The organism is Saccharopolyspora cebuensis (assembly GCF_039542665.1).
GTDB lineage: Bacteria > Actinomycetota > Actinomycetes > Mycobacteriales > Pseudonocardiaceae > Saccharopolyspora > Saccharopolyspora cebuensis.
Window position 1 is genome coordinate 403,161 of the sequence record NZ_BAABII010000010.1, and the last position, 111,172, is coordinate 514,332.

Annotated in this window: 111 protein-coding genes (1 of these 111 running past the window's edge); 60 read left to right on the forward strand and 51 right to left on the reverse strand. The window is 74.5% G+C overall.

Going from position 1 to position 111,172, the window contains the following annotated elements; genetic code table 11:
* The 5 genes from ABD976_RS16205 to ABD976_RS16225 form a co-directional block, all read right to left on the reverse strand.
* A protein-coding gene (locus ABD976_RS16205; RefSeq protein ID WP_345363899.1) for a TOMM precursor leader peptide-binding protein crosses the window boundary here: on the reverse strand, positions 1-145 show its 5' end (the start). The gene continues 1,853 nt to the left of window position 1, outside the view; the window shows 145 of its 1,998 coding nt (coding positions 1-145); it begins with the start codon at positions 143-145; its stop codon lies beyond the left edge, outside the window.
* Between the two features lies 1 nt (position 146).
* Positions 147-2,210, reverse strand: a complete 2,064-nt coding sequence (locus ABD976_RS16210) for a TOMM precursor leader peptide-binding protein (protein WP_345363901.1) — start codon at positions 2,208-2,210, stop codon at positions 147-149.
* A 188-nt stretch (positions 2,211-2,398) separates the two neighbouring features.
* A complete protein-coding gene (locus tag ABD976_RS16215; protein ID WP_345363903.1) occupies positions 2,399-2,572 on the reverse strand; it encodes a thiomuracin/GE37468 family thiazolyl RiPP peptide in 174 nt (57 codons plus the stop codon).
* A 627-nt stretch (positions 2,573-3,199) separates the two neighbouring features.
* Positions 3,200-4,153: an acyl-CoA thioester hydrolase/BAAT C-terminal domain-containing protein gene (locus ABD976_RS16220; protein WP_345363905.1), complete on the reverse strand. Its 954-nt coding sequence runs from the start codon at positions 4,151-4,153 to the stop codon at positions 3,200-3,202.
* Between the two features lie 130 nt (positions 4,154-4,283).
* Positions 4,284-5,390: a thiopeptide maturation pyridine synthase gene (locus ABD976_RS16225; protein WP_345363907.1), complete on the reverse strand. Its 1,107-nt coding sequence runs from the start codon at positions 5,388-5,390 to the stop codon at positions 4,284-4,286.
* Between the two features lie 190 nt (positions 5,391-5,580).
* On the opposite strand from ABD976_RS16225, the gene ABD976_RS16230 reads away from it, so the two are divergent.
* Positions 5,581-6,780, forward strand: coding sequence for a macrolide family glycosyltransferase (locus tag ABD976_RS16230; protein WP_345363909.1), 1,200 nt, complete (start codon positions 5,581-5,583; stop codon positions 6,778-6,780).
* A gap of 54 nt (positions 6,781-6,834) precedes the next feature.
* Complete coding sequence (locus tag ABD976_RS16235) at positions 6,835-7,605, forward strand: FkbM family methyltransferase (RefSeq protein WP_345363911.1); 771 nt, start codon at positions 6,835-6,837, stop codon at positions 7,603-7,605.
* Positions 7,606-7,676: 71 nt separating this feature from the next.
* Here the strand turns inward: ABD976_RS16235 and ABD976_RS16240 are convergent, their stop codons facing one another.
* Positions 7,677-9,128, reverse strand: a complete 1,452-nt coding sequence (locus ABD976_RS16240) for an MFS transporter (RefSeq protein WP_345363913.1) — start codon at positions 9,126-9,128, stop codon at positions 7,677-7,679.
* A gap of 110 nt (positions 9,129-9,238) precedes the next feature.
* Between ABD976_RS16240 and ABD976_RS16245 the strand changes: the two genes are divergently transcribed.
* Entirely contained in the window at positions 9,239-9,946 is a 708-nt protein-coding gene (locus ABD976_RS16245; RefSeq protein WP_345363915.1) for a TetR/AcrR family transcriptional regulator, read from the forward strand.
* Entirely contained in the window at positions 9,943-11,163 is a 1,221-nt protein-coding gene (locus tag ABD976_RS16250) for a cytochrome P450 (RefSeq protein ID WP_345363917.1), read from the forward strand. The genes ABD976_RS16245 and ABD976_RS16250 overlap by 4 nt, the downstream gene beginning before the upstream one ends.
* Positions 11,164-11,199: 36 nt before the next feature.
* Here ABD976_RS16250 and ABD976_RS16255 read toward each other — a convergent pair whose 3' ends face one another.
* From ABD976_RS16255 to ABD976_RS16270, 4 genes are all read right to left on the reverse strand, one after another.
* Positions 11,200-11,475, reverse strand: a complete 276-nt coding sequence (locus ABD976_RS16255) for a ferredoxin (protein WP_345363919.1) — start codon at positions 11,473-11,475, stop codon at positions 11,200-11,202.
* Positions 11,475-12,626, reverse strand: a complete 1,152-nt coding sequence (locus ABD976_RS16260; protein ID WP_345363921.1) for a 3-ketosteroid-9-alpha-monooxygenase, oxygenase component — start codon at positions 12,624-12,626, stop codon at positions 11,475-11,477. Before ABD976_RS16260 ends, ABD976_RS16255 begins: the two co-directional genes overlap by 1 nt.
* A gap of 76 nt (positions 12,627-12,702) precedes the next feature.
* Positions 12,703-14,220: an FAD-dependent oxidoreductase gene (locus tag ABD976_RS16265; RefSeq protein ID WP_345363923.1), complete on the reverse strand. Its 1,518-nt coding sequence runs from the start codon at positions 14,218-14,220 to the stop codon at positions 12,703-12,705.
* Positions 14,221-14,315: 95 nt separating this feature from the next.
* Positions 14,316-15,788 (reverse strand): MFS transporter, encoded by a 1,473-nt coding sequence (locus tag ABD976_RS16270; RefSeq protein ID WP_345363925.1) that lies wholly within the window; start codon positions 15,786-15,788, stop codon positions 14,316-14,318.
* Between the two features lie 167 nt (positions 15,789-15,955).
* Here ABD976_RS16270 and ABD976_RS16275 point away from each other — a divergent pair, with 167 nt between their 5' ends.
* Positions 15,956-16,627 (forward strand): PaaI family thioesterase, encoded by a 672-nt coding sequence (locus ABD976_RS16275; protein WP_345363927.1) that lies wholly within the window; start codon positions 15,956-15,958, stop codon positions 16,625-16,627.
* A gap of 60 nt (positions 16,628-16,687) precedes the next feature.
* Here ABD976_RS16275 and ABD976_RS16280 read toward each other — a convergent pair whose 3' ends face one another.
* Entirely contained in the window at positions 16,688-17,176 is a 489-nt protein-coding gene (locus ABD976_RS16280) for a nuclear transport factor 2 family protein (protein ID WP_345363929.1), read from the reverse strand.
* Complete coding sequence (locus ABD976_RS16285) at positions 17,173-18,024, reverse strand: LLM class F420-dependent oxidoreductase (RefSeq protein WP_345363933.1); 852 nt, start codon at positions 18,022-18,024, stop codon at positions 17,173-17,175. Before ABD976_RS16285 ends, ABD976_RS16280 begins: the two co-directional genes overlap by 4 nt.
* A 200-nt stretch (positions 18,025-18,224) precedes the next feature.
* Here ABD976_RS16285 and ABD976_RS16290 point away from each other — a divergent pair, with 200 nt between their 5' ends.
* A complete protein-coding gene (locus tag ABD976_RS16290; protein WP_345363935.1) occupies positions 18,225-19,109 on the forward strand; it encodes an IclR family transcriptional regulator in 885 nt (294 codons plus the stop codon).
* 32 nt (positions 19,110-19,141) lie between these two features.
* Here ABD976_RS16290 and ABD976_RS16295 read toward each other — a convergent pair whose 3' ends face one another.
* The gene (locus tag ABD976_RS16295; RefSeq protein WP_345363937.1) at positions 19,142-19,654 is read right to left on the reverse strand and encodes a flavin reductase family protein; all 513 of its coding nucleotides are present in this window, start codon (positions 19,652-19,654) and stop codon (positions 19,142-19,144) included.
* Between the two features lie 183 nt (positions 19,655-19,837).
* Between ABD976_RS16295 and ABD976_RS16300 the strand changes: the two genes are divergently transcribed.
* The 15 genes from ABD976_RS16300 to ABD976_RS16370 all read left to right on the forward strand — a co-directional run bounded on the left by ABD976_RS16300 (position 19,838) and on the right by ABD976_RS16370 (position 36,466).
* Positions 19,838-20,707, forward strand: coding sequence for an alpha/beta fold hydrolase (locus ABD976_RS16300; protein ID WP_345363939.1), 870 nt, complete (start codon positions 19,838-19,840; stop codon positions 20,705-20,707).
* The gene (locus ABD976_RS16305) at positions 20,704-21,732 is read left to right on the forward strand and encodes a 2Fe-2S iron-sulfur cluster-binding protein (RefSeq protein ID WP_345363941.1); all 1,029 of its coding nucleotides are present in this window, start codon (positions 20,704-20,706) and stop codon (positions 21,730-21,732) included. Before ABD976_RS16300 ends, ABD976_RS16305 begins: the two co-directional genes overlap by 4 nt.
* Entirely contained in the window at positions 21,729-22,607 is an 879-nt protein-coding gene (locus ABD976_RS16310) for a 2-keto-4-pentenoate hydratase (RefSeq protein WP_345363943.1), read from the forward strand. Before ABD976_RS16305 ends, ABD976_RS16310 begins: the two co-directional genes overlap by 4 nt.
* Entirely contained in the window at positions 22,604-23,545 is a 942-nt protein-coding gene (locus tag ABD976_RS16315; protein ID WP_345363945.1) for an acetaldehyde dehydrogenase (acetylating), read from the forward strand. The genes ABD976_RS16310 and ABD976_RS16315 overlap by 4 nt, the downstream gene beginning before the upstream one ends.
* The gene (gene dmpG, locus ABD976_RS16320) at positions 23,542-24,561 is read left to right on the forward strand and encodes a 4-hydroxy-2-oxovalerate aldolase (RefSeq protein ID WP_345363947.1); all 1,020 of its coding nucleotides are present in this window, start codon (positions 23,542-23,544) and stop codon (positions 24,559-24,561) included. The genes ABD976_RS16315 and dmpG overlap by 4 nt, the downstream gene beginning before the upstream one ends.
* A 96-nt stretch (positions 24,562-24,657) precedes the next feature.
* Positions 24,658-25,800 carry a steroid 3-ketoacyl-CoA thiolase gene (locus tag ABD976_RS16325; protein WP_345363949.1) on the forward strand — a complete coding sequence of 381 codons (1,143 nt, stop codon included), beginning with the start codon at positions 24,658-24,660 and terminating at the stop codon, positions 25,798-25,800.
* Between the two features lie 100 nt (positions 25,801-25,900).
* On the forward strand, positions 25,901-28,087 hold the full coding sequence (locus tag ABD976_RS16330; RefSeq protein ID WP_345363951.1) for an acyl-CoA dehydrogenase family protein: 2,187 nt from the start codon (positions 25,901-25,903) through the stop codon (positions 28,085-28,087).
* A gap of 32 nt (positions 28,088-28,119) precedes the next feature.
* The gene (locus ABD976_RS16335; RefSeq protein ID WP_345363953.1) at positions 28,120-28,992 is read left to right on the forward strand and encodes a MaoC/PaaZ C-terminal domain-containing protein; all 873 of its coding nucleotides are present in this window, start codon (positions 28,120-28,122) and stop codon (positions 28,990-28,992) included.
* A 191-nt stretch (positions 28,993-29,183) separates the two neighbouring features.
* Positions 29,184-29,936 (forward strand): glucose 1-dehydrogenase, encoded by a 753-nt coding sequence (locus ABD976_RS16340; RefSeq protein ID WP_345363955.1) that lies wholly within the window; start codon positions 29,184-29,186, stop codon positions 29,934-29,936.
* A gap of 80 nt (positions 29,937-30,016) precedes the next feature.
* Positions 30,017-31,672 (forward strand): steroid-22-oyl-CoA synthetase, encoded by a 1,656-nt coding sequence (gene casI, locus ABD976_RS16345; protein ID WP_345363957.1) that lies wholly within the window; start codon positions 30,017-30,019, stop codon positions 31,670-31,672.
* A gap of 25 nt (positions 31,673-31,697) precedes the next feature.
* On the forward strand, positions 31,698-32,864 hold the full coding sequence (locus ABD976_RS16350; RefSeq protein WP_345363959.1) for an acyl-CoA dehydrogenase family protein: 1,167 nt from the start codon (positions 31,698-31,700) through the stop codon (positions 32,862-32,864).
* Positions 32,861-33,787 (forward strand): bifunctional MaoC family dehydratase N-terminal/OB-fold nucleic acid binding domain-containing protein, encoded by a 927-nt coding sequence (locus tag ABD976_RS16355; protein ID WP_345363961.1) that lies wholly within the window; start codon positions 32,861-32,863, stop codon positions 33,785-33,787. The genes ABD976_RS16350 and ABD976_RS16355 overlap by 4 nt, the downstream gene beginning before the upstream one ends.
* Positions 33,787-34,893 (forward strand): acyl-CoA dehydrogenase family protein, encoded by a 1,107-nt coding sequence (locus ABD976_RS16360; RefSeq protein WP_345363963.1) that lies wholly within the window; start codon positions 33,787-33,789, stop codon positions 34,891-34,893. Before ABD976_RS16355 ends, ABD976_RS16360 begins: the two co-directional genes overlap by 1 nt.
* A gap of 62 nt (positions 34,894-34,955) precedes the next feature.
* Positions 34,956-35,300, forward strand: a complete 345-nt coding sequence (locus tag ABD976_RS16365) for a MaoC/PaaZ C-terminal domain-containing protein (protein WP_369774739.1) — start codon at positions 34,956-34,958, stop codon at positions 35,298-35,300.
* Positions 35,297-36,466, forward strand: coding sequence for a lipid-transfer protein (locus ABD976_RS16370; protein WP_345363967.1), 1,170 nt, complete (start codon positions 35,297-35,299; stop codon positions 36,464-36,466). The genes ABD976_RS16365 and ABD976_RS16370 overlap by 4 nt, the downstream gene beginning before the upstream one ends.
* Before the next feature lie 4 nt (positions 36,467-36,470).
* Here the strand turns inward: ABD976_RS16370 and ABD976_RS16375 are convergent, their stop codons facing one another.
* The 5 genes from ABD976_RS16375 to ABD976_RS16395 are packed head-to-tail and all read right to left on the reverse strand — an operon-like array spanning position 36,471 to position 41,859.
* Positions 36,471-37,223 (reverse strand): SDR family oxidoreductase, encoded by a 753-nt coding sequence (locus ABD976_RS16375; protein ID WP_345363969.1) that lies wholly within the window; start codon positions 37,221-37,223, stop codon positions 36,471-36,473.
* Positions 37,220-38,224, reverse strand: a complete 1,005-nt coding sequence (locus ABD976_RS16380) for an acyl-CoA dehydrogenase family protein (RefSeq protein WP_345363971.1) — start codon at positions 38,222-38,224, stop codon at positions 37,220-37,222. Before ABD976_RS16380 ends, ABD976_RS16375 begins: the two co-directional genes overlap by 4 nt.
* Positions 38,221-39,381, reverse strand: coding sequence for an acyl-CoA dehydrogenase family protein (locus ABD976_RS16385; RefSeq protein ID WP_345363973.1), 1,161 nt, complete (start codon positions 39,379-39,381; stop codon positions 38,221-38,223). Before ABD976_RS16385 ends, ABD976_RS16380 begins: the two co-directional genes overlap by 4 nt.
* 1 nt (position 39,382) lies before the next feature.
* Positions 39,383-40,240, reverse strand: coding sequence for an enoyl-CoA hydratase (locus ABD976_RS16390; protein WP_345363975.1), 858 nt, complete (start codon positions 40,238-40,240; stop codon positions 39,383-39,385).
* Positions 40,237-41,859 (reverse strand): FadD3 family acyl-CoA ligase, encoded by a 1,623-nt coding sequence (locus tag ABD976_RS16395; protein WP_369774732.1) that lies wholly within the window; start codon positions 41,857-41,859, stop codon positions 40,237-40,239. Before ABD976_RS16395 ends, ABD976_RS16390 begins: the two co-directional genes overlap by 4 nt.
* Before the next feature lie 91 nt (positions 41,860-41,950).
* Between ABD976_RS16395 and ABD976_RS16400 the strand changes: the two genes are divergently transcribed.
* Together ABD976_RS16400 and ABD976_RS16405 are read left to right on the forward strand one after the other, a co-directional pair.
* Entirely contained in the window at positions 41,951-42,730 is a 780-nt protein-coding gene (locus tag ABD976_RS16400; RefSeq protein ID WP_345363977.1) for an SDR family oxidoreductase, read from the forward strand.
* Positions 42,731-42,771: 41 nt separating this feature from the next.
* A complete protein-coding gene (locus ABD976_RS16405) occupies positions 42,772-43,923 on the forward strand; it encodes an acetyl-CoA C-acetyltransferase (protein ID WP_345363979.1) in 1,152 nt (383 codons plus the stop codon).
* A 12-nt stretch (positions 43,924-43,935) separates the two neighbouring features.
* Here the strand turns inward: ABD976_RS16405 and ABD976_RS16410 are convergent, their stop codons facing one another.
* Entirely contained in the window at positions 43,936-45,057 is a 1,122-nt protein-coding gene (locus tag ABD976_RS16410; protein ID WP_345363981.1) for an acyl-CoA dehydrogenase family protein, read from the reverse strand.
* A 107-nt stretch (positions 45,058-45,164) separates the two neighbouring features.
* Here ABD976_RS16410 and ABD976_RS16415 point away from each other — a divergent pair, with 107 nt between their 5' ends.
* A complete protein-coding gene (locus ABD976_RS16415; protein WP_345363983.1) occupies positions 45,165-46,346 on the forward strand; it encodes an acyl-CoA dehydrogenase family protein in 1,182 nt (393 codons plus the stop codon).
* Positions 46,347-46,397: 51 nt separating this feature from the next.
* Positions 46,398-47,027: a TetR/AcrR family transcriptional regulator gene (locus tag ABD976_RS16420; protein ID WP_345363985.1), complete on the forward strand. Its 630-nt coding sequence runs from the start codon at positions 46,398-46,400 to the stop codon at positions 47,025-47,027.
* Here the strand turns inward: ABD976_RS16420 and ABD976_RS16425 are convergent.
* From ABD976_RS16425 to ABD976_RS16440, 4 genes are read right to left on the reverse strand one after another with little or no spacing between them, the layout of a single operon-like run.
* On the reverse strand, positions 47,005-48,105 hold the full coding sequence (locus tag ABD976_RS16425) for an NAD(P)H-dependent flavin oxidoreductase (protein WP_345363987.1): 1,101 nt from the start codon (positions 48,103-48,105) through the stop codon (positions 47,005-47,007). The two genes, ABD976_RS16420 and ABD976_RS16425, sit on opposite strands and share 23 nt — an antisense overlap.
* Positions 48,102-48,854 carry a CoA-transferase subunit beta gene (locus ABD976_RS16430; protein WP_345363989.1) on the reverse strand — a complete coding sequence of 251 codons (753 nt, stop codon included), beginning with the start codon at positions 48,852-48,854 and terminating at the stop codon, positions 48,102-48,104. The genes ABD976_RS16425 and ABD976_RS16430 overlap by 4 nt, the downstream gene beginning before the upstream one ends.
* On the reverse strand, positions 48,851-49,723 hold the full coding sequence (locus tag ABD976_RS16435) for a CoA transferase subunit A (protein WP_345363991.1): 873 nt from the start codon (positions 49,721-49,723) through the stop codon (positions 48,851-48,853). Before ABD976_RS16435 ends, ABD976_RS16430 begins: the two co-directional genes overlap by 4 nt.
* Positions 49,724-49,734: 11 nt before the next feature.
* Positions 49,735-50,490, reverse strand: coding sequence for an enoyl-CoA hydratase family protein (locus ABD976_RS16440; protein ID WP_345363993.1), 756 nt, complete (start codon positions 50,488-50,490; stop codon positions 49,735-49,737).
* A 111-nt stretch (positions 50,491-50,601) separates the two neighbouring features.
* Here ABD976_RS16440 and ABD976_RS16445 point away from each other — a divergent pair, with 111 nt between their 5' ends.
* From ABD976_RS16445 to ABD976_RS16460, 4 genes are read left to right on the forward strand one after another with little or no spacing between them, the layout of a single operon-like run.
* Positions 50,602-51,543: an SDR family oxidoreductase gene (locus ABD976_RS16445; protein WP_345363995.1), complete on the forward strand. Its 942-nt coding sequence runs from the start codon at positions 50,602-50,604 to the stop codon at positions 51,541-51,543.
* Between the two features lie 60 nt (positions 51,544-51,603).
* Entirely contained in the window at positions 51,604-52,788 is a 1,185-nt protein-coding gene (locus ABD976_RS16450) for an acyl-CoA dehydrogenase family protein (RefSeq protein WP_345363997.1), read from the forward strand.
* 20 nt (positions 52,789-52,808) lie between these two features.
* On the forward strand, positions 52,809-53,729 hold the full coding sequence (locus ABD976_RS16455) for a VOC family protein (protein ID WP_345363999.1): 921 nt from the start codon (positions 52,809-52,811) through the stop codon (positions 53,727-53,729).
* The gene (locus tag ABD976_RS16460; protein ID WP_345364001.1) at positions 53,726-55,201 is read left to right on the forward strand and encodes an FAD-dependent oxidoreductase; all 1,476 of its coding nucleotides are present in this window, start codon (positions 53,726-53,728) and stop codon (positions 55,199-55,201) included. The genes ABD976_RS16455 and ABD976_RS16460 overlap by 4 nt, the downstream gene beginning before the upstream one ends.
* Positions 55,202-55,204: 3 nt before the next feature.
* Here ABD976_RS16460 and ABD976_RS16465 read toward each other — a convergent pair whose 3' ends face one another.
* Positions 55,205-55,999 (reverse strand): SDR family NAD(P)-dependent oxidoreductase, encoded by a 795-nt coding sequence (locus ABD976_RS16465; protein ID WP_345364003.1) that lies wholly within the window; start codon positions 55,997-55,999, stop codon positions 55,205-55,207.
* 152 nt (positions 56,000-56,151) lie between these two features.
* Between ABD976_RS16465 and ABD976_RS16470 the strand changes: the two genes are divergently transcribed.
* Both ABD976_RS16470 and hsaA read left to right on the forward strand, forming a co-directional pair.
* A complete protein-coding gene (locus ABD976_RS16470; protein WP_345364005.1) occupies positions 56,152-56,778 on the forward strand; it encodes a TetR family transcriptional regulator in 627 nt (208 codons plus the stop codon).
* Positions 56,778-57,941 (forward strand): 3-hydroxy-9,10-secoandrosta-1,3,5(10)-triene-9,17-dione monooxygenase oxygenase subunit, encoded by a 1,164-nt coding sequence (hsaA, locus tag ABD976_RS16475; RefSeq protein WP_345364285.1) that lies wholly within the window; start codon positions 56,778-56,780, stop codon positions 57,939-57,941. Before ABD976_RS16470 ends, hsaA begins: the two co-directional genes overlap by 1 nt.
* Before the next feature lie 12 nt (positions 57,942-57,953).
* Here the strand turns inward: hsaA and ABD976_RS16480 are convergent, their stop codons facing one another.
* Together ABD976_RS16480 and ABD976_RS16485 are read right to left on the reverse strand one after the other, a co-directional pair.
* Positions 57,954-58,715, reverse strand: coding sequence for an SDR family oxidoreductase (locus ABD976_RS16480; RefSeq protein WP_345364007.1), 762 nt, complete (start codon positions 58,713-58,715; stop codon positions 57,954-57,956).
* 121 nt (positions 58,716-58,836) lie between these two features.
* A complete protein-coding gene (locus tag ABD976_RS16485) occupies positions 58,837-59,448 on the reverse strand; it encodes a TetR/AcrR family transcriptional regulator (RefSeq protein WP_345364009.1) in 612 nt (203 codons plus the stop codon).
* Positions 59,449-59,583: 135 nt separating this feature from the next.
* Here ABD976_RS16485 and ABD976_RS16490 point away from each other — a divergent pair, with 135 nt between their 5' ends.
* Together ABD976_RS16490 and ABD976_RS16495 are read left to right on the forward strand one after the other, a co-directional pair.
* Positions 59,584-60,345, forward strand: a complete 762-nt coding sequence (locus tag ABD976_RS16490; RefSeq protein ID WP_345364011.1) for an SDR family NAD(P)-dependent oxidoreductase — start codon at positions 59,584-59,586, stop codon at positions 60,343-60,345.
* Positions 60,346-60,381: 36 nt separating this feature from the next.
* Positions 60,382-61,608, forward strand: a complete 1,227-nt coding sequence (locus ABD976_RS16495; RefSeq protein WP_345364013.1) for an NADH:flavin oxidoreductase — start codon at positions 60,382-60,384, stop codon at positions 61,606-61,608.
* A gap of 301 nt (positions 61,609-61,909) precedes the next feature.
* Here ABD976_RS16495 and ABD976_RS16500 read toward each other — a convergent pair whose 3' ends face one another.
* Positions 61,910-63,133 carry a helix-turn-helix transcriptional regulator gene (locus ABD976_RS16500; RefSeq protein WP_345364015.1) on the reverse strand — a complete coding sequence of 408 codons (1,224 nt, stop codon included), beginning with the start codon at positions 63,131-63,133 and terminating at the stop codon, positions 61,910-61,912.
* Between the two features lie 531 nt (positions 63,134-63,664).
* Here ABD976_RS16500 and ABD976_RS16505 point away from each other — a divergent pair.
* A complete protein-coding gene (locus tag ABD976_RS16505; RefSeq protein WP_345364017.1) occupies positions 63,665-63,778 on the forward strand; it encodes a lasso RiPP family leader peptide-containing protein in 114 nt (37 codons plus the stop codon).
* A gap of 837 nt (positions 63,779-64,615) precedes the next feature.
* Here the strand turns inward: ABD976_RS16505 and ABD976_RS16510 are convergent.
* Positions 64,616-65,170 (reverse strand): TetR/AcrR family transcriptional regulator C-terminal domain-containing protein, encoded by a 555-nt coding sequence (locus ABD976_RS16510; RefSeq protein WP_345364019.1) that lies wholly within the window; start codon positions 65,168-65,170, stop codon positions 64,616-64,618.
* Positions 65,171-65,273: 103 nt separating this feature from the next.
* On the opposite strand from ABD976_RS16510, the gene bioB reads away from it, so the two are divergent.
* The 4 genes from bioB to bioD are packed head-to-tail and all read left to right on the forward strand — an operon-like array spanning position 65,274 to position 69,404.
* Positions 65,274-66,332, forward strand: coding sequence for a biotin synthase BioB (gene bioB, locus ABD976_RS16515; protein WP_345364021.1), 1,059 nt, complete (start codon positions 65,274-65,276; stop codon positions 66,330-66,332).
* A complete protein-coding gene (locus ABD976_RS16520; RefSeq protein WP_345364023.1) occupies positions 66,332-67,591 on the forward strand; it encodes an adenosylmethionine--8-amino-7-oxononanoate transaminase in 1,260 nt (419 codons plus the stop codon). The genes bioB and ABD976_RS16520 overlap by 1 nt, the downstream gene beginning before the upstream one ends.
* Complete coding sequence (locus ABD976_RS16525; RefSeq protein ID WP_345364025.1) at positions 67,588-68,715, forward strand: 8-amino-7-oxononanoate synthase; 1,128 nt, start codon at positions 67,588-67,590, stop codon at positions 68,713-68,715. Before ABD976_RS16520 ends, ABD976_RS16525 begins: the two co-directional genes overlap by 4 nt.
* Entirely contained in the window at positions 68,712-69,404 is a 693-nt protein-coding gene (gene bioD, locus ABD976_RS16530; protein ID WP_345364027.1) for a dethiobiotin synthase, read from the forward strand. The genes ABD976_RS16525 and bioD overlap by 4 nt, the downstream gene beginning before the upstream one ends.
* 207 nt (positions 69,405-69,611) lie before the next feature.
* Here bioD and ABD976_RS16535 read toward each other — a convergent pair whose 3' ends face one another.
* The 3 genes from ABD976_RS16535 to ABD976_RS16545 all read right to left on the reverse strand — a co-directional run bounded on the left by ABD976_RS16535 (position 69,612) and on the right by ABD976_RS16545 (position 73,104).
* Positions 69,612-70,526 (reverse strand): 3-oxoacyl-ACP reductase, encoded by a 915-nt coding sequence (locus ABD976_RS16535; RefSeq protein ID WP_345364029.1) that lies wholly within the window; start codon positions 70,524-70,526, stop codon positions 69,612-69,614.
* A gap of 115 nt (positions 70,527-70,641) precedes the next feature.
* The gene (gene casG / locus ABD976_RS16540) at positions 70,642-72,300 is read right to left on the reverse strand and encodes a steroid-24-oyl-CoA synthetase (protein WP_345364031.1); all 1,659 of its coding nucleotides are present in this window, start codon (positions 72,298-72,300) and stop codon (positions 70,642-70,644) included.
* Between the two features lie 126 nt (positions 72,301-72,426).
* A complete protein-coding gene (locus tag ABD976_RS16545) occupies positions 72,427-73,104 on the reverse strand; it encodes a YbhB/YbcL family Raf kinase inhibitor-like protein (protein ID WP_345364033.1) in 678 nt (225 codons plus the stop codon).
* A gap of 278 nt (positions 73,105-73,382) precedes the next feature.
* Here ABD976_RS16545 and ABD976_RS16550 point away from each other — a divergent pair, with 278 nt between their 5' ends.
* The 7 genes from ABD976_RS16550 to ABD976_RS16580 are packed head-to-tail and all read left to right on the forward strand — an operon-like array spanning position 73,383 to position 78,736.
* Positions 73,383-74,504 (forward strand): ATP-binding protein, encoded by a 1,122-nt coding sequence (locus ABD976_RS16550; RefSeq protein WP_345364035.1) that lies wholly within the window; start codon positions 73,383-73,385, stop codon positions 74,502-74,504.
* 7 nt (positions 74,505-74,511) lie between these two features.
* Positions 74,512-74,904, forward strand: a complete 393-nt coding sequence (locus tag ABD976_RS16555) for a roadblock/LC7 domain-containing protein (protein ID WP_345364037.1) — start codon at positions 74,512-74,514, stop codon at positions 74,902-74,904.
* Complete coding sequence (locus tag ABD976_RS16560) at positions 74,901-75,260, forward strand: DUF742 domain-containing protein (RefSeq protein WP_345364039.1); 360 nt, start codon at positions 74,901-74,903, stop codon at positions 75,258-75,260. Before ABD976_RS16555 ends, ABD976_RS16560 begins: the two co-directional genes overlap by 4 nt.
* Positions 75,229-75,822, forward strand: a complete 594-nt coding sequence (locus ABD976_RS16565; protein ID WP_345364041.1) for a GTP-binding protein — start codon at positions 75,229-75,231, stop codon at positions 75,820-75,822. Before ABD976_RS16560 ends, ABD976_RS16565 begins: the two co-directional genes overlap by 32 nt.
* On the forward strand, positions 75,819-77,060 hold the full coding sequence (locus ABD976_RS16570) for a cytochrome P450 family protein (RefSeq protein WP_345364043.1): 1,242 nt from the start codon (positions 75,819-75,821) through the stop codon (positions 77,058-77,060). The genes ABD976_RS16565 and ABD976_RS16570 overlap by 4 nt, the downstream gene beginning before the upstream one ends.
* On the forward strand, positions 77,033-78,286 hold the full coding sequence (locus ABD976_RS16575) for a cytochrome P450 family protein (RefSeq protein ID WP_345364045.1): 1,254 nt from the start codon (positions 77,033-77,035) through the stop codon (positions 78,284-78,286). Before ABD976_RS16570 ends, ABD976_RS16575 begins: the two co-directional genes overlap by 28 nt.
* A 60-nt stretch (positions 78,287-78,346) precedes the next feature.
* Positions 78,347-78,736: a DUF2267 domain-containing protein gene (locus ABD976_RS16580; protein WP_345364047.1), complete on the forward strand. Its 390-nt coding sequence runs from the start codon at positions 78,347-78,349 to the stop codon at positions 78,734-78,736.
* A gap of 72 nt (positions 78,737-78,808) precedes the next feature.
* On the opposite strand, the gene ABD976_RS16585 is transcribed toward ABD976_RS16580, so the two are convergent.
* Positions 78,809-79,810 carry a GlxA family transcriptional regulator gene (locus tag ABD976_RS16585; RefSeq protein ID WP_345364049.1) on the reverse strand — a complete coding sequence of 334 codons (1,002 nt, stop codon included), beginning with the start codon at positions 79,808-79,810 and terminating at the stop codon, positions 78,809-78,811.
* A gap of 71 nt (positions 79,811-79,881) precedes the next feature.
* On the opposite strand from ABD976_RS16585, the gene ABD976_RS16590 reads away from it, so the two are divergent.
* The 3 genes from ABD976_RS16590 (at position 79,882) to ABD976_RS16600 (ending at position 83,036) form a co-directional block, all read left to right on the forward strand.
* On the forward strand, positions 79,882-81,162 hold the full coding sequence (locus ABD976_RS16590) for an MFS transporter (RefSeq protein ID WP_345364051.1): 1,281 nt from the start codon (positions 79,882-79,884) through the stop codon (positions 81,160-81,162).
* Between the two features lie 249 nt (positions 81,163-81,411).
* Positions 81,412-82,545, forward strand: coding sequence for an MFS transporter (locus tag ABD976_RS16595; RefSeq protein ID WP_345364053.1), 1,134 nt, complete (start codon positions 81,412-81,414; stop codon positions 82,543-82,545).
* 74 nt (positions 82,546-82,619) lie between these two features.
* Entirely contained in the window at positions 82,620-83,036 is a 417-nt protein-coding gene (locus tag ABD976_RS16600) for a hypothetical protein (protein ID WP_345364055.1), read from the forward strand.
* 67 nt (positions 83,037-83,103) lie between these two features.
* On the opposite strand, the gene ABD976_RS16605 is transcribed toward ABD976_RS16600, so the two are convergent.
* Entirely contained in the window at positions 83,104-84,081 is a 978-nt protein-coding gene (locus ABD976_RS16605; protein ID WP_345364057.1) for a helix-turn-helix transcriptional regulator, read from the reverse strand.
* A 99-nt stretch (positions 84,082-84,180) separates the two neighbouring features.
* Between ABD976_RS16605 and ABD976_RS16610 the strand changes: the two genes are divergently transcribed.
* Together ABD976_RS16610 and ABD976_RS16615 are read left to right on the forward strand one after the other, a co-directional pair.
* Entirely contained in the window at positions 84,181-84,747 is a 567-nt protein-coding gene (locus ABD976_RS16610) for a DinB family protein (protein ID WP_345364287.1), read from the forward strand.
* Positions 84,748-84,820: 73 nt separating this feature from the next.
* The gene (locus tag ABD976_RS16615; RefSeq protein ID WP_345364059.1) at positions 84,821-85,915 is read left to right on the forward strand and encodes a winged helix DNA-binding domain-containing protein; all 1,095 of its coding nucleotides are present in this window, start codon (positions 84,821-84,823) and stop codon (positions 85,913-85,915) included.
* Positions 85,916-85,946: 31 nt separating this feature from the next.
* Here the strand turns inward: ABD976_RS16615 and ABD976_RS16620 are convergent, their stop codons facing one another.
* The 6 genes from ABD976_RS16620 to ABD976_RS16645 are packed head-to-tail and all read right to left on the reverse strand — an operon-like array spanning position 85,947 to position 91,437.
* Complete coding sequence (locus ABD976_RS16620) at positions 85,947-86,546, reverse strand: copper chaperone PCu(A)C domain-containing protein (RefSeq protein WP_345364061.1); 600 nt, start codon at positions 86,544-86,546, stop codon at positions 85,947-85,949.
* A gap of 9 nt (positions 86,547-86,555) precedes the next feature.
* On the reverse strand, positions 86,556-88,088 hold the full coding sequence (gene qcrB / locus ABD976_RS16625) for a cytochrome bc1 complex cytochrome b subunit (protein ID WP_345364063.1): 1,533 nt from the start codon (positions 88,086-88,088) through the stop codon (positions 86,556-86,558).
* Positions 88,089-88,134: 46 nt separating this feature from the next.
* Positions 88,135-88,602, reverse strand: a complete 468-nt coding sequence (locus tag ABD976_RS16630) for a cytochrome c oxidase assembly protein (protein ID WP_345364065.1) — start codon at positions 88,600-88,602, stop codon at positions 88,135-88,137.
* Positions 88,599-89,153, reverse strand: a complete 555-nt coding sequence (locus tag ABD976_RS16635) for a hypothetical protein (protein ID WP_345364067.1) — start codon at positions 89,151-89,153, stop codon at positions 88,599-88,601. The genes ABD976_RS16630 and ABD976_RS16635 overlap by 4 nt, the downstream gene beginning before the upstream one ends.
* Positions 89,150-90,790, reverse strand: a complete 1,641-nt coding sequence (locus tag ABD976_RS16640; protein WP_345364069.1) for a cytochrome c oxidase subunit I — start codon at positions 90,788-90,790, stop codon at positions 89,150-89,152. Before ABD976_RS16640 ends, ABD976_RS16635 begins: the two co-directional genes overlap by 4 nt.
* The gene (locus ABD976_RS16645) at positions 90,787-91,437 is read right to left on the reverse strand and encodes a cytochrome c oxidase subunit II (protein ID WP_345364071.1); all 651 of its coding nucleotides are present in this window, start codon (positions 91,435-91,437) and stop codon (positions 90,787-90,789) included. The genes ABD976_RS16640 and ABD976_RS16645 overlap by 4 nt, the downstream gene beginning before the upstream one ends.
* A 314-nt stretch (positions 91,438-91,751) precedes the next feature.
* Between ABD976_RS16645 and qcrC the strand changes: the two genes are divergently transcribed.
* From qcrC to ABD976_RS16660, 3 genes are all read left to right on the forward strand, one after another.
* Positions 91,752-92,576 (forward strand): cytochrome bc1 complex diheme cytochrome c subunit, encoded by an 825-nt coding sequence (qcrC, locus tag ABD976_RS16650; protein ID WP_439958731.1) that lies wholly within the window; start codon positions 91,752-91,754, stop codon positions 92,574-92,576.
* Positions 92,573-93,664, forward strand: coding sequence for a cytochrome bc1 complex Rieske iron-sulfur subunit (gene qcrA / locus ABD976_RS16655; protein WP_345364075.1), 1,092 nt, complete (start codon positions 92,573-92,575; stop codon positions 93,662-93,664). The genes qcrC and qcrA overlap by 4 nt, the downstream gene beginning before the upstream one ends.
* Positions 93,665-93,771: 107 nt before the next feature.
* Positions 93,772-95,982, forward strand: coding sequence for a hypothetical protein (locus tag ABD976_RS16660; RefSeq protein WP_345364077.1), 2,211 nt, complete (start codon positions 93,772-93,774; stop codon positions 95,980-95,982).
* A 105-nt stretch (positions 95,983-96,087) separates the two neighbouring features.
* On the opposite strand, the gene ABD976_RS16665 is transcribed toward ABD976_RS16660, so the two are convergent.
* Positions 96,088-96,201 (reverse strand): lasso RiPP family leader peptide-containing protein, encoded by a 114-nt coding sequence (locus tag ABD976_RS16665; RefSeq protein ID WP_345364079.1) that lies wholly within the window; start codon positions 96,199-96,201, stop codon positions 96,088-96,090.
* A 425-nt stretch (positions 96,202-96,626) separates the two neighbouring features.
* On the opposite strand from ABD976_RS16665, the gene ABD976_RS16670 reads away from it, so the two are divergent.
* The 3 genes from ABD976_RS16670 (at position 96,627) to ABD976_RS16680 (ending at position 99,338) form a co-directional block, all read left to right on the forward strand.
* On the forward strand, positions 96,627-98,000 hold the full coding sequence (locus ABD976_RS16670; RefSeq protein WP_345364081.1) for a dicarboxylate/amino acid:cation symporter: 1,374 nt from the start codon (positions 96,627-96,629) through the stop codon (positions 97,998-98,000).
* A gap of 103 nt (positions 98,001-98,103) precedes the next feature.
* On the forward strand, positions 98,104-98,562 hold the full coding sequence (locus tag ABD976_RS16675; RefSeq protein WP_345364083.1) for a VOC family protein: 459 nt from the start codon (positions 98,104-98,106) through the stop codon (positions 98,560-98,562).
* Positions 98,563-98,579: 17 nt separating this feature from the next.
* Positions 98,580-99,338 carry a MerR family transcriptional regulator gene (locus ABD976_RS16680; protein WP_345364085.1) on the forward strand — a complete coding sequence of 253 codons (759 nt, stop codon included), beginning with the start codon at positions 98,580-98,582 and terminating at the stop codon, positions 99,336-99,338.
* A gap of 93 nt (positions 99,339-99,431) precedes the next feature.
* Here ABD976_RS16680 and ABD976_RS16685 read toward each other — a convergent pair whose 3' ends face one another.
* From ABD976_RS16685 to ABD976_RS16695, 3 genes are read right to left on the reverse strand one after another with little or no spacing between them, the layout of a single operon-like run.
* Positions 99,432-99,758: a hypothetical protein gene (locus tag ABD976_RS16685; RefSeq protein WP_345364087.1), complete on the reverse strand. Its 327-nt coding sequence runs from the start codon at positions 99,756-99,758 to the stop codon at positions 99,432-99,434.
* Complete coding sequence (locus ABD976_RS16690; protein WP_345364089.1) at positions 99,755-99,970, reverse strand: hypothetical protein; 216 nt, start codon at positions 99,968-99,970, stop codon at positions 99,755-99,757. The genes ABD976_RS16685 and ABD976_RS16690 overlap by 4 nt, the downstream gene beginning before the upstream one ends.
* On the reverse strand, positions 99,967-100,155 hold the full coding sequence (locus ABD976_RS16695) for an HC3 family zinc finger protein (protein ID WP_345364091.1): 189 nt from the start codon (positions 100,153-100,155) through the stop codon (positions 99,967-99,969). The genes ABD976_RS16690 and ABD976_RS16695 overlap by 4 nt, the downstream gene beginning before the upstream one ends.
* 222 nt (positions 100,156-100,377) lie before the next feature.
* Between ABD976_RS16695 and ABD976_RS16700 the strand changes: the two genes are divergently transcribed.
* The 3 genes from ABD976_RS16700 (at position 100,378) to ABD976_RS16710 (ending at position 101,766) form a co-directional block, all read left to right on the forward strand.
* On the forward strand, positions 100,378-101,226 hold the full coding sequence (locus ABD976_RS16700) for a helix-turn-helix domain-containing protein (protein WP_345364093.1): 849 nt from the start codon (positions 100,378-100,380) through the stop codon (positions 101,224-101,226).
* A complete protein-coding gene (locus ABD976_RS16705; protein WP_345364095.1) occupies positions 101,223-101,417 on the forward strand; it encodes a DUF397 domain-containing protein in 195 nt (64 codons plus the stop codon). Before ABD976_RS16700 ends, ABD976_RS16705 begins: the two co-directional genes overlap by 4 nt.
* Before the next feature lie 148 nt (positions 101,418-101,565).
* Entirely contained in the window at positions 101,566-101,766 is a 201-nt protein-coding gene (locus ABD976_RS16710; RefSeq protein ID WP_345364097.1) for a DUF397 domain-containing protein, read from the forward strand.
* A gap of 57 nt (positions 101,767-101,823) precedes the next feature.
* Here the strand turns inward: ABD976_RS16710 and ABD976_RS16715 are convergent, their stop codons facing one another.
* The 8 genes from ABD976_RS16715 to ABD976_RS16750 form a co-directional block, all read right to left on the reverse strand.
* Positions 101,824-102,264, reverse strand: a complete 441-nt coding sequence (locus tag ABD976_RS16715; RefSeq protein ID WP_345364099.1) for a nitroreductase family deazaflavin-dependent oxidoreductase — start codon at positions 102,262-102,264, stop codon at positions 101,824-101,826.
* A gap of 148 nt (positions 102,265-102,412) precedes the next feature.
* Complete coding sequence (locus ABD976_RS16720) at positions 102,413-103,336, reverse strand: WXG100-like domain-containing protein (RefSeq protein ID WP_345364101.1); 924 nt, start codon at positions 103,334-103,336, stop codon at positions 102,413-102,415.
* A complete protein-coding gene (locus tag ABD976_RS16725; RefSeq protein ID WP_345364103.1) occupies positions 103,333-103,647 on the reverse strand; it encodes a type VII secretion target in 315 nt (104 codons plus the stop codon). The genes ABD976_RS16720 and ABD976_RS16725 overlap by 4 nt, the downstream gene beginning before the upstream one ends.
* A complete protein-coding gene (locus ABD976_RS16730) occupies positions 103,644-104,051 on the reverse strand; it encodes a YbaB/EbfC family nucleoid-associated protein (RefSeq protein WP_345364105.1) in 408 nt (135 codons plus the stop codon). Before ABD976_RS16730 ends, ABD976_RS16725 begins: the two co-directional genes overlap by 4 nt.
* A 240-nt stretch (positions 104,052-104,291) precedes the next feature.
* Positions 104,292-105,107 (reverse strand): ESX secretion-associated protein EspG, encoded by an 816-nt coding sequence (locus ABD976_RS16735; RefSeq protein WP_345364107.1) that lies wholly within the window; start codon positions 105,105-105,107, stop codon positions 104,292-104,294.
* Entirely contained in the window at positions 105,104-105,451 is a 348-nt protein-coding gene (locus tag ABD976_RS16740; RefSeq protein ID WP_345364109.1) for a hypothetical protein, read from the reverse strand. The genes ABD976_RS16735 and ABD976_RS16740 overlap by 4 nt, the downstream gene beginning before the upstream one ends.
* 15 nt (positions 105,452-105,466) lie before the next feature.
* On the reverse strand, positions 105,467-106,645 hold the full coding sequence (locus ABD976_RS16745; protein WP_345364111.1) for a hypothetical protein: 1,179 nt from the start codon (positions 106,643-106,645) through the stop codon (positions 105,467-105,469).
* Between the two features lie 199 nt (positions 106,646-106,844).
* On the reverse strand, positions 106,845-109,373 hold the full coding sequence (locus tag ABD976_RS16750) for a LuxR C-terminal-related transcriptional regulator (protein WP_345364113.1): 2,529 nt from the start codon (positions 109,371-109,373) through the stop codon (positions 106,845-106,847).
* A 405-nt stretch (positions 109,374-109,778) separates the two neighbouring features.
* Between ABD976_RS16750 and ABD976_RS16755 the strand changes: the two genes are divergently transcribed.
* Positions 109,779-111,119, forward strand: a complete 1,341-nt coding sequence (locus tag ABD976_RS16755) for a dihydrolipoyl dehydrogenase family protein (RefSeq protein WP_345364289.1) — start codon at positions 109,779-109,781, stop codon at positions 111,117-111,119.
* Positions 111,120-111,172 lie beyond the last annotated feature (53 nt).

The following is a 111,172-nucleotide window of genomic DNA, read 5'->3' on the forward strand; positions in this document are numbered from 1 at the left end:
CGATCTCGGCGTTGTCGTGCTGGTCCGGCACCACCACCCGGTGCTCCTCGGCCAGCGCTCGCCGGATCGCCTCGTGCAGGGCGCCTTCCCCGACGAGGCCGATCAGGGCAGGTCCGGCGCTCATCGCCGCCACGTCCGCGGGCAACTCAGTCCTCCTCCACGAGTACGACGTTGACCAGGTGGAGCACCTGGTCCAGGACCGGGTCGTGGTCCAGCGGGACCACGACCGGCCGGTGTCCGGCGTCCCGCAGGTTTCGCACCAGCAGCTCCTGCACGTCGGCCCAGCCCTGCGGAGCCGCAGGGGTCACCTGGGCGACCGGTGCGTCGTCGCCGAGCGCCTCGGGCAGGTCCGGTAGTTCCCCGATGTCGGCGGCGTAGTCCGGCCACCGCTCGGTCCGCGCCTGGTCGTGCCGCAGCGCCTGCTCCAGGACGGATTCCAGGAGCAGTGCGGTGTCGAACCCGGAGGCGCAGCCGACGGTGGTGCTCCCGACGCGGGCCGCGAAGGTCGGTACCCCGAGCACGCCGGTGATGTCGTGGACCACCACGTCGACGCCGAGGACGTCGAGCATGGTGGTGAACCGGCGGACCCGGTCGGTGCGCTCCAGCGAGCCGGGGTCCACGCGGGGGAAGGCGGTCCGCGCCCCGGCGGCCTCGGCGGCGGTGATCCGGGCGACCTGCGCCAGCAGGCCGCGGCCCACCGCTTCGGCCCAGGTGAGTCCGGAGGCCAGGCCGGGCGTGCTGCGGTGCGAGGGTGCGGAGCCGGTGAGCGAGGGGAAGGCGGTTGCGGCGGGCAGCTCGCGCGCTCGCGCTGCGACCAGGTCCCATCCCCAGGTCAGCGGTGCTTCCGCGGACCCGGCCAGCCTGCGCCGGTCGACCACGCTCGCGGCGTAGAGCTCGCAGGCACGGCGGGTCGTGCGTTCGCGTGCCTCGGTGAAGTCGGTGGACACCTCGACCGCGGCGGACCGCTCCTGGTCGAAGTCCGGCGCCAGCACGGCGTTGGCGTACTCCGCGCGCGACACCTTCAGCGGGAGCTGGCCGAAATCACCTTCGTCGAGTGCGCCGAGCAGACCGGTCGCCGCGTCGAAGCAGCCGGCCGCGGCGGTCGAGAAGGCTTCGGCCGACACCGCGGGAGCCTCGGCGCGCTGCCGGATCGCGGCGGTGAACTCCCGTTCCCCGGCCGGGACCGGGTCGCCGTGCGCGGTGCACAGCGGGTGGGCGGTGACCGGGTGGACGCTGCTCTGCAGCGTTTCCAGGTCGAGCCGGACCACGGCGCCCGCGGTCTCCACCGGACCGGCATCGGTGCGGTGCTTGAACACCTCGAACGCGAGGTGGTTCGCCACGATGGCCGCGGTCGGGCCGGCGAGGAACTCGCTCGGGACGACGTCGGGGCTGTCGGTGAACGGCGCACCGGGCCGGGGGTTCCGGCCCAGCACGCGCAACCACGCGCATTCCCAGCAGACGTCGCCCCGGCCCGGGGCGACCAGCGGGCCGATCCAGGCGACCGGTCCGTCGACCACCGCCTGGGCGAACACCGCGCCGCGTTCGAGGCAGGCCCGGTTGAGCCGCCGCGCGCGGTCGAGCATCGGCGCGTCGGACACGTGGAGCACCACGTCGAACGGTGCGATCGCCGCCTCCGCGGCGTCGCCCGGATCGGGCAGCACGTCCAGGGTTTGCCGCGGATCGCTCTCCCGGTTCCGCGCGGCGAACTCCCGGACCTGGTCCAGGCCCGCGTCCGCGCCACCGGTGCGAGCCCAGCGGACCTCCCGCACACCGGCGTGCAGGCACGCCCGGGCCAGCGCGGCGCCCGTGCGACCGGAGCCGATCAGCAGGACTCGGCTGTCGCGGAACACCTCGAACCGGTGCGCGGCCGAGTCCTGGTAGTAGTCGATGAACGCGATGCCGGACTCGTAGGCGGCGAGCTCCCGCTCGTCCAGCCCGTGTGGACGGTCGTCGCCGACGTCCTTGACGAAGCCCTTCGCGACCAAGCCGTCGATCAAGCCGGTCACCATCCGCTTGCGGTCTTCGGAGAGGTTCTCGGTGATCTCGTCGAGGGTGTGCGCGCCGGTGAGGAACGGGGCCAGCTTGTCGACCCACTGGTAGACGTGCTTGCCCTCCAGCGTCAGCGTCCCGCGGTTGCTCACGAAGTAGATCCCGTCCGACGACGGGAGGTAGAGCGTATCGTTCTTGAGCTTCGGCTTCACTTGCTCCATCCAGGCATCGCACGGGTTCACGGCAACGAGGTGGGCGCACGGCGAGCACGGGACTCCGGACGACGGCGCCGGCGAAACAACGGGTCCGGAGCCCCGCGCCCGCCTGTGCGGCAGGCGAGCAGAGCAGACCTCACCTATCCGGGAGGGATCGCGTGGCGATCAGCCCGGATGTCCGCGGTGGAGTCGGATCAGCCGCACGGGCAGCAGCAGCAGCTGCAGGTGCAGCAGCAGCAGCCCGCGGAGGCGCCGACCTCGGTCATGCCGTGGCCCATGCCCAGCGACTGCAGGTCGCCGTCGGCGTCGCCGCCGAAGGCGAGGCTCTCCACCTCGAGGTTGTCGAGCTCGAGTTTCAGACCTTCCATGTCATACCCCACGTTCGGTCATAGGAATAGATCATTCGTCAACGCGCTTTCCCGGGACCTGGCGTCGACGAGGACTTTGTAGCACGTTCCTCGATCGGCTGTCATCGGAATGCCTTGGTTGAAAGCGCTCCTATTTTCGGGCGGTGTGGAATTCTGGTGGGCGCGACGAAACAGCGGGACCGCCCGCCTGCGCGTTGCCGGTTCCGCTGCTGGTGGTGGTGCGCCGAACAGAGCAACAGGTGCGGCCGACCCGCTAGTAGCAATCGGGTTTCGGTTCGCCGCGGCGCTCCGGTTCGATAATCTGAGAAATTGCTGATAATTCTTTTGAAAGTCGGAGCGTCGTCCCGGTCCGCGCGGCAGGAATCGGCGGTTCGCCGGATCGAGCGCGATCGGGGTCGATCCGGCGAATCAGGTCGCCGGAACCCCGGACCTCGACGTGGCGAATCGCTACGGCATTCCTCGGTCGGCGGGCGTCAGCCCATCGCACATTCCCCGGGACGGCCAGCCGACTTCTTCGCAGTTCGAACCATGTGTTCCCCCAGCAGTTCGGTAGCGCGGCCATTCTTGCCAGTCCGGCCGCGGCACGTCAACCGGTTTCGGCGCTCGTCCGGCGCGCCCGGTCCGCCGTCAGCGTCCGGGGCCGTCCGCGCGGGGCCGCGCCGCCGGACGCGACCGCGCCGAGGCGAGCACGTCGAGCACCCGCGGCCAGGCATCCCGGCTCGCCGCCTCGTCGGCCTCCGGGGACCCGCCCATCCGCAGCCGGTCGAAACCGGGCCGGCGGCGGCGCGACGCCGTGCCCGGCACGCCGAGCAGGTGGCCGGCGTCGAGGTAGGACAGGTGCCGGTGCGGGAAGGGGTGGCCGTGGTCGGCCAGCCGTGCGGTGATCCGGTCGCCGAACAGCCCGGACGGCCACAGCTCGTCCCGGCCTCCGCTGAGCACCAGCACCGGTCCGCCGATCCGCTCCACCTCGATGGTCGCGGCCCGCACCGCGGCGTCCTGCTGCATCGCCCGCTCGAAGAACGAGCGGAACGACATCGGCTCGCCGTCGAGGAAGCCGGCGAAGGCGGCCGCGTCGGCCGCGGTGGGCGGTGCCATCGGGACGAAGGGCACCGGGGACCCGCCGCGGCTCCACGACGAGCGGGGTGCGGCCATCATCGCTCGAGGGTCCGATGGCACGGCTTGCCAGGCCACGCTGCTGGGCACGTAGGCGACGACACCGCCGACCAGCTCCGGATGGGCGGCTGCCAGCAGCAGCGCCAGTTCGCCGCCCCGCGAACGTCCCAGGACGGCGATCCGCTCCGGGTCGGTTCCCCGGTGCCGGGCCAGCCATTCCAACGCCGCGGTGCCGTACTCCAGCGGGATCTCGACCAGATCGCGCGGTAGCGGCGGTGGCCCGAAGAAGGCCAGGGCCAGCGCCGCGTACCCCTCCCCGGCGAGCCGGGCGGCGGCGTGCTCGGGGACCAGCCCTTCCGAACCGCCGAGCACGAGCACGGCCGGGTGCGGTCCCGGCGTGGCCGGACTGTGCAGCACGCCCACCAGGCCGCGCTCGGATATCGGGACCGCCACCACCTCTTCGCCCACGCGGCCAGCCTAGTCGCGCCGCGCAGCACCGGTCAGCGGTTTCGCGGGCCTCGTCGCCGGCCGCGCGGCCCCTCCGCACGGCCGGCGACCGGCCACCGCAACGCCACGGGGGCGGTGCTCACCACAGCGCTCAGGAGGCGACGAAGTCGTGGGCCGAGATCCCGTAGTGCTCCTCCACCGCGTCGGAGATGAGGTGGCACAGCAGGAACCGCTCGACCGGGCGCAGACCGATCCGGTTCAGGTGGAGGTAGAGGTAGTTCAGCGCGAAGCGGTACCCGAGGAAGGCCGGATCCCGCTGCAGCTGTTCCATCCGGCCGCCTTCGCCTTGGAGCAGTTGGTGGAAGGTGCTGTGCGCCAGCATCCCCTCGTCCCAGCCGCGCCGCTCGGCACCACCCTGCTCCGGACTGCGCTGCGCGGCGGCGAACGACAGCTCGCCGGAACCGATCAGCGGCTCGGCCGCGGCCCGGTAGCGGGCCAGCACGGCGACCCAGTCGGTGATGAACGGGACGTCCCCACCACCGCCGTCCAGGCAGGCCAGCACCGCCGTCAGCCGCTCCCGCAGGAGGAGCGACTGCGCGCGGTACCGCTCCTCGCAGAACGCCCGGCGCGCAGCGGGATCCGCCGCCCGCACGATGAAGCCCTCGGCGTGCGAGCGGTAGGAGATGAAGCCGCGGTCGATCCCGGGCCACAGCGCGTGCGCCGTGGCCAGCATGAGGTCGAGCGCCAGGACCAGCCGATCACCGCCGGCCCGGACGTGCGCCAGCATGTCGAAGGCGGTGTCGTTGGTCTCGTGGTAGAAGTCCTCCAGCAGCGCCGCGGCGGCCGCGCCGCCCAGGACCGGCACACGCCGGTCGTGCGGGGCGTGCTGGACGGAGTTGTCCGGGTGCAGCGGGGTCAGCGGCCCGGGTTCCTGCTCCTGCTCGGCCAGTCGCCGATGGGTGGCCAGCAGCGCTCGCTCATCGACCCGCGCCGTCGAGGGATGTGCGGCGAGGTACCGGGTGATCTCCCGCTCGGCGGTGGGCACCACGGTGTCGTCCGGGGCGCGGAAGGCCAGTCGCAGGTGCGGACCGCGCAGCCAGTGCCGGGTGAACAGCAGCCGCTCGGTGCGCGCCGCCACCCGGCCGAACAGCGGTCGGACGCAGTCCAGGAGGAGGTCGTCCTTGTCCTCGGCGTAGAAGTACACCTGGAGCCCGCGCCAGGTGCCGGATCCGCCCTCGCCGGGCTGGTTGCCGTCCATGCCACTCCCCGGTGCCGTGCGGTGTCGAGCGCATTCAACCAAGGATGTGCCGCCGCGGCCAAGGTTTTCGCGGGACTGGTCCCGCGGGCTAGTCCGGCCGTAGGATGTCGGCGCGCGTTGCCGGAACGCCGTCGGGGTCGGCTCCGGCCGGTGCGCGCGGCCCGCCGCGGCGGGAGGATGGGGGACGATCTTGGCCGGGCACTTCGCCTTCGCATCGCTGGCCGCGCACGGCCACGTCAATCCGACGCTGCCCTTGGTCGAGGAACTCGTCTCGCGCGGTCACCGCGTCACCTACGCCACCGGCTCCGAACAGGCGCCCGCGGTCGAGCGGGCCGGGGCGACGGCGGTGGTGATGCCGTGGGGCGTCGAGCTCAGCGATCTGGCCGGCCGCGGTTACACCCAGGACGGACTGGTCCGCATGATGGTGGCCGGTACCGCGGAGCTGACCGCGAGCTTCGACGCGCTGGTCGCGCCGTTCCTGGCGGATCCGCCGGATTGCGTGTGCTACGACGCGATGGGGCTGCCCGGTCGCGCGCTGGCCGATCGGCTCGCGGTACCCGGCGTCGCGATGGCCCCGAACATGGTGGGCAACGAGCACTTCTCGTTGCGCGCGCTGATGTGGCCGGTCGACTTCGATCCCGCCGACCCGCGGTTGGTCGAGGTGGGCCGGGAGCTCGCCGCGTTCGCCGCCCGGTACGGTCTGTCGCCCGCAGCGCTGCGCCCCACCGACGCCAGGGCGCCGCTGAACCTGGTGTTCGTGCCCCGCGAGTTCCAGGTCGCGGGTGAGACCTTCGGCGAGGCGTTCCGCTTCCTCGGTCCGGCGTTGCCCCGCCGCGCCCGGCCCGATGCCTGGTCCCCGCCCACCGGTGACCCCCTCGTGCTGGTCTCGCTGGGCACCGTGTTCAACGACCGCCCCGACCTCCTCGGGGTCTGCCTGGAGGCGTTGGGGGGCACGCCGTGGCAGGTCGTGATGGCCACCGGCCGCGCCGCGCCGCCGGGAGCCGTTCCGCCGAACGTCGAGGTGCACCGCCAGGTGCCGCAGCTCGAGGTGTTGCGGCATGCCGCCGCGTTCGTCTCGCACACCGGCATGGGTTCCACCATGGAAGCCCTGCTGCACGGCGTGCCGGTGGTGTCGGTGCCGCAGACCCCGGAGCAGGCCCTCAACGGGCGGCGCGCCGCCGAACTCGGCCTGGGGCGCGCGCTGGACACCGAGTCGCTGACGGCGGCGGAGCTGCGCGCCGCCGTCGAGCAGGTGGTCGCCGATCCGGTGCTGCGGTCGACGCTCGACCGCTGGCGGGACCGGCTCCGGTCCGTCGACGCGGGGGCGCGGGGAGCCGATGCCCTGGAGGAGTTCCTGGCCCGCGCGCCACGTCCGCCCGGTGGCGGGTGAGCCGGGCGGTGCCGTCCTGCCGTCCTCCGATCGCGAAGGTTCAGTGGTGATGTGATGACCGGTCTGCGACTCGTCGAGATCGACGACGCGTTCTCCTGCTACAGCCCGGCGAACGGCAACCCGGTGCTCTCCGAGGCGGTGCTGATCTACGACGAGATCTTCCGCCGCGACACCTACCTGGGCGGGCTGGGCCCGATCGACCCCCGGGTCGTCGTGGACGCCGGGGCCAACATCGGCCTGTTCACCCTGTTCGTCAAGCAGCGGTTCCCGGCGGCTTCGGTGCTCGCCGTCGAGCCCGTGCCGCAGAACGTGGCGGCGCTGCGGGCGAACCTCGCGTTGCACGGCGTGTCCGGTGTGACCGTCCACGCCGGTGGCCTCTCGGATCGGGAAGGCGACGCGCGGTTCTTCTACTTCCCCGCGATGCCGGGCAATTCCACGGTGCACCTCGACGGCAAGCTCGCGGACAAGCGGACCGTCGCGACCTACGCCGGCCCGGAGGTGGCCGAGCAGGTGTACCGGCACGAGGAGTGCGCGGTGGCGGTGCGCCCGCTGTCGGCGGTCCTGCGCGGTTCCGCGCACGCCGAGGGCGACATCGACCTCCTCAAGGTGGACGTCGAGGGCAGCGAAGAAGCGGTCCTCGCCGGGGTGTCCGATGCGGACTGGCGCCGCATCCGGCACGTCGTCCTGGAGGTCCACACCGCCGGGGGCGCGCTGGACCGCGTCGCGGACCTGTTGCGGGAGCGGGGCTTCGCCGTCGAGCTCCAGGACGCCGCGGCGGCGCCGAAGGGCACCGGCACCAGGATGGTCTACGCGCGGCGGGGCTGACCGCAGACCACTGCGGGACCGCCCCCGGCCCGCGCGCAGGTTCACCTGGCGTTCGCGGCGTCGACCGGCCGTCAGCGGCCGGTGGGTTGGGGTGCGGGCGTCGGTGGGGTCGGTTCGGCGGTGGGGCGGCGGTGCTTCGGGAGGAACGCGGCCAGCACGAGCGCGGCCAGCGCGGCGCCCGCTCCGATGCCCATGATGAGCTGGAAGCCGCCCTGGCTCGGGTAGCTCTGGCCGCCGGCGGTGGTGGTCAGCTGCGCGAGCAGGGCGCCGGCCACGGCGCTGGACACGGAGGTGCCGATGGCGCGCATCAGGGTGTTGAGGCTGTTGGCGGCGGCGGTCTCGGAGACCGGCACGGCGGCCATGATCAGCGCGGGCATGGCGCCGTAGGACAGCCCGATGCCCGCGCCGATGATGGTGGACAGCAGCACCAGGTGCCAGGTGCTCGACATCAGCACGGTCCCGAGGCCGTAGCCCGCGGCGACCACGACGGCGCCCACCATGAGGGTCGTCTTGGGGCCCCGGGTGGCGGAGATCCGGGCCGACACCGGGGACATGGCCATCATCACCAGGCCGGACGGCGCCATCACCAGGCCCACGGTCAGCATCGTGCCGCCGAGCCCGTACCCGGTGACCTCGGGCAGCTGCACGAGCTGCGGGACCACCAGCGACATCGCGAACATGGCGAAGCCGAACACCGCGGAGGCCAGGTTGGTGAGCAGCACCTGGTGGCGGGCGCTGGTGCGCAGGTTCACCAGCGGTCGGCGGGTGCGCAGCTCCCAGGCCCCCCACAGCAGCAGCACGACGACGGCGGCGCCGAGCAGTCCGCTCGTGGTCGGGCTCGTCCAGCCCCAGTCGGCGCCCTTGGAGATCGCCAGCAGCAGGCACACCAGCACGATCGACAACCCGATCGCGCCGAGGAGGTCGAACCGCCCGCCGGTGCGCACCGCGGATTCGGGGACCAGCACCAGGACCAGGACGGCGGCCAGGGCGCCGAAGCCCGCCGCGACCCAGAACAGCACGTGCCAGTCGGTGCGCTCGGCGAGGAAGGCGGCGGCGGGCAGGCCGAGGGCGCCGCCGACGCCGAGGGAGGCGCTCATCAGCGCGGTCGCCGAGCCGAGGCGTTCGGCCGGGAGCACGTCGCGCATGATGCTGATCCCCAGCGGGATCACCCCCGCGGACAGGCCTTGCAGGAGGCGCCCGACGATCACCGGCACCAGCGAGTGGCTGAGCGCGACGACGGCGGATCCGGTCACCAGCAGCGCCAGGCTGGTCAGCAGCATCCGCCGCTTGCCGTACATGTCGCCGAGCCGCCCCACCGTGGGGGTCGCGACGGCGCTGGCCAGCAGCGTGGCGGTGATCGCCCACGCGGTGTTCGCGGCCGAGGCGTCGAGCAGTTCGGGGAGCCGGGGGACCAGCGGGATCATCAGGGTCTGCATCAGCGAGACCACGATCCCGGCGAAGGCGAGCACGGCCACCACGCCGGTGCCTCCCGGTGGGGCGTGGTTCGCGGACGTGCTGGGCATGGGTGGCCTCCTGGGGTTGCGTACGACGCACACATTAAATCAGTCGCTTGACTTAATCCAGCGGAGGGCGTTGACTGGTCCCCGGGAAGCCGGTGCCGAGGAGGTGCTCGATGGGCCGGGACGACGCGGCGGCGCCGCAGCGGGGGCGGATCGAGCGGGTCGGCGCGACCCGCGAGCGGATCCTGGTCACCGCGGAGCGGCTGTTCGCCGAGCACGGCGTGTTCGCGGTGTCCAACCGGCAGATCGGCGAGGCCGCCGGGCAGGGCAACACCGCCGCGGTCGGCTACCACTTCGGCGCCCGGACCGGGCTGGTGCGCGCCATCGTCCGCAGGCACGCCGAGCCGATCGAGCGGGTGCGCGAGCGGATGGTCGCCGTGATCGGCGACCGCCCGGACCTGCGGGACCAGGTGTCCTGCCTGGTCCGGCCGAGCACCGAGCACCTCGCCGCGCTGGGCGTCCCGAGCTGGTACGCCCGGTTCAGCGCGCAGGTCCTGGCCGACGCGTCGCTGCGCGAGGTGGTGCTCGACGAGGCGCTCGCGTCCCCGGCGCTGCGCCGCCTGCTCGCCGGGCTGCACCGGTGCCGGCCCGACCTGCCGGCCGAGGTGGTCGACGAGCGCGACGGCATGACCGGTCAGCTCATCGTCCACCTGTGCGCCGAGCGCGAGCGCGCGCTCGCCGCGGGGACGGCCACCCCGAGGGCGACCTGGCGCGATGCCGCGACCGGGTTGATCGACGCGATCACCGGCCTGTGGTCGGCGCCCGCGTCCTCCGCGCCGGGGGACCGCACGAACACGACGTCCGATGGAGGAGTGGGATGACCACCGCCGCGAACCCCGCAGCCGAGCAGCCCGAGGCCCCGGAGTACCCGATGAGCCGGGCCTCCGGGTGCCCCTTCGACCCGCCGCCGGGCCTGAAGGCCGCGCAGCAGGAGGCCCCGCTCACCAGGGTCCGGTTGTGGGACGGCCGCACGACGTGGCTGGTGACCCGCTACGCCGAGCAGCGGGCGCTGCTCGCCGATCCGCGGATCAGCTCCGACGTCACCCGGCCGGGATACCCGAGCCCGGCGCCGGTCTCGGGATCGCGGCTGAGCTTCATCCTGATGGACGACCCGGAGCACGGCAGGCAACGCCGGATGGTCGCGCCGCCGTTCACGGTCAAGCGGGTCGCGGCGATGCGCCCCGCGGTGCAGCGGATCGTCGACGAGCGGATCGAGCGGCTGCTCGCCGGGCCGAAACCGGTGGACCTGGTGGAGGAGTTCGCCCTGCCGGTGCCGTCGCTGGTGATCTGCGAGCTGCTCGGCGTGCCCTACGCCGACCACGACTTCTTCCAGGACAACAGCAAGACCATCATCCGGCGCGACGCCGCGCCCGAGGAACGCGCCGCGGCGATGGGCGCCCTCGTCGGGTACCTCCACGACCTGCTGGGCGCCAAGCGCGCCGAACCGCGCGAGGACCTGCTGTCCGGGCTGGTCGAGCGGGTCGACGGCGGCGAGCTGACCCAGCAGGACGCCGCCGAGATGGGCGTGCTGCTGCTCATCGCCGGGCACGAGACCACCGCGAACATGATCGCCCTCGGCACCCTGGCGCTGCTGGAGAACCCGGACCAGCTCGCCCTGCTGCGCGACGCCGAGGACGAGTCGGTGATCGCCTCGGCGGTGGAGGAACTGCTGCGGTACCTCAACATCACGCACAACGGGCGGCGCCGGGTGGCGCTGGAGGACATCGAGATCGCGGGCGAGGTGATCCGGGCCGGTGAAGGCGTGATCGTGCCCAACGACATCGGCAACCGCGACCCGGAGGTCTTCGCCGACCCGGACCGGCTCGACATCACCCGTGACGCCCGCCGCCACGTCGCCTTCGGCTTCGGCGTGCACCAGTGCCTCGGGCAGCCGCTGGCCCGGCTGGAGCTCCAGGTCGTCTACGGCACCCTCTACCGGCGGCTGCCCGGCCTGCGGCTGGCCACCGACCGGGACCGCATCCCGTTCAAGCACGATGGTTCGGTCTACGGGGTCCACGAGCTCCCGGTGACCTGGTGAGCCACCGGGCGCGGCGCCCGCCCGCGCCGCGCCCGGTCAGTCCCGCTCGGTGCCGACCGGGAGCTCACCCCGGACCGCGGCCCGGCGGATGGAGTCGCGCAGCGCGGAGCAGCCCGCGAAGACCGCGGCGTTGGGACCCGACCCGCGGGCACCGGCCCGGCGTTCCGCGCAGGACCGCGCGGCGTCCTCGTGCCACTGGACGCTGGTCTGGTCCCAACTGCTCTTGCGCACCTCGACCCGCGCGCGGCACCGGCGGCAGGTCACCGGTTCCATCGGCACGTCGAGCAGCCGGGCGTCCGGGCGCACGCCCATCACGCGGGCCGTTCCCCGGCGGCCACCTGCCGCCGCGCCACGTTCGCCTCGATCTCCGCGCGCCACGCCTCGTTGGGCCGGGTGGTGTCGATCTCGAACTCGAACCGCTCGGTCATCTCCGGGCGCACCTCGGCGGCGTCGACGTAGAACTGCTCGTACCAGCGGCGCAACTGGTAGACGGGACCGTCCTCCTCGCACAGCAGCGGGTTGTCGATGCGCGCCTTGTGCCGCCAGATCTCCACGTCCTGCTCGAAGCCGATCCGGATGAAATCACCCATCTTCGCGGCCACCTGCGGCGCGGAGTCGCCCAGGTGCGCGGCCTTCTCCACGACGACCCCGTACTGCAGCACGAACGAGTCCGGGCTGACCGGGTAGTGGCAGGTGACCAGCACCGAGTTCACGTCGCCGTCGCTGTAGTGGTAGGTCAGCTCGTCGATCATGAACGACGGGCCGTGGTAGGTCGCGACCGAGGTGTTGCCCAGCACCGTCGGGGCACCGCTGTCGGCCTGGGGACGTCGCACGTCCTCCCGCGCGACGCCGTGCATGATCTGCGTCGCGGTGTGCTCCTCGAAGATATTCTTGAAGTAGGTGGGGAACGAGTAGTGCACGTAGAAGAAGTGCGCCATGTCCACGACGTTGTCGACGATCTCGCGGCAGTTCGCCCCTTCGATCGTGGTGGAGAACCAGTACCAGTCCGTCCACTCGTCGCTCGTGGCGCCCGGGATGCGCGGAACGGTGACGTCGTCCGGCGGCGGGTTGCCCTCCGGGTCGTTCCAGACGAACAGCATCCCGTCCTGCTGCGCGGTCGGCCACGCCGCGGTGCGCGCGCGCAGCGGCACGCGGCGGGCGTAGGGGATCCCGGCGCACCGCCCGTCGCCGCCCCAGCGCCAGGCGTGGAACGGGCAGGCGATCGCGTCCCCGACCACCGAACCCCGGGACAGGTCACCGCCCATGTGGCGGCAGTAGGCGTCGAGCACGTTCAGCGTTCCGTCCGAAGCCGCCCACACGACCAGCTTCTGCCCGAAGGCGTGGACCGTGTGCGGCTCGCCGTCGGCGAAGTCCCGTTCGAGCCCCAGGCAGTGCCAGCCCCGCGCGAAGCGCGTCGGGAGCGCCTCCGCCTCGATGTCGCGGATGTCGTCGAAGGTGGTCATCGTTGGTTTCCTCCCGCCGAAGTTCCCGCGCCGCCAACGTAAGGCCGCGCACCGGGCCCCCGGCCCGGAGTCCCGCTCAGCGGTACGCGCCCAGGACGTCCTGGACGGCCAGCGCGGCGAACACCATCGCGGTCGCGATCGGCGTGCCCGGGCCGGGGTAGAACGCCCCGGTGAACGACGCGCTGGTGTTCCCGGCGGCGTACAGGCCCGGGATCGCCGTCCCGTCCGCGCGCAGCACCCGCCCGGCCACGTCGATCACCAGCCCGCCCTTCGTGCCGAGGTCGGCGAGCACCAGCTTCGCGGCGTAGTAGGGCGGCCGGTCGACCGGCACCAGCACCGGTTCGCCGAACCACCGGCCGTACTCGTCGGCCTCGCGGCCGAAGTCCTCGTCGGTCCCGGACTCCGCGAAGCGGTTGTAGCGCTCGACGGTCGCGGTCAGCTCCTCGGGCGCGACGCCGATCGATTCGGCCAGCTCGGCGAGGGTGTCCGCCTTCGTCCACGTCCCGGCGGCGAGGTGCTCCTCCGGACGTCCCGCGGGCACCACGACGGCGGGCAGGTGCCCACCGGTGCGGTGGTCGAACAGCGCGTACGACGGGGTCCGCACCGGGTCGGCCGCCATCTCGCGGGCCAGCCGCTCGTAGGACAGGGATTCGTTGGTGTAGCGGTGACCTCGCCCGTCGACCACGAGCCCGCCCGCGAACCCGGCGATGAAACCCGCGGTGCCGTCCGGCATCGCCAGCCCGGTGCCCCACCACGCCTCGTGCATCAGGTCGGTGGCCGCGCCGAGGGCCATCGCGGCGCGGAGCGGTTCACCGGTGTTGGTGCCGTCCGGCGCCATCGACCACGCGGCCTCGCCGGCCACCCCGTGCTCGTCCCGCATTCCCGCGTCGTGCTCGAAACCGCCCGCGGCGAGCAGCACCGCCTGCCGCGCGCCGATCCGGACCCGGCGACCGCCGCGCTCGGCGGCGATCCCGATCACCCGGTCGCCGTCGGTCACCAGCTCGTCCACGCAGGTCCCGGTGTGGACCACCCCGCGACCGGTCCGCGCGAACGCGAGCAGCAGCCGGGCGATCAGGGCGCGTCCCCGGGTGAGCGGCTCCGGGGAGTGGTCCAGCCCGACCCGGTCGCGCGAGGCGGGCGGCCGGACCAGGTGGAGCAGTTCGCCCAGCTCCGCAGGGGCGATGTCGACCGGGATGATCGAGCGCCCGCCCGGGATCCGCCCCGGCCGGTCGAAGTAGTCCGGGAAGACCTGGTGGGCGAACTCGACGGCCGGGTCCTCCTCCAGCGCGGCGACCACGGCCGGGGCGGCTTCGACGAAGGCGTCCTGCTTGGCCGCCTCCGCCGGGCCGAGGACGGCGCGCAGGTAGGTGCGGGCGGCTTCGGTGGAATCGCCGACCCCCGCCCGCTCCTGGACCTGCGTGCCGGGCAGCCACAGCGCGGCCCCGGAGTACGACGCCATGCCGCCGACCCGATCGGTCTTCTCGACGACGACGACCGAACGGCCGGCCCGCGCCGCGAGGTGGGCGCCGGTCAGCGCCCCGGCCCCGGACCCCACGACCACGACGTCGTACTCCTCATCCCACTGCTGCCCCACTGCCGGACCTCCTCGACGTGCGCCGGAACGTGGTCGTACGAAACCGCACCACCCGGCGCGATCCGGCGCCGATCCCGCTCAGCGGTACGCCGGGTTCACCGCCGCGGGCCGACCGGACCCATCGCGATCGCGCTGACCAGCGCCAGCGCCCCGGCACCGGCGCAGGCGGCGAAGGCGAGCACGAACCCGGACTGGCCGTAAACCACCCGGTCCCCGGCGTAGGTGGCCGCGGGCACGAGCAGGAGCACGACGGCCAGCTGGGAACCCAGCGAGCTGCCGAGGCTGCCGAGCAGGTTCAGCATCCCGCCGCTGATGCCCTGCGCTCCGGCGGGCACCGACACCGTGATCAGATTCGGCAGCGACGCGGTGCAGGTGCCGATCCCGATGCCGATGATGAAGTGCCCGACCAGCACCCACAGCTCCGCGCCAGGAAGCGCCGACAGCTCGGCGCCGGGCAGCACCGCCAGCACGGCCGAGCCGGTGGCCAGCGACGCGCCGCCGACGACCAGGGTCAGCCGGGGCCCGCGCCGCCGGGCGACCGCGCCGCTGATGGGGCCCGCGATCATGCCCGCGACCCCGCTGGCCGCCATGAACACCGCCACCTCCAGCGGGGAGGCGCTGAACCCGTACCCGGTCCCGGCGGGCGTCATGACCAGCAGCGGCACCAGCATGGAGGCGCTCACGAGGGTGAACTGGACCCAGAAGCTGGCGACCAGGGTCAGCGCCACCCGGCGCTGCCGGAGCAGGGCGAAGTCGACCAGCGGCTCGGCGGTGCGCCGTTCGTGGCGGAACCAGGTGGCCAGCAGCGCGACGCCCAGGGCGATCCCGCCGAGCACGCCCGGCGAGGACCAGCCGGCCGCTTCGGCGCCGCTGAGCGCGGCGAGCAGCGCCAGCGTGCCCGCCCCGAGCAGCAACGCGCCGACCCAGTCCAGGTGCGCCCTGCTGCGCAGGCTGCTCTCGGGCACCAGGAGGAGCACGAGCGCGCCGATCACCACCACGTAGAGCACCTGGAACCAGAAGATGCCGCGGAAGCCGAAGCCCTCCACGAGCACCCCGGACAGGACCGGGCCGAAGATGGCGCTGGCGCCCATGCCGGTGCCGAGGAAGCCCAGCGCGATCGGGATCAGCGACCGGGGCAGCACGTCGCGCACCAGGCCGTAGGTCAGGGTCAGCACCGCGGGGCCGACCCCTTGCAGCGCCCGCCCGGCGATCAGCACGGCGAAGCTGTCGGCCAGCGCGCTCACCACCGAGCCCGCGGCGAACACGCCCGCGCACACCAGCGCGACCTTCTTCTTCCCGAAGAGGTCGCCGAGCTTGCCGCAGAGCGCGAAGGCCACCGCGCCGACCAGCGTGACCGCGGTGATCGTCCACGCGACGTGCGGTGTCCGGAAGGTCGCCGCGATCAGCGGCAGCGCGGGGGTGACCATCGTGTAGGTGAGTCCGGTGATCTCCACGAGCAGCACCAGCAGCGCCACCGTGGCGGCGTGGTGCGCCCGGGACCGGTCCGGGCGGAGGGCTTCGCCGTCGGCGTCCGAACCGAGCGGGGAGGACGTCGGTGTTTCGCTCATCTGAACTCCCGGTGGGTGAGCGGCGGGCGCCGGACGCTACTGCGCGGCGGCGCCGGACCCCCGCGCGTTCCCGCTCATCGGGAGCACGACCGGCGTCCGACTCAGCGGGACGGTCCGTTGTGGAGCCCGCGCCGGGCGCCTACGGTCGGCCGCGTGATGATCTCTGCATGCCGCGCGCTCGGCACGCCGGTGCGGGGCGGGAATCCGTGACGGCGCACCAGGAACCACCGGTCGAGCTGACCGCGGCGGCCCGCGAGGACGGTGTGGACGCGGCGGCGGCCGCCGCCCGCCGGCTGATCGACTCGTTGCTGCGCGCCGGGGACGGGACCGAGGTCGCGATGTCCGGCATCACCGAGCAGCTCACCGCGATCGCCGACCGGCTCGACGCGCACGCCCCGCCGTTCGACGAGCGGATGGTGGCGATGTGGGCGGGTGACGCCACGACTCGCCACGACCCGGTCACCGGCCCGGAGAACGCCCTCGCGCCGCCGGTGCGCTTCGCCGGCGCCGCCGACGGTTCGGTCTCCGCTGTCGTCGAGCTGGGCGTGGCCTACCAGGGCCAGCCCGGCTGCGCGCACGGCGGGGTGAGCGCGCTGCTGCTCGACCACGCGCTCGGCGTCGCCAACCACTGGGGCGGCCGGTCGGGCATGACCGCCGAGCTGACCCTGCGCTACCGCGCGCCGGTCCCGCTGTTCGTCCCGCTGGCGGTCACCGGCAGGCAGGTCGCGGTCGACGGTCGCAAGCTCTGGGCCGAGGGCGCGATCAGCACCCCCGACGGTGCGGTGTGCGTGGCGGCGAAGGGCTTCTTCATCGGCAAGCACCTGCCGCGCCCGAGGTGAGCGCCCGGGTGGTGGGCGAGCCGCTCGCCCGCCACCGCGGGGCATCGGCGAAAGCGGTGCTCAGGCGGGCGGTTGCGCTTCGGCGAGCAGCGCCGGTGCCCCGACCCGGCCGTCGAGGACCCGGTTGGTGCGCGTGGTGACCCGCCAGCCGTCGGGGCCCTTGCGCAGCCGCCAGCGGTTCGCGGTCGCGCGGTGCACCCGGAAGCGCCCGCCGGTGCGCACCACCATCAGGGAATGGCAGATCGCGGTGGCTTCCGCGCCGGAGACGGTGACCTGCGGCGGGCCGACGAGATGGGCGCAGCCGCCGTCGATCCACCGCTGGTGGGCGGTGGAGCGCACCATCGCCGCGATGTCCTCGTGCCCGGCCAGCACCAGCTCGTCGACGTCGTAGCTGCCGCCCGGCTCCCAGAGGGCGGCCACCGCCTCGGCGCTGCCGCTGTCGACCAGCGGCCCGTAGGACGCCACCAGCCGGGCCACCGCGCGCTCGTCCTCCAGCTCGGCGACCCGCCGTTCGAGTGCGCTCAGGCGCCGCTCGGCATCGCTGCTCATGTCGCTCCTCGGTCGGCCAGCGCGGCGAGCTGCTCGCGGTAGTGGTCGGCGGAGGTGGCCGCGAGGGCGGCGCCGACGACGGTGGCCCCGGCCTCCCGCGCCCGGCGCAGCGCCCGGTCGGTCGCCTCCGGCGCACCGAGCGGGTCCAGCGGGCGCCCCGCGGGCATGACGACGTCGAACCCCTCGGGCGGGTCGGCGCCGCGCACCATCGCGGCCAAGTCGTCCAGCGGGAGTCCGAAGGGGACCCAGCCGTCACCGAAGCGCAGCGCCCGCCGCAGCGAGCGCGGCGTCCGCCCGCCGATCCACAGCGGCACCCGCGGCTGGACGGCGTGCGGATCGACCACGACGTCGGAGAACTCGTAGTGCTCGCCGCGGTACCGCGGTTCCCGCCGGGACAGCGCGGCGCGCAGCGCGCCGAGCGCGTCGTCGGCGCGGGCGCCGCGTTCCCGGAACGGGGCGCCCAGCAGCGCGAATTCCTCCCGGAGGCTGCCGACGCCGAGCCCCAGGATGAGCCGCCCGCCGGAGACCCGGTCCAGCGTGCCGTAGCGCTTGGCGATTTCGAGGGGGTGGTGGTACCCGAGGACGAGCACCTGGGTGGTCAGCCGGATCCGCGTGGTGCGCGCGGCCAGGTAGCCGAGCGTGGCCAGCGGATCCCAGTAGGTGCCGCCGCGTTGCTCGGCGACGCCGGTGGGGACAGCGACGTGCTCGCTGCAGGTCAGGTGGTGGAACCCCAGCCGGTCCGCGGTTTCGGCGATCGCGCCGAGCTCCTCGATGCCCGCCGCGGCCTCCCACGGCGAGTGCGCGCCGGGGACCCGGGTCACGACCGGGCTCACGATCCCGATCCGCATGCGATGCCTCCCGTTCCTGGTCGTCACCCGCGTTCCTATCCGCCGCGCGGGGCGTCCGGTCCCGGCGTCCCGCTGACCGGGATCGGGGGCGCGCGGCGGCCTCCGGGGCGCACCCGCGCGGGTGCTTCCGCGCGCTCCGGGTCGCTGTTAGATTCGCAAAAACATAATTCGTTTCAGTTTCTCGGCCGTGGGAGGGTGTCATGACCGTGCTCAGCACAACGCCGGGGGCCGGACGGGACCAGGGCCAGGAGATCCCGCCGTCGATGGTCGAGCGGATGACCCTCATCCTGGACGCCTTCGAGGGGCGGTCCGCGCGGTTGGGCCTGGAGGACGTCGCCCGGCGCACCCGGCTCCCCCGATCGACGACCCACCGGATCCTCGACCAGCTCGTCCGGTTGCGGTGGCTGGAGCGGACCTCGTTCGGCTACGGCCTCGGCCAGCGCGTCCTCGGCATCGGCGGCCGCGACGGCAGCTACGCCGAGATCCGCTCCGTCGCCGCGCCGCTGCTGCACGAACTCCAGATGCGGACCGGGATGGTGGTGCACCTGGCCGTGCTCGACGGCACCGACGTGTACTACCTGGACAAGGTCGGCGGGCGGTTCGCCGCCAGCGTGCCGTCCCGGGTCGGGGGCCGCGCGCCGGCGCACAGCACCGCGCTCGGCAAGGCGATGCTCGCGTGGCTGGCGCCGGAGGCGGTCGAGGACCGGCTCGGCGGAGCGGTCGCGCGGTTGACCGAGCGCACCATCGGCGACCTGAGCACGCTGCACCAGGAGCTCAACCGCATCCGGCGGCGGCACGGGCTGGCCTTCGAGCGGGGCGAGTGCGCCGCCGGGATCAGCTGCGTCGCGGCGGCCGTGCGCGGACCGGAGGAGCCGCTGGCGAGCGTGTCGCTCGTCGGCGACCGGCGCGCGCCGCTGGAGAAGGTGGCTCCGCTCGTGGTCGACGCGACCCGGCGGGCGGCGCAGGAGCTGTTCCCGCCGGGGGGCCGCCGCACCCGCCCGGTCGCCGAGGCGCCGGAGGAGACCTGGTCGCCGGAGGCGATGGACCGGCTGCTCGCCGACACCGGGCGCGGCGCCTGGCTCTGAGCAACGGGGAGGCGCTGTGCGACGGCGGGGGATCAGCCGCGGCGGTGCCCGGCGTCGGCGAGGCCGAACCCGCCGCGGTAGAACACCAGCGGGCGGTCCTCGGCGCCCGGCGCCACCTGGAGGACCCGGCCGATCACCACGTCGTGATCGCCCGCGGCGTGGACGTCGTCGACCTCGGCGTGCACGTGCAGCAGCACGTCGCGGAGCGCGGGCGTGCCCCAGCGGGACACGTCCCACGCCAGCCCGTCGTACTTGCGGCCCCGGCGCGATCCGAACCGCGCGCAGACCTCGGTCTGCCGCTCGGCGAGCACGTTGACGCAGAACCGGCCGGCGCTGCGGATGCGCGGCCAGGCGCGGCCGGACCGGTCGGCGCAGAACAGCACCAGCGGCGGGTCCAGCGAGACCGAAGCGAACGCTTGGCAGGTGAAGCCGACCGCCTCGCCGCCGTCGATCCCGGTGACCACGGTGACGCCGCTGGCGAACGCCCCCAGCGCGCTGCGCAGCTCCGCCGGGGTCGGTGCGGCAGATGTTCCTCGGGAAGTCATGCCACGGACGGTAGGAAGCGGTTTCTCCCCGCGGCTGCGGGCATCCCGGTCAGCGGACGGCGGACCGGGGTCCCGCTGACCGGGACGTCGGCGGTGCTCCGGCGGCGGCGCCGGTTAGCGTCGCCGCGGCGGCGACCGGGCGGTCCGCCGCCGCGCGGAGCTGGCCGTCGAGGGGTGGGGCACATGCCGGAACCGACCTACGAATCCACCGCACGCGAACTCCGCACCGACCGCGGAGTGCTGCGCTACCACGAGTTCGGCGCGGGGCCGCCGCTGCTCCTGCTCCACGGCTCGGGGCCGGGCGTCAGCGGGTGGCAGAACTTCCGGGGCAACCTGCCCGCGCTCGCCGAGCACTTCCGCTGCCTGGTGCTGGAGTTCCCGGGTTTCGGCGTCAGCGACGCCACCGGGGAGCACCCGATGGCGGCCGCGGCCCCGGCGGTGCCGCGCTTCCTCGACGGCCTCGGACTGTCGCGAGTGGACGTCGTCGGCAACTCGATGGGCGGCATCGTCGCCACCCGGACCGCGATCGACTGCCCGGAGCGGATCGGCGCCCTGGTCACGGTCGGCGGCATGGGGCGCAACCTGTTCAGCCCCGGCCCGGGCGAGGGGATCAACCTGCTGACCGAGTTCGCCGAGGAACCCACCCGCGAACGGCTCGTCCGGTGGCTGAACTCGATGGTCCACGACCGGTCGCTGATCACCGAGGAGCTGGTCGAGCAGCGGTGGCGGCTGGCCACCGCGCCGGAATCGCTGGCCAGCGCCCGCGCCATGTACGGCCGGGAGGCGCTGGCGGCCCGGGCCGCCGCGGCGTCGGCCTCCGGCGAGCCGCCCACCTGGGCGGTGCTGGACCGGGTGCGGGCCAGGACGCTGATCACCTGGGGCCGCGACGACCGGGTGAGCCCGCTGGACATGGCGATCGTGCCGATGCGCACCATCCCCGACGTCGAGCTGCACGTGTTCCCGGACTGCGGGCACTGGGCGATGATCGAGCGCAAGCAGGCGTGGGAGAGCGCGGTGCTGGCGTTCCTGACCCGCCCGGACGGCGCTGCGTGACGCCCGCGGACCGGGGGGCGCGGTCCGCCGGCCTGCGCGCGCGGGTCGTGCGGGTGATCCAGGAGACCCCGGACGCGCGGTCGTTCGTGCTGGATCCCGGGGACGCGGACTTCGACTACCGGCCCGGCCAGTTCGTGACCGTGCGGATCCCGGGCGCCGGCGGCGGGGTGGCGCGCTGCTACTCGCTGTGCAGCTCACCGCACCGCGGGGAGCGGCCCACCATCACCGTGAAGCGCACCGCCGACGGGTACGGCTCGAACTGGTTGTGCGACAACGTCGTCGCGGGCACCGTGCTGGAGGTGCTGCGGCCCGCGGGCGCGTTCACCCCGGATTCGCTGGACGAGGACGTGCTGCTGCTGGCCGGGGGCAGCGGGATCACGCCGGTCATGTCGATCGCCAAAGCGCACCTGAGCGCCGGGACCGGGTCCGTGGCGCTGCTCTACGCCAACCGCGACGAGCGCTCGGTGATCTTCCGGGAGGAACTGCGCGCCCTCGCCGACGAGCACCCGGGGCGGCTCGGCGTGGTGCACTGGTTGGAGTCCGTGCAGGGCGTGCCGTCGGGGGCGGGGTTGCGCGCCTTGGTGGCCGCGCACGCGGACCGGCGCGCCTTCCTGTGCGGCCCGGAACCGTTCGTCGAACTGGCCGCGGCCGTGCTGGCCGACCTCGGCGTGCCCGCGGAGCGGATCAGGACCGAGCGGTTCACCGCGCAGCGCGGCGACCCGTTCGCCGCCGTCGACACCGGCGGCCCGTCGGGCGAGGTGGAGGTGGCGCTCGACGGTCGGGTCCGGACCGTGCCCTGGCCGCGGGGCGCCACCCTGCTCGAAGCGCTGCTGGCGGCCGGGATCGACGCGCCGTTCTCCTGCCGGGAAGGGGCGTGCAGCGCGTGCGCGTGCGTGCTGCTCGACGGCGAGGTGGCGATGGACCGCAACGAGGTGCTCGACCAGCGCGACCTCGACGACGGCCTGGTGCTGGCGTGCCAGGCCAGACCGGTCGGCGACCGGGTCCGGATCAGCTACGACGGGTGAGCCTCCCGCTCACCGGGATCGGCGCGCCGCGTCGGCCGCCTCCCGTGGCAGCGTGCGGCGAGCTCATCGACCAGCGGGAAGGCCAGGGAATGCTCAGTCTCGACCACCGCCGCGCCGCGGCCGACCTGCTGCGGGCCGCCGAGCTCGACCGGGCACCGATCGAACCGCTCACGGCGCGGTGGCCCGAGGTGGACGTCGAGGACGCCTACCGGATCCAGTTGGACAACGTCCGGCGGCGGTGCGCCGAGGGCGCCCGCGTCCGGGGGCACAAGGTGGGCCTGTCCTCGCCGGTGATGCAGCGGATGATGGGCGTCGGCGAACCCGATTACGGCCACCTGCTCGACGACATGGTGCTCGCCGCGGACCGACCGATCCCGGTGGCGCGCTACTGCGCTCCCCGCATCGAGGTCGAGGTGGGCTACGTGCTCGGCGCCCGCCTGCCCGGTCGGGGCTGCACCGAGGCCGACGTGCTCGCCGCCACGGAGTACCTGGTCCCGGCGCTGGAGCTGATCGACAGCCGGATCCGCGACTGGCGCATCGCGCTGGCCGACACCATCGCCGACAACGCCTCGTCCGCCGGTGTGGTGCTGGGCGAGGCCCGGGTCCGGCCCGGCGAGATCGACCCGGCCGACGTCGAGGCCGTGCTGCACCGCGACGGCGCGGAGGTCGCGCGCGGCAACACCAGCGCGGTGCTCGGCGATCCGACGACCGCGGTGGCGTGGCTGGCGCGCACGGTCGCGGAGTTCGGGGTGGTGCTGGAGGCGGGGCACCTGGTCCTGCCCGGCTCCTGCACCCGCGCGGTGGACGTCGGCCCCGGTTCGGTGTTCCGCGCCGAGTTCGCCGGGCTCGGCCACGTGACGGCACGGTTCGAATGAGGGAGGGCGCAGTGGCGAAGGCGACCGCCGCGATCGTCGGCTCGGGCAACATCGGCACCGACCTGATGCACAAGCTGGCGCGATCGGAGATGATCGAACCGCGCTGGATGGTCGGGGTCGATCCGGACAGCCCGGGGCTGGCCCGCGCGGCCGAGCGCGGCCTGCGCACCTCGGCCGCGGGCGTGGACTGGCTGCTGGCGCTCGACGAGCGCCCGGACCTGGTCTTCGAGGCGACCTCGGCGCAGGTGCACCGCGAGCACGCGCCCCGGTACGCGCGGTGCGGGATCCCGGCGGTGGACCTGACCCCCGCCGCGCTCGGGCCGTCGGTGGTGCCCGCGGTGAACCTCGGCGAGCACGTCGCGGCCCCGAACGTCGGGTTGATCACCTGCGGCGGGCAGGCGACCATCCCGATCGTGCACGCGGTGTCGCGGGTGACCGAGGTGGCCTACGCGGAGATCGTCGCCAGCGTGGCCTCCCCCTCGGCGGGGCCGGGCACCCGGGCCAACATCGACGAGTTCACCCACACCACCCGGCGGGGCATCGAGCGCGTCGGCGGGGCCCGGCGGGGCAAGGCGATCATCGTGCTGAACCCGGCGGAGCCGCCGATGCTCATGCGCGACACCGTGTTCTGCTCGATCGGCGAGGACGCGGACCGGGCGGCGATCGCCGGGTCGATCGAGCGGGTGGTGGCCGAGGTCGCGTCCTACGTCCCGGGCTACCGGCTGCGCGCCGAGCCGCAGTTCGACGATCCCACCCCGATGAGCGGCGGACTCGCCCGCGTCGCGGTGTTCCTGGAGGTCGAGGGCGCGGGCGACTTCCTGCCGCCCTACGCCGGGAACCTCGACATCATGACCGCCGCCGCGGCGGCGGTCGGCGCCGGCATCGCCCGGCGGGTCCTGTCCACCCGCGCCGCGGCCGAGGAGGCGACCACGCGATGACCCACGAAGACAGGCACGTCCGGATCACCGATTCCTCGCTGCGCGACGGTTCGCACGCCAAGCGGCACCAGTTCACCACCGAGCAGGTGCGTTCGGTGGTGGCCGCGCTCGACGCCGCCGGGGTCCCGGTGATCGAGGTGTCGCACGGCGACGGGCTCGGCGGCTCGTCGTTCAACTACGGCTTCAGCCGCACGCCCGAGCAGGAGCTGATCCGCGCCGCGGTCGAGACCGCCACGTCGGCGCGGATCGCGTTCCTGATGCTGCCCGGGCTGGGGGTGCGCGACGACATCCGGCAGGCGGCCGACAACGGCGCGCGGATCTGCCGGATCGCGACGCACTGCACCGAGGCGGACATCGCCGGGCAGCACTTCGGGCTCGCCCGCGACCTCGGGCTGGAGACGGTCGGGTTCCTGATGATGGCGCACAGCCGTCCGCCGGAGGTGCTGGCGGCGCAGGCGCGGATCATGGCCGACGCGGGGTGCGAGTGCGTGTACGTGGTGGATTCGGCCGGGGCGCTGGTGCTGGAGGAGGCCGGTGATCGCGTCGCCGCGCTGGTCGCCGAACTCGGCGCCGACGCGCAGGTGGGCTTCCACGGCCACGAGAACCTCGGCCTCGGGGTGGCCAACTCGGTGCTCGCGGTGCGCGCGGGCGCCCGGCAGATCGACGGCTCGGCGCGCCGGTTCGGCGCCGGGGCGGGCAACACCCCGGTCGAGGCGTTCGTCGCCGTGGCCGAACGGCTGGGCATCCGCACCGGCATCGACACCGCCGCCGTCATCGACGCCGCGGAGGACGCGGTGCGGCCGGTGATGGACGGCGAGTGCCTGCTGGACCGGATGTCGCTGACCATGGGCTACGCCGGGGTCTACTCCAGCTTCCTCAAGCACGCCGACCAACAGGCGCGGCGCTACGGGGTTTCCGGCACCGAGATCCTCGTCGAGGCGGGTCGGCGCAACCTCGTCGGCGGCCAGGAGGACCAGCTCATCGACATCGCGGTGACGCTCGCGGAGCGCGGGTGACCCCACCGCCGCGGCACCGGGACGGCCCTTGCCGGGCGCTGAAAATTCATTCTAGTTTTGCGGATGATCGTGGATCCGCGGACCGCAGGAGGCAACATGGCTGAGGCCGTCATCGTCGACGCCGCCCGCACGCCGGTGGGACGGCGCGGTGGTGCGCTGTCCGGTCTGCACCCCGCGGAGCTGCTCGGGATCGCCCAGCGCGGGGTGCTCGACCGGACGGGCACCGCGCCGGCGGAGATCGAGCAGGTGATCGGCGGGTGCGTCACCCAGGCGGGCGAGCAGTCCAACAACGTCACCCGGAACGCCTGGCTGCACGCGGGACTCCCGCACACCACCGCCTGCACCACGATCGACTGCGCGTGCGGCTCCTCGCAGCAGGCGGTGCACCTGGTCGCCGGCCTCATCGCGGCGGGCGCCGTCGAGGCGGGCATCGGCTGCGGCGTCGAGTCGATGAGCCGGGTCTTCCTCGGGCAGGCCAGCACGCCGGACACCGGGACGCCCACGCCGCCCGGCTGGTCGCTGGACATGCCCGACCAGTTCACCGCCGCCGAGCGCATCGCGGCCCACCGCGGCATCACCCGCGCCGAGGCCGACGCGTTCGGCCTCGCTTCCCAGCGCAAGGCGGCCCGGGCGTGGGAGCAGGGCCGCTTCGACGCGCAGCTCGTGCCGGTCACCGCGCCGGACGACTCGGGACCGGTGGAGGTGCGCCGCGACCAGGGGCTGCGCGAGACCAGCGCGGAGGCGTTGGCCGCGCTGCGGCCGGTGCTGCCCGACGGCATCCACACCGCGGGGAACTCCTCGCAGATCAGCGACGGCGCGGCGGCGGTCCTGCTGATGAGCCGGGAGCGGGCGCACGCCCTCGGGCTCCGCCCCCGCGCGCGGATCATCGCCTCCGGCATGGTCGGCGCGGATCCGCACTTCCACCTCGACGGGCCGATCGCGGCCACCGAGCACGTGCTGCGCCGGGCCGGGATGGTGCTCTCCGACATCGACCTGGTGGAGATCAACGAGGCGTTCGCCTCGGTGGTGCTGTCCTGGGCGCGGGCGCACGAGCCCGACGAGGACCGGGTCAACGTCAACGGCGGGGCGATCGCGCTCGGGCACGCCGTGGGTGCCACCGGGGCGCGGCTGCTCACCCAGGCCGTGCACGAACTGGAGCGGTCCGACTCCTCGACGGCGCTGGTGACGATGTGCGCGGGCGGAGCGCACTCCACCGCCACCGTCCTCGAACGGATCTGAAGCCCGCCGTGGGAACCGCCTCGCGCGGCGCAGCGGGTTCCACGACCGGGTCCGAACGCCCCCGCGCGGGCACGACCACGACGAGCACTGAGGTGGGCCCATGACCATCGCCATCGCCGAGGAGCACCGGGAGCTGCGCGATTCGGTGCGCGCGCTGAGCAAGCGCCACATCACCGCCGAGGTGGTCCGCGCGGCCGTCGACGCCGGGACCGAGCGGCGGCCGGAGTTCTGGTCGCTGCTGGCCCGGCAAGGTCTGCTCGGCCTGCACCTGCCGGAATCCGCGGGCGGCGCCGGGTACGGGCTGCTGGAACTGGCGGTGGTCGTCGAGGAGCTCGGTCGGGCGCTGGCTCCCGGCCCGTTCCTGCCCACCGCGCTGGCCGGCGCGGTCCTGCACCACGCCGGGCACCGGCGGTTGCTGGCCGACCTCGCGTCGGGCGCCACCACCGGCGCGGTCGCGCTCCGGCCGGGGAGCCTGGAGCTGACCAGCACCGGTTCCGGCCACCGGGTCTCCGGCGAGCCCGATCCGGTGCTGGGCGGGCAGCTCGCGGACTTCGTCGTGCTGCCCGCCCGCGACGGTGACCGGGTCCGCTGGGTCGTGCTGCCCCGCGACGCGCTGGAGGTCGTCGACCTGCCCAGCCACGACCCGACCCGCCGGTCCGCCCGGGTGCGGGCGCGGGAAGCGCCGGTCCCGGCCGGTGACGTGCTGGAGGTGTCCGAGCAGGAACCCCTCGACCTGGCGGCCGTGCTGCTGGCCGCCGAGGCCTCCGGTCTCGCGGGCTGGGCCGCCGCCACGGCCGCCGAGCACGCGAAGGTGCGCCACCAGTTCGGTCGGCCGGTCGGCCAGTTCCAGGGCGTCAAGCACCGGTGCGCGCGGATGCTCACCCGGGCCGAGCAGGCCGCCGTGTGCGCCTGGGACGCGGCCCGGGCGTGGTCGTCGGCCGGTGCGGAGGAGGCGTCGCTCGCGGCGGCGGTGGCGGCCGCGACCAGCGTGGAGGCCGGGTTCTCCGGGGCGAAGGACTGCATCCAGACGCTCGGCGGCATCGGGTTCACCTGGGAGCACGACGCGCACCTGTACCTGCGGCGGGCCCAGACCTCGCGGTTGCTGCTCGGTTCCACCGCCTGGTGGCGGCGGCGGGTCGCCCGGCTCACCCTGGGCGGAGTCCGGCGGGAGCTCGCCGTGGAGCTGCCGCCGGAGGCCGAGCGGGTCCGTGCCGAAGTCCGCGCGGAGCTCGCCCCGGCGGCCGGGCTCGATGACGCGGACCGCCGCGCCCACCTGGCCGACCGCGGTTTCACCGCGCCGCACCTGCCCCGCCCGTGGGGACGGGGCGCCGACGCCGTCGCGCAGCTCGTCATCGCCGAGGAACTGGCCGCGGCCGGGATGTCCGCGCCCGACATGGTGATCGGCGCCTGGGTGGTGCCGACGCTGATCGCGCACGGGAGCACCGAGCAGCAGCAGCGGTTCCTGCCCCCGACCCTGCGCGGCGAGCTGGTGTGGTGCCAGCTCTTCAGCGAACCCGGCGCCGGGTCCGACCTCGCCGGTCTGTCCACCCGGGCCGAGCGGGCCGAGGGCGGGTGGCGGATCACCGGCCAGAAGGTGTGGACGTCGATGGCCCGCGAGGCGCGGTACGGCATCCTGCTCGCCCGCACCGACCCCGCCGCGCCCAAGCACCGCGGCTTGTCGTACTTCCTGCTGGACATGTCCGCCCCCGGCGTCGAGATCCGGCCGCTGCGGGAGCTCACCGGCGACGCGCTGTTCAACGAGGTGTTCCTGGACGACGTGTTCGTCCCCGACGAGATGCTCGTCGCGGAGCCGGGCGACGGCTGGAAGCTGGCCCGCACCACGCTGGCCAACGAACGGGTGTCGCTGTCGCGGGACTCCTCGCTGGGCAGCGGCGGCGAGGCGCTGCTGGCGATGGCGTCCGGCGGCGGCGTCGCGCTCGACGACGAGCGGCTGACCGCGCTCGGCGGCGTCCTCTGCGACGCCCAGTCGGGCGGTCTGTTCGGCCTGCGCAGCACCGTGCGCTCGTTGTCGGGCGGGCAGCCGGGGGCCGAATCGAGCGTGGCCAAGCTGATCGGCGTCGAGCACCTCCAGCAGGTCTGGGAGACCGCCGTGGAGTGGCAGGGTCCCGCGGCGCTCGACGGCGACCCCGACCGGCACTCCGCCACCTGGATGTTCCTCAACTCCCGGTGCATGTCGATCGCGGGCGGGACCACCGACGTGCAGCTCAACATCATCGCCGAGCGCTTGCTCGGGCTCCCGCGCGATCCCGAACCCGCGACGCCCTGACCGGTGCCGCCGACCGACGAACGGAGCTGAGCATGCCGATCGACCCGATCGCGGCCCTGGCCGCCGAACCCACCTCGCGGGAGGTGCGCTGGACGTCGCGCGACGTGCTGCTGTACCACCTGAGCCTGGGCGCCGGGCGGCACGCGGCGACCGGGCCGGAGCTCGGGTACACCTACGAGCGGGACCTGCGGGTGCTGCCGACCTTCGCGATGGTGGCGGGGCAGGGGCCCTCGGCCGGGGACGGTCCGGCGCCGGGGCTGTCCCTGCCCGGCATCGACGTCGACCTGCGCCGGCTCCTGCACGCCGGGCAGGAGCTCGCGGTGCACCGCCCGATCCCGCCCGCGGGGACCGCCGTGGTCACTTCGCGGGTCGCCGAGCTGTGGGACAAGGGCAAAGCGGCCCTGATCGTCCAGGAGCAGCGCGCGACCGGCGCGGACGGCGACCCGCTGTGGACCACGACGACGCGAATCTGGGCCCGCGGCGAAGGCGGTTTCGGCGGCGACCCCGGACCGGCCAGCCCGCAACCGGCCCCGGACCGCCCTGCCGACCTCGTGCTGGACACGCCCACCACGGCGGACCAGGCGCTGCTCTACCGGCTCAACGGCGACCTCAACCCGCTGCACGTCGACCCGGAGTTCGCCGCGGCGGCCGGGTTCGACCGCCCGATCCTGCACGGCCTGGCCTCCTACGGCCTCGTCGCCAAGGCCGTCGTCGACGGCGCGCTCGACGGGGACGTGACGCGGCTCGCGGGGTTGTCGGTCCGGTTCGCCCGGCCGGTGCTCCCGGGCGGGACGATCCGCACCAGCCTGTGGTGGCAGGACCCCGGACTGGCCCTGGTGGCCACCTGCCCCGAGCAGGACGACGCACCGGTCCTCACCCACGCCACCGCCACGATCCGCCCCTGAGTCACCCGTCCGGGAAGTGAGTGAGGGGCCCCCTTGCCCAAGTAACTGGGACAAGGGTGCCCCTCACCTGGCTCCCGAACGGGTGATGGGGCGTGGGGGCTGCGCGTCGGGTTTCGCGAGCTGACGGCTGTGGACCTGGTGGGGACGACGACGGACGCCTGCCGCGTCGGCGGTGGGGGAGGGAGGCGGCGATGGGCAGGCTCGCGGGCAAGGTCGCGCTGATCACCGGAGGCGCGCGGGGGATGGGAGCCGCGCACGTGCGGACGTTCCTGCGCGAGGGTGCCGAGGTCGTGTTCGGCGACGTGCTGGAGCCGGAGGGGCGGGCGCTGGCCGCCGAGCTCGGTCAGCGGTGCCGGTTCGTGCCGCACGACGTCACCGACGAGGACCGGTGGATCGCCGCGGTGCGGACCGCCACCTCGGCGTTCGGCCGGCTGGACGTGCTGGTCAACAACGCCGGTGTGCTGCGCGCCGGGTCGATCGAGGAGATGACCGTCGCCGACTTCCGGGCGGTGCTGGAGGTCAACGCCGTCGGGCAGTGGCTCGGGGTGAAGCACGCGAGCCGCGCGATGGGTCCGGGAGGCTCGATCGTCAACGTCTCCTCGGTCGCCGGACTGGTGGGCGGGGCGGGGGTTTCGGCCTACAGCGCGAGCAAGTTCGCGGTGCGCGGCATCACCCGCTCGGCTGCCCTGGAACTGGGTCCGCGCGGCATCCGGGTGAACTCGGTGCACCCGGGCGGGGTGGCCACCGCGATGACCGGCCGCGACCCGGACGCGCCCGGACCGGAACGGGCGGGTTCCCCGCTGGCGGCCCTGCCCATCGCGCGCGCGGGCGCACCCGCCGAGGTCGCCGAACTCGTGCTGTTCCTGGCCGCCGAGGAATCCGGGTACTGCACGGGTGCCGAGTTCGTCGTGGACGGCGGCATGACGGCGGGCGCCGGGTTCTAGCCCGGCTCCCGGTCACCGGGACGGAGCCGGAATCCCGCGCGCCGCGGCGCTAACGTCCCACCGCGACGCAGGGAGGACGTGTGGCACGCGAAACGATCGCCGAGCTGTTGCTGGACCGGTTGGGAGACCGGCGACCCGGGCTGCGCACCCGGGAGCGGACCTGGACCTGGGACGAGGTCGTGCGCGCCGGCGCCGACCGGGCCGCGCTGGCGCGCTCGGTGCGCGGCGGCGGTCCGTTCCACATCGGAATCCTGCTCGACAACGTCGCGGAGTACGTGTTCTGGCTCGGCGGGGCGGCGCTGGCCGGGGCGGCGGTCGTCGGGATCAACCCGACGCGGCGCGGTGCCGCGCTGGAGCAGGAGGTCCGGCGCACCGACTGCCGGCTGATCGTCACCGACCGGCGCGGCCTGGAACTGCTCGACGGTCTCGACATCGGGGTGCGGCGCGACCGGTTCCTGCTGGTCGACGAGCCGGACTACGCGGCCCGGGTGGCCGCCTGCGCGGCGGAGCCCCACCTCGACCCGGACATCGCGCCGAGCACCCGGATGCTGCTGCTGTTCACCTCGGGTACCACGGGGGCGGCCAAGGCCGCGCTGTGCTCGCAGGGCCGGCTCGCCGGCCTCGGCCACCGCAACAGCGCCAAGTACGACGTCACCGCCAGCGACGTGTGCTACTGCCCGATGCCGCTGTTCCACGGCAACGCGCTGATGGCGTTGTGGGCGCCCGCGCTGGCGGCCGGGGCCTGCGTGGCGCTGACGCCGAAGTTCTCCGCCTCCGGCTTCCTGCCGGACGTGCGCGCGTTCGGGGCGACGTTCTTCACCTACGTCGGCAAGGCCGTCAGCTACGTCCTCGCGCAACCGGAACGTCCCGACGACGCCGACAACACCCTGACGCACGCCTTCGGCACCGAGGCCTCGCCGGAGGACCAGGCCGCGTTCCTGCGGCGGTTCGGCTGCCGGCTGCTGGAGGGCTACGGCTCCAGCGAAGGCGCGGGCATGTTCGCCCGCGCCCCGGGCGCACCGCCGGGCAGCCTGGGGATCGCGGCGAAGGACGGCGTGCGGATCGTCGACCCGGACAGCTACCGGGAGTGCCCACCCGCCGAGCTCGACGAGCACGGCCGGGTGCGCAACGCGGCGGCGGCGATCGGGGCGATCGTCGACGTCGACGGGGCGGCGGCCTTCGAGGGCTACTACGCCGACCCGGCGGCCGACGCCGAACGCGTCCGCAACGGCTGGTACTGGACCGGGGACCTCGGCTACGTCGACCAGGACGGCCACTTCTACTTCGCGGGACGCGCGGGCGACTGGATCCGGGTCGACGGCGAGAACATCTCCGCGCTGGTCACCGAGCAGGTGCTGCGCAGGCACCGGGACGTGCTCGCGGCGGCGGCCTTCGCGGTGCCCGACCCGCGCTCGGGCGATCAGGTGATGGCGGCGCTGGAGATCCCCGAAGGCCGGTGCTTCGCGGACCTCCGGTTGCCGGATTTCCTCGCCGCGCAGCGGGACCTCGGTACCAAGGGCGCGCCGCGCTTCGTCCGGGTGTCCCACGCGCTGCCCGCGACCGGTTCGGGGAAGTTGCGGAAGAAGGAGCTGCAGGCCGAGGGGTGGCGCACGACCGACCCCGTCTACCGGTGGACCGGCCGGGGCGGTGCGGACTACGCGCTGATGACCGACGCGGACAAGGACGCGCTGCGGGCCGAGTTCGCCACCAGCGGCCGGGCGCGCCTGCTGCCCTGAGCGCCGACCGGCGGAGGGAGTGTCGATGGACCTTCGGGAGACCGGGGCGCACCGCGCCTTGCGTGCCGAGCTGCGGGAGTACTTCGCGGGCCTGCTGCCCCCGGACGAGCGCAGGCGCGCCGGGGAGCAGGGCGTCGGCGGGGAGCGGTTCCGCGAGGTGGTCAAGCGGCTGGGCGCGGACGGCTGGCTCGGGATCGGGTGGCCGACCGAGTACGGCGGGCAGGGGCGCTCGGCCGAGGAGCAGTACGTGTTCTTCGACGAGGTGCAGCGGGCGGGCGTGCCGTTCCCGTTCGTCACCGTCAACACCGTCGGCCCGACGCTGATGGACCACGGCACCGCCGAGCAGAAGCGGCGGTTCCTGCCGGGCATCCTGGCCGGGGACGTCGTGTTCGCGATCGGCTACACCGAGCCCGGCGCGGGCACCGACCTGGCGGCGCTGTCCACCCGGGCGGTCCGCGACGGCGAGGACTTCGTCGTGGACGGCAGCAAGATCTTCACCAGCGGTGCCAACACCGCCGACCACGTCTGGCTGGCCTGCCGCACCGACCCCGAGGCGCCGAAGCACCGGGGGATCTCCATCCTGATCGTTCCGACCAGCGCCCCCGGCTTCTCCTGGAGTCCGATCAGGACGGTCGGTGGGATGGTGGTCACCGCCACCTACTACAGCGGGATCCGGGTGCCGGCCACCGACGTGGTGGGCGAGGTCGACGGTGGCTGGCAGCTGATCACCACGCAGCTCAACCACGAGCGGATCGGGTTGGCCGCGCTGGGCGGGCGCATGATCGAGCTGTGGGAGCAGGTGCTGGCCTGGGCGCGGGAGAACGGCGTCGCCGACCTGCCGTGGGTGCGGCAGGACCTCGCCCGCGCGCACGCGCGTCTCGAAGCGATGCGGTTGCTGAACTGGAAGATGGCCGGTGCGGTGGCGGCGGGCACGCTCACCGGGGCGGACGCGGGCGCGACCAAGGTCTACGGCACTGAGACGCACATCGAGGTGCAGCGGCTGCTCAGCGGAGTCCTCGGGGCCGCGGGCCGCATCCGCCCGGAGTCGCCGGGGGCGGCGCTGGCCGGGCAGGTGGAGCAGTTGTCCCGGCAGGGCTTGGTGAACACCTTCGGCGGCGGGGTGAACGAGGTGCTGCGGGACATGGTCGCGACGGGCGGGCTCGGCCTGCCGAGGGCGAGGCGCGGCGCATGAGCGGGGACTACGAGCGGCGGTTGCGGGAGTTCGCCGGCGCGGAGCTCATCGGCTGGCGGGCCGCGCCCGACCCGGTGAACCGGCCGATGATCCGGCACTGGGCCGAGGCGATGGGCGACCGGAATCCCGTGCACCTGGACGACGAGGCGGCCCGCGCCACCGGTCGCGCCGGGGTGGTGGCCCCGGCGTCGATGGTGCAGGCGTGGACGATGCGCGGGTACGCCGCCGCGGTGAATCCCGAGGGGACCGGCGGTCAGGAGGCGCTCTCGGCGCTGCTGGCCGAGGGCGGTTACACCGCCGTGGTCGCCACCGACTCCGAGTTCGCCTTCGAGCGCGAGCTCGTGCCGGGCGACCGCATCGGGATGACCGAGGTCGTCGAGTCGATCTCGCCGGAGAAGGCGACCGCGCTGGGCGCGGGTCGCTTCGTCACCACCGTGCGGACCTACCGGGACAGCGGTGGTGCGGTGGTGGCGACCCAGCGCTGGCGCACGCTGCGCTACCGGCCCGGTCCCGCGCCGGCCGCGCGGCGACCGCGGCCGGCGCTCAACGAGGACAACGCGTTCTGGTTCGAGGCGGCCCGCGAGCACCGGCTGCTGATCCAGCGCTGCGCCGCCTGCCGGGCGTTGCGGCACCCGCCCGGGCCGTGCTGCCCGGAGTGCCGCTCCTTCGACTGGGACACCGTCGAATCCGGCGGCACGGGCGTGGTCCACAGCTTCGCGGTCAACCACCACCCCCGGCACCCCGCCTTCGACTACCCGCTGGTGGTCGCGGTGGTCGAGCTGGCGGAGGGCACCCGGCTGATCGCGAACCTGGTCGACGTCGCGCCGGAGGACGTGCGGATCGACATGCCGGTGGCGCTGGACTGGCTGGACGCCGACGAGGAGCTGTCCCTGCCGGTGTTCCGGCCGGGAGGAGGACGCTGATGGATTTCGCGCTGGACGAGGAGTGGGCGACCGCGGCGGAGCTGGCCCGCGAGATCTTCGCCGACCACGCGACCGCGGAACGGCTGCGCGCGGTCGAGGAGCGGCCGGACCGGATCGACGAGGCGCTCTGGGCGCAGCTCGGGCGGGCCGGTCTGCTCGGGAGCGTGCTCGACGAGGACGTGGGCGGTGCCGGGCTGGGGCTCGGCGGGCTGTGCGCGCTGCTGCGCGAGCAGGGCCGGGCGGTCGCGCCGGTCCCGCTGTGGCCGTCGGCGGTGGCGGCGCTGGCCGTGGCCGGGTGGGGCGCAGACCGGCAGCGCGCGGCCCTGCTGCCCGGCGTCGCCGACGGGTCGGTGCGGCTCACCGCGGCGCTGGAGGAGTTCGGCCCCGCGCCGCCCGCGGCGCCGGCCTGCGCGGCCGAGGAGGACGGACCGCGGTGGCGGCTGACCGGGGAGAAGGCGGTGGTGCCCGCGCCGTTCGGGGCGGACCGGGTGCTGGTGTCCGCGATGACCGGGCGGGGGCCGGGCCTGTTCCTCGTCGCGGCCGGAGGTGCGGGGATCGGGTGGCAGCGGTGCGAGACGACCGATCGCGACGTCGCCGGGCACCTGCGGCTCGACGGCGCCCCCGCCGAGGCGGTCGGCGCCCCGGGTGGGGGAGCGCCGGCCGAGGTGCTGCGGTGGGCCTCGGTGGCGCTGTCGGCGTTGCAGCTCGGCGTCGCCGAGGGCGCCCTCGACCGCGCCGCCGGGTACGTGCGCGAGCGGGAGCAGTTCGGCCGCCCGCTGGGCAGCCTGCAGGCCGTGCAGCACCAGCTCGCCGACTGCTACGTGGAGGTCGACGCCCTGCGCGTCGCGGTGTGGCAGGCGGTGTCGGCCGTGGTGGCGGGGGAGCGGGCCGCCGAAGCGGTGCTGGTGGCGAAGTGGTGGGCCGGGCACGGCGGCCTGAACGTGGTGCACCGCGTGCAGCACGTGCACGGCGGGATCGGGGTGGACACCGACTACCCGGTGCACCGGTACTTCCTGCGGGGCAAGCAGCTCGCCGGGACGCTCGGCGGTCCGAGCGCGGTGCTCGCCGAGCTCGGCGACGTCCTCGTCGAGGGGCGGGCGCGGTGAGCCCCGGACCGCCCGCGGTGGGCCAGGAACTCCCGGCGCTGACCATCCCGGTGGACCGGACGATGGTGGTGGCGACCGCGATCGCCAGCCGCGACTACCAGGACGTCCACCACGATCCCGAGCTCGCCCGGCGCAGCGGGGCACCGGACGTCTTCCTGAACATCCTGACCACCAACGGGTTGGTGGAGCGGTTCGTCACCTCGTGGGCCGGAGCGCACGCCGTCGTGCGCGCCATCCGGATCCGGCTGGGCGCCCCGGTGCACCCCGGCGACGAACTGGTTCTCACCGGAGAGGTGTCCGCCGTGGACGGTCGTCGGGTGGAGGTGGCGGTGCGCGGCGAGCACGACCGGGGCGTGCACGTCAGCGGTGCGGTCGTGCTCGCGCTGCCGGAGGGGTGGGGCCGATGAGCACGTCGTCCGGAGCCGCGATCGCCGGGATCGGCGCGACCGAGTTCTCCAAGCGGTCGGGGCGCAGCGCGCTGCGGCTGGCCTGCGAGGCGACGCTCGCCGCGCTCGCCGACGCCGGTCTGGAACCCTCCGACGTGGACGGACTGGTGACCTTCACCGCCGACACCAGCTCCGAGATCCACCTCGCGCGCGGCACCGGGATGGGCGAGCTGACGCACTTCTCCCGCGTCGGCTACGGCGGCGGCGCGGCGTGCGGCACCGTCGCGCAGGCCGCGATGGCCATCGAGACCGGCGCCGCCGAGGTCGTGGTGTGCTACCGGGCGTTCAACGAGCGCTCCGGCGAGCGCTACGGCCTCGGCCAGGCGGACCGGGCGGTGGACCCCGGTGCCGACCGGGCGGCGTACTCCTGGATGACCCCGTTCGGCCTGAACACGCCCGCGCAGTGGGTGGCCATGTTCGCCCGGCGGTACCTGCACGAGTACGGCGCCACCACCGAGGACTTCGGCCGGGTGGCGGTGGTGGCCCGCGAGCGCGCCGCCACCAACCCGGCCGCCTGGTTCTTCGGCAGGCCGATCGCGCTGGCCGACCACCAGGCGTCGCGCTGGATCGCCGAACCGCTCCGGCTGCTCGACTGCTGCCAGGAGACCGACGGCGGCCAGGCGCTCGTGGTGGTCTCCGCCGAACGCGCCCGGGACCTGCGGCAGCCGGTGGTGCGGGTGCGCGCGGCGGCGCAGGGTTCCGGGGCGGAGCAGCACATGATGACCAGCTACTACCGCCGCGACCTCGCGACCCTGCCGGAAATGGGCGTGGTCGGGCGGCGGCTGTGGCAGCGCGGCGGGATCGGGCCCGCGGACGTGGACGCGGCGGTGCTCTACGACCACTTCACGCCGCTGGTGCTGCCGCAGCTGGAGGAGCTCGGGTTCTGCGGCCGGGGCGAGGCGAAGGACTTCATCGCCGACGGCCACCTCGGGCTCGCCGGGCGGCTGCCCACCAACACCCACGGCGGGCAGCTCGGCGAGGCGTACCTGCACGGCATGAACGGCATCGCCGAAGCCGTCCGGCTGGTGCGCGGCACCTCGTGCAACCAGCCGCGGGAGGTCGGCACCGCCGTGGTCACCGCGGGCACCGGGGTGCCGACCAGCGGTCTGCTGCTGAGCGCGCCGTGACGGGTCAGGGCCGGGTCGCGACGTAGCGGGCCGGGACTTCGCCGCCGCCGTGCACCGCGATGTCGGCCCCGGTGACGTAGGACGCCAGGTCCGAGGCGAGGTAGAGGCAGGTGCCCGCCACGTCGTCCGGGGTCGCCATCCGGCCCATCGGGATCAGCGACGCCACCGCCGCCCCGCCGTCCGCGCCGTACCCGGGTGCGGCGGCCTCGGTGCGCACCAGGCCGGTCGTGATGTGGTTGACCCGGACCCGGGGCGCCCACTCCAGGGCCAGGGCCCTGGTCAGCGCCAGCAGTCCCGCCTTGGCGGCGGAGTAGGCGGCGGTGCCCGGCTGGGGGTCGTGCGCCGAAACGCTGCCGATGTTGATCACGACGCCACCGGCGTCCCGCATCCGGGCGTGGGCGGCCTGCGCCACGTAGAACGGCGCCAGCAGGTTCAGCGCGACGATCTTGTCCACGAACCGGGTCGAGACCGTCGCCGCGTCGGCGTCCGGTGAGCCGCCCGCGTTGTTCACCACCACGTCCAGCCGGCCGCACCGCTCGGCCGCGGCGGACACCGCCGCCTCGGCCTGGTCGGCGGCGCGCACGTCGGCCGCCACGAACGTCGCGCTGCGGCCCGCCGCGGTCGGCGGCTGCTCGGGCGCGGAGCGCCCGCACACCACCACGTCCGCGCCCGAGGCCAGGAACGCCTCGGCGATGGCGCGGCCGATGCCCCTGGTGCCGCCGGTGATCAGCACCGCGCGTCCGGTGAAGTCGATCATGTCCGCCCTCCTCCGCTGCCGTCCGCCGCGCCGGTCAGCGCCTCCCGCACGCGGCGGCGGTGGAACGATCCGGTGCCCCACCCGCCGATCAGGGCGCGCACCTTGGTCAGCCACAGGCCGAGGTCGTGCTCCCGGGTGTAGCCGACGGCGCCGTGCACCTGCAGCCCGGTGCGGACCGCGAGGTGGGCGGCGTCGGCGGCGGCCACCCGCGCGGCGGACACGTCCCGCGCGGCCTCCGGCGCGGCGCCCGCCAGCGCGACCGCGGCCCCGCGCACGAGCGGGCGGGCCAGCTCCACGGCGACGGCCACGTCGGCCAGCAGGTGCTTGACCGCCTGGAACCGGCCGATCTCCCGGCCGTACTGGGTGCGCCGCGCGGCGTGGGCGACCGAGTCGTCCAGCACCCGCTGGGCCGCGCCGATCAGCTGGCTCGACACCGCCAGCACGCCGTGGTCGAACGCCGCGCCGCAGCCGATCGGCAGGAGTTCGCCCGGGGGCAGCGCGAAGAGCCGGCGCGCCGGGTCCACCGAGCGCAGCGGGCCGGTCCCGGTGCCGGTGCAGACCCGCACCTCGTCACCGGTGACGCTGAGCCGCAGCGCCGCGACGTCGGCGTCCAGGGCGTGCGGGACGTGCGGGTGCACCGCGACCGTGGCGAGGGACTCGCCCGCGGCCAGTCGGGGCAGCCAGCCCTGCCCGGCCGCGCTGCCCGCGAGCAGCACCGGGACGACGGCGGCGGATTCCACCAGCGGTCCGGGAACCGCGTGGTAGCCGAGCACCTCGAAGGCGATCGCCAGGTCCACCGCGTCCGCCCCGAGCCCGCCCGCGTCCTCGGGCACCAGCAGCGCGGTGACGCCGAGCTCGGCGAGCCGGTGCCACAGCGCGAGGCCGGGCCCGTGGTCGCCCTCGGCCCACGCCCGGGCGATCCCCGGCACGTCCGAACCGCGCAGCAGCTCGCCGAGGCTGGCGGCGAAAGCGGTGTGCTCGTTCGACGGCGCGAACCTCATCGGCGCTCCTTCGGCAGCCCCAGCAGTCGTTCGGCGACGGTGTTGCGCTGGATCTGGTCGGTGCCGCCGTAGATCGGCCCGGCCAGCGCGAACAGGTACCCGTTCGGCCACCGCCCGCCGTCCGGGGCGTCCGGATCGCGGCGCTCGGCGTCCGGCCCGAGCAGGTCCAGGGCCGTCTCGTGCAGCGCCACGTCGAGCCCGGACCAGAACAGCTTGGTCACGCTCGACTCCGGGCCGAGGTCGCCGCCGCCGGCGAGCCGGGTGAGCGTGCCGAACGTGTGGAGCTGGTAGGCCCGCGCGCCGATCCAGGCGTCGGTCACCCGGTCGGCGAGCGCGGTGTCGGCGGGGTCGGCTTCCCGGTGCCAGGTGCGCACCAGCCGGTCCGCGGCGGCCAGGAACCGCCCGGGGCTGCGCAGCGAGAGCCCGCGCTCGTTGTTCGCGGTGGTCATCGCCACCCGCCAGCCGTCGCCGACGGCGCCGAGCACGTCGGCGTCGGGCACGAACACCTCGTCGAGGAAGATCTCGGCGAAACCCGGCTCGCCGTCGAGCTGCCGGATCGGCCGGACGGTCACCCCCGCGGCGCGCAGGTCGAACAGGAAGTAGGTCAGCCCGCGGTGCCGTTCTCCGGCCGGACCGGTGCGGAACAGGCCGAAGGCGCGGTCGGCGTAGGCCGCGCGGGAACTCCACGTCTTCTGGCCGGAGAGCAGCCAGCCGCCGGTGGTCCGGGTCGCGCGGCTGCTCAGCGCGGCGATGTCGCTGCCGGCCTCGGGTTCGGACCACGCCTGCGCCCACACCTGCTCGGCGCGGGCCATCCGCGGCAGCACCCGGTCCCGCTGCTCCGGCGTGCCGTGGGCGAACAGGGTCGGGGCGAGCATGAACAGACCGTTCTGGTTGACCCGCCCCGGCGCTCCCGCAGCGTAGTACTCCTCCTCGAACAGCACCCACTCCAGCAGCGAGGCGTCCCGGCCGCCGTACTCGGCGGGCCAGGAGACCGCCGACAGCCGGGCCTCGGCCAGCTCCGCCTCCCACGCGCGGTGCTGGGCGAAGCCCTCGGCGGTGTCGAAGGACGCCAGCGGCCGCTCGGGCACGTGCTCGCGCAACCACGCGCGCACCTCGGCCCGGAAGGCCAGGGCGCCCTCGTCCAGGTCCAGGTCCACGTCAGCCCTTCCCGTCCGCCGACCGCGCCATCGACCGGGCGTCCTGCCCGCCGAGCGAATCCCCGCCGGAGACCTCCGCGTTGTGCGCGTGGGCCAGGTGGTGCAACCCGAACGCCGAATCCATCCCGGCCCGCATCCCCATCAGGTCCTCGGCCTGGTTCACCGCCTTCTTCGCCAAAGCCAGCCCGAAGGGCGGCATCCCGGCGATGCGGTCGGCCATCCCGGCGACCTCCGCGTCGAGCCGGTCGCGCGGGACGACCCGGTTGACCATGCCCCACTCCCGCGCCTGCGCGGCGGAGAAGCGCTCGCCGGTGAACAGCACCTCCTTGGCCGCGCGCGGCCCGAGCACCCACGGGTGGGCGAAGTACTCGACGCCGGGGATCCCCATCCGCAGCACGGGATCGGCGAAGAACGCGTCCTCGGCGGCGACGATCACGTCGCAGACCCAGGCGAGCATCAGCCCACCGGCGATGCAGGCGCCTTGGACGCGGGCGATCACCGGCTTCGGGATCTCCCGCCAGCGGCGGCACATGCCGAGGTACACCTCGGACTCCCGGGCGAAGCGCTGGTCCCCGCCCCGCTTGCCGACGTGGTCCCACCACAGCACGGCCGCGCGGTCGAAGGAGGTGTCCACATCGCGCCCCGGCGTGCCGATGTCGTGGCCTGCGGAGAAGTGCTCGCCGGCCCCGGCCAGCACGACCACCGCCACCTCGTCGTCGTCCACCGCCGTCGCGAAGGCCGCGTCGAGTGCGTAGGTCATCGCCGAGTTCTGCGCGTTGCGGTACTCCGGGCGGTTCATCGTGATGGTCGCGACCGGTCCGCGCCGGTCGTAGCGCACCACGGCGTCGTCCTCGTTCATCCCTGCTCCTCCCCGTTCGTGGCGCCGAGCCGCTGCTTGAGGACCTTGCCCGCGGCGTTGCGCGGCAGGGCCTCGACGAATTCGACCTGGCGCGGCACCTTGAAGTTGGCGAGGTGCTCGCGGCAGTGCGCGATGACCTCGGTCGCGGACGGCTCCGCCCCACCGCGGCGGACCAGGTACGCCTTGCCCACCTCGCCGAGCCGGGCGTCGGGCGCGCCGACGACGGCGGCGTCGGCGATCCCGGGCAGCCGGGCGAGCACCTGCTCCACCTCGGCGGGGTAGACGTTGAACCCGCCGCAGATGTACATGTCCTTGATGCGGTCGGTGATGCTGAGGTAGCCCGCCTCGTCGAGCACCCCGGCGTCGCCGGTGCGCAGCCAGCCCCGGTCGTCGATCGCGGCGGCCGTCGCGGCGGGGTCGTCGAGGTACCCCAGCATCACGTTGGGCCCGCGCAGCAGCACCTCGCCCGGCTCGCCGGGACCGAGCGGGCGCCCGTCGGGGTCGACGACGCGGACCTCGAACCCGGCGGCCGGGCGGCCGGAGGTCCGGGCCACCGCGTCCGGCTCGTCGCCGCGGTGGCACATCGTCGCCACCACCGCTTCGGTGAGCCCGTAGGCGGTGAGCACGTGCTCGAAGGCCAGTTCCCGGCGCATCCGCCGCACCAGCGCGACCGGCACGGTCGCCGCGCCGGTCACCGCGATCCGCAGGCTGCTCAGGTCGTGCCGGTGCCGGTCGGGGTGGTCCAGCAGCACCTGGTAGATCGTGGGCGCCCCGGGCAGGACGGTGATCCGCTCCGCCGCGATGAGCCGCAGCGCGGCCCCGGCGTCGAAGGTGCGCTGCGGGACGACGGTGGCGCCGCGCAGCAGCGCGGCCAGGATGCCCGCCTTGTAGCCGAAGCTGTGGAAGAACGGGTTGATCACCAGGTAGCGGTCGGCCTCGGTGAGCCCGGTGCGCTCGGCCCACGCGTCGGCCACCGCCAGCGCCTGGCGGTGCGCGCTCATCGCCCCCTTGCTCCGCCCGGTGGTGCCCGAGGTGAACAGCACGTCGCTGACGTGCTCCGGGGACAGCGCCGCGATCCGGGCGTCCACCGCGCTTCCCGGGACCGCCGCCGCCAGCGCCGGTACGTCGTCCCACCGGAGCACGCCCGCTTCCGCGGCCACCGCGCCCTCGACGGGCACCCGCAGCACGGTGCGCAGCTCCGGGAGCCCGGGGACCGGTCCGCCCGGCCCGTCCCCGGCGGCCTCGCGCAGGCCGCTCAGCCGGTCCTGGCCGAGGAACGGCCCGGCCACCACCAGCGCGCGGGCCCGGCTGCGCGCCAGCACGTCGCGGGCCTCGGCCCCGGTGAACCGGGTGTTGATCGGCACCAGGACCGCGCCTACGCAGAGCGCGCCGAGCGCGGCCCGGACCCAGTGGTGCGTGTTCGGCGACCAGATCGCCACCCGGTCGCCCGCGCCGATCCCGCGGGCGAGCAACGCCCGGGCGCAGTCGCGGGCCGACGCGCGGAGTTCGCCGAAGCCGAGCCGGACCGGCCCGTCCACCAGGGCTTCGCGGTCGCCGAAGCGGCGCGCCGCCGCGTCCAGCGCTGCCGGGACGGTGGTGCGTTCGCCGATCCGGTCCACTCCGACACCTCCCAAGCAAGTGCTTGGTGGCTTATCCTACGCACGGCGGGCTCCGTTGAACAGACGTCGTGGAGCCGCCCGAGGAGGACACGTGATCCCACCCCCCTACCCGCGAGCGCACGACCTGCTCGCCGCCAAGGTCGTCGTGATCACCGCCGCGGCCGGGACCGGCATCGGCTCCGCGGTCGCCCGGCGCAGCCTGGAAGAAGGGGCGTCGGTCGTGCTCAGCGACGCGCACGGGCGCCGGCTCGCGGCCGCGGCCGAGGAACTCGGGGCGGAGTTCCCGGACCGGGTGCACGCGCTGCGCTGCGACGTCACCGACCAGGAGCAGGTCGAGCGGCTCGTCGAGGGCGCCGCCGAGCGGTTCGGCCGCATCGACGTGCTCGTCAACAACGCCGGGCTCGGCGGCAGCCGGTCCATCGTGGACATGTCCGACGACGAGTGGCGCCGGGTCCTCGACGTCACGCTGGACGGCACCTTCCGCTGCACCCGCGCCGTGCTGCGCCGGTTCCTCGCGCAGGGCGGAGGTGGCGCCGTGGTCAACAACGCCTCGGTGCTCGGCTGGCGGGCGCAGGCCGAGCAAGCCCACTACGCCGCCGCGAAGGCCGGGGTGATGGCGCTGACGCGCTGCGCCGCGCTGGACGTCGCCGCGCACGGCGTCCGGATCAACGCCGTGGCGCCGAGCCTGGCCGCGCACCCGTTCCTGGCCAAGGTGACCTCGGAGGAGCTGCTGGCGCGGCTCGGCGAGCGCGAGGCCTTCGGCCGTCCCGCCGAACCGTGGGAGGTGGCCAACGTGGTGGTCTTCCTGGCCAGCGAGTACGCCTCGTACCTCACCGGCGAGGTCGTGTCGGTCAGCGGCCAGCACCCGTGAGCGGGACCGTCCCACCCCACCGGCCCGACGAGGAGGCGACCATGCCCGAGGCCTACATCATCGATGCCGTCCGGACCCCGGTCGGCAAGCGCGGCGGCGCGTTGTCCGCGGTGCACCCCGCCGACCTGGGCGCGGCCGTGCTCGCCGCCCTGCTCGACCGCGCGGCGATCGACCCGGCGCTGGTCGACGACGTGGTCCTGGGCTGCGTCGACGCGATCGGACCGCAGGCGGGCAACATCGCGCGCACGTCCTGGCTGGCCGCCGGGTTCCCGGAGCACGTCCCGGGGGTGACGGTCGACCGGCAGTGCGGTTCGAGCCAGCAGGCGCTGCACTTCGCGGCGCAGGCGGTCCTGTCCGGCACCGCCGACCTCGTCGCGGCGGGCGGGGTGCAGAACATGAGCGCGATCCCGATCAGCGCCGCGATGCTCGCCGGGCAGCAGCACGGTTTCCCCGATCCCTTCGGGGGCTCGACGGGCTGGCGCGCCCGGTACGGCGAGCAGCAGGTCTCGCAGTTCCGCGGCGCCGACCTGATCGCCGAGCACTGGGGGATCTCCCGGGAGCGGATGGAGCGCTACGCCTTGCGCAGCCACGAGCGCGCGCTCGCCGCCCTCGACGCCGGGCGGTTCGACCGCGAGCTGGTGCCGGTCGCGGGCGCGACCGCCGACGAGTGCCCCCGCCGGGGGACCAGCACCGAGCGGATGGCCGAACTCCCCGCGCTGGCGGACGGTTCCCGGCTCACCGCGGCGGTGGCCAGCCAGATCTGCGACGGCGCCAGCGCGGCGCTGGTGGCCTCCGAGCGGTTCGTCGCCGAGCACGGGCTGCGCCCCCGAGCGCGGATCCACCACCTCGCCGTGCGCGGTGCCGATCCGGTGTGGATGCTCACCGGCCCGATCCCGGCCACCGAGCACGCGCTGCGGCGGACCGGGCTGTCCGTCGACGACATCGACCTGTTCGAGGTCAACGAGGCGTTCGCCAGCGTGGTCCTGGCGTGGCTGGCCGAGACCGGTGCCGACCCGGACCGGGTCAACGTCAACGGCGGCGCGATCGCGCTCGGCCACCCCATCGGCGCCACCGGGACGAAGCTGTTCGCCACCTTGCTGTGCGAGCTGGAGCGGCGCGGTGGCCGCTACGGCCTGCTGACCATGTGCGAGGGCGGCGGCACGGCCAACGTCACGATCGTCGAGCGGCTGTAGCGGCGCGGCGGTTCACGGCCGGGCCCGCAGGAGCGCGGCCTCCAGCCGCCGCCGGTGGTCCCGCGGCGTGCCGAAGAGCTGCGCGCTGGAGTGCGCCCGCTTGAGGTGCAGGTGGGCCTCGTGCTCCCAGGTGATGCCGAGGCCGCCGTGGAGCTGGACGCCTTCGGCGGCCACCGCGGCGTAGGTCTCCGAGCAGTACGACTTGGCCATCGCCGCCCACTCGGCCGCCTGCTCGGTGCGGTGGGCGACGGCCCAGCTCGCGGCCCAGGACATCGACCGGGCGGACTCGACGGCCACGAACAGGTCGGCGAGGCGGTGCTTGAGCGCCTGGAACGAGCCGATCGGCCTGCCGAACTGCTCGCGCACCTTGGTGTACTCGACGGTCTCGCCCAGCCAGCGCTGCGCCGCCCCGACCTGCTCGGCGGCCAGCGCCGCGGCGGCGACGTCCCGGCAGCGCGCCAGCGCCGGTTCCGCGCCGCCCGCCGCGCCGATCAGCCGGGCCGGCGCGTCGTGGAAGGTGAACCCGGTCCAGCGGCGGGTGGGGTCCATCGGCACCGCGTCGGTCCGGGCGTGCGGCAACGCCCCCGGGTCCACCTCGAACAGCGAGGGGCGGGTCCCGGTGGTGGCGACGACGAGCAGGACGTCGGCCTCGGCGCCGTCGAGCACGAACAGCTTCCGGCCGGTCAGCAGCCACCGGTCGCCGTCGCGGCGCGCGAGCGCGGCGCACGCCGAGGTGTCCCACCGGTGCTCCTGCTCCGCCCAGGCCAGCGCCGCGACGGAGCCGCCCGAGGCGATCCCGGGCAGCAGGCGCGCGGCGGCGCCGGGATCCCCGGCGGCGAGCAGCACCTGGCTGCACAGCACCGCGCTGCCGAGGTACGGGCTGGTCACCAGCCGCCTGCCGAGCTCCTCGACGACGATGAGGGCCTCCACCAGACCGGCGCCGCTGCCGCCGTGCTCCTCGGGGACCGCCAAGCCGTGGGTGCCGATCTGCTCGGCCATCCGCGCCCACAGCGCCGCGTCGTGGGCCGCGGCCGGCGCCTCCGGCGGGGGGACGTCCGGACCGCCCCGGCGGTCCAGCAGGGTGCGGACGGTCCGGCGCAGGTCCTCCTGCTCGTCGGTGAACGCGAAGTGCACGGTGTCCTCCCGGTGGTGGTGCTGGCGCGCCCGTTCCGCGCCAGATTAGCCGTAGCAAGCAAGTGCTTGGTAGGATCACGGGGACGCCGGATTCCGGGGAGGCTGGAGTGGATCTCGCGGACAGCGCGGAGGAAGCGGCGTTCCGCCGCGAGGTGCGGGACTGGCTCGGCGACCACCTGGCGGGTGAGTTCGCCGAGGCCAAGGGGCTCGGCGGTCCCGGCCGCGAGCACGAGGCCTTCGACGTGCGGCTCGCGTGGGACCGCCACCTCGCGGCGCACGGCTGGACCTGCCTCGGCTGGCCCGAGGAGTTCGGCGGCCGCGGCGCGTCGCTGCACCGGCAGGTGATCTTCCACGAGGAGTACGCGCGCGCCGGAGCACCGGTGCGGGTGGGCCGGATCGGGGAGGAGCTGCTCGGTCCGACGGTGATCGCTTTCGGCACCCCCGAGCAGCAGCGCCGGTTCCTTCCCCCGATCGTGTCGGTGCGGGAGCTGTGGTGCCAGGGCTACTCGGAGCCCGGCGCGGGCTCCGACCTGGCGAACCTGTCGACCAGGGCGGCGCTCGACGACGGGGAGTGGGTCGTGCACGGGCAGAAGGTCTGGACCTCGCTGGCGCACGTGGCGGACTGGTGCTTCCTGCTCGCCCGCACCGATCCCGCCGGATCGCGGCACGCGGGGCTGTCCTGCCTGCTGGTGCCGATGGACCAGCCGGGCGTCCAGGTGCGGCCCATCGTGCAGCTCACCGGGACCTCCGAGTTCAACGAGGTGTTCTTCGACGGTGCCCGCACCGGAGCCGACGACGTGGTCGGCGCGGTCGGCGAGGGCTGGCGCGTCGCGATGGGCACCCTCGGCTTCGAGCGCGGCGTGGGCACCGTGGACCAGCAGGTGGTCTTCCGGCGCGAGCTGGCCGGGATCGTGGCGCTGGCCAGGAGCAACGGGGCGATCGAGGACCCGGTGCTGCGGGACCGGATCGTGCGGGCCCGGATCGGCCTGGAGATCATGCGGTTCCACGCGCTGCGCACCCTCACCGGGGTGGCCGAGGGGACGTCCGGCCCGGAGGCGTCCATCGCGAAGCTGTACTGGGCGGGCTTCCACCGCGGCCTCGGCGAGCTCGTGATGGAGGTGGCCGGGGCGGGCGGACTGGCCGCGGGCGGGCCGCCGTACGAGCTCGACGAGTGGCAGCGGCTGTTCCTGTTCACCCGGGCCGACACGATCTACGGCGGTTCGGACGAGATCCAGCGCACCATCGTCGCCGAGCGGGTCCTCGGGCTGCCCCGGGAACCGCGTCCGTGACCGCACCGCGCGGCCGGGGCCGAACCGGGTTCTGAGAGGATGGGTTCCGTGGTGAGTGCGAAGAACGCGTCCCCCCGGGCCGCGACGCGGGAAGCGGGTTCCGGACGGCGCGCGGAACTGCTGGCCATCGCCGGGGAGCTGTTCGCCTCGCGGGGGTTCCTGGCGACCACGGTCCGCGAGATCGCCGACGCGGCAGGCATCCTCTCCGGCAGCCTGTACCACCACTTCGACTCGAAGGAGTCGATGGTGGACGAGATCCTGCGCGACTTCCTGGACCACCAGCGCGCGATCAACGACGAGGTGCTGCGCGCGCACCCCGACGCGCGCACCGCGATCGCCGAGCTGATCCGGCAGTCCTTCCGGGCGATGCACCGGTACCCGCACGCGGTCGCCATCTTCCAGAACGAGTCGAAGTACCTGGCGCAGTTCGACCGGTTCGAGTACCTGTCCCGGGCCGCCGCCGAGTTCGAGCGCACCTGGACCCGGGTGCTGCGGGACGGTCAGCGCGCGGGCGCCTTCCGCGGCGATCTCAACGTCAAGCTCGCCTACCGGTTCATCCGGGACACCGTGTGGACCTCGGTGCACTGGTACAACCCGCGCGGCCGGCTCACCGCCAACGTCGTCGCCGAGCAGTACGTCGCGATCTTCTGCGACGGGATCAGCGAGCCGGACCGGGCCTGACGGTCGCGGCGCGGTCGGCGAGCACGGCCGCCGCCTCGCCGACGATGCGGTCGACCAGTTCCGCGCAGCTCGGCAGCTCGTCGATGACGCCGGCGACCTGCCCGGCGGGCAGCACCCCGGCCTGCGGGCGTCCGTCGACCAGCGCGGCCTTGATCAGCATCGGCGCGTTCGCGGCCAGCAGGACGCTGCTCCAGGGCAGCTCGTGGTTCCGGCGCAGCGCCAGGCCGTCGGCGAGCATCCGCCGCCAGGACATGCCGGTCAGCTCCTTGAACGCCCACGCCTGCCGCAGCGCCGCGGGCAGCCGGCGCAGCGGGTGCGCCGACTCGGCCGCGCGGGTCAGGCCGGTGCGCAGCATCCGGTGCGGCATCCCGTCCACCCGGGAGGTCACGACGGTGTCCGAGGTCGCCGCGGCGAGGTAGTGGCGCTTGACCGCGTCGGGCACGGCGCTGTCGGTGGTCAGCAGGAACCGGGTGCCCATCGCGATCCCGGCGGCGCCGTAGCACAGGGCCGCGGCCAGCCCGCGCCCGTCGAAGAAGCCGCCGGCCGCGATGACCGGGACGTCCACCGCGTCGACCACCTGCGGCAGCAGCAGGGTGGTGGCGACCGCGCCGGTGTGCCCGCCGCCTTCACCGCCCTGCACCACGACCGCGTCCGCACCCCACGCCGCGACCTTCTCGGCGTGCCGCCGGGCGCCGACCGACGGGATCACGACCACCCCGGCGTCCTTGAGCCGGCCGATCAGCCGTTCGTCGGGCGCCAGGGCGAACGAGGCCACCGCGACGCGCTCGCGGATGAGCAGGTCGACGCGTTCCTCGGCGTCGCCCGCGTCGGCGCGCAGGTTCACGCCGAACGGGCGGTCGGTGCGCCGCTTGACCTCGGCGATGGCCTCGGCCAGCCGCGAGGTGCTCATCGTCGCCGAGGCCAGCACGCCCAGCGCCCCGGCCTCGGCGGTGGCCGACACCAGCCGGGGCCCCGCGACCCAGCCCATCCCGGTCTGCACGAGCGGGTGCCGGACGCCGGTCAGGCGGCACAGCGGGGTGTCGAACGCCGGGGCGGTGTCGAACGCCGGGGCGGTCACGCCGGGACCTCGCGGTGCCGCAGGCCGTCCGGGTCGAGGGTGCGGCGGATCAGGTCGAGCTCCTCGCCGGTGGGCAGCCGGGTCTCGGCCACCTCGTCGACGGCCAGCGGGAACCCGGTGCGCTGCTGCACCTGCTCGGGGGTCACGCCGGGGTGGACCGAGCGCAGCCGCATGGTCCGGTCCGGGCCGGTGAAGTCGAGCACGGCCAGGTCGGTCACCACCACCCGCACGTCGTGGAACCGCGCCCCGGCGCGCCGCGCCCGGTCGTGGCCCACCCCGGAGACGAGGTCGACGGAGTCGACGAACACCCGCTCGCCGTGCCGGGGGACCCAGTAGTTGGTGGTGTGGTTGATCGTGTTGCCCGGGGCGCCGCGCACGCCGATGAGCTGCACCGACGGCTTGTCCCACGGGCCGATGCGGGAGATGTTCTGGTTGCCGTGGCGGTCGATCTGGCTGGCGCCCATCATCACCTGCCGCCGCCCGCCGGCGAGCAGGTCGAGCACCCGCCGGTACGGCATCCAGCCCTCCACGGGTCCGGCGCCGCGCTCGGCGCCCAGCGGCGGTGGCTCGGCGAGCAGCAGCGCTTCGCCGTCGGTCAGCAGCAGCTCCGGGGCGCTGGTCAGCCGGGCCAGCCTCGCCCCGAGCGCGGGGATCAGCCCGATCGGGGAGGCCAGCACGCAGCCGGCGTCCCGCCAGGTGTCGGCGCAGGCCGCGGTGCAGACCTCGGCCCGGGTGACGTCGTCGGTCATGCCACCGCTCCTCCGGTCGCGTGGAACGCGTCGACCGCGTCCTGGTAGGACTGCTCGTCCCCGGCGAGGAACTCCGCGCGGAAGCGCTCCCAGCTCTCCCGGTCCGCCCCGCTCGCCGCGTACCGGCGCTGGAACGCTTCGTCGCGCGGGTAGTCCGGGGCGCAGTCGGTGAAGTGCGCGCCGCGCGGCGCGTGCACCACGCCGCTGGAGTGGGTCCGGTTGATCAGCAGGGTCTGCGGCCCGCCCTCGTCCAGCAGCGCGGCGGTGGGCACGACCTGTTCGCAGCTCACGAAGCTGCGCCGCGCCGCGGCGCACAGCAGGTCGTCGAAGTACGGGTCGGGGCCGAGGTACTGGGCGTTGCCGTACCGGTCGGCGCGGTTGAGGTGCACCAGGGCGGCGTCGAGTTCGAGCGCGGGCATCGCCACCAGCTCCTCGCGGTCCGGGTACGGGGAGGTGACCGTGCGCAGGCCCGGGTTCAGCGCCACGACGTCGGAGCCGATCCCGGCGCGCGTCGGCAGGAACGGCAGCCGCGCGGCGGCGGCGCGCAGGCCCGCCAGCACCATGCCCTCGTCGTACTCGGCGACCTGCGGCTCCCCGCGCTGCCGCGCGGCCCGGAAGTGCGGGTCCAGCGGGATCGAGTCGAGGGACACGAACCCGTGCACCAGCGTCCGCACCTTGCCCGCCGCGCACAGCAGCCCGACGTCGGGGCCGCCGTAGGACACCAGCGTCAGGTCCGCCAGGTCCGAGCGCAGGATCGCCCGCACCAGCGCCATCGGCTTGCGCCGCGACCCCCAGCCGCCGATCCCGATCGTCATGCCGTCCGCGAGCTCGGCGACCACCGCGTCCGCGCTCATCAGCTTGTCCCGCATCCGCGCTTCCCTCACGTCTCGGCACCGCCGCCGCGGGCGAACGCCCGGCGGGCCCGGTCCGCCGCCCCGGCGAGGGTGAGCTCGAAGGTGAACCCCTGCTCGTACCGGTAGCCGCGCCGCACGTCCACCGGGTCGATGCCGTTGAACGACTCCTTGGCCATCCGCACCACCCGCGGGTCCTTCGCCGCGATCTCCGCGGCGAGCTCCAGCGCGGCGTCGAGCAACCGGTCCGGTTCGACCACCCGCCACACCGAGCCGAAGCGGTGCAGCTCCTGCGCGGTGGCGGTGCGGCCGGTGTAGTACAGGGCCCGGGCCGCGTGGTGCGGCACCAGGCGGGACAGGTGGGTGGCCGCGCCGAGCGCGCCGCGGTCCACTTCGGGCAGTCCGAAGGTGGCGTCGTCGGCGGCGATGATGACGTCGGAGTTGGCGACCAGCCCGATGCCGCCGCCCAGGCAGTACCCGTGCACGGCGCTGATCACCGGCACGGGGCACTCGTAGGCGGCGGCGAACGCCTCGGCGCAGCCCCGGTTGACCTCGACGAGCGCGCGGTGCCCGCCGTCGGCCGCGAGCTCCTTGATGTCCACGCCCGCGTTGAAGCCCCGGCCCGCCGCCCGCAGGACCAGGACGCGGGTCGCCTCGTCGGCGCCGACCGCGCGGATCGTCGCGGCCAATTCGTGCCAGGCGCGGGCGGGCAGCGCGTTCACCGGCGGGTGGTCGACGGTGAGCACCACCGTCCCGTCCTCGCGCCGTTCCCAGGTCGTGCTCACGAGCCCTCCAAAACCTAGCAATTGCTTGGTTGGGTGGTTACGGTAGCAACGGGGCGGGCGGGCCGCCAGTGCCGGTTCCGTGCGAGCGCCCGGAGGAGCAGGAGGTGGACGGTGCCCGGAATCTGCGACGGCAGGGTCGTGGTGGTCACCGGTGCGGCGCGCGGGCTCGGCCGCGCGCACGCGCTGGAATTCGCCCGGCAGGGCGCGAAGGTGGTGGTCAACGACATCGGGGTGGCGCTGGACGGCAGCGGTGGCGACGGCGGCCCGGCGCGCGCCGTGGCGGCCGAGATCCGCGCGCTCGGCGGGCGAGCGGTGGTCCACGGGGCCGACGTCGCGGACTGGGACCAGGCCCGGGATCTGGTCCGGTGCGCCGTCGAGGAGTTCGGCCGGCTCGACGTCCTGGTGAACAACGCCGGTTTCGTCCGCGACCGGATGTTCGTGAACCTCGCCGAAGCGGAGTGGGACGAGGTCGTGCGGGTCCACCTCAAGGGGCACGCGGCGACCACTCGCCACGCCGCGGCGCACTGGCGGGACCGGGCGAAGTCCGGCGAGCAGGTGGCGGCGCGCGTGATCAACACCTCCTCCGGCGCGGGACTGCGCGGCAGCGTCGGGCAGTCCAACTACGCGGCGGCCAAGGCCGGGATCGCGGCGCTGACCGTGAACACCGCCTGCGAGCTCGCCCGCTACGGGGTCACGGTCAACGCGATCGCGCCGTCGGCGCGGACCCGGATGACCGAGGAGGTGTTCGCCGGGGCGATGGCGCGGCCCGGCGACGGCGCTTTCGACGCGATGGCACCGGAGAACGTCGCCCCGCTGGTCGTGTGGCTGGGCAGCGCCGACTCCGGCGACGTCACCGGGCGGGTGTTCGAAGTGGGCGGCGGTGCGCTGACCGCGGTCACCGGGTGGCGGTGCGGTCCCGGCCGCGACGTCGGCAGGCGGTGGGAACCGGCGGAAGTCGGCGCGGCGGTGCGGGATCTGCTCGCCCGCGCCCCCGAACCCGAACCCGTGCACGGCAGCGGTCCCGGTCAGCGGGAGAGGGCGCGCGACCGGTGATCCGGTCCTGCGACGGTGGACCGGGTAGGCGGGGCGGCACCGGCGGGAAGCGAGCAGAACATGACCAACGAGGTACTCGACCGCATCGTGGCGCGGGCCGACGAGATCCGCGACCTCGGCCCGGTCAACGAGGAACTCGGTCGGCTGGACGACCAGGCGGCGAAGGCCCTGCGCGACTGCGGCGCGATCCGGATGCTGCAACCCGCCCGCTACGGCGGGGCCGAGGCGCATCCCCGCGAGTTCGCCGAAGTGGTGATGGCCGTGGCGGCGCTGGACGGCTCGGCGGGCTGGGTCGCCGGGATCGTCGGCGTGCACCCGTGGGAGATGGCCTTCTGCGATCCGGTGCTGCAGGAGGAGGTCTGGGGCGCCGACCGCGACACCTGGATCGCCTCGCCCTACGCCCCGATGGGCATCGCCCGCCCGGTGCCGGGCGGGTACGTGTTCAACGGGCGCTGGCAGTTCTCCTCGGGCACCGACCACTGCGACTGGATCTTCCTCGGCGGGTTCCTCGGGGACCCCTCCGGGGCGCGGGCGCAGCCGCCGGTGTCGATGCACCTGGTGCTCCCGCGCTCGGACTACCGGATCGTCGAGGGGTCGTGGGACGTGGTCGGGCTGAAGGGCACCGGGAGCAAGGACGTCGTCGTGGAGGACGCGTTCGTGCCGCAGCACCGCGTGCTGGAGTACGCCAAGGTGGTCGACGGGACGGCCGCGGCGGAGGCCGGGCTGCGCAACCCCCTCTACCGCATCCCGTTCTCCTGCGCGTTCCCGCTCGGCATCACCGCCGCGGTGATCGGCATCGCCGAGGGCGCGCTCGCCCACCACCTCGACCACCAGCGCGACCGCGTCCAGATCACCGGCACCCGGGTCGCCGACGACCCGTACGTGCTCACCGCGATCAGCGAGGCCGCCGCCGAGATCCACGCCTCCCGGGTGGCCTTGCTCGACAACGCCGGCCGGATGTACGACCGGGCCGAGGCCGGGCACGAGTTCACCTTCGCCGAACGCGCGATCGGGCGCCGGACCCAGGTGCAGGCCGCGTGGCGGGCGGTGCGCGCGGTCGACGAGGTCGTGGGGCGCTCCGGCGGCGGCGCGATGCGGATGAGCAACCCGATCCAGCGATTCTGGCGCGACGCGCACGTGGGCCTGGCCCACGCGATCCACGTCACCGGTTCGGTCTTCCACGCCTCGGCGCTCACCGAGATCGGCGTGGAGCCGCCGGAAGGCCCGATGCGCTCCATGATCTGACGAGATTCGAGGAGGAGACGATGGTGGGAATTCGCGGGCTCGGCTACCTGCGGGTGCAGACCGCCGAGGTGGCGCGGTGGCGGGAGCTGGTGGTGGACTGCCTCGGCTTCGCCGAGGGCACCGGACCGGATCCGGACGGGCTGTACGGGCGGATGGACGAACGGCAGGCCCGCCTGGTCGTGCTGCCCGGGGACACCGACCGGGTTGTGGCCGTCGGGTGGGAGGTGCGCGACCAGTTCGCCCTCGACGACGTCGCCGAGGCGGTCGAGTCCGCCGGCACGCCGGTCGCGCCGCTGTCCCCCGAGGAGGCCGACGACCGCGCGGTCGAGCGGGCGATCACCTTCCGCGATCCCGCGGGGGTCGCGGTGGAGGTGTTCTTCGGCCCGGTGCTCGACCACGGCCCCGTCCAGGCCGGACCCGGCCAGCGCTTCGTCACCGGGGCGCAGGGCATGGGCCACGTGGTGCTGCCGACCACCGCGATGGACGAGACCGTCCGGTTCTACACCGAGGTCCTCGGCTTCCTGCCGCGCGGCGCGGTCAAGCTCGGCGGCGGGACCCAGGGGCCGCCGCACCGGCGGGTCCGGTTCATGGGCGTCAACCAGCGCCACCACAGCCTCGCCGTGGTGCCCGCCCCGCGCAGCGGTGCTCCGGGCGTGGTGCACCTGATGGTCGAGGTCGACTCGCTGGACGCGGTGGGCCGGGCGCTGGACCGGGTGCAGCGCGCCGGGTTCTCGCTGTCCTCGACGCTGGGCAGGCACACCAACGACAAGATGGTCTCGTTCTACGTCCGCGCCCCCGGCGGGTGGGACCTGGAGTTCGGCACCGACGGGATGCTGGTCGACGAATCCCACTACACCGCCGAGGAGATCACCGCGGACAGCTACTGGGGGCACGACTGGTCGGCCTCCGAGCCGCTCGCGGCCTTCGCGGCGAAGCCGTGAGCCCGCGCCCGGTCCCGGTCGACGAGGTGGGCGAGCCCGACCACGAGACCGACGTGCTCGTCGTCGGGTTCGGCTGCGCGGGCGCCGCGGCGGCCCACGAGGCGCGGGCGCGCGGTGCCCGGGTGCTGGTGCTGGAGCGGGCCGGTGCCCCCGGCGGTTCGTCGGCCCTGTCCGGCGGCGAGCTCTACCTCGGCGGTGGGACCCCGGTCCAGCGCGCGTGCGGGTTCACCGACACCGCCGAGGACATGTTCGCCTACCTCGAAGCCGCGCTCGGACCGCACGCCGACGCGGCGAAGCTCCGGCTGTACTGCGCGGGCAGCGCGGCGCACTTCGACTGGTTGCGGGACCTCGGGGTCGAGTTCCAGCACTCCCTGCACGAGGCGCCGACCTGGATGCCGCTGACCACCGACGGTCTGATGTGGCTGGGGGAGAACGCCTGGCCCTACGCCGAGCTGGCCAGACCGGCGCCGCGCGGGCACCGCCCGCCCGTGCCCGGTCCCGGCGGCCGGGTGCTGATGGACGCGCTGGTCGCGGCCGTGCGCGGTGCGGGCGCGGTGGTCCACGTCGACACCAGGGCCGGGGCGCTGATCCGCGACGGCGACCGGGTCGTCGGCGTGGTCGCCCGGCGGTACGGGCGCGACCTCGTCTACCGGGCGCGCCGCGCGGTCGTGCTGACCACCGGCGGGTTCGTGGACAACGAGCGGATGCTCGCCGACCACGCGCCCGACCTGCTCGCCCACGGCAAGGTCAGCGACGGCCTCGACGACGGCGACGGGATCCTGATGGCGATGGCCGCCGGCGCCGCGACGCGCCGGATGGCGGCCGCCCAGATCGCGCTGACCGCCCTGCCCGCCCTGGCGGTGCGCGGGATGCTGGTCAACGCGCGCGGTCGGCGGTTCATCAACGAGGACGTCTACCCGGGGTTGTTCAGCATCGCCGCGGTCCGCCACCAGCCCGGCCCGTGCTGGGTGATCGCCGATGAGGCGGCCTACGAGGACATCCCCGAGCCGGAGCGGTGGGGCGTGCGGCCGGTGCACGTCGCGGCGACCGCGGCCGAGCTGGAGCGCGACCTCGGGATGCCGGACGGCGCGCTGCGCGGCGCGGTGCGGGAGTACAACCGGCACGCCGCCCGCGGGGCGGACCCGGTCCTGCGCAAGAGCGGGCGGTGGCTGCGGCCGCTGCGGGCACCGCTGGCCGCCTTCGACCCGCGGCTCGGCTTCGCGGGCGGGGCGCGCCGCAGCGCGGGGATCGGGACCGGGGCGGCGGCGTTCACCCTCGGCGGCCTGCGCACCACCCCCGACGGCGCGGTGCTCGACGTGCCGGGGGAGCCGGTCCCCGGCCTGTTCGCCGCCGGACGGGCGAGTTCCGGCCTGCACGGCGACGGCTACGTCAGCGGGACCTCGCTCGGCGACGACACCTTCGTCGGCAGGCGGGCGTCCCACGCCGGGTCCCCGGCGTGGGACGCCCGCTGAGGCTCAGCGGGCGCGCCCCATCAACCGCCGCGAGGCCTCGTGCGCCCCGGCGACCAGCGCCGCGCGGTCGGGTCCGCTGCGCTGCTCGGCGGCGCGCTCGTTGCCGCCCGCGATCCGCACCGGGCCGTCGGCGAGGTGCCGGAGCCCTTCCCGCGCCACCTCGTCCGGGTCCGCCACGTTCAGCCCGGGGAGGTCGAAGTCGAGCCCGGCCCGTTCCATCGCCGGGGTCCGGGTCACGCCCAGCACCAGTTCGAGCACGTGCACGCCGTGCTCGCGCAGCTCCAGCCACAGGCCTTCGGCGAAGATCCGGCTGAACGCCTTGGCCGCGGCGTAGACGCTCAGGTCGGCCTGCCCGAGGTACCCGGCGAGCGAGCCGACCAGCAGGACGCCCCCGCGCCCGCGCCGCTTCAGCCGCGCGCCGAAGTGGTGGCCCAGCGCCATCGGGACGGTGATGTTCAGCGCGAGCACGTCGCCGAAGCGGTCCAGGTCCCCGGTGACGAACTCGTGGCCGTAGCTGTTGGCCCCGGCGTTGACCACGAGCAGGCCCACGTCGAGGTCGTCGGTGGCCGCCCGGATCGCGGGCAGGGCGTCGGCGTCGAGCAGGTCCAGCGCGAGGGTCCGGACCTCGACCCCGCACTTCCGCGCCCGCGCGGCCGCCGCGTCCAGCGGACCGGGTTTGCGGGCGATCAGCACGAGGTTGATGCCCGCCCCGGCGAGCTGCTCGGCGAAGGACGCACCCACGCCCTCGGAGCCGCCCGCGATGACCGCCCACGGCCCGTACGTCTTGTCGTCGATCACGTGTCCTCCTACCGCTCGCTGCGCCACGGTAGGGAGCCCGGCGCCGGGCGGGTCGGCGCGTCCCGGTCACCGGGACGGCGGACCGGGCCCGCCGCGGGCTCGCCCACCATGGGCCCGCGCCCGCCGGTGGTCGCGGGGGAGAGGAGGCGGTGTTGCCCAGGACCGCGGAAGGCAGGCCGGCCGCCGAGCCGAGCTCGCCGGGACAGCGCGCCCGCCGCCGGAAGATCCTCGACGCCGCCGCGCGGCTGGGCGCGGCGGAGGGGATCGACGTCCAGATGCACCAGGTCGCCCGGCTCTCCGGGGTGGCGCTGGGCACCCTGTACCGCTACTTCCCGTCGAAGACGCACCTGTTCGTCGGCGTGCTGGCCCAGCGCACCGACCGGATGGCCGAGGCCCTCGGCCGGCGCACGCCGGTCTCCGCGGACCCGGTGGAGCGCGTCGTCGACCTGCTGGCGCGGGCGACCCGGTCGTTGCTGCGCACGCCCCGGTTGGCCAACGCGATGATCCAGTCGAACAACACCGCCGATCCGTCCGTGGTCACCGAATCCGCGGCGATCGACGCCGAGGTCAGCGCGATGCTGCTGCGGGCGGCGGGCATCGGCGACCCCACCGACCGGGAGCGGGTGCTCGTGCGGTTGTTGCAGCACGCCTGGTACGGGATCTTGCAGACCAACCTCAACGGTCGCAGCTCGGTCGCCGCCGCCGAGGCCGACCTCCGGTTGGCCTGCCGCGCGCTGCTGGGCCCGCTGGCCGAACGCGGTGCGGGAGGCGGTGCGTGATGGAGGAGCTGCGGGAGGCGGTGCGCGCGCTCCTGCCGCGCATCGCCGAGCGCGCCGCGGTCACCGACGAGACGAGCCGCGTCCCGGCCGAGACCGTGCGGGAACTGCGCGAGGCCGGGTTCTTCCGGGCGTTGCGGCCGCGGCGGCACGGCGGCCTGGAGGGCGACCCGGTCGAGTTCTTCCGCGCGGTGCGGGAGATCGCGGGCGCGTGCACCTCGACGGGGTGGCTCGGCGCGGTGCTCGGCGTGCACCCCTGGCAGGTGGCCCTGTTCGACCGGCGGGCGCAGGACGAGGTGTGGGGCGAGGACCCGGAGGCGCTGCTGTCCTCGGCGTACGCCCCGGTCGGCACGCTGGTGCCGGTGGACGGCGGGTACGCGCTGTCCGGGCGCTGGAGCTTCTCCTCCGGCTGCGAGCACGCCTCGTGGGCGCTGCTGGGCGCGGTCGTGGCCGGTGCCGACGGCCGCCCCGTCGACTTCCTGACCGTGCTGGTCCCGCGCTCGGAGTACGCGATCGAGGACGTGTGGGACGTCGTCGGCCTGCGCGGCACCGCCAGCAACGACATCGTGGTCGAGCGCGCGGTGGTGCCCGCGCACCGGGTGATCCGCAACTACGCGCAGGCCCGGCTGCGCTGCCCCGGGCACGGGGTGAACCGCGGCCCGCTCTACCGGCTCCCGTTCGGCGCGGTGTTCACCGCCGCGATCACCGCGCCGATCCTGGGCGCCGCCGAGGGGTGCCTGCGCGCCTACGTCGAGACCGCGCGGGACCGGACGCGGCTGAGCCTGGGCGGTGGCCGGTTCGCCGAGGACCCGTTCGCCCACGCGGCGGTGGCGCGGGCGGCGTCCCAGATCGATGCCGCGGTGCTGCAGCTGGAGCGGAACCTGGCCGAGCTGCTGGACTGCGCGCACCGCGGCGAGGACCCGCCGCGGGAACTGCGGCTGCGCGCCCGGCGCGATCAGGTGCACGGCACCGAACGCGCGCTGGAGGCGGTGGACCGGCTGTTCGCGATGGCCGGGGGCCGCGCGCTCCGGCGCGGGGACCCGATCGAACGCGCGTGGCGGGACGTGCACGCGGGCGGCATGCACGCGGCCAACGACGTCGAGCGGACCCTCGCCCTCTACGGGCGCGGTGCGTTCGGCTTCGACGTCGAGGACAACCTGGTGTGACGCCGGTCGGCGTCAGTAGGCGAGCGGGCCGCGCAGGGTGGCTTCGGCTCCGCCGTCGGCGTAGACGAGCTGCCCGGTGATGTGCGAGTTGGCCTCCGACACCAGGAAGGCGAGGACCTCGGCGACCGACTCCGGGGGCTGGTGGTGGTTCAGCGGCATGGGCACGGCCGCGTCCCGGGCCCGCCGGGTCCGCTCGTCGGTCACGGCGGTGGCCGCCATCGGGGTCAGCACGACGCCCGGTCCGACCGCGTTGAGCGGGATGCCCGCGTCCGCCCAGCCGGGGGCGAGGCAGGTGCGCCGGACCCACCGCGCGAGCGCCGCCTTCGAGGAGGGGTAGAGCTGCCGCCCGCGCCCCTCGGCCACGGCGCGCCCGGCCAGCGCCAGCGCCTCCGCCTCGGCACCGGATAGGCAGGCCTCGACCAGGGCTTCGTCGCAGCCGTGCACGACGACGACCGAGGACACGGCCACGGCGCGCGGCCGGGGCGCCGCGGCGAGCGCGGGGCGCAGGTGCGCCAGCAGTTCGGTGGTGCCGAAGTAGTTGACCGAGACCAGCCGCGGGTCCGTCCCGGCCAGTCCCGCGCAGGTCACCACGCCGTCGACGGTCCCGCCGGTGCGCGCCAGCACGGCCTCGGCCGCGGCGCGGCGGCCGTCCCCGGTCGACAGGTCCGCGAGCACCTCGGTCCCGCGGAGGTCGACGCCGATCACCCGGTCGCCGCGTTCGCGCAGCAGGTCCGCGGTGCACCTCCCGATCCCGGAGGCCGCGCCGGTGACCACGACGGTGCGTGCGATGGGGGCCTCCCTCGTCGGCGGGCCGAGGCGCCGGTGCGGCGGCTCGGGAGGGCGACCGTAGGCCGGGGCGCCTCCCGGCGGGGGCGCGGTCCCGGTGAGCGGGAGGTCAGCGCGCGTTCGAGCGGGAGGCGAGCAGCACCCGGCACGCCAGGCGGATCTCGGCTTCGGCGTCGGAGGTGCTGGAGTGCTCGCTGAGCGCGGACACCAGGACGCCGTGCCAGCACTTCATCAGCAGCCCCACCAGGCGTTCGTCCTGCTCGGTCGGATCGTCCAGGCCGAGCAGGCCGAGCACGGCGTCCAGGACCCGGCGCTCGATGGCGGTCGCCTCGCTGATCGTGGCGGTGTGGGCGGCGTTGTTGGACTGCAGCATGGCCCGCGCCAGCCGCGGCTGGCGCACCAGGTGCCGCGTCGCGCGGAGCAGGGCGTCCACCACCGCCTCGACCGGGTCGGCGGTGGGGCCGACCGCCGCCGCGTCCTCGCCGAGGCGGTCGACGTGGGAAGCCAGCAGGGCGGTGAACAGGTGCGTCTTGGAGGGGAAGTAGCGGTACAGCGTGGCGATGGCCACCTCGGCTTCCCGCGCCACCTCGTGCATCTGCACGTGTTCCAGGTCGTGCTCGGCGCCGAGGTGCGCCGCGGCGCGCAGGATGCGTTCGCGCCGGGCCTTCTGGCCGGGCGAGTGGGGCTCGGCGGCCTGCCTGGGTTCGGCGATCCTGGGCACGGGCTCCCCCTCGGTGCGTCCGTCGCGTCGCCCCCATGCTACGAACCCGCCGGCCCGCTCCCGTTCACCGGGACGGACGGTGCGCGGCCCCCGCCGATGCCCGACGCTGTCCGTCGGGAAGGCGGGAGGTGCGCGATGGCAGCGCTGCGGGACCAGGTCGCGCTCGTCACCGGTGCCGGTCAGGGCGTGGGCCGGGGCATCGCGCTGGCGCTGGCGGGCGAGGGCGTGCACGTCGCCGCGCTCGGCCGGACGCGCTCGACGCTGGAGGGCACCTGCGCGGAGTTGCGGGCGCGCGGCGTCCGGGCGGAGCCGTTCGTCCTCGACGTGGCCGACACGGCGGCGATCCCGGGCGTCGTGGCGGAGGTCGTCGCCGCGTTCGGCGGGGTGGACCTGCTGGTGAACAACGCGTACCGGGGTGCCTACGGTCCGCTGCTGTCGATGACGCAGGAGGACTTCCAGCGGGGCTTCACCACCGCGCCGTTCGCGGCGTTCGCGTTCATGACCGCGTGCCACCCGTCGATGGCCGAGCGCGGCGGCGGTTCGATCGTCAACGTGGTCACCTCCGCGATGGTGCGGTGGGACCTGTCCACCTGGGGCGCCTACGCCGCCGCCAAGCAGGCCCTCCGCTCGCTGACCCGGACCGCGGCGGTCGAGTGGGCGCCGCAGGGCATCCGGGTCAACGCGATCGCCCCGCACGCCACCTCGCCCGGGGTCCGGGCCTGGGCCGAGGCCAACCCCGAGGACGCCGCGGCGTTCGAGGCGACGATCCCGATGCGGCGCATCGGCGACTGCGAACAGGACATCGGGCGCGCCGTGGTGGCGCTGGTCGGCCCCGACCTGGGCTACCTCACCGGGGCCACGGTCCCGCTGGACGGCGGCCAGGCGCACTTCGGGTAGCCGCGACCGACACGAATGCCAGGAAGGTCAGGTCTCATGGGTCAACGATCGGTTCCGGACGTCTTCGCGCCGGCCAGGCTCGGTCCGGTGGAGCTGCGCAACCGGATCATCAAGTCCGCCACCTACGAGGGGCTGAGCCACCGCGGGCTGGTCACCGAGGACCTGCTGGACTTCCACGTCGGCTACGCCAAGGGCGGGGTGGGCATGACCACCGTGGCCTACTGCGCGGTGGCGCCGGAGGGCAGGACCCACCGGGACCAGATCCTGTGGACCGAGGACGCGCTGCCCGGCCTGCGCCGGCTCACCGACGCCGTGCACGCCCACGGTGCCGCCGCGTCCGCCCAGATCGGCCACGCCGGGCCGGTCGCCAACCCCAAGGCCAACGGGCGGCCCGCGCTCGCGCCGAGCAGGCAGTTCCACGCCACGACGCTGAGCTTCGCCCGGGAGGCGGCGGTCGCCGACCTCCAGCGGATCGTCACCGCCCACGCCGAGGCCGCCCGCCGCGCGGTGGAGACCGGCTTCGACGCCGTGGAGGTCCACCTGGGCCACAACTACCTGGCGAGCTCGTTCCTCAGCCCGAGGATCAACCGCCGCGCGGACCGCTACGGCGGCAGCCTGGAGAACCGGGCCCGGTTCCCCCGCGAGATCATGCGGGCGGTCCGCGACGCGGTGGGCGACCGGATCGCGATCATCGCCAAGCTCAACATGGACGACGGCGTGCCCGGCGGCTTCTGGCTGGACGAGGCGATCCCGGTCGCGCGGTGGCTGGAGTCCGACGGGTCCCTCGACGCCCTGGAGATGACGGCGGGAAGTTCGCTGCTGAACCCGATGTACCTGTTCAAGGGGGACGCGCCGCTGGCCGACTTCGCCGCCGTGATGCCGCAACCGGTCAAGCTGGGCGTGCGGCTCGTGGGCGGCCGGATGCTGCGCGCCTACCCCTACGAGGACCTGTACCTGCTGGAGGACGCGCGGCAGATCCGGTCGGCGGTGGACCTGCCGGTCATCCTGCTCGGCGGGGTCACCGGCCGGTCCACGATGGACCGCGCGATGGCCGAGGGCTTCGAGTTCGTGGCGATGGGCCGCGCGCTGCTGCGCGAGCCGGACCTGCTCGACCGGATCCGCGCCGACGCCGCGACCCCGTCGCTGTGCATCCACTGCAACAAGTGCATGGTGACCAGCTACACGGGCACCCGTTGCGTGCTCGTCGACCGGACGACCACCCGGGGGGAGAACTGGGGGACCCCGCGCGGCTACGTCCGCTGAACGCCGCCCACCGGCCCCGCGCGCGCCGTGCGGTTTTCGCGAGTGAGGGGCACCTTCTGGGAGCATGTGTGCTCTGACCAGCGGTTCCGGGGTTCGTTGAGCTTGCTGGGCCGCCTGTGGGCCGTGGCGGGTCCAACGGATTCGGCGTCACACGTCGCTCTGCTCCGGGTGGTGACCCTGCGACCGGGACCCGGATGGTGCCGATGAGGTGCGCGGCGGCCCCGAGAACTGCGGGACTGCGCTGCTCGGTGCTGGCCGCCGGGGTCACCGGGCAACCCCCGGAGTTTCGCCGAAAAGGGGTTCAGGGGTCGAGTGCGCGGGTGTCGCGCACCTGGGCCAGTGCGTCGCGCCACGGTGCGGTGACGGGCTCGTGGGTGTGGGGCTGGAGTGCGGTGTGGAGGTCGGCGGCGACGGTCAGCAGCGAGGGCAGGCACTGGCGCGGGTCGCCGAGCGCGGTGGTTCCGCGGTGCACGGCGGTGTCGAGGTCGCCGTCGCGGGCGGCGACGACGCCGAGGGTCAGGAGGGCTTCGCTGCGGCGCATGGGTGAGCGGATCACCCCGCCGCCTGGTCCGCAGTGGTCCAGGACGCGGGTGGCGTAGTCGGTGGCGGCCTCGCGCACGTCGAGCAACCGGTAGACGTCGACGGCGTAGAAGTCGGCCTTGGCGGGGTCGATGACGAAGTGGTGGTCGGGGTCCACCGGTGCGGGTAGCTGCGCCAGGATCGCCCGGCCGCGTGCCATCGCGGTCTCGGCACCGGCCCGGTCGCCGGTGAGCGCGAGCGCGCGGGCGGACTGCGCGGCCAGTTGCGCACCCACGCACGAGGTGTGGTTGATCCGCTCCCCGGCGGCGGCGCAGGCGGCGGCGTGGCCGGGACGGCCGGAGGTCAGCGCCATCCAGGCGGCGATCTCGAAGGACCACGCCACCAGTTCGGAATGGTCGGCTTCGTGCCCGAGCTGGGCGGTGGCCTCCCGCCACGTCTCGGCACCGGAGGCGTCCCCGAGGTCGTAGGTCAGGCACGCCACCAGCGCCGAGAGCCACCCCGCCTGCACCAGGGCTTCGCGGTGCTGGGTCAGCGACAACCGCTGGTCGGTCAAGGTCAGCGTCCTGGCGAGCCAGTCGCGGGCCTCGACGAGCAGGTCATCGGCGCGCCGGGTCGGGTAGTCGCGGCACAACCGGTCGACCCGCCGCGCGAGCAGCGCCATCGTGCCGTCCGAGGCGTCCGAGCGGGTCAGCCGCGCCACGAGCTCGACGGCGTCCACACCCCCGGGCACGTCGTCGACGTCACGTCGGGGTGCCGGGGGTGGTCGGTGGAATCCCAGTTCCTCCGGCGAGGCCTCGAACAGCGCGGACAGGACCCGCTGCGCGGGCAGCGACGGCGTGTCCCCGCGTTCCCACCGGCTCACGGTGCGCTCGGTGACGCTCAGGGTTTCGTTCAGCACCCGCCGGGACAGCACCTCCACCTGATCGGCCAGATCACGCTGCCGCCAGCATCGCGCCTGCCGGTACTCGCGAACCCTGTTGCCCACGTTCCCAGTCTGGCCACCGCTGATCCGGCTGTCACCCCACGTGCGGCCGACATCCACCGGACATCCGAAGACGGCGGCGACAGGGCCTTCCGATGTCCCCCGCTCCACCAGCACCGTCGACCACCACCGGACCGCGCTCCAGCGCACCGCACACGAAACGGAGGACACCACCCTCACGCTGCACGTCGCCGGTGAACGCGTCGAAATCCTGGCACGGGCCGCATAGCAGGACCGCGCAAACGGGTGCCCAGCGATTGCCGGGTTCCGCTCTGCAGGATCAAGGGGGCGCCGCCTTCGGCGGCGCCCGTCCGGGACACGCGCGGGATCCGCCTGCGGCTGGCGCCAACCGTTCCGCGCGCGGCCCCGGACGCACCAGCGAAGCAGGCGCCCGAGGTTGATCACGATCGAGCGGCCACCATGCGGAACACAGGTGAATCCCCCAGCAGGCTCCTCAAAGCTGTCCAAGGCACTGCCGATCACAGGGAAGGTCCCCGCACGGGGCGCCACGTCTACGACATGGAGGCAACCACCATGAACGAGACCTACACCGCCCCCCAACTGACCGAGGTCGGCGACTTCACGGCCGACACCCTCGGAAGAGGCGGCACCGTGTACGACAGCCTCATCACCACCTACAGGGCATGAGTCCTGCGGCCCGGTTGCTCGCTACGGCGAGGACCGGGCCGTGGCAGGCCCGTACCCGGTGAGTAGCTGGGGCGCTCGCCGCCCCAGACCCCAGGCAGGCCACCAGGACGAGGCCAAGGCGCGCGTGTTGCAGTCCGTTCCGGGGAACCTGCGTGCTCCTCCCCGCGACCTCCCCAGGGCTATCAGGCCGCATCAAGGGGGCCGACCCCACACCAGCCGCCGGACACGTTCACCGGTGCCCCTTGATCCGACCTGATCGGGCTGGCGCCAGCCCGCCGGGAGGAACACCAGGCCCCTGCACTACGAGGTGGTCACCCCTAAAAACCACCGGCTGCGCGGAGGCTGGCGGAGCCAGCGCAGCAGCCCCGCCAGCCCCCACGCCACCACCTCCCGCGCCACCGGAGCCGACCGCCGCCGCGACTCACTCACCGCCTGTTCCCGGTGGCTCAGCGCCGACTCAACCCGCAGCAACTCAGACGACGGGCGCCGGGCACATCCCAGCAGCACGCCACCGCGTGCAACATCCACACGTGCGTGACCGCTTCGGCCATGCCCCGCCAGCACCGGCGATCACCGCAGCCGCGCGCGGCCCGAAATCGTCATCGGCCCAGCCGTCCACGGGTTCCCCGCCAGGCCACGTCAGGCCGTCCACAGGCCGTCGAAGGGCGGGAAACGATGGGTGCATATGGGTACTCTTCAGCACTGTTAGCTCTGGTCAGAGCACACGTCCGAGCGTTTCCGCATCTCCCGCCAGGCCCGCCCCGGTTGAAGGGCACCGTCATCCGACCATGCCGGATGAAGGTGCCCCTCACTCAGCTCCCGAACAGGTGAGGGTGTTCAGCTGCGGACCCGGGTGCGGAGGCCGTCCAGGACGATCTCCAGGCTGCGCTCGAAGTCCGAGGAGCGGGCGGGTTCGCCGTCGATGGCCCCGGCGCTGGCGGCCTGCAGCGCGGTCTGCTCCTCGGCGGTGTGGCCGAAGACGAGGTGCAGCAGGGTGCGGGTCGCGACGTCGACGAGCTCGTCGGGCAGGCCGCCGTCCCGCAGCGCCTCCCGCAGCGCCGCGGCGAGGTCACCGGCGCCGAGTCCGAACGACTGCGCGGTGGCGACCACTTCGGCGCCGTCGCGGTAGGCCAGCATCGCGTCGCGGAGCTCGCCGCAGAGCTCGACCACCCGCCGGTCCCAGGTGCGGGCTCGGCGGGGTCGCCGCCCGCGGGCGAGGATCTCGTCGGCCACCGCGGCCAGCAACGTCTGCTTGTTCGGCACGTGGTGGTAGAGCGCGCTGGGTTGCACGCCGAGCTCGGTGGCCAGCCGGCGCATCGTCAGCGATTCCAGCCCGTACTCGTCGAGGACCGCGAGGGCGCGGTCGACGACGTCGCTGCGGTGGTAGCGCACGCGAACCCCTCCCGTTTGACCGGTGGACCCGCCCAGTCTAGCCTGAACGCCGTTCACCTGAACACCGTTCAGTTCGTGGAGCACGCCGACACCGGGAGAACCGATGCCCGACACCTTCCAGCAGCTCGCCGACGCGGTCCTGGCCGGGAGGCCGGCCACCCCCGACGACGCCCTCGCGGTGCTGCGCGCCGACGACGCCGAACTGCTCGCGGTCGTCGCGGCCGCGGGCCGGCTGCGCCGGGCGCACTTCGGCAACGCGGTGAAGGTCAACTACCTGGTGAACTTGAAATCCGGGCTGTGCCAGGAGGACTGCGGCTACTGCTCGCAAGCCCTCGGTTCGGCGGCCCCGATCCTGAAGTACTCGTGGCTGTCCCGGCAGGACGCGCTCGGGCAGGCCGCGGCGGGACTGCGGGGCGGCGCCGGGCGGGTGTGCCTGGTCGCCTCCGGTCGCGGGCCGTCCGACCGGGACGTCACCAAGGTCGCCGAGCTGGTCGGGGCGCTCAAGCAGGAGCACCCGGACGTCGAGGTCTGCGCGTGCCTGGGCCTGCTCGGGGACGGCCAGGCCGAACGGCTCCGGGACGCCGGGGTGGACGCCTACAACCACAACATCAACACCGCCGAGAGCCACCACGACGCCATCGTCGGGACCCACACCTACGCCGACCGGGTGGACACCGTGGAGAAGGCCAAGGGTGCGGGCCTGTCGCCCTGCTCCGGGCTGATCGCCGGGCTGGGGGAGACCGACGAGCAGCTCGTCGAGGCGCTGTTCGCGCTCCGGGAGCTGGGGTCCGACTCGATCCCGGTGAACTTCCTGATGCCCTTCGACGGCACGCCGTTCGAGGGCACCTGGGAGCTCACCCCGGCCCGGTGCGTGAAGATCCTCGCGATGGCGCGGTTCGTGTGCCCGGACCGCGAGGTGCGCATCGCCGGGGGACGCGAGATGCACCTGCGCTCGTTGCAGTCGCTCGCGCTGCACGTGGCCAACTCGCTCTTCCTCGGCGACTACCTCACCTCCGAGGGCCAGGCGGCGCAGGCCGACCTGGAGCTGATCCGGGACGGCGGCTTCGTCGTCCTCGGTTCGCCGGAGGAGCGCGCGCAGCGCCCGGTCGATCCGGCCATCCGGCGGCGCGGCGCCGGAACCGACGCCGTCCCGAACGCGTGATGGGCCCGGCTGAGCTGCTCGCCTTCGACCGCGAGCACCTGTGGCACCCCTACACCTCGATGACCGATCCCGCGCCGACGCGGCTGGTCACCGGCGCCGCGGGCAGCCGGATCAGCATCGACGGCGTCGGCGAGGTGGTCGACGGGATGGCGTCGTGGTGGTCGGCCATCCACGGCTACCGCCACCCGGTGCTCGACGCGGCGGTGCGCGAGCAGCTCGACCGGATGGCGCACGTGATGTTCGGCGGGCTCACCCACGAGCCCGCGGTGGAGCTGGGGCGGCGGCTGGTCGCGCTCGCGCCGGACGGGCTGGACCGGGTGTTCCTCGCCGACTCCGGCTCGGTGGCCGTGGAGGTCGCCATGAAGATGGCGTTGCAGTACCAGCGCGGTGCCGGGCGGACCGGGCGCACCCGGTTCCTCACCGTCCGCGGCGGCTACCACGGCGACACCTTCGACTGCATGAGCGTGTGCGACCCGGCGGGCGGGATGCACGCGCTGTGGTCTGGCGTGCTGCCCGAGCAGGTCTTCGGCGAGCGCCCGCCCGCCCTCGGCGCGGACATCGCGGAGTGGGCCGACGGGTTCCGCGCGCTGGCCGCCGAGCACGCCGACCGGCTCGCCGGGCTGATCGTCGAGCCGCTGCTGCAAGGCGCCGGTGGCATGCACCCCTATCCCGCCGAGTGCCTGGCGGTGTTCCGCGAGGTCGCCGACCGGCACGGGCTGGTGCTCGTCTTCGACGAGATCGCCACCGGGTTCGGCCGCACCGGCACGCTGTTCGCCGCCGAGGCGGGCGGGGTGCGCCCGGACGTGCTCTGCGTCGGCAAGGCGCTCACCGGCGGGTACCTGTCGCTGGCCGCGGCGCTGTGCACCGCCGAGGTCGCCCGCGGCCTGTCGGCCTGCGACTCCGGGGTGCTCATGCACGGGCCGACGTTCATGGGCAACCCGCTGGCCTGCGCGGTCGCCTCCGCGAGCCTCGACCTCCTCGCCGCGCAGGACTGGTCGGCGAACGTGCGGCGGATCAACACCGGGTTGCAGGCGCTGCACCGCGTCGAGGCCGCGGACGTGCGCGTGCTCGGCGCCGTCGGCGTGGTCCAGCTCGACCACCCCGTCGACGTGGCCGCGGCAACCGAGGCGGCGTTGGCCGCGGGGGTGTGGCTGCGCCCGTTCCGCGACCTGATCTACACGATGCCGCCCTACGTGTGCACCGACGAGGACGTCGCGACCCTCTGCGCCGGGATCGCGGCCGCGGCGGCGGCGGGATGAGCTGGGCGGACTGGCTCGCCGAGCAGCGGGCCGCGCGCGAGGCGGCCGGGTTGCAGCGGACGCTGCGGCCGCGGGAGCCCGACGAGGACCTCGTCGACCTCGCGGGCAACGACTACCTGGGGCTGAGCCGCCACCCCGAGGTGCGCCGGGCCGCCGCGGACGCCGCCCTGACCTGGGGCGCGGGCGCGGGTGCTTCCCGGCTGGTCACCGGCACCACCGCGCTGCACGCCGAGCTGGAACGCGCGCTCGCCGAGTTCACCGGCCGCGACGCGGCGCTGGTGCTCTCGACCGGCTACCACGCCAACCTCGCGGCGGTGACCGCGCTGGCGGACCGGGACGCGCTGATCGTCTCCGACGCGCACGTGCACGCCTCGCTGATCGACGCCGCCCGGCTGTCCCGGGCCACCGTCGAGGTGGTGCCGCACAACCGCGTCGACGCGGTCCGCTCCGCGCTGGCCGGAGCCGGGCGGCGGCGGGCGATCGTGCTCACCGAGTCGGTCTTCTCGGTGCTCGGCGACGCCGCCCCGCTGCCGCAGCTGGCGGAGGTCTGCGCCGAGCACGGCGCCCTGCTGGTCGTCGACGAGGCGCACGGGGTCGGCGTCGTCGGCGACGGCGGCCGAGGTCTGGTGCACGCGCACGGTCTGGCCGGGCACCCGCAGGTGGTGCTGACCGCGACCCTGTCGAAGTCCCTCGGTGCGATGGGCGGAGCGGTGCTCGGCTCGCACGCGGTGCTCGACCACCTCGTCAACCGGGCGCGGCCGTTCGTCTTCGACACCGCGCTGGCGCCCGCTCCGACCGCCGGGGCGCTGCGCGCCCTGCACCTGCTGCGCGCCGAACCCGCGCTGCCGTCCCGGATCCACCGGCGCGGCGGGGAGCTGGCCGACCACCTCGGCGTGCCGCGCTCGGCCGGAGCCGTGCTGTCGGTGCCGATGCCGTCGCCGCGGGCCGCGCTCGCCGCGCAGGCCGCGGCGTTGGAGGCCGGGGTCCGGGTCGGGTGCTTCCGGCCGCCGTCGGTGCCGGACGGGACCTCGCGGCTGCGGATCACCACCCGGGCCGGACTGCCCGAGGACCGCTGGGCGCACGCCCTCGACGTGCTGACCCGTCTCACCCGGAGGATGACATGATCACCATCGTCACCGGAACCGGCACCGGTGTCGGCAAGACCGTCGCCACCGCGGCGCTGGCCGTCCGCTCCGGCCCGGGCACGGTCGTGGTCAAGCCCGCCCAGACCGGCGTGCCCGCCGACGAACCCGACACCGCCGTCGTGGCGCGGCTGGCCGGTTGCCCGGTCGCCGAGTTCACCCGGCTCGCGGACCCGCTCGCCCCGGACACCGCCGCCCGGCTGCGCGGTGTGGCGATCCCGCGGATCGGCGACCACGCCGCCCGCATCCGGGAGCTCGCGGCCCGGTACGAGCGGCTGATCGTCGAGGGTGCCGGTGGGCTGCTGGTCCGCCTGGACACCGAGGGCGGCACGCTGCTCGACCTGGCCGCCGCGCTGGCGCCGGTCCGGGTGCAGGTGGTGACCCGGCTCGACCTCGGCACCCTCAACCACACCGAGCTCACCGTCGCCGCCCTGCGCTCCCGCGGCCTCGAACCGGCGGGTCTGATCCTCGGCTCGGTGCCCGCGGCCCTCGACCAGGCCGCCCGGCACAACCTCACCGAACTCCCGCGGGTGACCGGACTCCCGATCACCGCCCGGCTCCCGCGCGGTGCGGGGGACCTCGACCCGGACACCTTCCGCGCCCGGGCCGCGGACTGGTTCCGAGCGGTCCCGCTCCTGAAGTACCAGGGCGGTTCCGCCGCATTACAGTAAGGGGTCCGTTCAGCATGCGGCGGAGCCGCATGCGGTGGGGCACGCAGCTTGCGCCGCCGCCCGTGCTCGGACGTCACTGCTCAGCGGTCTTCTCGCGAGGACGCCCTGATGCCGTGTATCGGCGATCCATCAAGAAGGGCGCCCGGAGCGAGAAGACCGCTGAGGTTCCGCCACCCGCACCGCCACGCAAGCCATTCCGAAACAGTCCTACGGGGTGGTGGCGCCGGTGGTGTCGAGGGCGGCGACGTCGGTGGCGGCGAAGGTCCGGTGCGGGTCGCGCCCGGTGAAGTGGGCCGAGAGCGTCCGGTCCAGCTCCTCGACGGAGAACGTCCCGTCCGCCGCGACGAACTTCCGCTCCACCGCGGGTGGTGATAGCAGGGCGACCATGTCCCCGTAGACGACGAACACCTGGCCGCTGATGTCCTCGGCGGCCGGCGCCGCCAGGTAGCTGACGAAGGTGGCGACCCGCTCCGGGTCCAGCAGGTCCGGCCCGTCGGCCGGGCCGTCGAACACGTCGGCGGTCATCCCGGTCCGGGCGCGGGGGCAGATCGCGTTGGCGCGCACGCCGTACCTGGCCAGCCCGGCGGCGGTGGACAGGGTGAGCGCGACGATGCCCGCCTTCGCCGCCGAGTAGTTGGGCTGCCCCGGGGCGCCGAACAGGAACGCCTCGGAGGCGGTGTTGATGACCCTGCCGTACACCGCGGCCCCCGCCCGCTTGCTCTCCGCGCGCCAGTGCGCGGCGGCGGCCCGGGACACCGCGGCGTGGCCCTTGAGGTGCACCCGGACGACGTCGTCCCAGTCCTGTTCGGACAGGTTGAACAGCATCCGGTCGCGCAGCACGCCCGCGTTGTTCACCACGACGTCGAGCCGGCCGAACGACGCCACCGCCGCGTCCACCAGGCGCTCGCCCGACGACCAGTCGCCGACGTCACCGGGCACCGCGACGGCCCGGCCACCGGCGGCGGTGATCTCGGCGGTCACCGCCTCCGCACCCGCGCCCACGTCGTTGACCACGACCGCCGCACCGCGCCGCGCCAAGGCGAGCGCCTCGCTGCGGCCGAGGCCGCCGCCCGCTCCCGTGATGATCGCGGTCCGCCCGGTCAGGTCCGTGTCCGCACCCATTCCGCCCTCCTGCCGTCGAGGTCCGATGTCGGTCCGGGACGCCGCCCGGCACGGCGGCGAAGCTAGCGCCGATCCCGCTCGGTGCCGACCGGTCGTCCCGCTGAGCGGAACCGGGTCAACGGTCCTCGGTGAGCCGCACCCGCGCCCGGACCACCTTCCCGGTGGCGTTGCGGGGCAGCGGGTCGGTGGTCAGCCGCCACACCGTCGGGACCTTGAAGTAGGCGAGGCGCTCCCGGAGGTGGTCGGCGAGCTCGTCCGCCCGCACGGCGCCGTCCTGCCCGGTCACGACCACCGCCCCGACGGCCTGGCCGAGGTCGGCGTCCTCGACGCCCAGCACCAGGCATTCGCGCACCGCGGGGTGGTCGGCGAGGGCGAATTCGACCTCGGCCGGGTAGACGTTCTCCCCGCCGCGCAGGATCAGGTCCGAGCGGCGGCTGCTGAGCCGGAGCAGTCCGCCGGAGCGGACGCCGAGGTCACCGGTGTGCAGCCAGCGGTCCTCGCGCAGGGCGTGCGCGGTGGCCTCCGGGTCCTCCCAGTAGCCGAGCATGTTGTACATGCTGCGCAGGCACACCTCGCCCTCCTCACCGTCCGGCAGCGCCCGGCCCGCGGGGTCCCGGATCTCCAGCTGCACGCCGACGACGGGGCGGCCCACCGCGTCGGGGTGCTCGGCGAGGTCGGCGGGCGTGGCGACGCACGCGCCGGTGCAGGACTCGGTGAGCCCGTAGCTGTCGGTGACCGACTGCCGGGCACCGGTGGGCAGCAGCGCGCGGACGCGGTCCTTCAGCGCGGGCGAGGACGGTGCCGAGGCCAGCGAGAACGCGGTCAGCGCGGACAGGTCGTACCGGTCGAGCCCACCGCGTTCCAGCAGCCGGTTGGCCTGGGTCGGCACCACCGCCCAGTTGGTGACCCGCTCCCGCTCGACCAGCGCCAGCACCCGGTCGGCGTCGAAGGCGCCCTGGTGGATCACGACCGCGCTGCCCGTCGCCAGTCGCGGCAGGGCCAGGTTGTGCAGGCTCGCGATGTGGAACAGCGGCAGCGCCAGCAGGTAGCGCTTGTCCTCGGGCGGCACCGGATCGCCGAGCCGGTGCGGGATCTCGGCGCTGAGGCGGTGGTAGTCGATGACCGCGATCAGGTTGCGGTGCGAGTGCACCGCCGCCTTGGGCCGCCCGGAGGTGCCGCTGGTGTAGAGCAGCACCGCGGGATCGTCCTCGGCCACCTCGGCGGTCGGCAGCTCGGTACCCGGGTGCCGCGCGGCGAGCCGGGGCACGTCCCGCTCGACGTCGAGCACCGGGATCCCGGGTGGGTCGACCAGTTCCGCGCGCTTGGCGTCGACGACCAGCAGCGAGGGACGGCTGTGCCCGATCGCGTAGGCCAGCTCGGGACGCGACCACCACGCGTTGCACCCCACCGCGATGGCGCCGAGCGAGACCACCGCCCAGAACGCGATGATCCACTGCGGGGAGTTGGCCGCCGCGATGGCGACCCGGTCGCCCTTGCCGATGCCGTACTCGTCGCGCAGCGCCACCGCCAGCGAGGCGACCCGGTCGGCGTGTTCGGCGAAGCTGATCCGCTGGTCCACCGAGACGAGGTAGTCCCGGTCGCCGTGGCGCCGGGACCGGCGCAGCACGGCGTCGAGCGAGCGGTCCCGCTCGCGGAAGACCGGTATCGCCGAGCCGAGCACCTCCTCGGTGACCAGTTCGAAGTCACCTCCCGGCCCGGTCAGCTCCGCCAGCAGCGCGGCGGCCGCTCGACGTGGATCCTCCGCGCTGCTCATCGCGCCCCCTCGCATCCCGACGGCCGGTGCTGCGTGCCGATTCTGCGCCCGGCAGCACTCGGCCCCCGTCGCGCTCCCGCTCACCGGGACCGCGACGAGGGGCGCGCGTCTCGCGCGGGGGAGGGCTCAGCGCTGGTAGACCCCGACGAGGGTGCCGCGCGCGAGTTCGCCGCCGCCCAGGGCGCGGTCGAGGTCGTCCACGGTGGAATCCTCGCCGAGCCGCAGCGGGTGGTCGGAGGCGTGCACGCGGAAGAAGTAGCGGTGCGGGTCGTCCCCGGCGGGCGGCAGCGGCCCGCCCCACCCCGGTTCGCCGAAGTCGTTGCGGGACTCCACGACCCCGTCGGGCAGCCGGCCGGGCTCCAGCCCCGATTCGCCGGGGCGCAGGCCGGTCAGCAGCCAGTGCACGAAGGTGCCGGTCGGCGCGTCGGGGTCGACGCACACCACGGCGAGCTCCACCGTCCCGTCCGGCACGCCGTCCCACTCCAGCTCGGGGGAGACGCCCTCGCCGTCCCCGCTGCACCACCGGGGCATCAGGTCGTGGTCCTGGAAGCTGCTGCTGCGCAACCGGATGCCGCCGCCCTCGGCGTCGTGCTGCCTGCCCTTCGCACCGGGCCGCCCGGACGGGCGCTCGCCGAACGGTCCGGCGGCGCGGTCGTCGGCCGGGCGCATCGGCGGGTTCTGCTGGTGCAGGTCGTAGTCGGCCTTCTCCTTGGCGCGCTGGTCCGGCATGCCCTCCTGGCGTTCGTAGCCGGTGCGCCGGTGGGCCCGCTTGATCTCGTACTTGTGGCTTCCTGGCCTGGGCATGGTTCTCCCCTCCCGATCCGTGCCCAGGGGCTTGCCGGGCCGCCGGGGGTGCGAAACCTCCGCCGTCCGGGTGAGCGCGATCACCTCTCCGCGATCGGGTGCCCGATCTTGGTGGCGCTTCGAGACGGCGCTTCCGCCGATCGTGGAGCGCCACCGTCTCGATCAGGTGATCGTGATTCGATACGCTGCGGCGCGTACGCGGAGGGCGATGCCATCCGCGCAGTGTTCAGCTCGGCCGTCGCCGGTGCGCACCGCGCCGCGGCGGGAATGGAGACGTGATGCCCAACGCGGTCTGGCTGGCCGTGGTCCTCAGCCTCATCGCCCTGGTCGTCGTGCTCGGGGTGCTGCTGCAGCGCTCCCGGCGGGCCCTGGACCAGGAACGGGAGTTCACCGACCAGCTCCAGCGGCGGTGCGACGCGGCCGAGCAGCGGCTCGCCGCCGCGGCCCGGTCGCCGCGCGCCGAGGAGCTCGTCGAGGTCCGGGAGCAGGCCGTGCACGCCGTGCGCGAAGCGCTCAACGGCGCCATGAACGAACTCCTCGCGCTCGGCAACACCGCTGCTCAGCGCATCCACGACATGATCGGCGAGCACTCCGACCCGCGCGTGCTGCGCGACCTCATGCCGGTCGACCACGCGATCGCCCAGATGTCCCGCCGGGTGCAGAACCTGCTGGCGCTGGCCGGGTCCTGGCCGGGCCAGCAGCGGCGCACCGAGCGGCTCGTGGACATCGTGCAGGGCGCGCAGTCGCGGGTGCACGACTACCAGCGGGTGAAGGTGCTCGTCTCCGACCACGACGTCTCGGTGCAGGCCCGCGCGGTCGAGGGCCTGAAGATGGCGATCACCGAGGTGCTGGACAACGCCACCAAGTTCTCCCCGCCGCAGGCCGCGGTGGAGGTCCTCTTCGAGCGCAACCACCACGGCCTGTCGGTGGAGGTCCTCGACGGCGGGATCAAGATGCCCTCCGACCGGCTCGACTGGGCCCGCCGGGTGCTGGTCGCCGAGCAGGACCCCGAGCTGACCGACCTGGGCAACCCGCCGTGCCTCGGCCTGGCGGTGTGCGCGCAGCAGTCCCGCCGCCACGGCTTCGAGGTCGCGCTGGACAGCGGCTCGCCGCACGGCGGGATGCGCGCGACCGTCTTCGTGCCGAACGAACTGCTCACCCATCCCGAGCCGGACGACCCGCCCGCCGGGACCTCGGCGCGCCCCGAGCCCGCCGAGGAGCGCCCCGCCGAGGCCCCGGTCCGCACCGCCAGCGGTCTGCCCAAGCGCGACCGCCGCCGCCCACCGACCTCGCGCACCGGGGAGATCCTCCCCGCGCCCGGGACGGGCACCGGCGAAGACCCGGCGGTGACCCAGGCCCGGCACGATCAGTTCGTCGCCATCACGCAGAACCGGGAGTGAACAGCACATGAGCACCGTGGACAGCGCCTGGATCACCGACCGCCTGCGCGAGGTGCCCGGCGTGCTCACCGCCTTCGTCGTCTCCGACGACGGGCTGCTCGCCGAGGAGGCCCCGGGCCTCTCGCGCGACGCCGCCGACCCGTGGGCCGCGGCGGCCTCCGGGATCAACGCCGCGGCCCAGCAGATGGTGCAGTGCAGCGGCGGATCCCTCTCCACGCGCACCCGCACCATCATCGACGACGGCCACAGCAGCCACCAGATCGTGCAGCGCGCCGGGGAGCACACCACGATCGTGGTGCACGTCAGCTACGCCGCGGACATGGGCATCGTGAGCACGACCCTGGAGGGCATCGTGCAACGCCTCGGCAGCGCCCTGGGCACCGGACAGCGCTCGACATGAGCCCGGCGCACCCCCGCCGCGACCTCGTCCGCAGTTACGTGGTGACCGCGGGGCGGGCGCGGCCCGACGACCCGGGGCTGGACCCGGCGACGCTGGTGCGGGCCGAGGTCCGGCAGCCGCCGCGGGGGCTCGGCCCGCAGCAGCACCGCGTCGTCGAGGTGTGCTGCGGCGGGACGCTGGCGGTCGCCGAGGTCGCCGCGCACGCGGGGCTGCCGGTGACGGTGGCCGCCGTGGTGATCGGTGATCTGGTCGCCGACGGCTGGCTGTCGGTGCGCGCGGCGGCACCGCAGGGGCCCAGCGCGGCCGTGCTGGAGGAGGTGCTGCGTGGTCTCCGCGACCTCGACACCGCGGGCTGATCCCGCGCTGCCCGCCACCGTGACCCGGTCGGCGAAGCTGGTGGTCGCCGGTCCCCTCGGCGTCGGCAAGACCACCTTCATCGGCAGCATCTCGGAGATCCCGCCGCTGCGGACCGAGGAGCCGATGACCCGGGCCGGTGAGGCCGTGGACGACCTCACCCTCACCCCGGACAAGCGGGAGACGACCGTGGCGATGGACTTCGGCCGGCTCCGGCTGAGCTCCAGCCTGGTGCTCTACCTGTTCGGCGCACCCGGCCAGCAGCGGTTCCACTACCTGTGGCCGACGCTGACCACCGGGGCGATCGGGGCGCTGCTGGTGGTCGACACCCGGCGCCTCGACCTCGCCTTCGACACCCTCACCCGGCTGGAGGACGACGGGCTGAAGTTCTGCGTCGCGGTCAACCGCTTCCCGGATTCCCCGCAGGTGCCCGACGAGGAGGTGCGGGAGGCGCTGGACCTGCCCGCCGAGGTCCCGCTGGTGACCTGCGACGCGCGTCGGCCGGAGGACTGCCGCCGCGCCCTCATCACGCTCGTCCAGCACGTCCACTCGGAGCTCACGTGACGACATCGCAGCCCCCCGGCCCCGCCGTACCGCTCTACGGCACCGACTTCGCGGCGGACCCGCAGCGCACCTACGCGATGCTGCGCGCCCGGGGCCCGGTGGCGTTGGTGGAGCTGGCGCCCGGGGTGCCCGCCACCCTCGTCACCGACTACGCCACGGCGCTGAAGATCCTGCACTCGCCGCAGGACTTCGCCAAGGACTCGCGGACCTGGCAGGCGAGCGCGCCGCCGGACGCCGTCGTGCTGCCGATGATGGCCTGGCGGCCGAACACCCTGTTCGCCGACGGCGGCGACCACGCCCGGCTGCGCCCGCCGGTGACCGACAGCCTGCGCCGCACCGATCCGGCGGCCCTGCGCCGCTTCGTGCACGACACCGCCAGCGGGCTGATCGACGCCGTCGCCGACCGCGGCCACGCCGACCTCATCGCCGACTACGCGGCGCCGCTGCCGCTCCAGGTGCTGCACCTGATGTTCGGCTGCACGCCCGCGCTGTCCGCGCGGATGGCCGCGGCGATGCGCGCGCTCTGGGACGGCAGCGATCCGATCCGGGCCAACGAGGAGCTGGAGGACTGCGTCCGCGGCCTGATCGCCGCCAAGCGGTCCGATCCCGGTGACGACGTCACCACCCGGTTGCTCCAGCACCCGCACGGGCTCACCGACGACGAGCTGCTGCACCAGCTCGTGGTGATGATGGGTGCGGGCGTGGAGCCGGTGGCGGGCTGGATCGGCAACGCCCTGTGGCTGCTGCTGACCGAAACCCGCTTCGCCGAGAACCTGGTCAACGGCGGCGTCGCGATCGCCGACGCGCTCGACGACGTGCTCTGGCGGCACCCGCCGCTGGCCAACTACGCCATCACCTACCCGGTGCGGCCGGTGCGCCTCGGCGGGACCACCCTGCCCGCGCACGAACCGGTGGTGATCAGCATCGCCGCCGCCAACACCGACCCGGCCGTGGTCGGCCCCGACGGCCACGTGCCCACCGGCAACCGCGCGCACCTCGCCTTCAGCGCGGGGCCGCACGGTTGTCCCGCCCACGACCCCGCCCGCCTGATCGCCACCGTGGCGATCGAGGCGCTGCTCGACGCCCTGCCCGGACTCCGGGCCGCCCCGGACGTGCACCTGCACTGGCGGCCCGGACCGTTCCACCGCGCGTTGTCCGCGCTGCCCGTGGTCTTCCCCGCACGCACCCAACGCACCACCGGAGGAACACCATGTCCGCACCACGCGACGAGCACCTAGCCCCCCATCCGACCGCCCTCGACCCGACCGGACGCCACCTGCAGGCCCAGGCCCGCGAGTGGCGCGCCACTGCGGCGGCGGTCCGCGCGGACCTGCCCGGCGGCATCCCGGCGTGGGTCGTCACCCGGCACGCCGACCTGCGGGCGCTGCTGACCGATCCCCGCGTGTCCAAGGACCCGCGGCGGCACTGGTCGAAGTGGGGGACCGGGGAGATCCCACCGGACTGGACGCTGCTCCAGTGGGTCGGGGTCGACAACATGTTCACCGCCTACGGCGACGCGCACCGGCGGCTGCGCGGCGTGCTGTCGCAGGCGTTCACCGCCCGCCGGGTCGAAGCCCTGCGGCCCCGGGTGGAGGCCATCACCGGCGAGCTGCTGGACGCGTTGGCCGCCCGTCCCGGTGACGAACCGGTGGACCTGCGCGCGACGTTCACCTACCCGCTGCCGATCCGGGTGATCTCGGAGCTGTTCGGCGTTCCCGAGGGCACCGAGGCGGAGCTGCGCGACATCGTCGACGCGGTGTTCCGCACCACCAGCGCGGACGAGGCGGTGGCGGTCGCCGGGCGGATGGACGCCTTCCTGCGCGACCTCCTGGCCCGCAAGCGCGCCGACCCCGCCGAGGACCTGACCACCACGCTGCTCACCGCCGAGGCGGATCCGCCGCTGTCGGAGCGGGAACTGGCGGACACGCTGATCCTGCTGCTGGGCGCCGGGCACGAGACCACGGTGAACCTGCTCGGCCACGCCGTCACCGCGTTGCTGGCCCACCCCGACCAGCTCGCCCCGCTGCGCGGTGGCGAGGTCGGCTGGGACCGGGCGATCGAGGAGGCGCTGCGCTGGCAGCCCCCGCTGGCCAACCTCCCGCTGCGGTTCGCGGTGGAGGACCTGGTGCTGTCCGACGGCACCACCATCCCCCGAGGTGAGGCGATCCTCGCCGGGTACGCGGGCGCCAACCGCGACCCCGAGGTCTTCGGCGCCGACGCCGACCGGTTCGACCTCACCCGGGGCGACCAGGACCAGCACCTCGCCTTCGGGCACGGCGTGCACTTCTGCCTCGGTGCCCCGCTGGCCCGGCTGGAGGCGGGCATCGCGCTGCCCGCGCTGTTCGACCGCTTCCCGGACCTCGCCCTGGCCGCCCACCCGGACCACCTGCTCCCGCTGGAGTCCTTCATCGGCAACGGTTTCCAGTCCCTCCCGGTGCGCCTCGGGAGCGTCGCGGCGGGTTAGCGGCGCGGCGCCGCCGGGCACCCGGAGGGCGCGAAACGTCACGGCAACGGGGTGGTGTTGATGAAGGAGCACGAGATCGTGTCCGCCGTCGAGAAGACGACCGGGCTGGGCGACCCCGCGCACACCGAGCAGGCGGTCCGGGCGACGGTGCGGGTGCTCGGGGAACGCTTGGCGGGCGGGGAGACCCGGCACCTGGCCTCGCAACTTCCCGAGCCGCTGGCCCGCGAGCTGCCGCCGCAGGGCGAGGGCGAGCGCTTCGGGATGGACGAGTTCTACCGCAGGGTGGCCCGCGAGGAGGGCGAGGGCTGCACCGCCAGCCAGGCCCGCCAGCACTCGCGCGCGGTGATGACCGCGCTGCGCGGCAGCCTCACGGGGCACGAGTTCGACGACCTCGCCACGCAGCTCCCGAAGGAGTACGATGACCTGCTCTCCCTCGGCCCGGTGCACTGACGGCCCGGTCCACTGATGACCCGGTGCACTGGCGATCCGGTGCACCGGCGGCCCTGGCCGTGGCGGCGGGGCTCAGCTCGCCGCCGCGCGCGGGCCGGGGTGGAAGGTGTTCCGGTAGGCGCTCGGGGAGGTGCCGAGCACGGCGCGCAGGTGCTGGCGCATCGAGGCGGCGGTGCCGAACCCGGCGTCCACGGCCACCTGGTCGATGGGCAGGTCGGTCTCCTCCAGGAGCTGCCGGGCCCGTTCGACGCGCTGCCGGGTGAGCCACCGCAGCGGCGACAGCCCCATCTCGTCCCGGAACCGCCGGGTGAAGGTGCGCACGCTCATCGACTCCCGCGCCGCCAAGGCGCGCAAGGTCAGCTCCTCGTCGAGGTGCTCCAGCGCCCAGGCGCGGGCGCGGGCGGTGGACGAGCGCTGCGGTTCGGGCACCGCCTGCCGGATGAACTGCGCCTGCCCGCCGTCGCGGTGGGCGGGCACCACGGCCCGGCGCGCGACGTCGTTGGCCAGCGCCGCGCCGTGGTCGGTGCGGATCAGGTGCAGGCACAGGTCGATCCCGGACGCCTCGCCCGCTGAGGTCAGCACGGTGCCCTCGTCGACGTAGAGCACGTCGGGGTCGAGCGCGACGGACGGGAATAGGCGCTCGAACCGCGCGGCGGCGTTCCAGTGCGTGGTGGCCCGCTTGCCGTCGAGCAGGCCCGCGCCCGCGAGCACGAAGGCACCGGTGCAGATCGAGGCGATCCGGGCGTGCGCGGGCACCCGGGCCAGCGCGGCGGCCATCGGCTCGGTGAGCACGGCCTCCGGGGCCGGGTCGTAGTCCTCGTCGGAGGCGGGCACGAAGACGGTGTCGGCTTCGGCGAGTGCGTCCGGGCCGTGCTCGACGTGCAGCGTGAAGTCCGCGGTCGTGCGCACCGGGCCGGGCGGGGCGGCGCAGGTCAGGACCTCGTACAGCGGGCTGCCGTCGCGGTCGGTGGCCAGCGCGAAAAGCTGGTGGACCAGGGCCAGCTCCATCGGCAGGACGCCTTGGCGGACCAGGACCGCGATGCGGTGCCGGCGCGGGTGGTGGAAGGCCGTCATGGCCCGATTCTTGCACATGTTGGCCGTCGGGCCACTCGTTCGACGCGGATCGGCGCCCCACGATGGTCGGCATGACCGAGACGAGGAGCCCTGACCGGGCGGTGCGGCGCCGCGCCGGGATGCACCGCGCGTGGTGGATCGCGGCGACCACCGGGCTGGTCATCCTGGTGACCGGTTGGTCCACCGGGATGCCCGACGTGCTGACCGACCCCCTGCGGCGCGAGTTCGGCTGGTCCACCGGCGTGATCTCCTTCGCCTTCGCGGTGAACATCGTGCTCTACGGCGTGACCGCGCCGTTCGCGGCGGCGCTGATGGACCGGTTCGGCATCCGCCGGGTGGTGGCCGCGGCGCTGGTCGTCATGGTCGCGGGCGCCGCGCTGACCACCGTGGTGGGCGAGTCGTGGCACCTGGTGCTCACCTGGGGGCTGCTGGTGGGCCTGGGCACCGGTTCGATGGCGTTGACGTTCGCCGCGACGGTGGCGAACCGGTGGTTCGTCGCGCGGCACGGACTGGTCAGCGGCGTGCTCACCTCGGCGAGCATGTTCGGCGGCATGGTGCTGATGCCGGTGCTGGCCGCGATCGTCCACCGCTTCGAGTGGCGCGCCGGGGTGCTCGCGGTGGGGCTGGCCGCCGCCGCGCTGGTGCCGCTGGTCTGGTGGGTGCTGCGCGACCACCCCGGCGAAGTCGGCCTGAAGGCCTACGGCGCGGCGGAGTTCACCCCCGCGCCGCCCCGGACCACGGGCGCGGCGAGCCGCGCGGTCGGCCTCCTGGGCACGGCCGCGAGGACCAGGCCGTTCTGGTTGCTGGCGGGCACCTTCGCGGTGTGCGGGGCGTCCACCAACGGGATCATGATGACGCACTTCGTCCCGGCGGCGAGCCAGCACGGGATGCCCATGACCGTGTCGGCGACGCTCCTGGCGGTGGTGGGCGTGTTCAACACCGTCGGCGCGGCCGCGTCGGGATGGCTGGTCGAGCGCATCGACCCGCGATGGCTGCTCGGGGCGTACTACCTCGTGCGCGGGGTTTCGCTGGTGCTGCTGCCGCTGTTCCTGGGGCCGACCGTGCAGCCGCCGATGATCGTGTTCGTGGTGGTGTACGGCCTGCTCGACCTGGCCACGGTGCCACCGACCATCCTGCTGTGCCGCGAGTTCTTCGGCGGCGACGACGGCGCGGTGGTGTTCGGCTGGGTGAGCGCGGCGCACGCCCTCGGCGCCGGTGCCGCGGCCTTCGCCGGCGGCACCACCCGGGCGCTGCTCGGCTCGTACGCGGCGGTCTGGATCGGTGCCGGGCTGCTCTGCGCCGCCGCCGCACTGCTGTCGCTGCGGATCCGCCGCGCGGCCGACGCGACGTGATCAGTCCGAATGGACAAGAAAGGGAGGTCGATGATGTCCGGGATCTGGACGTGGTTGCTGGTGGAGGCGGGAACGGCGTGGGTGCTGGCGCTGCTCGCCGCGCGGTGGGTGCGGCGCGGAGCGCCCCCGGCGCGATGATCGTGCGGTACGGTGGGTGCGCGGTCGCCGGGTCCTCTGTTCCGTCCGGAGGTGCCGATCGGCGCACCGCGCTCCTCGTGCGTGCGGCAGGGCGGTCTCGTGGAGGGACCGATGCCCGAGGTACCGCGCGCGCTGCGCCTGGTCTTCTTCCTCAACGGTGCGGTGCTGTCGAGCTGGGCGCCGCGCATCCCGGCGGTCAAGGCGGACCTCGCGCTGTCCGACCTGGCGCTGGGCGTCGCGCTGCTGGGAGTGGCCGCCGGTTCGGTGCCGACGCTGCTGCTCACCGGTCGGCTGCTGCGGTCCGTCCCGGCGCACCTGCTGTGCCGGGCCTCGGCGCTGGTGTTCGCCGCCGGGCTGCCGCTGATCGCGGCGGCGGGGGACGTCGTCGGGCTGGCGGTGGTGCTGGTGCTGCTCGGTGCGGCGAGCGGGATGCTGGACGTGGCGATGAACGCGGCGGCGGTCGAGTTCGAACGGCGGCACCGCGTCGTCGCGCTGCCCGGGCTGCACGCCGCCTACAGCCTCGGCGTGCTCGGCGGTGCGGGGACGGGCGCCGCGGTCGCCGGAACGCTCCCGGTGGCCGCGCACCTGCTCCTGGTCGCCGCGGTGCTGCTGGGGGTGCTCGCGGTCGCGTGGCGTCGGCTGCCCGAGCACGTCCCCGGTCCTGCAGGTGGCGGTCCTGGACGCGGCGGGGTCGAGCGCGGTGCTCGTCCGGGGTGGCGGCTGATCGGTGTCGCGCTGTGCGCGTTGCTGCTCGAAGGGCTGCTCACCGACTGGTCGGCCGTCCTGCTCGCCGAGGAGTTCGGCGCCCCCGCGTCCCTGGCCGGGGTCGGCGTGGTGGTGTTCAGCGGCGCCATGGCGGTGTCGCGCGGCCTCGCCGGCCGGGTCGTCCGGCGCACCGGTCCGGTGGTGGTCGCGCGGTGGGCGGCCGGGGCGCTCGTGGTGGCGGTGCCGATCGGGGTGGCGCAGCCCTCGGCGGTGGTCCTCGTGGGCGCCCTCGCGCTGGCCGGGGCGGGGTGCGGGCCGCTGTTCCCGCTGGCCCTGAGCGCGGCCGGGGCGCGCGGGGCGGTCGGCGGTGCCGCGGCGACCGTGACCGCCTGGGGCTACCTCGCCCACCTCGGTGGTCCGCCGCTGACCGGATTCGCCGCCGAACACCTCGGCCTGCGGCCCGCGGTGCTGGTGGTCGGCGGTCTCGCCGCGGTCGTGCTGCTCGTGCTGGTGCCGGCGGGCGGTGCGCGGCCCGGGTGACGGGGGCGGGCGGGACGGCGGCGCGTCCGGCACCATCCCGGCACGGCGGTTTCGCGGGTGTCGGAGGGGGAGTGGTGTCGGTGCGCGGTGCGGCGGCGCTGATCGGTGCGGGGGTGCTGGTCTCGGTCGGGGCGTGCGGCGGTGGTGGGCAGGCCGAGGTCCCGGTGCCGGACCTGCAGGCGCCGGAGCACTTCTACGAGGGCGAATACCTGGGCGAGCGGGTCGTGGTCCCCGACGCGAAGGTGGTCCGGGTGCACGGTCCCGAACGCTTCGAACTGGTCGCCGCCGAGGCTCCGGGCACCCGGGTGACGGTGCTGGCCGCGCGTCCGGTCGAGCTGGTCGAGGGCGAAGTGGTGCGCGTCGAGGGGACCTCCGGGCAGGTGCGGCAGTGGTCCCCGTCGCAGCGGCTGCCGCACGTGCAGCACGAGCTCTACGCCAAGCGCCAGACCAAGACCTACCTCTACGACGCCCTCGTGTTCCCCCGGAGTTAGGACCGCTTTCGCCAATGGCCTGCGTGGCGGTGCCGGTTGCGTGCCGCACAGCATGCTGAAAGGCCCCTCAGACGCGGTCGCCCGCCGCGGCGGCGCAGCGGCGGGCCAGGTGCGCGAAGGCGGCCTTGAGCTCGGCCGGTCCGACGACCTCGAGGTCGGCGTCGAACCGGCCCAGCGCGGCGGCCAGGGCCGACCACGACCACGAGCCCAGGACCAGGCGGCAGCGGTCCGGGCCGAGTTCCTCGACGATTCCGTCGCCGGCGTGGCGGGACACCTCCTCGGCGGGCAGGTCGAGGATCACCTCGCCGCGGTAGGGCCAGCCGCCGGAGCCGTCGGCGCCGCGGAACCGGGCGGCCACGAACGCGGCCACGTCACCGCCGGGCACCGCCCGCGGGGTGAAGCGGGGGCCGGTGGGGGTGCGCGGGGTGATCCGGTCGGCGCGGAAGGTGCGCCAGTCGTCGCGGTCGAGGTCCCAGCCGACGAGGTACCACCGCCCGCCCCAGGTGACGAGGTGGTGCGGCTCGACCCGGCGCACCGGGAGCACCTCGTCCCCGCCCCACGGCGGGGGTTCGTGGTCGAAGCGCAGCACCTCGCGCGCGTGGACGGCGTTGCTCAGCGCCACCAGCACGCCGCTGTCGACGTGCGGCGGGACCGCGGACCGCTCGACGGCGGTGACCTGGACGGTGTCGATGCGGCGGCGCAACCGCGCGGGCATCACCTGCCGGACGGTGTGCAGCGCGCGGGCCGCGGCCTCGTCGATCCCGGCGCCTGCGGTGGTGGCGATCCGCAGCGCGATGGCCAGGGCGACGGCCTGCTCGTCGTCGAACAGCAGCGGCGGCAGCTCGGCGCCCGCGTCGAGCCGGTAGCCGCCGTCGGGGCCCCTGGTGGCCGCGATCGGGTAGCCGAGTTCGCGCAGGCGGTCGACATCGCGGCGGACGGTGCGGGGGCTGACCGCCAGCCGCTCGGCCAGCGTCCGGCCCGGCCAGTCCCGGCGCGCCTGGAGGAGCGAGAGCAGGGACAGCAGCCGCGCTGAGGTTTTCGGCATGGTCGCCATGCTGCACCGGGAAGCGGACACTCCCTGGCCGCTTCGGCTGCGATCGTCGGCGTCGTGCCGGACAACGACGACCCGAAGGGCCGCATCGAGATGACCACTGCCACCACGACCACCGACGGCGAGAGGGCCGACCTGATCGCCGCGCTCGCGGCCGCGCGCGCCGCCCTCACCAGCACCGTGCGCGGTCTCGCCGACGAGCAGCTCGGCGAGACCCCGACGGTCAGCGCCCTGTGCCTGGGCGGGCTGATCAAGCACGTGGCGTCGGCGGAGGAAGGCTGGCTGCGCTTCGCGGTGGAGGGCCCGTCGGCGATGCGCCACGACCTGCCCGAGGGCGTCACCTGGGCCGACATCGAGGCGGGGACCGCACGGGTGATACCGGAGTGGATGATCGAGTACCAGGACGACTTCCGGATGCTGCCGGGTGAGACGCTGGCCGGGATCCTCGCGCGCTACGAACAGGTCGCCGCCCGCAGCGAGGACATCATCGCCACCGCCGACCTGTCGGTGACCCATCCCCTGCCCGACGTGCCCTGGCACGAGCCGGGAGCGGTGCGCAGCGTGCGCGGGGTGCTGACCCACGTCATCGCCGAGACCGCCCAGCACGCCGGGCACGCCGACATCCTGCGCGAGGCGATCGACGGGCGGCGGTCGTCCTGACCGGGGCCGGGCACCGACCGGGAGGGAGCATCGTGCCGACGCATCCGGACCAGCCGGCGCGGGCGGTGGGTCGATGACCGTGCTGGACGCCCGGGCGCTCAACCGCGCGACGCTGGCCCGGCAGCTGCTCCTCGACCGCGCCGACCTGCCGGTCCACGACGCCGTCGGGCACCTGTGCGGCCTGCAGGCGCAGGAACCGCAGGAACCGTTCGTCGGGCTGTGGTCGCGGCTGCGCGGATTCGACCCGGCGGTGCTCTCGGACCTGCTGGTCCGGCGCAGCGTGGTGCGGACCCACCTGATGCGCCGCACCGTCCACCTCCTCACCGCCGCCGACGTCCTGGCGTGGCGGGCCCGCCACGGCGCCATGCTGCGCCAGCGGGTGCTCGGGACCTACCGCCGCGAGCTCGCCGGGGTGGACCTCGACGAGCTCGCGGCGGCGGGGCGGGCGGTGCTGGCCGACGGCGAACCCCGCACGATGTCCGGGCTCGCGCGGGAGCTCGCCGGGCGCTGGCCGGAGCCGGGGCCGCGGGCGCTGGGCGAGCTGCTGATCGCCGCCCTCCTGCCCGTCGTCCAACTGCCACCGCGCGGCCTGTGGGGCGCCACGGGGGCGGCGCGCTACGCGCTGGTCTCCGCGTGGCTGGGGCGCGAGATCGACCCGCCGTCCCCGGACGGCTCCGATCCGGTCGGGCGGGCGCTGGTCCGCCGCTACCTGGCCGCCTTCGGTCCCGCCGCCACGGCCGACGTGCGCGCCTGGTGCGGTCTGGCCGGACTGCCCGCCGCGGTGTCGGCGATGCGCGAGGAGCTCGTCACCTTCCGCGACGAGCGGGGCAGGCGGCTGCTGGACCTGCCCGACGCGCCGCGGCCCGATCCCGGCACGCCCGCCCCGGTGCGGTACCTCCCGGCGTTCGACAACGCGGTCCTCGGCTACCACGACCGCGGCCGGATCATCGACGACGCCCACCGCGGCCTGTCGGTCGCCGGTGCGCGCGTCGTCCTGGTCGACGGTCGGGTCGCCGCGACCTGGGCGGTCGAGGACGGGACCGTGGTCGTCGACCCGCTGCGCCGCTTCTCCCGGGCCGAGCGCACCGCCGTCGCCGAGGAGGGGCGGGAGCTGGCGTCGCTGCTCTCCGGCGGCGACCGCGTGCGGATCGCCGCGTCGCCGCGCTGAGTCCCCGTGCCTGAGTCCCCGTGCCTGAGTCTCAGGGCAGCGAGGAGCAGTCGGGAGGTGTCGGCGTCGGCGGGTGGGGTGCGTCGAGCGGTGCGTGGTAGGTCTCCAGCGGCGTCCCGTTCGGCGGCAGCGGGCACTCCGGTCGGGGCGCGAGGGCGTGGTCGGTGGTGACCTCCAGGCGCACCGCCCCGGCCCGGGCGAAGCGGAACTCCACCGGGTAGGTCATCCCCGGCCGCAGCGGGGCCCGCAGGTCGCGCAGCCGGATCTCGATCAGCGCCGCGTCGGCGCCCGCGGGTTGGTTCGGGTAGGCGGTGTGCACCGTCCCCTCCGGCGGCAGCGCGGTGTCGCCGCGCACGACGACCTCCGGGGCCAGCGGGGTGCGCACCGCCACCAGCCGGTCCGGCGTGGCGCCCCCGTTGACCACCGTGGCGAGCACCGGCACGTCCGCGCCGGGGCGGTAGCCCGAGGTGCGGTGGGCGAACATCACCTCGCGCACCGCGATCGGGCCGACGTCGCCCTCGGCGCCGGTGCTGACCCGCAGCAGGTCCGGCGGGAGCTGCCGGTGGCCGCAGCCGCAGAGCACCGCGAGCAGCACCAGCGATGCCGCCCGCCGAAGCCCCGAGTTCGCCATGTCCGCTGTCTACCCCTGCTCCCCGCGCCCCGCACCCCGGCGCGGCGGCTCGTCCTCGGGACGCACCACGATGCGCGAGCCGATCCGGGCGCCGCCGTAGTCCATCGGTTTCGGGCGCCCCGCGTGGTCGGTGCCGCCGGGAGGTTGCCGCAGTTCCGCGTGGACGCCGTCCGGCCCGGCGCGCAGCAGCCCGGTCCGGAGCCCGCGTTCGAGCACGTCCCGGTCCTCGCGCTGGAGCCCCCGGCAGATCAGGACGGTGGCCAGGTAGGCCAGCGGTGGCACCACGAGCACCCCGATCCGCCCGGCCCACACGAGGCGTTCCACCGGGACGGACAGGCCCACGGCGAGCACGTCGTCGGCGCCGGAGCCCAGCAGCACCAGGTAGAACGACAGCGCCATCGCGCCGAGCCCGGTGCGCACCGGGTTGTCCCGCGGTCGTTGCAGCACGTGGTGGCGCCCGCGGTCCCCGGTCAGCAGCCGTTCCAACAGCGGGTGGGCCGCCGCGAGCGCGAACAGCGCTCCGGGCAGCGCCACCCCGGGCCAGAACGGGGCGCTCACGGTGTAGGGGCCGAGGTGCAGGTCCCACGGCGGGAAGATCCGCAGCGCCCCGATGAGGAACCCGATGTACCAGTCCGGTTGCACCCCCGTGGAGCCGTCGATCGGCGTGTAGGGCCCCCACAGGAACACCGGGTTGATCTGGAACAGCGCGCCGAGCAGCGCCAGCACGGCGACCACGGCCAGCCCGTTGGCGGCGGTGCGCACCAGGAATCCGGGCGCCGCGCGGTCGCCGACCACCGTGGACCCGGTCGCCCCCGGGCCCGGGAAGTGGGTGTGCTTCTGGTACCAGACCAGCAGCAGGTGCACGCCGACGAGCGCGCACAGCAGGCCGGGCAGCACGAACACGTGCCCGACGAAGAACCGGGAGATCCACAGCTCGCCCTCGAACTCGCCGCCGAAGACCAGCCAGTGCAGCCAGGTGCCGACGACCGGGACCGACAGCACCAGGCCGGAGGCGATCCGCACCCCGACGCCGGAGAGCAGGTCGTCGAGCATGGAGTAGCCGAGGTAGCCCTCCAGCATGGACAGCGCCAGCAGCGCGATGCCGGTCAGCCAGGTCAGCTCGCGGGGCTTGCGGAACGCTCCGGTGAAGAAGTTCCGGCACATGTGCACCACGATCGAGGCGACGAAGACGTGCGCGGCCCAGTGGTGGATCTGCCGGACGAACAACCCGCCGCGCACCTCGAACGACAGGTTCAGGGCCGATTCGTAGGCCCGGGACACGTGCAGCCCGCGCAGGTTGTCGTAGGCCCCCTGGTAGACGACCTCGGTGGTGTCGGGCACGAAGAACAGGGACAGGTAGGTGCCGGTCACCAGCAGCACCACGAACGAGTACAGCGCCAGTTCGCCCCACAGGAAGGAGTGGTGCTTGGGGAACACGTGCGAGGATTCCGAGCGCACGAGCCCGGCCAGCCGGAAGCGCTCGTCGACGCCGCGCCCGAGCCGGCGGCCGAGCGCGCGGGTCAGCGGTCCCGGGCGGCTCACCGCGACCACCCGCCCGGGCTGCCCCCGCCTGGGCTGCGGCGTGCGCTCACGTCTCCTCCTGCGGGCCGAGGTCCTGCTCCTCGCGGCACATCCACCGCCAGGTGATGACCACCGCGATCGCCCCCATCGGCAGCATCCCGGCGATCATCGCCAAGCCGCCGGCCAGCCGCCCGGCGGCGACCAGCCACACCCCGGCGAGGTCGAGCAGCGGCAGCGCGGTGTAGAGGTAGAGCGTCCGGCCCGGATCGCTGAGCCGGTGGCGCGTCCCGAGCACCGGCGCCCAGAACAGCAGTGCGCCGACGACGAGCAGCGCGTGCCCGACCGCACCGCCGTGGTGTTCCGACCGCACCGCCACCACCGCGTGCAGCACGACGAACAGCGGCAGCGCGCACCAGCCCGGGACCGTCCACGCCTCCGCGGCCGGGAACAGGCGGAGCAGCGCGGCGCAGCCCGCCGGGCACAGCGCGGACACCACCAGGCCCATCAGCGCCATGTGCCAGATCTCGTGGTTCACCGGCGCCTCCCGGGAACCAGGCGGGCCACCGCCCGCCGCAGCAGCCCCGCGCGGCGCGGGGCGGGCGCGGGCATCGGAGGGGGACCGTGGCCGGGGTGGTCCTCGGGCACCGGTGCGGCCCGGCCGAGTCCGGTGCCGTCGTGGACGAAGCGGCGGCCGGGCGCGGGTTCGGCGCCGTCCAGCGCGGCCGGCCACGGCCCGGTCCCCCGGGGCACCCGGCGGTCCCCGGCGGTGACCACCGCGAGCAGCAGCGGGTACGCGGCGAAGGGCGTGATCCACCAGCCGTAGGCCACGCCGAGCAGCGCGACCGCGAGGCCGAGGGCGGCGAACGCGGCCGACCAGCCCCGCCGCGGCTGCCGCAGCCGGACGCCGCCCGCGCCGCGGCGGATCGCCGTCGCGGCCACCAGCCCGTAGCAGGCGACCAGCGCGCTCGCGCCGGTGAACAGCACCACCGGCAGCGGACGCAGCGGTTGGTCGAAGGCGAGCAGGCCCAACGCCAGCCCCAGGTTCGCCACGGCCCACCCGACGACGAGCAGCAGCTCCGACCTCATCCGCCGCCCTCCGCCTCGGCCCGCTCCCGCCGGTCCAGCAGCGGTGCGTAGCTGGTCACCGGCGGCACCGGGTGGTGGGCGTCGAAGTTGTAGCGGGGCGGTGGCGAGCTGGTGGCCCACTCCAGGGTGTGCGCCCGCCACGGGTCGGGCGGCGCGTCCCGCGGCCGGGTCAGGGCCGAGGCGGCGTTGATCGCGAACACCAGGGCGCCGACGGCCAGCAGCCACGCGCCGATCGTGGACAGCAGGTTCTCCGCGCCGAAGCCGTCCTGCGGCAGGTAGGTGGGGACGCGCCGGGGCATCCCCTCCAGGCCCACCCAGAACATCGGCAGGAAGGTCAGGTTGGTGCCGACGATCCAGATCCAGAAGTGCGCGTGGCCGAGCCCGGTGCCGAGCATCCGGCCGCTGACCTTCGGGAACCAGAAGTAGACGCCCGCGAACAGGCCGAACAGGCTGCCCGCCGCCAGCGTGTAGTGCCAGTGCGCGACCACGAAGTAGCTGTCGTGCATCTGGTAGTCCAGCACCGGGGTGCCGAGCATGATCCCGGTGAGACCGCCGACGAGGAACTGCGGGATGAACGCCAGCGCGAACAGCATCGGCACCGGGAAGCGCAACCGGCCGCCCACCACCGTCGCCAGCATCCCGAAGTACTCGATGCCCGCCGGGACCAGCAGCAGCGTCGAGGTCAGCGAGTAGTAGTTGTTCGCGCTCTGCCCGGTGGTGAACATGTGGTGGCCCCACACGCTCATCGACAGCGCCGAGAACAGCAGCAGCGACAACGCGGTCAGCCGGTAGCCGAAGAACCGGCGCCCGGCGAAGGTGGCCAGCACCTCGGCGACCGCGCCCAGGAACGGGAAGAACATCACGTAGACGACGGGGTGGCCGAAGAACCAGAACACGTGCTGGTAGCCGATGTTCCAGATGTTGTCGGTGAACAGGTCGGGCTGGAAGCGGCCGAGGGCCAGGATCGCCACGGCCAGCAGCAGCGGCGGGAACGCCCCGATCACCATCAGGTTCGTCGCCACGGTCGCCCAGCTGAACAGCGGCATCCGCAGCATGCTCATCCCCGGGGCGCGCTTGGCCAGCACCGACCACAGCACGGTGCAGGCCATGACCAGCATCCCCGCCCCGGCCAGCGCGACGCCGACGATCCACAGGTCGACGCCGTGACCGGGCGTGTAGCGGCTGGTCGCCAGCGGGGTGTAGGAGTACCACCCGTGGTCGGCGGCGCCGGTCCCGGTGGCGAAGCCGGACAGCATGGTCACCGAGCCGGCGGCGTAGAGCCAGTAGGCGAACAGCGTGGCGCGCGGTGCGGCGACGTTCGGCGCGCCGAGCTGCAACGGCACCAGGTAGAGCCCGCTGCCGACCGCCAGCGGGGTGAGCACGAGGTAGATCATCATCGACCCGTGCATGGTGAACAGCTGGTTGTACTGGTCCTGGCCGACGATCCGGAGTTCCGGACCGGCGAGCTGGGTGCGCATCACGGTGGCCAGCGCACCGGCGATCAGCATGAGCACCAGCGCCGTGCCCATCGTGAGCACGCCGAGGCGCTTGTGGTCGGTCGTCGCCAGCCAGTCGGCGATCGAACCGCCGCGGGCCGGGATCGCGCCCGCGGCGGGACGTTCGGGCGACCGCGTCATACCGCGGTGCCGCCGGCGGCCAGGTAGTCCTGGTATTCCTCGGGGGAGACGACCTCGACCCAGAAGTCCATCGTGACGTGGTGGGTGCCGCAGTACTCCGAGCACCGGCCCTTCCAGCGGCCCTGTTCGGGGAAGGTCATCCGGAGCTCGTTGACCTGCCCGGGGTTGGCGTCGCGCTTGACCGCGAAGTCCGGCAGCCAGAACGAGTGGATCACGTCGTGGGAGGTCAGCGCGAACTCGACCGGGCGGCCCGCGGGCACCACGACGGTGGGCATCTCACCGCCCCGGCACTCGCCGGTGACCTGGATCGGCGCGCTGGTGTAGCGGAAGTCCCAGCACCAGCGGTAGGCGGTGACGTCGATCCGCTCCGCCGGGACGGCCTCGGCGGTGTTGCCCTCACCGTCGTGCACCCGGGCGTTGGCGCCGAACCCGACGATCACGAGCACGGCGGCCACCGCGGCGAGCACGGCCGCGTAGCCGAGTTCGAGCCGGACATTCTGCGAGACCCGGAACAGCGGGCGCCGGCGCCGCCCGGCGCGGTTGAACACCACGGCCCAGCCGAGGACCACCACGACGAGGGCGAAGACCACCCCGGCGATCCAGGACCAGGTGTGCAGGATCTCGTGGAACACCTCGTTGAAGCGCATGCGTTCCTCCCCCGGGCGTCGCCACGCGCCTGCGAGGTGTTCGCCTGCGGTATCGGTCACCACCGGAGGGACGGGCCGTCCGGGGCGCGGTCCACCGCCAGCGTCGGGGCGCGAGCCGGCGGCGGCAACCCGGCGCCGGTCCGTCCTGCGGCGGGGAAACAGCAGGTCGGCCGTGCGCCGTGGACCCCGGTGCCGTGCGCGGACCACCGGATCGTGCGATCAGCGCTCCGATGTGGATTGCGGCCTCGGGGCTCCGGGCGCAGCATGGCGGCGCGTTCCGCGTGCGGCGGATCAGCGCGGCGACGGGAGGCGACGTGGTGGTCGATCCGGGCCCTTCGAGCCGACCGCGTCGGCGACGCCGGCGGTGCGCGATGGCGCTCGGCCTGCTGCTCGGGCTGCTCACCACCGGGACCGCCTACGCGGTGCTGGTCCCCGCGCCGCAGCGGGTTTCCGCCGAGGCGCCGCTGGTCGAACGGGGCGAGGCGCTGTACCGGCGTTCCTGCCTGACCTGCCACGGCAGCGCGTTGCAGGGCGTCCCGGACCGGGGGCCGAGCCTGATCGGGGTGGGCGAGGCGGCCACCTACTTCCAGGTGTCCACCGGGCGGATGCCGCTGGCGCGCAGCACCGCCCAGGCCGAGCGCAAGCCCCCGCCGCCGGAGTTCGACCCGGGCACCGAGGAGGGGCGGCGCAACCTCGCGGCCCTCGGCGCCTACGTGCAGGCCCACGGCGGTGGTCCGCGGCGGCCGGAGGGCAGCGGTGCCGCGCTCGTCGGCCCCGACACCGCGCGCGGCGGCAAGCTGTTCCGGTCGAACTGCTCGCAGTGCCACAACTTCACCGGACGCGGCGGGGTGCTCGCCGCGGGCAAGTTCGCCCCGAACCTGCACGACGCCACGCCCGAACAGCTCTACACCGCGATGCTCACCGGACCGCAGGCGATGCCGGTGTTCAGCGACCGCGAGCTCTCCCCGGGCGAGAAGGCCGACATCATCGCCTACGTGCTGGAGGTCCGCGGGCAGCGCAACGCGCCGGGCGGGTTCAACCTCGGCGAGTGGGGCCCGACCACCGAGGGGTTCGTCGTCTTCCTCCTCGGGGTGCCCGCGCTGATCGGGGTGGCGCTGTGGCTGGGGGCCCGGGCGTGAGGCGGTTGTTCCGGCGCGGTCGCCGTCGCCGGGAGGCCGAGCGGGCCGACCTGCTCCGGCGGGGCTCGGCGGCCGACGGCGTGTCCGTGGTGGTCAAGGAGCGCACCGGCGGCCCGCGCGCGGAGCGGATCGTGGCGCTGTGGTTCGCGCTGGCCGCGGTGTTCGCGGTGCTGTTCGTGGCGGCCTACGTGCTCTGGCCGCACGAGTACCGGCGCCCCGCCGAGCACGGCCACCTGCTCTACCTGCTCTACACCCCGGTCATCGGCACCGCGTTCGGCTGCGCCTTCCTGTGCCTGGCCGTCGGCGTCGGCCTGCACAGCAAACGCGTCATGCCGCAGGAGCTCGCGGTCCAGCGGCGCCAGGACGGGCCGTCGGAGGACTTCGCGCGCCGCAGCGCGGCGGCCCGGCTCACCGAGATCGCCGAGGACGCCGGGGCGGGGCGCCCGCTGCTGCGCCGGGCGCTGCTGGGCGCGGGGGCGTTCGTCGCCGCCGCCACCGCCGTGCTCGGCGTCGGCGGATTCGTCCGCGACCCGTGGACCGGGCGGCGCAACGCCGCGCTGTGGATCACCGGCTGGCACCCGGTCTCCGACGAGAAGGTCTACCTGCGCGTCCACACCGGAGTGCTCGGCCGGATCGTGCTGGTGCGCCCCGAGGACCTCGAACCGGGCACGCTGCTGACGGTGGTGCCGTTCCGGGAGTCCGAGCGCGGTCACGAGGAACTGCTGCTGGCCGCCGAGCGCGCCTCCGACGGCCCGGTGATGCTGATCCGGCTGCGCCCGGGCACCGCCGTGCGCAAGCGGCCGGGCCAGGAGGAGTTCAACCACGGCGACTTCTACGCGTTCTCGAAGATCTGCACCCACCTCGGCTGCCCGGCCTCGCAGTACGACGCGCAGAACAACGTCGCGCTGTGCCCGTGCCACCAGTCGCAGTTCCTCATCACCGAGTCGGCCAAGCCGGTGTTCGGCCCGGCCACCCGGTCGCTGCCGCAACTGCCGATCACCGTCGACGAGGACGGTTACTTCATCGCGCGCGGTGACTTCCGCGAACCGGTCGGGCCGGGGTTCTGGGAGGTGCGGCTGGACCGGTAGCGCCACCCGAAGGGCTGATGCCTGCGGTGCGGTGCCGACGGGTGCAGTACACACGGGGTGCCATGCGACGCAGGGGAGGGATTGTGCTCGACGGGAGGACGCGCGCGGTGGAGCCGCCCGCGGTCGGAGCGCGGGGCAGGTTCGGGCCGCCGCTGGCGGCGTGCCTGCTCGTCGTGGTGGTGCTGCTGCTGCCGTTGCGGGCCGATCCGTGGTTCTACTTCTACGACGACGCCGCCGTGCAGATCCTGCCGACCTGGCGGCGGCTCGGGGAGCAGGTGCTGGCCGGGGGCTGGCCGCCGCTGCTCGACGTCGACGCCTGGATGGGCGGCAACATCGCCGCCGAGGCGCTCTACGGCGTGTGGAACCCGCTCTACCCGCTGGTCTGGATCACCGCCGCGCTGGTGCCCGACCTGGCGGTGGCCGGGATGGTGATCCGGGCGGCGGCGCTGGTGGTGCTGACCCTCGGGATCTACGCGCTGTGCCGGGAGTACGGGGCGCGGCGGTCGATGTCGGCGGCGCTGGGCGCGGCGCTGCCGTTCGCCGGTTCGCTGTTCTACTTCGACGTGGTGCTCTGGCCCGCCGCGCTGCTGGCGTTCGCGTGGCTGCCGCACCTGTGGTGGGCGGCGCGGAAGGCGGGCCGGGGCCGGATCAACCCGGTGTGGACGTTCCTGTTCGGCGGGTTGATCGTCACCGCGGGCAACCCCTACGGCATGCTCGCGGCCTGCCTGGTGCTGCTCGGCGTGCTGGTGGAGACCGCGCTGCGCGGGCGGTGGCGGTCGGTGCGCGACCTGGTGCTGGTGTCGCTGGGGATCGGGGCGCTGGTGCCGCTGGTGTACCTGCCGCTGGTGCTGAGCTCGTCGGTCACCTGGCGCTCGGAGACCTCGTTCGGCAACACCGGGGTGATGGCGCCGTCGCCGTTCGACCTGCCCGCGCTGAGCCTGCCGCACCACGTGCCCGACGTGGAGGGGCTCGGCGGCGCCCCGCTGGCCGTCCCGGCGGTGTACTTCTGCTGGTTCGCGCTGCCGCTGGCCGCCTGGCTGGACTGGGGCGCGCTGCGCGGGCGGTGGCGGTCGCTGAGCGCCTGCGCGGTGGTCGCGGGCGGGTTCCTGCTGCTGGCGATCGGGCCGTCGGAGATGTGGATGTTCCGCTGGCCGATCCGCGTGCTGCACTACGGCTACCTGGGGCTCGCGGTGGTCCTCGCGGTGCTGCTGTCCCGGGGGCTGCGCCGGGACCGGCCGGCGTTGCGGGTGGGGGGCACGGTCGCCCTGCTGCTGGCGGCGGCGGGGATGTCCGGTGCGCTGGAGCCCGACCGGTTCCGGAGCAACGCCGTCGGGCTGCTGGTGGTCGTGGTGCTGACCGCGCTGGCCCTCGGGGTGTTCTTCGTCGGCGGCGTCCGGTGGCTGGCCGCGGTGCTGGCGCTGGGCACCGCGCTGGTCGTCGCGGTGCAGGCGCCCGCGTTCGTGACCTCGCCCGGGTTCGCCACGGCGGGCCTGCCGTCGTCGGTGCCGGAGCTGCGCGAGCGGTTCGCCGATCGCTACCCGGGCGTGGTGTTCCAGGTCGCCGACCTCGACAGCACCGAGCAGCCCGGGGTGTGGCAGGACATGCTGCCCGGCGGCATGTACCCGGCGGCCGGGGTGACCAGCATCAACGCCTACACCGGCATCGGTTACGCGCCGTTCTCCGACCTGCTGTGCCTGAACTACACCAGCACCTCGTGCGCCGACGCCGTGCCGCGGTTGTGGCGGGCGCCGGAGGGCACCGACGTGCCGCTGGCCGACCTGCTGCGGCTGGACACCGTCGTGGTGCAGCGCAGCGTCCTGGACGCACCGCGGGTGCCCGCGGGCTGGCGGGTCGAGCGCGGCGAGCAGGTCACCGTGCTGCGCCGGGACTTCACCTCGCCGTGGCCGGCGGGCACGCTGGCCGCCGCCTCCCCCGGGGTGCGGGTGGTCTCGGACGTGGCCGGCGGCGATCGCGCCGAGCGGCTGCGGTTCGAGCGGGCCACGGCGGACGAGCCCGCGACGCTGGTGTTCAGCCGCCTGGCGTGGCCCGGTTACCGGGCGGAGCTCGACGGCGCGGTGGTCCCGGCCCGCTCCGGTCCCGGCGGGCTGCTCGAGGTGGAGCTGCCGCCGGGTACCCGGGCCGGCGAGTTGCGGCTGACCTTCACCCCGCCGGGCATGAACAAGGGCTTGGCCGCCGCGGCGCTCGGGGTGGCGCTGGCCGGTGCGGTGGGCGTGGCGCACGCCCGGCGCGGACGGCGCGACGACTCCCGGGGCGCGCCTGGGGCCACCAGCACCGCGCCCACCGCCCCGCAGCCGTAGGCCGCGGCACCGCGGGGGCGGGCGAAGCGGTAGGCCCGTCCTCGGCGCGCGCGCCCGGCGGCGGCCCGGGTCTTCCCGCGGGAAGACCCGGGCCGCCGCTCGTGCTCACCAGTCCATGCGCCAGAGGGTGTCCCAGCTGCTGCCCCCGAACCCGAGGGTCTCGGCCGAGAAGTCGCCGACCTCGGTCAGCTCCGGCGGGGTGTAGGCGGTCTCGTGCATGGTGCTGCCTCCTCCTGGAACGCGGTGGCACCCCTGGTCGCGGGGCGCTCGCCTGGGTCATCGGTGCGGCCCGGGAGTGACCTGACCGCCTCTGACGTGGCACCACTCGTGTCCCGCAGCGCGATCACCCGTCCGCTGCGGCGGGGCGGCGCGGGTTCCCCCGCCGCCATTGCTGCTCCATTCGAGTGAAGGTGGTCACAAACCTTACCGGTATGGATGAAAGGCGCCACTCTATCGGTTGACGAGATCGCTATGGAGCCGAAGCGCTGGTACCTGACCTGCCGCCTGCACGTCGATCTGCGACGGCAGGCCAGTTGCTGCTGTCGGTAGGAACCCCGCCCTCCAGTCCTCGCGGGCGCCCGGACCAGGGCGCTCCGCCACGGCGCGCACCGCGCCGGTGATCCGCAGTCATCCGGGAGATCCCTGTGGCCAGTTCCTCCGCGTCCGCCCGCCGGACCCGTGTCCGCTTCAACCCGAAGGTCTTCGCCGTCGCGGTGCTCGCCTCGCTGGTGCTCGGCGCGCTGCTGGGCTGGCTGGCCCGCGCCGTCGACGCGACGTGGCTGATCACCGCGCTCGACACCATCGGCACGACGTTCAAGAACCTGCTCACCTTCACCGTGCTGCCGCTGATCTTCACCGCGATCGTGGTCGGCATCACCAGCCTGCGGTCGGTCGGCGGCGGGCGCACCGCCGCGCGGCTCGGCGGGCGCACGGCGCTGTGGTTCGCGCTGACCTCGCTGATCGCGGTGCTGATCGGCCTGGTGGTCGCCTCGATCCTGCAACCGGGGCGCGGCCTGGTCCTGCAACCGGACCAGCAGAACCTCGACTCCGTCGGCGAGCGCACCGCGGGCTCCTGGCTGGACCTGCTCAACGGGCTGGTGCCGCAGAACCTGGTCGCCGCCTTCGCCGAGGGCGAGACCTTGCAGGTCGTGTTCGTGTCCCTGATCATCGGTGCGGCCGCCTACAGCCTCGGGGACAAGGCGGAACCCTTCGTGCGGTTCAACCAGTCCGCCTTCGACGTCATCCAGCGGGTGCTGGGCTGGATCATCCGGCTGGCGCCGATCGGCACGCTGGGCCTGATCGGGCACGCCGTGGCCACCTACGGCAACGAGTTCTTCCTGCCGCTGATCAAGCTCACCGGCGGCGTGTACCTCGCCTGCGCGCTGGTGCTGCTCGGGGTGTACCCGCTGCTGCTGCGGTTCGTCGCCAAGGTCGGGCCGGGGCGGTTCTTCGCCAAGACCTGGACGGTGCTGCAGTTCGCCTTCGTCTCCCGCTCGTCCAGCGCGACGCTGCCGCTGAGCAGGCAGGCCGTGGTCGACCTCGGCGTCGACCGCTCGTACGCGAACTTCGCGGTCCCGCTGGCCACCACCACCAAGATGGACGGCTGCGCCGCGATCTACCCGGCCATCGCCTCGATCTTCATCGCGAACATGTTCGGCATCGAGCTGGGCGTGGTGCAGTACCTGACGATCATCGCGGTGGCGGTGTTCGGCGCGATCGCCACCGCCGGGGTCACCGGCTGGTTCACCATGCTCACCCTGACGCTGGCCGCGCTCGGCTTCCCGGCCGAGGTGGTGGCCACCGGCATCGCGATCGCCTACGCGGTCGACCCGATCCTGGACATGATGCGCACCATGACCAACGTCGCGGGCCAGATGGTGGTGCCCACCGTGGTCGCCCGCCGCGAGGGGCTGCTGGACGACGAGGTGCTCGCCGCGCCGAGCGCCCCGCCGCTGCTGTCCGGTGACGCGGAGCCGACCGGCGCGACCGCCGACGAGGACCGCACCGCCAAGGTCTGAGCCTCCGCCGAGGTCCGATCCAACCGGGCGCCCCCGCAACCGCCGCGGGGGCGCCCGTCGTCGGTTTGACCTTGACGTCGCGTCAACTCCTAGCGTCGGGGACATGGCAGAACTCGACATCGACCGCACCATCTACCCCATGCCCATGTTCGCCACCTTCGCGGTGGCGGACCTGGCCGTGGCCGAGACCTTCTACCACGCCCTCGGCTTCCTCTCCCTGGCCACGGTCCCGGACGCCGACGGCACCACCGCCGTGGTGCACCTGCGGCGGCTGAAGTACCAGGACGTCCTGCTCGTGCCGGGGCAGCCGGTGCGCGGGAGCACCACCGTGTCGTTCGCCGCGCACGGCGAGGACCTGGCGCGGCTGGCCCGCGAGATCCGCGCGGTCGCGCCCCCGACCGCCCGCGTCGAGGGCCCGGTGGACACCCCGTGGTTCACCTCCGACCTCCGCGTCGAGGACCCGGACGGCAACCTGGTGGTCCTCACCGCGCAGCGCGAGGCCGAGCAGCAGGCCGCCCAGGAGTGGGCGCGGAGTTTCGGGGGAGAATTCGCCGAGCGGTGACCGCCGGGGAGGACGTCGTGGAGTGGACGATTCAGCAGGTCGCGCGCAAGGCCGGTGTCTCCAGCCGAACCTTGCGCCACTACGACGACCTGGGCCTGCTGCGGCCGTCGAGCGTGGGGGCGAACGGCTACCGCTACTACGACCCCACGGCGGTGGCGCGGCTGCAACGCATCCTGCTGCTGCGCGACCTCGGGTTGTCCCTGGACGACATCGCCGAGGTGCTCGACCGGTCCGGTGACGAGGAGGCCGCGCTGCGCGAGCACGTCACGCTGCTGGAAGCCGAGCGGGACCGGCTGGACCGGCGGATCGATGCGGTGCGCCGCGCCGTCGAAGCGCGGCGCACCGGTGTCGATCCGTCCCTGGACGCGCTGCTGGAGGGCTTCAACGACCCGTACCGGGACGAGGTGGTCGCCCGCTGGGGGGAGCGGGCCTACCAGGAGGCGCACGACTGGTGGCACGGCAAGAGCCTGCGCGAGCAGGTCGACTGGAAGCGGGACACCGACGAGCTGATCGCGGCGTGGCAGGACGCGTGGCGCGCGGGCGGATCCCCCGGGGCGGACCGCGCCCAGGAGATCGCCGCCCGGCACGTGCGGTGGCTGGGCCAGGTCCCCGCGACACCCCTCGCGGACGGCGACCGGGAACGCTCGGCGGAGATGGTGCGCTGCCTCGCCGAGATGTACGCGCAGGACCCGGACTTCGCCGACACCTACGGCGCACCGGAGGTGGCGGCCTTCGTCCGCGACGCGCTGCTGGAACACGTCCGGCGCTGGGGCTGAGGCCACGTGGATGGCCGGCCGGTGCTGGGATCGCACCGGCCGGCCGCGACGCGGCGCCGAGCATCGGGGGTTGCCGTCGGCGCCGCGCCGGGTCTACAGGCGGTGCAGCGCGTCGAGGAGCCGACGCAGCGTCTCCCGGTCCCGGGAGTAGGACGAGGGCAGCGGGTCCGGCGCGACGCGGGGCAGGACGCGGGTCGGTTCGTCGGCGAGGGCGTCGCTGAGGTCGCCGGACCAGGACAGGCGCAGCGGCGGTCGCGCCGGGAGCGATTCGGCGTGGCACCGCTCGATCAGCAGCCGGGCCGGGGTGGCGGCCGCCCCGGCGCCGCCGTGCTGGCCGGGGGCGGTGCGGTGGCGGGCGGCCCAGACGAGCGCCAGGGCGGCGACGGCCAGGCCCGCGGCGAGCCACCCGGCGCCGTTCACCGATCGGTCCGCTCGGCGTCGATCACCAGCGGTCCCGGCCGGGCGGGAGCCGTCGCCTCGCGGAGCCGGGTGGTCATCAGCTCGGTCGTCGCGGCGAGTTCGGCGAGCTGCGCGGCCGACGGCGGGTGGCCGTCGAGCGCGTTGCGCACGGCGCAGTCCAGCGCGAGGATCGTCAACTGCATGTCCCGCACCAGGTGGGCGGGATCGGTCATGGCGCGCCCGCCATCGGTACGCCCGCGAGCCGGTGCGCCTCGGCGTTGCACACCGGGCAGGTCTCCCAGAGCCAGCCCAGCACGGAGTCCTCGGGCACGAGTTCCTGCTCGCACAAGGTCGGGCACCGGTCGGCACCCCGCCACTGCTGCTCCTTCGTCGCGTGCCGCTGCTCGGCGGCAGGCATCCAACTGAACGGATAAGGCCGGTACATCACCGCTCCCCACGTTCTTCTCGTCTTGACGGACTACCGAATCGACGGCTGCATCTGTGTGAACACCGGGCGCCGGTGCAGGCTGGTGTCCGGTGGTGTAACTGGTGCACACCAACTTGCACCGGCAGCACCACCGTGGGCAATACCTCGATCGGTTGGTGATTGCGAAGGAAGTCCTGGACATAAGATCGGTGCATGGCACGCACCAGTGGAGGCAGCCCCAAGGCACGGGTAGTCGGTGCTGAACTGCGCAAAGCCCGCGAAGAGGCGGGGATGGGTGTTCGGGAACTGGCGCGGAGGCTCGGTACCGACCATTCGAAGCTTTCGCGTTGCGAGGGTGGGCAAACGGCGGCGACCCCTGAGTTCGTGGCAAGTGTGCTCACAGCGCTGGGAGTCCCGGAAGTCGAGCGCGACCGAGTCGCCGCCATCGCGCGGGGCGCAGAACGAACCAATTGGCTCGCTCCTGTTGTCCCAGGCGCGCACCACGAACTGACGACGCTTATCGAGTTCGAACGCAGCGCACAGCGCATCACAGAGGTTGCGACCTTGGTGGTGCCGGGACTTCTGCAAACGGCTGACTACGCACGGGCGGTTATGGCTGGCGTACCGCTGGCTGAGCTCGAAACCCGTGTCACGCTTCGGATTGGCCGTCGTGATGTACTCAACCGCAGAGGGGCACCACAGTTTGACGTGCTCGTCATGGAACTCGGCCTGCGCAACGTGATCGGTGGCAAAGACGTCATGGCGGAGCAGTTGCGTCAGATGCAGAACATGGCGGCGCGCCCGAACATCTCGATCCGTGTGATCCCGGACAGCGAGGAGTGGAACCCTGCGCACGCGGGTTCATACCTCTTGTTCGAGTTCTCCAGTTCGGCGCCCATCGTGCATCTGGAGCACTACAGCTCAGCTGCGTTCCTGCACGAAGCTGACGACACAGAGGCTTATCACTCGGCAACGGATACCCTCCGGCAGTTGGCGTTGAACGAAGAGCAGTCGTCTGAACTCATCGCCGAGGTCGCCGAAGAGATGGAGAACAAGGAATGACCCCACAGCCCCAGGGCTGGCGCAAGTCCAGCCGTTCGCAGCAGCAGACCGCCTGCGTCGAGGTCGGCAGCACCGGTGGTGGTGCTGCGGTACGGGACACCAAGGACCGGGCCGCCGGGTACTTCACGACGACCGGCACCCAGTGGTCGGCGTTCATCGGTGCGGTGAAGGCCGGCCGGTTCCACGGCTGACCGGATCTCTGACGTGCCTCGTTCGGTGCGCAACCGGGCGGGGCACGTCGCTGCCGAACGAGTGCTGCTCGCGCGCATGTCCTGATGTCGAGGGGTGACAGCAGGCCATCATGGGATTCTGAGCATCCCACGCTGAGGAGGCGGCACCATGGCGGTACGGCGCGAACCCGGCAACTGGCGGAAGTCCAGCCGAAGCGTCAACACGAGCACCTGCGTCGAGGTCGGCAGCACCGGTGGTGGTGCCGCCGTGCGGGACACCAAGGACCGGGCCGCCGGGTACTTCACGGCGACCGGCACCCAGTGGTCGGCGTTCATCGGTGCGGTGAAGGCCGACCGGTTCCACGGCTGACCGGCGACGCGCCCCGCCCGGTCGGTTCGACCGGGCGGGGCGTCCGCGCGCCGACCGTCAGCGGGGGTCGAGCACGAAGACCGGGATCGTCCGGTCGGTCCGCTCCTGGTAGTCCGCGTAGGCGGGGAAGGCCGCGACGGCCCGTTCCCACCACCGCGCTCGCTCCGCGCCGTCGACCTCGCGCGCGACGTACTCCCTGGTGGTGGTCCCGTCCTGGAGCGAGATCTCCGGGTGGGCCTTGATGTTGTAGTACCAGGCCGGGTTCTCCGGCGTGCCGCCCTTGGACGCCACGGCGGCGTAGGCGCCGTCGTGCTCCACCCGCATGAGCGGGGTGTAGCGCAGCTTGCCGCTCCGCGCCCCGCGCAGCGTCAGCAGGACGATCGGTGTCCCGCTCACCTCGATGCCCTGCGTGGTCCCGGTTTCCAGGACTTCCTTCGTCATCTCCTGGACCCAGTTCGTCGGGCTGAACTCCACGGGTTCGGCGTGCTGGTCCACCATGAACACTCCTCCTGCGGCTCAGGACGTCGGTCGACCGATCGCTCGTCGAGCATGATCGATCGCACGACCACCAGCCTACGTGCTACCGGCCGGACGAGCGGTTCGCTCGCCTCGCGCCCGGTCCCGCTCCCCCGGGGTGCGCGTCGGGTCAGACCTCCTGCCGGGTGGTGCCGGGCTCCGCCTGGTCGGTACCGGCGCCGTCCCGCCGGTCGGCGGTGGCGTTCCGGGGCCCGGCCTCGGCGTCGGCCGCGGTCCGGCACTCCGGCCCGGCCTCCGCCGGGACGTCGCGGGTGGACGTCGTGCCGGTGTCCGTGGCGGAGGTGTCGCCCGAGTCCTGCCGGCAGCGCTCGCCGATCCGCGCGATCGTCCCGGTGAGCTCCCCGACCGCTTTCGTCGCCGCGCCCACGTGCTGCAGCAGGCCCTGCGCGCTGGCGAGCAGGTGCTGCATCGCGCCGACGATCCGCCCGCCGTACTCCGCGGCGAGCTGCACGGCCTGCGGGATCGCCGCCGCGACGCTCGCGCCGAAGGTCGCCTGGGCGGCGGCGAGGGCCTGCTGGAGGAGCGCGATGATCCGGCCGACGGCCTCGTTGACCAGCGTCGTGACCTGGTGCAGCGTCGTTGCGACCACCTCGCCCGCGCCGGTGGCCGACTCCGCCAGCGCCTGGCTCGCCTCGCCGAGACCGGTGATCCCGTCCACGAGTTCCGCGCCGGTCTTCAGGTACTCGGACGCCGCGGTACCGGACCAGCCGCTGGTCCCGGGGCCGGTCGACTGCCGGTAGGAGTCGGCGATCGAGGTGACGGCCCGCCCGGCGTCCTGGCACGCCTGCGCGCTGGTGGACACCGCGTCCGGGTTGCAGGCCAGTTGCCCGAGCGGTTCGGCGAGGAACGACACGGGCCCGACGATGAAGCCGAAGCCGGCGCTGCTGAGGGCCGACATCGGGTCGGGCGCCGCGTCCGTGGCCTCCGCACCGGTGCCGCCGTCGAGGTCGGTGGAGCGCCAGCCGCCGCTCCGCACGGCGTGCGTGGTCGCCCGCAGGTCCTCGACCAGCCGGGCGGTGGTCGGCGCGGTCACCGCGATCCCTCCCGGCGCAGGAGTGCGGCGCCGTCCTGGTCCGCGGCCTCGTAGTCCGCGGCGGTCCGGGCGAGCGCGCCGCTCACCTCGTGCACCGCGGACGACGCCTGCGCGAGGGCGTCCCCGGTCTGCGCCATCGCGCTGCCCAGCCCGGCCGCGAGGGAGTGGACGAACGTGCCGAGCGCGTCCTCGGCCAGCCCGCCCGCTGGGCCACCGGCGGCGGTGGACAGCCCACCGGCCAGTTCGGCCACGGTGCCCGCGTGCGCCCGGATCTGGGCGAGGTCGACGTGGAGTTCACCTGGCGCGTTCACCGGACCACCACCCGGGGGTTCGCGAAGTAGTCGTCCTCGTCGTCCGGGCCTTCCTCGACGCCCGCCGCCGCGGGCGTGTTCCGCTTGACGAAGTCCAGCGCGGCGCCGTCGCCGAGGTACTCGGTCATGATCTCCACGACCTGGGCGCCGATCGAGCGCTGCGCCTGCTGGGCGGTGGCCAGGATCAGCCGGGCGAGCTGCTCGGCCTCCAGCGCCCGGGCCGCCGGGGTCAGCTCGATGGCCTCCAGCGCGCCGCTGGGACCGACGCGGACGGATACCTCGCCGCGCGGTGAGGCGGCGCTGCCGCTCACCCGCCGCAGGTTCTCGTCCGCCGCCTTGGCGTTCGCGGCCGTTCGCGCGAGCTGCTCGTCGTAGCCCGCCAGCCACTGCGCTGCTGCTTCCACGATGTTCCCTCCGTAAGGACTGCTCTCAGAATGGATCTGCGTGGCGGTGCGGGTGGCGGAACCTCAGTCGCCGCCTCGCTCCGGGCGCCCTTCCTCATGTACGAGCGCGTGCACAGCGTCCGGGCGTCCTCGCGAGGCGACGCTGAGAACCCGCGGCGGCGCCGGTTGCCTGCCCCACCGCGAAGCGGCTCCGCCGCTTCCTGCAAGGACCCCTGGCTCGGAATCGGCTCCCGCGCGGATTCACCGGGGAGCCCGGGCGATCGCCGCCAGCGCGTCCAGCTCGCGCCGGAGATCCGCGCGCCGCAACGGGTTGATGCTCACCCAGCCGTCGCGGGCGCGGTCCACCCGGAGCCGCCCGAGCGGACCGTCCAACCAGGACAGCTCCGCGCCGGACCGGGTGCTCCCGGTGGCGGTCCGCCGGGTGGCGCCGAGCTGGCCCCGCCCGGTCGGCTGCGCCAGCACCCCGGTGAGCCGGTCGAGCGCGGCGGGGTCGCCGCCGCAGCGCCGGACCAGGTCCCGCAGCGACCGCGCCCCCGCCGCGTCCTCCCCGGCCTCCGCCAGCACCCGGCCCGCCTCCTCGATCACCTGCTCGGGCAGCGCGATCGGCAGCGACCGGGCCGCGTCGAGATCGGGCACGGCCGCGAGCAAGGGGTCGGCGAGCGCGTGCGCGGGCACCCGGCGGACCGACACCTCGTCGGCCGGTTCGCCGCGCAACGGCTGCTCGCAGATCAGCGCCCACGAGCGGTGGACCAACGCGACGACGGCTCGCGACCCCGACCCGCCGGTGAGCACGAGGTCGACCGTGCCGCGGTGCTCGCGCAGCGCGGTGACCAGTTCGGCGGCCGCACCGGTCGGCCCGTCGTCGTCGGCGAGCCCCCGGGCGCGCAGCGTCCGCCCCGCCACGCCGAACAGCACCTCCCGCTCCCCGGCGATCCGCCCGAAGGACGGCACCCGGAGGGGGAAGGGGAGCGGCACCCCCGCGTGCGTGGCGAGCAGGTCCAGCTCGACCGGCCCGAGTCCGGTCCCGCCGCGCTGGGCGGTGCGGGCGGTCGTCATGGGCGGTCACCCCCGGTGGCGCGCAGCTCCTCGGCGGTGCGGTCGTCGACCGCCACGTAGCCGGTGACGGTCGCGTCCAGCGCCGAGCGGAACCCGGCCAGCTCGGTGTCGGCCGCGCTGATCTCGCTGGTGAGGCCGGACCGGCCGGCGGCCTCGCGCAGGCGCATCGCCAGGTGCATCGCGGGTGGTGCGGTGCCGAGCATCGGCAGCCGTTCGGCCAGCCGGCCCGCGGAGGTCACCAGGCCGTGCATCCGCTCACCGATCCCGGTGAGCTCGGTGACGCGCGTCGCCAGGTCCTGCGGTGCGACCTGGTACCCCGGTCCGGGGTTCGCTGGAGAGTTCAAGGGTCCGCTCCCGTCTCAGAGCCCGATGACCGGCTCGCTGGCCGGCCGGTCGTCGTCGAACAGCCCGTTGTCCAGGGTGGGCAGCCGGTTCTGGTGCACCACCTCGTCCTCGTCCTCGCCCCGCCGTCCCACGCCCGGCGGCAGCATGCCGCCGCCACCGGCGCGGCCGGCGAGGCCGGCGCCCGCGCCCCGGGCGGCGAGGCCCGATCCCGCGCCCCGGGCGGGCAGGGCGGCATCCAGGAGCCCGCTGCGCCCACCGGCCGGCGGGTCGGCCGAGACCAGGTGCCCCCACGGCGTCCCCCCGCCCGCCGCCGCACCTCCGGAGACGCCCGCGGCGGTGGTTGCCGCCGGAGCGGCGGGCGTCCCGGCACCGGTCTCCGTCCCGTTCCCGACCTCGGTCGCGCGCGCTCCGGCCCCGCCCGCCGAGCTGATCGCCTGGCTGCTGCGGCGCAGGTCGTCCTCGTAGCGCTGCATCACGTGCACCGCCTCGGCCTTCTTCTCGGCGGCGGCGACGCTGGCCAGGAACAGGCTCGCGCCCCCGGCGGCCACGGCGCCGATCGCGGCCCCCATCACGGCCCCGGGACCGGCGCCGACGCCGCCCGCGCCCGCGCCGAGCACCCCGCCGATCGCGGCACCGGCACCCGCACCGGCGGCGGCGCTGGACGCGGCGAGGCCCAGCGCGTCACCCGGCGGTGGCGGCATCGTGTTGCGGGCGACGGCGAGCGCGTCCCCGGCGTCCTGGGTCGCCCGCTGGACGGTCCCGGCCCGGTCGCCGATGCCGGAGGTGCGCTGCTCCAGCGTGCCGAGGCGCTCCACGGCCAGGTCGGCGGAGGTGCTGCTCCAGCTCGCCCGCAGGGCGCCGCCCTGGTGGCGCAGCGAGTCCGCGTGCTCCACCAGCGCGGTGCTGTGCCGCTCCCATTCGGCGGCGGTGGCGCTCACGTCCCCGACGTCGGCGTTCTGCCAGAGCATCCCGTGCAGCTCTTCGTGGCTGTAGGAGTTCCAGTTCGTCCCGCCGGGAGGGATCGGCGAGCCGAAGTAGCCCTCCCACACGTTGCGCAAGGCGTCCACCACCGGCTGCACCAGCTCGCCGACGGCCCCGGCCTCGCCCAGCACCGAGGTGGCGGCGTCGGCCAGCTCCTGCACGCCGGCGGACGCGATGTCCAGCACGTCCATCGCTCCCGGATCGCTCGTCATGTCCAGCCTCTGCCTCCCGATCGGTCGGCCGGTGCACCGGTTCGGCACCGGCCGAGTGGCGGAAACGCTCTCCCGCCGCGTGGTCGGCCACCACCGGGGACGGGAGTGCGGCCGGGCTCCCCGCGACGGGGTACGGCACCAGTCCAGCAGCGGACGGCCGCGGAAACATCGGCAACATCGCCGATGTCGGCCGACCCCGCTACTCCCGGTGCTCGAACTTGAGCGCGATCTCGACGCGCGAGGAGTAGCCGAGCTTGGCGAGGGCGCGCGAGACGTGCGAGTCCACGGTCCGCACCGACACGACCAGGCGCTCGGCGACCTCCCGGTTGGTGAGGCCCTGGGCGACGAGTTCGACGACCCGGTATTCGGCGGCGGTGAGCGCGTCCCAGCCGTGCTTGGGCCTGCGGCGCGGTTCGGTCGAGCCGCGCCGCAGGCCGAAGGAGCGCATCTCCGCCTCGGCGCGCCGGATGGCGTGGGTGGCCGACAGCGCCCGGTAGGCGTCGATCGCGGCCTGGTAGGTGGTGCGCGCGCGGGCGGACCGGCCGGACGCGGCCAGGACCATCGCCGCGTCCTCGGTGGCGCGCGCGGCGAACATCGGCGACACGGTGCCCGCGAATTCCCCGGCGATGGCCAGCAGCGCGTCCGCGTCACCGTCGAGCAGGCCCTGGCAGTACGCGAGCGTGCCCCGCTCGGCGTTGGAAGCACCGCTGTTCCAGGGCTTGAGCTGCTCGACCAGGGTGGCGGCCAGCTCCCGGTCGCCGGCCCGGACCGCGACGCGGACCAGCGCGGCGCATACCCCGGCCACCGCGTGGCCGTGGTGCACCCCGACAACGCCGTCGGAGACGCTGCGCACGAGCGCCAGCGCGCGCTCCTGGTCGCCCACCGCGTCGGCGACCTGCGCGCTGCACACCACCGTGATCTGCTCGTAGAACATCGCGACCCCGCGCCCGGGGGCCTGCCCGGCGAGCTCGTCGTGGAGGCGCGCCCCCGGGATGTCCCCCCGGTGCAGCAGGATCCAGCTGGCCAGGCCGTGCAGCGGGCCGCCCAGCCCGTACTGGTCGTCCATCGCCACGGCGGCGCTGATCTCGTCCATCGCCCGCTCCCAGCGGCCATCGTTGAAGGAGGCCAGCGCGGCGATGGTGTGCAGCCAGGCGAGCAGGCCCCGGCCGATCAGCCGGGCCATCGGGCGGGCCTCCGCCACCGTGTCGAAGACGGCGGGGTCGTGCCGCAGGTCCTGGACCACCGCGCGCATCAGCCGCGACATCAGCCACTGGCCCCGGTCGTGGACCGCGACGTCGAGCAGGGCGTCCACCCGGTCGAGCAGCTCCAGCGCGCCGGTGAGGTCGCGCGTCAGGCACCGCCCGACGGCCTGGACGTTGAGCAGGTACACCTCGACGAGCGGATCGTGCGCGGCGGCGGGTGCGGCTTGCGCGATCGCCCACGAGGCGCCCTCCAGGTCCGCGGCCAGCAGGCGGGCGTAGGCGTCGACGGCGGCGAGCCGCGCGGGCAGTTCCCCGTCGCGGCGCTCCGGGTCGAGGGCCGCGGACGCCGCGGCGCCGTCCATCTCGCAGATGGCGGCCAGGGCGAGGACCGCGCGCAGCCGCTGCCGGGTGGCCGGGTCGGGGCGCGCGGCGAGGCTGGTGGTCGCGGTGAGCCGGGCGTCGTCCGCGTGCCCCGACCACAGCAACGCCTCGGCGAGTGCCGCCCGCAGCGGGTGCAGCCGCGAGTTCCCCTGCGGGAGGCGGGACACGGCCCGGTGCAGCAGCTCCACCACGTGCGGGGTGGGACGCAGGGCCAGCCCGTCGGCGTGCTCGTCGAGCCACGCCGCGGTCCACGCGTCCACCGGGGTCCGCGCGAGCTGGCCGGCGACCGCTTCGGGCGCCGCGCCGCGCGTCGCGAGCGCCCGCGCCACCGGGGCGCGCAGCCCGGCGGAGTTCGTCGCCACGTCCTGCCGCACGAGGGGATGCCGCAGCCGCACCTGGCCGGCCTCGGCCACCACCAGCCCCAGCGCGGCCAGCCGCCCGACGCCGGCCAGCACGTCCACCGGGGCCGCGCCCGCCACGTCCGCCAGCTCGTCCACCGAGGTCGGCTCGTCCAGGACGGCGGCGAAGCGCAGCAGCGCGGCGTCCCCGCCCGCCAGCTCGGTCGCCCAGGTCGCCACCGCGGTCGTCCGGTGCTCATCCGCGAGGCGGGTCAGCAGCCAGGGGTTGCCGCCCGCGCCCGCGGCGAGCTGGCGCAGCGCTTCCGGCGGGTCACCGCCGATCGACGCGGCGAGGACCGCGTGCGCGGCGTCGTCGTCCAGCGGCGGGAGGTCGTGCACGACCGCGTCGCGGTCCAGCCGCGCGAACCGTTCCGGGGACGCGCCGCGATGCCGCCCGGTGACGATCAGCAGCGCCCGCCCGGTCAGCTCGTCGGCGATCCCGTGCAGCGCGAGCAGCGTCGCGTCGTCCACCCGGTGCAGGTCGTCGATGACCACCACGGCGGGCCCGGACCAGTCCGGCGGGCGGCCGACCGACAGCGCGGTGCGCCCGCTCGGCGGGAGCACGGGGATCCGGTGCGTGCGCAGGCCCGCGTCGCGCATCGCCGCCAGGTGGGCGTCCAGCACGGCGGTGACGCCGAGGCCGGGGTCCGCGCGCACCATGACGAGCCCGCCCCGCCCCTCCCGCGCTGCCGCCGCGGCATCGGCGAGCAGGCGCAGCGACCCGCCCCGTCCTGCCAGCTCCACCATGACCTCGCGGCAGAGCGTACGCGCGGAACGCCCCGCCCGAGGCCGGTTCCGGTGAAATCCCGGGCGGCGCCGGACCGCCCGGTGCCGCCCGGCGGGGGGTCCTGGTGGCGCCACCGAGATGGCCATCTCGCAGGCCGCGTGGGTGGCGTCGGGTGCGGAGAGTCCTCGGCGCTGAATCCGGACGATCTCACGGGACGAAGCCGTCGAGGGTGAGGTCCTCCTGCCACAGCACGCTGGCCGCCATGGTCGGTGGGCTACGGGACTGCGACCGTGCCGTCCTCGGCGGCGCGACCTCGGTCGTTTCCGCGAACGCGGAGATGAGCGGAGTGGTCCAGGGCGACAATCCGGTGCGCGGAAGCTGACCTTGCGTGGTTGACTGGGAGGGTGCCCGACAGCGACGTGATCGTGCTCGGTGGCGGCGCGGCCGGTCTGGCCGCGGCGAGCACCGCCCGACGGGCGGGACTGCGGGTCGTGCTCGTGTCCGACGGCGAACCTGGTGGCGATTGCACCTTCAACGGCTGCGTGCCGTCGAAGACCTTGCTGCACGCCGCGGCGTCCGGAATGTCGTTCGGCGACGCGCTGGCCCGCGTTCGCCGCACTGTGTCTCGCGTCGCGGCCACCGAGAACGACGACATCCTGCGCCAGCAAGGCATCGAGGTGGTCCGGGGCCGTGCGCGGTTCAGCTCGGCCCGCACGGTGTCCGTCGATGGTCGCCGGATGACGGCGCGGCGGATCGTCATCGCCACCGGGGCCCGCCCGGCCGTCCCGCCGATCCCCGGGTTGGACCGCGTGCCCCTGCTGACGACCGAATCCGTGTTCGACCAGGCCGAGGCGCCTGGCTCGCTGGCCGTGCTGGGCGCGGGCGCCGTGGGATGCGAGCTCGCCCAGGCGTTCGCGCGGCTCGGCGTCGAGGTGACGGTCGTCGAGACGGAGCCGGGAGTGCTGCCCGGCCTCGACCCCGAGGCGTCCGCAGCGCTGTCCGACGCTTTGACCGAGGACGGGGTTCGGCTGCGCACGGGCACGACAGCCCGTGCGGCTGGTCGGGACGGTCGGCAGGTCCGGCTGGATCTCGACGACGGCGAGACCGTCCGCGCTGACCGGCTTCTGGTGGCCACGGGGCGCCGCCCCGACACCCACGACCTCGCGTTGAACTCGGTGGGCGTCCGTACCGACGAGCGGGATTTCGTCCTGGTCGACCGGCACATGGCCACCAGCGCACGGGGGATCTCGGCCGCTGGGGACGTCACCGGGTTGTTCCCGCACACCCACGGTGCTTACGCGATGGGGCGCATCGCCGTCACCGCTGGGCTGCGACGCACTCGCCGCCCTGCTTTCGAACCGAGCTCGATCCCGCTGGTGGTGTTCACCGAACCCGAAGTCGCCGTCGTGGGCACCGCCGAGCACGACCTCGCCGGTATCTCGGCCAGGGCGGCCTATCTGCCGATGACCGAGGTGGACCGGGCGATCACCGCGGCCGATCCGCGCGGGTTCGTCAAACTCCTCGCGGGCCCGCGCCGCCTGCTCGGCAACGTCGGAGGTGGCCGTGTGCTGGGAGCCACGATCGTGGCCGAACGAGCGGGTGAGATGATCCACGAACCCGCGCTGGCCATGCGCACCGGTATGTTCACCGGACGCCTCGCTCAGGCGGTGCATGCCTACCCGACCTGGTCACTGGCCATCCAGCAGACCGCGGCCCAGTTCGTCGGAGGCCATGCCGGACGGGTCGCGAGGACGATCCGCACCTGAGCGGTCCCGGCCGAAGCGTCCGGTGGTGAACAGTGCTGCTGCGATCAGGACCG

Bases quoted from the DNA above. Each gene is read 5' to 3' on its own strand.
- ABD976_RS16215 (WP_345363903.1), bottom strand. From the start codon at position 2,572: ATGGAAGGTCTGAAACTCGAGCTCGACAACCTCGAGGTGGAGAGCCTC.
- ABD976_RS16745 (WP_345364111.1), bottom strand. From the start codon at position 106,645: ATGACGAGCGATCCGGGAGCGATGGACGTGCTGGACATCGCGTCCGCC.
- ABD976_RS16365 (WP_369774739.1), top strand. From the start codon at position 34,956: ATGGTGGTGGCGACCGCGATCGCCAGCCGCGACTACCAGGACGTCCAC.
- ABD976_RS16375 (WP_345363969.1), bottom strand. From the start codon at position 37,223: ATGATCGACTTCACCGGACGCGCGGTGCTGATCACCGGCGGCACCAGG.
- ABD976_RS16370 (WP_345363967.1), top strand. From the start codon at position 35,297: ATGAGCACGTCGTCCGGAGCCGCGATCGCCGGGATCGGCGCGACCGAG.
- ABD976_RS16275 (WP_345363927.1), top strand. From the start codon at position 15,956: ATGCCGCGCGCTCGGCACGCCGGTGCGGGGCGGGAATCCGTGACGGCG.
- ABD976_RS16435 (WP_345363991.1), bottom strand. From the start codon at position 49,723: ATGCGGGACAAGCTGATGAGCGCGGACGCGGTGGTCGCCGAGCTCGCG.
- ABD976_RS16695 (WP_345364091.1), bottom strand. From the start codon at position 100,155: ATGCCTGCCGCCGAGCAGCGGCACGCGACGAAGGAGCAGCAGTGGCGG.
- ABD976_RS16335 (WP_345363953.1), top strand. From the start codon at position 28,120: ATGCCGATCGACCCGATCGCGGCCCTGGCCGCCGAACCCACCTCGCGG.
- ABD976_RS16255 (WP_345363919.1), bottom strand. From the start codon at position 11,475: ATGGGCGTGCGCCCGGACGCCCGGCTGCTCGACGTGCCGATGGAACCG.
- ABD976_RS16330 (WP_345363951.1), top strand. From the start codon at position 25,901: ATGACCATCGCCATCGCCGAGGAGCACCGGGAGCTGCGCGATTCGGTG.
- ABD976_RS16315 (WP_345363945.1), top strand. From the start codon at position 22,604: ATGAGGGAGGGCGCAGTGGCGAAGGCGACCGCCGCGATCGTCGGCTCG.
- ABD976_RS16495 (WP_345364013.1), top strand. From the start codon at position 60,382: ATGGGTCAACGATCGGTTCCGGACGTCTTCGCGCCGGCCAGGCTCGGT.
- ABD976_RS16750 (WP_345364113.1), bottom strand. From the start codon at position 109,373: ATGGTGGAGCTGGCAGGACGGGGCGGGTCGCTGCGCCTGCTCGCCGAT.
- ABD976_RS16735 (WP_345364107.1), bottom strand. From the start codon at position 105,107: ATGACGACCGCCCGCACCGCCCAGCGCGGCGGGACCGGACTCGGGCCG.
- ABD976_RS16710 (WP_345364097.1), top strand. From the start codon at position 101,566: ATGGCGGTACGGCGCGAACCCGGCAACTGGCGGAAGTCCAGCCGAAGC.
- ABD976_RS16550 (WP_345364035.1), top strand. From the start codon at position 73,383: ATGCCCAACGCGGTCTGGCTGGCCGTGGTCCTCAGCCTCATCGCCCTG.
- ABD976_RS16300 (WP_345363939.1), top strand. From the start codon at position 19,838: ATGCCGGAACCGACCTACGAATCCACCGCACGCGAACTCCGCACCGAC.
- ABD976_RS16280 (WP_345363929.1), bottom strand. From the start codon at position 17,176: ATGAGCAGCGATGCCGAGCGGCGCCTGAGCGCACTCGAACGGCGGGTC.
- ABD976_RS16610 (WP_345364287.1), top strand. From the start codon at position 84,181: ATGACCACTGCCACCACGACCACCGACGGCGAGAGGGCCGACCTGATC.
- ABD976_RS16605 (WP_345364057.1), bottom strand. From the start codon at position 84,081: ATGCCGAAAACCTCAGCGCGGCTGCTGTCCCTGCTCTCGCTCCTCCAG.
- ABD976_RS16675 (WP_345364083.1), top strand. From the start codon at position 98,104: ATGGCAGAACTCGACATCGACCGCACCATCTACCCCATGCCCATGTTC.
- ABD976_RS16560 (WP_345364039.1), top strand. From the start codon at position 74,901: ATGAGCCCGGCGCACCCCCGCCGCGACCTCGTCCGCAGTTACGTGGTG.
- bioB (WP_345364021.1), top strand. From the start codon at position 65,274: ATGCCCGACACCTTCCAGCAGCTCGCCGACGCGGTCCTGGCCGGGAGG.
- ABD976_RS16505 (WP_345364017.1), top strand. From the start codon at position 63,665: ATGAACGAGACCTACACCGCCCCCCAACTGACCGAGGTCGGCGACTTC.
- ABD976_RS16645 (WP_345364071.1), bottom strand. From the start codon at position 91,437: ATGCGCTTCAACGAGGTGTTCCACGAGATCCTGCACACCTGGTCCTGG.
- ABD976_RS16490 (WP_345364011.1), top strand. From the start codon at position 59,584: ATGGCAGCGCTGCGGGACCAGGTCGCGCTCGTCACCGGTGCCGGTCAG.
- ABD976_RS16520 (WP_345364023.1), top strand. From the start codon at position 66,332: ATGGGCCCGGCTGAGCTGCTCGCCTTCGACCGCGAGCACCTGTGGCAC.
- ABD976_RS16595 (WP_345364053.1), top strand. From the start codon at position 81,412: ATGCCCGAGGTACCGCGCGCGCTGCGCCTGGTCTTCTTCCTCAACGGT.
- ABD976_RS16260 (WP_345363921.1), bottom strand. From the start codon at position 12,626: ATGACCACCTTCGACGACATCCGCGACATCGAGGCGGAGGCGCTCCCG.
- ABD976_RS16405 (WP_345363979.1), top strand. From the start codon at position 42,772: ATGCCCGAGGCCTACATCATCGATGCCGTCCGGACCCCGGTCGGCAAG.
- ABD976_RS16700 (WP_345364093.1), top strand. From the start codon at position 100,378: ATGGCACGCACCAGTGGAGGCAGCCCCAAGGCACGGGTAGTCGGTGCT.
- ABD976_RS16590 (WP_345364051.1), top strand. From the start codon at position 79,882: ATGACCGAGACGAGGAGCCCTGACCGGGCGGTGCGGCGCCGCGCCGGG.
- ABD976_RS16545 (WP_345364033.1), bottom strand. From the start codon at position 73,104: ATGCCCAGGCCAGGAAGCCACAAGTACGAGATCAAGCGGGCCCACCGG.
- ABD976_RS16240 (WP_345363913.1), bottom strand. From the start codon at position 9,128: ATGCCCAGCACGTCCGCGAACCACGCCCCACCGGGAGGCACCGGCGTG.
- ABD976_RS16450 (WP_345363997.1), top strand. From the start codon at position 51,604: ATGACCAACGAGGTACTCGACCGCATCGTGGCGCGGGCCGACGAGATC.
- dmpG (WP_345363947.1), top strand. From the start codon at position 23,542: ATGACCCACGAAGACAGGCACGTCCGGATCACCGATTCCTCGCTGCGC.
- ABD976_RS16290 (WP_345363935.1), top strand. From the start codon at position 18,225: ATGACCGTGCTCAGCACAACGCCGGGGGCCGGACGGGACCAGGGCCAG.
- ABD976_RS16235 (WP_345363911.1), top strand. From the start codon at position 6,835: ATGACCGGTCTGCGACTCGTCGAGATCGACGACGCGTTCTCCTGCTAC.
- ABD976_RS16640 (WP_345364069.1), bottom strand. From the start codon at position 90,790: ATGACGCGGTCGCCCGAACGTCCCGCCGCGGGCGCGATCCCGGCCCGC.
- ABD976_RS16390 (WP_345363975.1), bottom strand. From the start codon at position 40,240: ATGAACGAGGACGACGCCGTGGTGCGCTACGACCGGCGCGGACCGGTC.
- ABD976_RS16635 (WP_345364067.1), bottom strand. From the start codon at position 89,153: ATGAGGTCGGAGCTGCTGCTCGTCGTCGGGTGGGCCGTGGCGAACCTG.
- ABD976_RS16430 (WP_345363989.1), bottom strand. From the start codon at position 48,854: ATGACCGACGACGTCACCCGGGCCGAGGTCTGCACCGCGGCCTGCGCC.
- ABD976_RS16690 (WP_345364089.1), bottom strand. From the start codon at position 99,970: ATGACCGATCCCGCCCACCTGGTGCGGGACATGCAGTTGACGATCCTC.
- ABD976_RS16225 (WP_345363907.1), bottom strand. From the start codon at position 5,390: ATGGACGGCAACCAGCCCGGCGAGGGCGGATCCGGCACCTGGCGCGGG.
- ABD976_RS16615 (WP_345364059.1), top strand. From the start codon at position 84,821: ATGACCGTGCTGGACGCCCGGGCGCTCAACCGCGCGACGCTGGCCCGG.
- ABD976_RS16355 (WP_345363961.1), top strand. From the start codon at position 32,861: ATGAGCGGGGACTACGAGCGGCGGTTGCGGGAGTTCGCCGGCGCGGAG.
- hsaA (WP_345364285.1), top strand. From the start codon at position 56,778: ATGGAGGAGCTGCGGGAGGCGGTGCGCGCGCTCCTGCCGCGCATCGCC.
- ABD976_RS16325 (WP_345363949.1), top strand. From the start codon at position 24,658: ATGGCTGAGGCCGTCATCGTCGACGCCGCCCGCACGCCGGTGGGACGG.
- ABD976_RS16350 (WP_345363959.1), top strand. From the start codon at position 31,698: ATGGACCTTCGGGAGACCGGGGCGCACCGCGCCTTGCGTGCCGAGCTG.
- ABD976_RS16715 (WP_345364099.1), bottom strand. From the start codon at position 102,264: ATGGTGGACCAGCACGCCGAACCCGTGGAGTTCAGCCCGACGAACTGG.
- ABD976_RS16555 (WP_345364037.1), top strand. From the start codon at position 74,512: ATGAGCACCGTGGACAGCGCCTGGATCACCGACCGCCTGCGCGAGGTG.
- ABD976_RS16285 (WP_345363933.1), bottom strand. From the start codon at position 18,024: ATGCGGATCGGGATCGTGAGCCCGGTCGTGACCCGGGTCCCCGGCGCG.
- ABD976_RS16270 (WP_345363925.1), bottom strand. From the start codon at position 15,788: ATGAGCGAAACACCGACGTCCTCCCCGCTCGGTTCGGACGCCGACGGC.
- ABD976_RS16575 (WP_345364045.1), top strand. From the start codon at position 77,033: ATGTCCGCACCACGCGACGAGCACCTAGCCCCCCATCCGACCGCCCTC.
- ABD976_RS16525 (WP_345364025.1), top strand. From the start codon at position 67,588: ATGAGCTGGGCGGACTGGCTCGCCGAGCAGCGGGCCGCGCGCGAGGCG.
- ABD976_RS16585 (WP_345364049.1), bottom strand. From the start codon at position 79,810: ATGACGGCCTTCCACCACCCGCGCCGGCACCGCATCGCGGTCCTGGTC.
- ABD976_RS16340 (WP_345363955.1), top strand. From the start codon at position 29,184: ATGGGCAGGCTCGCGGGCAAGGTCGCGCTGATCACCGGAGGCGCGCGG.
- ABD976_RS16250 (WP_345363917.1), top strand. From the start codon at position 9,943: ATGACCACCGCCGCGAACCCCGCAGCCGAGCAGCCCGAGGCCCCGGAG.
- ABD976_RS16210 (WP_345363901.1), bottom strand. From the start codon at position 2,210: ATGGAGCAAGTGAAGCCGAAGCTCAAGAACGATACGCTCTACCTCCCG.
- ABD976_RS16535 (WP_345364029.1), bottom strand. From the start codon at position 70,526: ATGGGTGCGGACACGGACCTGACCGGGCGGACCGCGATCATCACGGGA.
- ABD976_RS16665 (WP_345364079.1), bottom strand. From the start codon at position 96,201: ATGCACGAGACCGCCTACACCCCGCCGGAGCTGACCGAGGTCGGCGAC.
- ABD976_RS16455 (WP_345363999.1), top strand. From the start codon at position 52,809: ATGGTGGGAATTCGCGGGCTCGGCTACCTGCGGGTGCAGACCGCCGAG.
- ABD976_RS16245 (WP_345363915.1), top strand. From the start codon at position 9,239: ATGGGCCGGGACGACGCGGCGGCGCCGCAGCGGGGGCGGATCGAGCGG.
- bioD (WP_345364027.1), top strand. From the start codon at position 68,712: ATGATCACCATCGTCACCGGAACCGGCACCGGTGTCGGCAAGACCGTC.
- ABD976_RS16705 (WP_345364095.1), top strand. From the start codon at position 101,223: ATGACCCCACAGCCCCAGGGCTGGCGCAAGTCCAGCCGTTCGCAGCAG.
- ABD976_RS16360 (WP_345363963.1), top strand. From the start codon at position 33,787: ATGGATTTCGCGCTGGACGAGGAGTGGGCGACCGCGGCGGAGCTGGCC.
- casG (WP_345364031.1), bottom strand. From the start codon at position 72,300: ATGAGCAGCGCGGAGGATCCACGTCGAGCGGCCGCCGCGCTGCTGGCG.
- ABD976_RS16295 (WP_345363937.1), bottom strand. From the start codon at position 19,654: ATGACTTCCCGAGGAACATCTGCCGCACCGACCCCGGCGGAGCTGCGC.
- ABD976_RS16580 (WP_345364047.1), top strand. From the start codon at position 78,347: ATGAAGGAGCACGAGATCGTGTCCGCCGTCGAGAAGACGACCGGGCTG.
- ABD976_RS16380 (WP_345363971.1), bottom strand. From the start codon at position 38,224: ATGAGGTTCGCGCCGTCGAACGAGCACACCGCTTTCGCCGCCAGCCTC.
- ABD976_RS16620 (WP_345364061.1), bottom strand. From the start codon at position 86,546: ATGGCGAACTCGGGGCTTCGGCGGGCGGCATCGCTGGTGCTGCTCGCG.